Below are 98,080 nucleotides of genomic sequence, written 5' to 3' on the forward strand. Positions count from 1 at the left end.
GTATGGGCCTTTCCCTGTGGGGGTATGAGGTGCGCCAGGGGACAGTCCTCTATCTGGCCCTGGAGGACGATCACCGCCGCTTACAGGAGCGGTTGTACCGGATGTTTGGAGTAGAGAGTACCGGAAACCTGTTCTTTGCCATCGGAGCTAAGCAGCTCGGCGGTGGCCTGGAGGAGCAGCTAAAGGGCTTTGTCCGGGAACACACGGACACCCGGCTTATTATCATCGACACCCTGCAAAAAATCCGGGAGGCCGGGGCAGAGAAGTACAGCTATGCCAACGACTATGAGGTAATCACCAAACTGAAACGGTTTGCCGATATAAGCGGGGTTTGCCTCCTGGTTGTACATCACACCCGCAAGCAGCAGGCCGATGATAAGTTTGATATGATCTCCGGCACCAACGGCTTATTGGGTGCGGCAGACGGGGCCTTTCTGCTCCAAAAGGAGCGGCGGGCAGACAACGCCGCCACCCTGGACATTTCTGGGCGGGATCAGCAAGACCAGCGCCTCTACCTCAAGCGGGACGAGGAACGGCTTGTGTGGGAGCTGGAGCGGCGGGAAACGGAGCTGCGGCAGGAGCCGCCTGACCCGGTGTTGGAGGCTGTTGCCGCCCTGGTAACGGCGGAACGGCCAGAGTGGAGAGGGACGGCCACGGAACTTGTCGCCGCCCTGGGGCTGGATATGAAACCCAATGCCCTGGCTATGCGGCTGAATGTCCGGGCGTGGCGGCTGTCCTATGAGTACCATATCCGCTATGAAAGCGCCCGAACCCATGCCGGGCGGAGTATCAAGCTCACGTTGGAGGAACCCCAGGCGTGACGACCGTGACAGCTGTGACAGCTTTTCGGAGTGCGGAGGCGGTGTGTAAAACATCGTCACGGTCGTCACGGCTGTCACGGGGAGCGGGGGCGAAAGTCAAGGGGGGCATACCTGCGGGTGGAGATTGCCGCAAGTCAATACAACCCGTACCCCTTGACTTTCGGCCCACGGAAAACACTTGCCGGGCGGTGGAAAGGCCCCTGGCCTTTCCACCCTGCCCAACGGCGAGTGACAAAGTTTAGGCGGGGTGCAGGGTGCCCTTTTCAAAGGGCGGCCCTGCTGGGGGAGGCAACCGCAGTTGCCGGGGGCAAAGCCCCCACACCACCCCGTAGGGCGCAAATGCGCTTTTGATGGCCGTCAGGCTGTCAAAAGTGCTTTTGCGTTACTTTCGCAGAAAGTAACAAAGGCTCGCCGCTTGCGCGGCGGAAAAGGGAGGAGGGATTGATTTGAAAAGGACAATCAGCGCCATGGTGGGCCAAGGATCGGTGAACCATAACAGTAGAAAATTCCACGCCAAGAACACTGACCCGGAACGCTCCCACTTGAATATAACCTACTGCCAGGAGAATATCAAGGCGGTGTACCATGAACTCTTTGACGAGGCTCTGGAACGGTACAACGCTAAACAAACCAGGGCCGACAGAAGGATAGAGGATTACTATGAGAAGATCCGCTCCGGCAAGCAGGAAAAGCCGTTCCATGAAATCATCCTGCAAGTGGGCAATCGAGATGATATGAGCGCCGACAGCGAGGAGGGACAGCTTGCGGCAGCGGTTTTGGACGAGTACATGAAGGGCTTTCAAGAGCGCAACCCCCAACTCCGGGTGTTCTCTGCCCACCTCCACATGGACGAGGCTACGCCCCATCTGCACATTGACTTTGTACCATTCACCACCGGGAGCAAGCGAGGGCTGGACACGAGGGTATCTTTGAAACAGGCGTTAGCGGCCCAGGGTTTCCAGGGCGGCACCAGAGGGGACACAGAGTGGAGCCAGTGGGTGCGCTCGGAAAAGGAGCAGCTTTCCCTGGTCATGGAGCGCCACGGGATTGAGTGGGAGGACAAAGGCACCCACGACAAGCACTTGTCTGTGCTGGACTACAAGAAAGAGCAGCGGGCAAAGGAGATCGCCGTTCTGGAGACGGTCAAGGCGGAGAAAGAAAACCAGGTGGAGAGCCAGGAACGGCGGCTCAAAGAACTTGCCCCGGCGGTGAAAAATATGGAGCGGTTGGCAGCGGATTTCTCCGCCAATCCGGAGGAGATTTTGCCGGAGCCGGGAACGCTGGAAACAGGCCGGGCCTACCGAGAGAAAAAGGCAAAGCCCCTGCTGGCCCAAATCGTCAAGGTGCTGCGCTCCCTGTATCTGGCCTATGTGGAGCTGCGGGGGAAATTTGAGCGTCTGCAAGGGGACTATGGCCGGGTGAGGGAGAGCAACATCCGCCTGTCTGATCGATTGCAGGAGGTCAAGTTGGAAAACAAGGCCATGCGGCAAGTCTCCGCTGACTATGAGCGGGTCAAAAGGGCCTTTGGCCCAGAACAAGTGGACAGAATATTAGAGGCAGCTTACCAGCAGGAACATGCCGAAAAGGAACGGAAACGGGCCGCAAAGTCAAAAATTCGGATAGACGCACGATAATCACCAAAACCGGAGGGTATTCCAGTGAATACCCTCCGATTTTATTTGTGGAATCGGTAAAATGATTTCTTGTTTTTTAGAGCGTACTATGATATACTGCTATTATCCTGATTTGAGGAGTCTATCAAATATGCGGCAAGGTATTCTTAAATAAAATTTGATAATGGGCGCAAAAATGATTGCCCCTTGCAGGGGCTTGGTTTTTGTACCCAATTTTAAGAATACTTTTGCCTTTTTAGTAAATATCGTGACGGACCGCGGCTTATGTAAGTCGTGTATGTTTCTGTGTGTCCGAAGTCATGATCCCCAGCGGTAAAAGTATTAGCCGCTGGGGATTTTTGCGCCCATTCGGGCCTTGTATGGAGGATAGACATGAACATTATCAATATCGGGATTCTTGCCCATGTAGACGCTGGAAAGACGACCTTGACGGAGAGTCTGCTATATGCCAGTGGAGCCATTTCAGAACCAGGGAGCGTCGAAAAAGGGACAACGAGGACGGACACCTTGTTTTTGGAGCGGCAGCGTGGGATTACCATTCAAGCGGCAGTCACTTCCTTCCAGTGGCACAGATGTAAAGTTAACATTGTGGATACGCCCGGCCACATGGATTTTTTGGCGGAGGTGTACCGCTCTTTGGCTGTTTTAGATGGGGCCATCTTGGTGATCTCCGCGAAAGATGGCGTGCAGGCCCAGACCCGTATTCTGTTCCATGCCCTGCGGAAAATGAACATTCCCACCGTTATCTTTATCAACAAGATCGACCAGGCTGGCGTTGATTTGCAGAGCGTGGTTCAGTCTGTTCGGGATAAGCTCTCCGCCGATATTATCATCAAGCAGACGGTGTCGCTGTCCCCGGAAATAGTCCTGGAGGAAAATACCGACATAGAAGCATGGGATGCGGTCATCGAAAATAACGATGCATTATTGGAAAAGTATATCGCAGGAGAACCAATCAGCCAGGAAAAACTTGCGCGGGAGGAACAGCGGCGGGTTCAAGAAGCCTCCCTGTTTCCGGTCTATCATGGCAGCGCCAAAAAGGGCCTTGGCATTCAACCGTTGATGGATGCGGTGACAGGACTGTTCCAACCGATTGGGGAACAGGGGAGCGCCACCCTATGCGGCAGCGTTTTCAAGGTTGAGTACACCGATTGCGGCCAGCGGCGTGTCTATCTGCGGCTATACAGCGGAACGCTGCGCCTGCGGGATACGGTGGCCCTGGCCGGGAGAGAAAAGCTGAAAATCACAGAGATGCGTATTCCATCCAAAGGGGAAATTGTTCGGACAGACACCGCTTATCCGGGCGAAATTGTTATCCTTCCCAGCGACAGCGTGAGGTTAAACGATGTATTAGGGGATCAAACCCGGCTCCCTCGTAAAAGGTGGCGCGAGGCCCCCCTCCCCATGCTGCGGACGACGATTGCGCCGAAAACGGCAGCGCAAAGAGAACGGCTGCTGGACGCTCTTACGCAACTTGCGGATACTGACCCGCTTTTGCGCTGCGAAGTGGATTCCATCACCCATGAGATCATTCTTTCTTTTTTGGGCCGGGTGCAGTTGGAGGTCGTTTCCGCTTTGCTGTCGGAAAAATACAAGATTGAAACAGTGGTAAAGGAACCCACCGTCATTTATATGGAGCGGCCGCTCAAAGCAGCCAGCCACACCATCCATATCGAGGTGCCGCCCAACCCGTTTTGGGCATCTATCGGACTGTCTGTTACACCACTCCCGCTTGGCTCCGGCGTACAATACGAGAGCCGGGTTTCGCTGGGATACTTGAACCAGAGTTTTCAAAACGCTGTCAGGGATGGTATCCGTTACGGGCTGGAGCAGGGCTTGTTCGGCTGGAACGTAACGGACTGTAAGATTTGCTTTGAATACGGGCTTTATTACAGTCCAGTCAGCACGCCGGCGGACTTCCGCTCATTGGCCCCGATTGTATTGGAACAGGCATTGAAGGAATCGGGGACGCAGCTGCTGGAACCTTATCTCTCCTTCACCCTCTATGCGCCCCAGGAATACCTTTCCAGGGCTTATCATGATGCACCGAAATACTGTGCCACCATCGAAACGGCCCAGGTAAAAAAGGATGAAGTTGTCTTTACTGGCGAGATTCCCGCCCGCTGTATACAGGCATACCGTACTGATCTGGCCTTTTACACCAACGGGCAGAGCGTATGCCTTACAGAGCTAAAAGGGTATCAGGCCGCTGTCGGCCAGCCGGTCATCCAGCCCCGCCGTCCAAACAACCGCCTGGACAAGGTGCGCCATATGTTTCAGAAGGTAATGTAAAGATACATAATCGTCAAGACGGCAACAATCAGAAGTTATGGAGGGTAACAATGGAATATCGTAAGGAAGATTTAATGGAAGCAAAAAAGCAAATTTTGGGAGTGGGAGAGAACATGGGAACAGAGGAAAGTAAAAAAATCTGGGAGGAGAACGCACAATTTTGGGATAATGCAATGGGTGACGAATCTAATGAATTTCACAGAGAGGTAGTGCGTCCCAAAGTAACGGAACTTCTATCTCCTAATCCTGCGGATTATATTTTGGATATTGCGTGTGGCAATGGAAATTATTCTTCGTATCTTGCACAAAGAGGCGCTTCGGTTGTCGCTTTTGATTACAGCAAAAAAATGATAGAATTGGCTAAAAGACGGCAATCACAATATGCAAAACAAATTGAATTTTGTGTGGCGGATGCGACCAATAGAAAAAGTATATTAGAATTAAAAAGAAATCGAGCCTTTACGAAAGCAGTTTCTAATATGGCAATTATGGATATTACGGATATTGAACCACTTCTTATGGCTGTTTATGAACTGTTGCAGGAAAGCGGAATTTTTGTCTTTGCAACGCAACACCCTTGTTTTGTCACGTTGACTGAAAAATATATGACACCGCACAGTTACTATGATATAGCGATTGAAGGGCAACCGAAAGAGCAGATTTATTATCATCGTTCCATACAAGATATTTTTAACCTTTGTTTTAGAGCTGGATTTGTCATTGATGGATTTTATGAAGAATGTTTCAAAACCAACAAAGAAATTCCTATGGTAATGATAGTAAGGCTTAAGAAGGTAAAACGTGATACCTTACAATAAATTCAAGTTTGTCGGGTAAATAGCAAAGCCAGCCGAGCCAGCGGGCGGTCAAGATGAACGGGCTTCGCCCACCGTTGACAGCCCCGCCCGGTTTCGCAGTTAGGCAGTCAAGGAGCGACAGCAAGGAGTGCTGCCGCCCCGCACTATTATTCAGAGAGGGGGAATTTCCATGACAGACCAGAAAGCCTATCAAGAATATATCCAGCGCAGGTACAACGCCTCTTGCAAGGCTGTTATCCGCTGTGCCTGACAGCGTCCGTCCGTGCCGGAATTATGTAGAGCTCCACATAATTCTGTTGTATTTCCCAGCCTTTTGTGATACTATTTTGATACTAATAAACTTTACAGCCGAAAATAGCAGGTGGAATATTAACATATTTGCGAAAGTTTTTCCTGCGAAATCACCTCAAATACACCCTACTATATCTGAATTTGCCGAGTGGGAATGATTTCAGAAGCCCGGAAAAGCCTGATTTTGCTGAGTTTTTGAGGGGTTAGGACCCTCCGTGGCAACATTTTTTGTGATTTATCAAAAGAGAGCTAACTGACTTTGATTCGTCAGTTAGCTCTCTTTGCGCATATGGGACAAGTGATTTATAGTATATCCTTTCTGAAATGTTAGAATAGGAGCTTAGGATGGATGGGTTCTGCTTCGCTTGATCCGTTCCTGTTCGGCGATGAACGCTTTCACGACCTCGGCAGAATGGACATCGTTTCCACCAAGGATCCAGCTTACGTCCGGAGAGGAAAGCTCTTCAGCGGAACCGGTAAACTCATGTCCGTGGGCCGCAACATAATCGAGAGCTCCCTGGTTTTTTACCCCGTGGGATTTCAGATACTCTGCTTTGTCTTCTGCGCCTGCAATACCGGACCAGACCTGTGCGCGTTCTTTTGCCTGTAACTTGTCAAGCAGGTCGGAGACAGCGAAATTGCCAGGGGAAGGAAGATTGGATTTGCCGCGTTGATCGCCGGCGGCCAGAAGGTCTCCCAAATAGGTGGTGGGAGATTTTGGATTGCCCCGCAGGTGCTCCATCACCGTTGCATCCCACTGGCTTACATCATCCAGGTATCGACCGCTATCGGGGTTATTTTGCTGATCGTTCCGAATGGCTGCTTGTGCTTCCGCAATCCGCTGGCACAGTGAGTCGATGGCCCAATCCTCCAATACGTCGGCCATCATTAACCGTACATCGCTTTCCCGTAAAGCCAGGATACGGTCAGCCAATTTCCGATCCATATGGGGGATTTGAATGTTTCCTGCGGAATCCACCAGCTTATAGCCGAAGTCACCCAGGCGATTCGTGCCTACCTGACCTCGCAGAGAGTGAAAGCCAAAAGCGAAGTCATTGTCAATGCCTTGTACCTTGCCCAGCTTGCCGTCGTCTCTGACGTCAGCAAAGTAGTTTTTATAATGTCGGTCACATTGGCCGATAATGCTGTCCAGGACCTGAAGGGAGGTGAGGGACTCCATGAATTCCGGCGTAATTGCTGATTCCATGAGATCTTTCTGAGCCTGGGGAGAAATAAAAGTTGTGATACTATTCGCATTGGAGGTATCGGCGTTGGCAATGGCCTCATCCCGCAAACGCTCAGTGAAAAAGGCGGCAACCTCCTTTCCGCGGGCCTTTTGCATTAGATTGCCCTGTTGGACCCCCTTGCCCTCGGCATCGTGGAGTTCCGCTCGTTCCGATTGTGCCACCAGATCGCCAATCCCAAGAAGACCCGCCATTCGGCTGGTAGCCACATTGCGGTCGGTAACACGCACAGTTTTATCGGCATCGGCATATCGCTTTTTCTCAGAGGCAAGTTTCGGTAAGAACAACTCCAAAGCATCGCTAGAATAATATTCCATAAGATCAAGCATGGAGCTTGACGAAAGATTTTCGTACATATCCTCTGGAAGCACCAACGGAAGTCCTTGGGAAAGTTGACCATTGAGTTCTCTTAAACGAGCTGAGGGTAAACTCTCAGGCAGGGCCGCAGCGACGTGAGTATGGAGAATGCGATGGAAGTGATCGACGTTCTGTGTGTCTGTTGAGGCAAAACGTCTCATTTCACACGAAAAATTCATGGCTAGCCGGGTCCCTTTGGCTGTGGAACGCTCATCCTGATACATATTAGGGACCGACCCGGTTTCCTTAGCCAGAGAGATTGCCGCAGCGGCGATCCCCTGGTATTCCGGTTTCCGCTTTGCCAAAGTTTCCGCATGTTGAACATAGCGTTCCGTATCAGAGAGCTTGGGATCAAAGGTATCCTGCTGCTTGAAAAAGCCGGAGGCCTTTTCGTCCGTGAGAGATCCAGGCTCCAACACCCCGAGGTAGCTTACCGCGCCGCCCACGTGGTGGAGTTGGGACTCCCTGCCTGCCTTCAAAGTAAGGACCCGGGTGCGGGCCATGCCCAAGGCTTCCACCATGGTTTTCGGCCGCTGCTCCGGGGGGAGAGAGGACATCCGGTCAGAAAAGTCACGCAGATGTGCGAAATCCTGCTCCGCTTGCGTTTTGATTTGGCTGACGATATGCTGCCGGGCCTTGCCACTGGAGGTGCGGGCATTTCGTCCTGTATAGACGTTACAGGCCTCCAACAGATGAGAGTAAGCAGAAACTAACTGGGTAAAGACGCCCTGATCCTCCTGGAAGTCACCAGACAACGGCTGATTCATAAGGCTTACTACCTGGTCTATGCAGTGGTCAACCGCATTGAACCGGGCGGAATTTGCGCCAACGCCTCCTTTTCCTGACTGCAGAAGCTGCTCCCGCAGAGAGAGAAATGTGCCGAATGTTTCCTTTCCCTTCTTAGCAGGGGGGTGGGCGTCTTTCTCTTCCGCCGGAGCTTGTTCCTGAGGAGTGGGCGCCGTCGTGGGATGTTGGACCGGTTCATTCAAATCCAGATTCAGTCCACCTGGGGCGTGACGTACCCCTTGGGGGAATCGCGGTGGATCAAACTGTCGGCCCGGCGGTTCATTGCCTAGTCCAACTCCTGGCTTACCTCGCTGCCAAAGGGCTGGACCGCTTGGCTTGGAGGGGTGGAGGCGCTGAGCAATTCGGCCATACCGCTGTTCCCCGCCTGGGAGGCCATAGCAACCATCCTGTCCGAGTGAGGCGCTTCTTTTTCCGCCTTTGCAGAATCCTTTTTACGGGAAGCAAAAGGGCTTTTTAATTTACTCCAACCAAGTGGTATGTGCGCTCCGCACCCATGTCAAATTCCCAGGTCAGAACCCAACAAAGCAGATGAAACACGTCCCGCAATGTGATATAATATGGTCCGTTCAGCAGGGCAGATTTGGCGGCCCCCATATACCCCCGATCCTGCCATGCACAACTCTTTCTGTAAAAAGGATGAAACCGTATGATTCAATATGACGCTGAGCGCCGCACCCTTACGCTGCACACCCGCAGCACCAGCTATCAGATGAAGATCGATGCCACCGGCGTGCTGCTTCATACCTATTATGGCGAAAAACTGCGAAACGGGGACCTCTCCCGGCTGATCTGCCCCGAGGACCGGGGCTTCTCCCCCAACCCGGACGAGGTGGGCCTGGACCGCACCTGGTCTCTGGATACCCAGCCCCAGGAGTATTCCTCCAGCGGCGTGGGCGATTTCCGCCAGCCTGCTCTGGAGGCCGATCTGGCCGACGGCAGCCATATCGTGGACCTGCGCTATATCCGCCACACCGTTGCAGACGGCAAGTATGCCCTGGAGGGGCTGCCAGCCTTCTATGACGAGGGCGTGACCGCACAGACCCTGACGGTGGAACTCCGGGACAAATGCAGCGGTCTGACGGTGGAGCTGCTGTACGGCGTTCTGGAGGAGTACGACATGATCACCCGGGCGGTCCGGGTACGCAATGACGGGGCTGCCCCCATCGCGCTGACCCGGGTGGCCTCCGCCTGCCTGGACTTCTTCACCGGGGATTGGGATTTCATTACCCTGGGCGGCGCCTATGCCCGGGAGCGGGAGCCGGTGCGGACTGCCCTGACCCAAGGTGTCCACACAGTGGGCAGCATTCGTGGTGCCTCCAGCCACCAGCAGAACCCCTTCCTGGTGCTGTGCGACCGGGATGCCACCGAGGATACCGGGCGCTGCTGGGCCATGGCCCTGGTGTACTCCGGCAATTTCCAGGCCACGGTGGAGCACACCCAGTTCCATGAGACCCGGATGACCATGGGAATCAACCCCTTCCACTTCTGCTGGCGGCTGGCGCCTGGCGAGACCTTTACTGCGCCGGAGGCCGCCATGGTGTTCTCCCGGCAGGGCCTGGGTCATATGAGCCGGATGTTCCACCGGGCCATCCGCCTCAATCTGTGCCGGGGCCCCTGGAAGGACGCCCGCCGTCCCATCCTCATCAACAACTGGGAAGCCACCCTTTTCGATTTTGACGCGGACAAGATCTATTCCATCGCCCAGGCCGCCAGCAAGGTGGGCGTGGAGATGATGGTCATGGACGACGGCTGGTTCGGCCAGCGCAACGACGACTTCGGCGGGCTGGGTGACTGGAACGTCAACCAGCAGAAGCTGCCCGGGGGACTGGCCCCTCTGGCAGAGCGCATCAAGGGCCTTGGCATGAAGTTTGGCATCTGGGTGGAGCCGGAGATGGTCAACGAGAACTCCGACCTCTATCGGGCCCACCCAGACTGGGCCTTCCAGGCTCCCGGCCGTCCCGTCACCCGGGGGCGGTACCAGCTGGTACTGGATATCACCCGGGCTGAGGTGCGGCAGTATATCCTGGACAATCTGCGGGCCATGCTCAAAAGCGCCGACATCTCCTATGTGAAGTGGGACATGAACCGCAGCCTCACCGACGTGTGGAGCGCCGGCCTGCCCGCTGAGCGCCAGGGGGAGGTGTACCACCGCTTTGTGCTGGGTGTCTATGAGATCCTGGAGGCCCTCCATCAGGAGTTTCCCCAGCTGCTTATTGAAGGATGCTCCGGCGGCGGCGGCCGCTTCGACTGCGGCATGCTCTACTATACGCCCCAGATCTGGTGCTCCGACAACACCGACGCCATGGACCGGCTGCGCATTCAGTACGGTACCTCCTACTGCTACCCCTGCTGCACCATGGGCGCCCATGTGTCCGCCGTGCCCAACGGCCTGACCCATCGTTCCACCCCCTTCCATACCAGGGGCGTGGTGGCTGCCGCCGGTACTTTCGGCTATGAGCTGGACCTGAACGAGCTGTCTCAGGAGGAACTGGAGGAGGTGGCCCACCAGATCGCCGCTTTCCGGTCCTACTGGGATGTGGTGATGCGGGGGGACTATTACCGCCTGACGGACCCCTTCCGGCATGAGTGCTTCTGCGCCTGGATGCACGTGTCCCCCGACCGGGAGCGGGCGGTGGTCAGTGTGGTCCAGACCCAGCGCCACGCCAATCCGGTGCGGCCCCTGCTGCGGATGAAGGGGCTGGACCCGGACAAGGACTATCTGGTGGAGGGCAAGGTGTACGGAGGCGACGAGCTGATGTACGCCGGGCTGGCCCTCCCCTTCCTGGACGAGTGCCAGGCCGTACAATATCAGGTCAAACAGGTGTAAAAAAAGCGGATCTGCTGCAAAATGCAGCAGATCCGCTTTTTATATTTGTTACTCCAGCACCCAGGCGGCAGCCTGCCAGGGCTGAAATTCCAGCGCCTTGGGGGCGGCGGGGGCCTCTGCCCAGTTGGCGATGAGCAGACGGCTCTTCCGGCCCGCCAGCTCTTCCGGCAGGGCAAAGGCCGCCGGCTGGCCGGACAGATTGCACACGGTGAGCAGGGTCCTGCCCTCCAGGGTGCGCAGATAGGCAAACAGCTGGGGGTGATCCGGCAGGATCAGCTTGTAGCTGCCGTATACGATGAGCTCACTGTCCGGGGAATTGCGGCGCAGGGCGATGAGCTTCTGATAGTAGCGGAACACGGAGTTGGCCCGGCCCAGCTGCTCCCTGGCGTTGATCTCCCGGTAGTTGGGATTGACCATGATCCAGGGATTACCGGCGGTAAATCCGGCGTTGGGGGAGTCGTCCCACTGGAAGGGGGTGCGGGCGTTGTCCCGGCTCTTGTAGGCGATGGCCTCCAGCAGCTCCTCCGGCTGGAAGACGCCGCGGGCGGTGAGGTCATGGTAGGCGTTGATGGACTCCAGGTCCCGGTAGTTCTCGATGGGACCAAAGGGTACGTTGGTCATGCCCAGCTCCTCCCCCTGATAGACGTAGGGGGTGCCCTGCATCAGGTGGAGGCAGGTGGCGATGCACTTGGCGGAAAGTTCCCGATACCGGGGAGAGTCGTCCCCCAGCCGGGAGACGATGCGGGGCTGGTCATGGTTGCAGAAGTAGAGGCTGTTCCAGGCCACGTCCTCCAGCTCGTTCTGCCACCGGGACAGCAGCTTCTTGAGGGCCGCCAGGTCGATTTTCCGGGTGCTCCACTTGCCGGTGACCGCGTCGCCGCCGTCCAAGTCCACATGCTCGAACTGGAACACCATGTTCAGCTCAGTGCCCTGGGCGTTGGCGTACTGCTTGGCCTGGTCGATGGTCACACCGGCGCACTCACCCACGGTGAGCAGATCATATTTGGAGAGCACCTTCTGACGCATCTCCTGCAGATACTCATGGACGTGGGGGCCGTTGCAGCAGCCCAGATTGCAGGAGGCGTAGGGGGCGCCGCCGGTGGGCATGTCGGGCAGGCCGTCCCGCTTGGAGATCATGGAGATGACGTCCATGCGGAAGCCGTCGATGCCCTTGTCGCACCACCAGGTCATCATATCAAAGACGGCGGTGCGTACTTCCGGATTGTCCCAGTTCAGGTCGGGCTGCTTGGGGGAGAAGCAGTGGAGGTAGTACATACCGGTGGCGTCGTCGTAGGTCCAGGCAGAGCCGGAGAAGGCGGAACCCCAGTTGTTGGGCTCTCTGCCGTCCTTGCCCTCCCGCCAGATGTAGAAGTCCCGCTTGGGGTTGTCCTTGGACTGGCGGCTCTCCACAAACCAGGCGTGCTCGTCGGAGGTGTGGTTGACCACCAGATCCATGACGATTTTGATGCCCCGGGCGTGGGCCTGGGCCAGCAGCGTGTCGAAGTCGGCCATGGTGCCGAACTCCTCCATAATGGCCTGATAGTCGCTGATGTCATAGCCGTTGTCGTCGTTGGGGGAGCGGTAGACAGGGGAGAGCCAGATCACATTGGCGCCCAGCTCCTTGATGTAGTCCAGCTTGCTGGTGATGCCGGGCAGATCCCCAATGCCGTCGCCATTGGAATCGCAGAAGCTGCGAGGATAGATCTGGTAGATGACACTTTCTTTCCACCATGCTTTGTTCATGACCATATCACTCCTCCGTGTGCAGGAACCAGGCAAAGCCGTAGGGATAGAGCTTTACCTGACTGAGATCATCAAAGGTCCCGCCGTAGATCAGCTCCTCGAAGGGACCCTGATCGGCGTTGGAGACGGTGACAAATTCCTGACTGAAGTTAAACAGGGCGATGAGCTTGCGGCCCTGGTACCACCGGCCGATGCCCAGCACCCGGCTGTCCCCGGTGTCAAAGGTCCACATATCTGCCCGGGCGTCGAAGGCGGGCTCCGCCGCCCGCAGCTCCTCCAGCCGCCGCAGGCCGATGAACTGCTTGCCCTGGCGGGTGGTGGGATCGTGGCGCAGTTTGGCCATATCCCACTGGAAGTCGCCCCGGTGGATATAGCGGCTGTCGTCCCGCTTCTCCCCGTCGTGGTGGTAGGAGTAATCGTTGAGCTGCCCCACCTCGTCCCCGCTGTACAGCACGGGGATGCCGCTCTGGGTGAGCATCCAGGCGTGGAGCATCAGATCGCAGGACACCGACCGCTCCAGCTTGAGGGGGTCCCGCTCATAGTCGGCGGCCTCCACCCCGCACAGGGAAGCGGTGGTGCCGCACAGCCGGGCGTCTCCCAGCCGGGGGTCGTCGTTGTACAGCTCACCCCGGCTGTCGCTGCCGGGTAGCTTGCCGGTGAAGAAATCGTTGAGATACTTCTTGTGGGCAACCTCATCGGTGCCGAAGTGGGCCTTCAGCCAGGGGTAGTCCAGGCCCCAGCCGATGTCGTCGTGGCAGCGCAGGTAGTTGAGGAAGAGAAAGTCCCGGGGCAGGGCGCACACCGCATCCACCTGATGACGCAGCAGGGATACGTCGGCGGTGGCCAGGGTGTGCCAGGTAGTGGCCATGGTGGTCACGTTGTAGAGCATATGGCATTCCGGCTTGTCGGTGCTGCCGAAGTAGGGGGCCACCTTGGCGGGCTCCATCACCACCTCGCCCAGCAGCAGCACGCTGGGGCAGACGATCTCGCACACCATGCGCATCATCCGCACCAGGGTGTGGACCTGGGGCAGGTTGCGGCAGTCGGCGCCCAGCTCCTTCCAGATGTAGGGCACCGCGTCCAGCCGGATCACGTCGATGCCCCGGTTGGCCAGGTAGAGCAGGTTCTCGGCCATGTCATTGAACACCATGGGGTTAGCGTAGTTCAGGTCCCACTGGTAGGGATAGAAGTTGGTCATGACCACCTGCTTGCAGTCGTCCAGCCAGGTGAAGCTGCCGGGGGCGGTGGTGGGAAAGACCTGGGGCACGGTTTTCTCAAACTCCCGGGGGATATCCCAGCTGTCATAGAAGAAATAGCGATCCCGGTAGCCCGGCTCGCCCGCCCGGGCCTTTTTGGCCCACTCGTGGTCCTCGCTGGTGTGGTTCATCACGAAGTCCAGGCACAGGCTGATGCCGTCCTTCCGGCAGGAATCCGCCAGATGCTCCAGGTCGGCCATGTTGCCCAGCTCGGGCTGCACCTTGCGGAAGTTGGAGACGGCGTAGCCGCCGTCACTGCGTCCCTTGGGGCTCTCCAGCAGGGGCATGAGATGGAGGTAGTTCACGCCGCACTCCTTCAGGTAGGGCAGCTTTGCCGCCACCCCGTTGAGGGTGCCGGCAAAGGCGTTGGTGTAGAGCATCATGCCCAGCAGCTCCCGGCGGCGGTACCAGTTGGGGTCAGCCTCCCGCCGGACGTCCTGCACCCGCAGGTCGGACTTACGCTCTTCCCAGCTCCGGCGGAGCATCTGGGTAAAATAATCGAAGGCGCCCAGATCGCCGTGGTACAGCTCGCAGTAGAGCCACTTCAATTCGTCGTAATGCCGGGCCAGACGGCGCTCAAAGACGGAGCTATCCTCCCCGATGCCCACCTGAGCGGGAGTCAGGGGGTCTGCCGCCTTGGCTTTCCTTTTGCTTTTGGCCGCCTTGGGAGCCGGTGCTTCTGCGGCCTGCTGTACCAGCAGGTCGGTCTGTCCGGCGGCGGTCGCGGCAGCTTCCTTGGTCTGCTTACGCTTCATGGGCGTTGCCTCCTTCCTCCAGCTCTGCCAGGGTGGGCATGGCGGGGATGGCTCCGCTGCGGGAGCAGGTTTTGGAGGCCGCCCGGTTGGCAAAGGCAAGGATGGCTTCCAGCTCCGGGGCGGTCAGGCCCTCCAGGGGCTTCTGGCCCCGTGCTACCAGACGGCTGAGCACCGCGCCCAGGAAGGTGTCCCCGGCGCCGTTGGTGTCAGCCACGGTGGTGGCTACGCCGGGCACCAGACCGGTCCGGCCCTGCCAGCGGTAGAAGGAACCCTTGTCGCCCAGAGTTACAAGGATGAGGCGGATGCCCTGGGCCTCCAGCAGCCGGGTGCCCTCCTCCGGATCATTGGTGCCGGTGATGAGGGGCAGCTCCTCGTCGGACAGCTTGAGCACATCCACAAGGGGCAGCGGCTTCTTCATCCACTCCACCGCCTCTTCCTGGCTGTTCCACAGGGCGTCCCGGTAGTTGGGGTCGTAGCTTACCAGCACACCCTTCTCCCGGGCGCTCTGGGCGGCGAAGAGGGTGGCCTCCCGGGCGTCACCGGCGGTCAGGCTCACCGAGCCGAAGTGGAGGACCTTGCTCCCGGCGATCAGCCCGGTGTCCACCTCCTCCAGCTTCAGGTTGCAGTCTGCCCCCCGCACAAAGCGGAAGGAGCGCTCACCGGTGTCAGACACCGCCACCACGGCCATGGTGGTGGCGGCCTCGTCGGTCCGCAGGCCGGACACATTTACCCGGTTTTCCTCCAGCACCCGGGTCAGGTAGGCCCCAAAGCCATCCTGACCCACCTTGCCGATAAACGCGGTATTGGCCCCCAGCCGGGCAGCGGCCACCGCCACATTGGCGGGGGCGCCGCCGGGGTTAGCGGCGAACAGAGGTACCTTTTGCTCATTGACCCCGGTCTGGGTCAGGTCGATCAATACTTCGCCAATGGCGGTAATATCCATCATGGATGATCCTTCCCTTTCTCCTTGAAATCCAAAATCCGCCGGAGGACCTCAGCTGTCCTCTTTCAGGGTAAACAGAGCCTCCACCGGACCTTCCAGCCGGTCTTTCAGTCCGTAGACCACATGGCTGACCACATAGCGCCCACCGTCCACAAACACCTCTATGAGGTGGTCGTCCACAAAGATATCCAGCCGGCAGCTTTCCCCGTCCAGCACGGGGGTTTGGGCGGCGGTTCGATAGTTGGGCAGATGGGGAAACACCTGGCTGCGGTCGGTGACGACCCGGCCTCCCTCCAGCGCAATGCGGTAGCCGCACACGTCCAGCGCCTCTCCGTCCCGGAGGGTGGCCTTCAGCCGGAAGGGCCGCTGCCGGATTGCCTGCGCCCAGTTGTCCGCCATAGGGCGGAACAGCTTCTCCACATTGGAGTGGGGGGCAAAGCAGACCTTGCCCTGCCGCAGCTCCATCACCCGGGGCAGGCTCATCATGCCGTTCCAGGGGCCCCGGCCGTCGCCCGGGTCTTCTGCCGCCTGGGGCATACGCATCCAGCCGATCAGCACGCGACGGCCCTCGCTGTCCAGCGTAGTTTGGGGGGCATAGAGGTCCAGGCCGTAGTCCACAAATTCCATGGCCCCCTTGAGGGAGAGAGTGCAGGTCTGATGGTCAAAGTCGGCCAGCCCCCACATGGCATGGTTGGCATACTCGATCTCCGGCGGGGTGACGCCCATGGGGGAGCCCAGCAGCACGTGTTCCTCGCCCAGCTGGAACAGGTCGGGGCACTCCAGCATGGTGCGGAATTCCGGGGAGGTATACTGGTTCACATACTCCCAGTGCAGCGCGTCCCGGCTGTGGTAAAAGAGGGCCTTGCCCTGCTCCTTGCGGAAGGTGCTGCCCAAGATCATGTAATAGAGTCCGTCCTGCTTCCATACCTTGGGATCTCGGGTGTCCTTGGCATCGCCCAGGGACTCGTCGGCCAGCACCGGGATGATCTGGCGCTTGGCTCCCATGTTATCAAAAGTGCGGCCGTCCTCCGAGATCACCATGGCCTGGCTGGTCACAAAGGCGTCGTCGGGCGGGATGTGGATGTCCTCCTCGTCCTGCCGGAGGTAGCGCACGGCGGAGTAGTACAGACACAGCTTTCCGTCCAGCTCCAGGGCGGTGCCCGAAAAGACGCCGTTTTGGTCGTAGCCCTTGGTGGGGTAGAGAGCCACCCCCAGGTGCTCCCAGTGGACCAGGTCGCGGCTCACCGCGTGGCCCCAGTGCATGGTGCCCCACCGGGGGGCATAGGGGAAGTATTGGTAAAAGAGGTGGTACTCACCTCGGTAATAGATAAAGCCGTTGGGATCGTTGATCCAGTTTCCCGGCGCTTTCATGTGCAGGGTGTCTTTCCACATGGGTGTGCCTTGTCTCCTTTCCCTATTGCCCCCAGGGCAATGCTGAAAGCAGTATAACCGAAATTCTACCACAAGGGCAAGATGCCCTTGTGGTAGAATTGGACAGGTTTGTTATTTGACTGCGCCGGAAACCACGCCGCCGATGATCTGCTTCTGGAGAATCACATAGAGGATGAGGATGGGGATGACACACAGCAGCAGGCCGGCCATGATGGTGCCGTAGTCGGCGGAATAAGTACCGTAGAAGCTGTAGGTGGACAGGGGCAGGGTGAGCAGCTCCTTGTCGGTCAGCACCAGGGAGGGCAGCAGGTAGTCGTTCCAGAAGGCCAGAGAATTGAGGATCACCATGGTGGCGATGATGGGTTTGAGCAGGGGAAAGACGATCTTAAAGAAGGTCTGACGGTGGGTGCAGCCGTCGATGTAGGCCGCCTCCTCCAGGGCGATGGGGATGTTGCCCTTGATGAAGCCGTGGAACATGAACACCGACATGGCCATGGAGAAGCCGGTGTGCATAAAGATCAGGGTAATGCGGTGGTTGAGCACGTTCAGAGTGCCGCCGTAGATGCTCACCAGGGGGATCATGATGGCCTGGAAGGGGATGATCATGGAGGCCACCATCAGAGCAAAGGCGATCTTGGAAATGATATTGTTGCGGCGGACGATGTAGTAGGCCAGCATAGAGGACAGCAGGGTGACCAGCACGGTGGCCGACACCGTCACGATGAGGGAGTTCTTAAAGGCGTTGAGGAAGTCCATCTGAGTAAAGGCCTTCACAAAGTTATCGAAGGACAGGCCCTTGATGGTAAACAGCCAGGAGAAGGGGTCGGTGATGATGTCCCGCTTTTCCTTCAGGGAGTTGATGACCACCATGATGAAGGGGAACATATAGGCGATGAAGATGATGATCATACCGGTCATGGCCAGCGCATTGGCCAGCTTGCGCTTGTTGCCACCGATGGTCGTCGTGTTATTCATTATGCATCCACCTCACGTTTCTTGGTCAGGTACACCTGAATGCCGCTGATAATGGCCACGATCACAAAGAGGATCAGAGCCTCGGCCTGGCCCACGCCGAACTGACGGGAGGTAAAGGCCTTCTCATAGACGTGCATGGCGGCCATCTCGGTGGTGCCGTAGGGGGCGCCGGCGGTCAGGGACAGGTTCACATCGTACACCATGAAGGCGCGGGACAGGGTCAGGAACAGGCAGATGGTGATGGAGGACATCATCAGAGGCAGGATGATGTGGCGCAGCTTGGTCCAGCCGGTGGCACCGTCAATGCTGGCGGCCTCCATCACGTCCTTGTTCAGGCCCATGAAGCCGGCCACATAGATGAGGATCATGTAACCGGACAACTGCCACACGGAGACGATTACCAGGGCAACAAAGGCCAGGGTGGGGTCAGACAGCCAGGAAGCCCCGAAGAGCTCCCAGCCGGTGGCCTCGCCGATGCCCACAAACACACGGGAGAACACAAACTGCCAGATATAGCCCAGTACCAGGCCGCCGATCAGGTTGGGGGTGAAGAAGCCGGCCCGGAAGAAGTTCTGACCCTTAAAGCCACGGGTCAGCAGGTAGGCGATGCCGAAGGCCAGAATATTGACCACCACTACCACGACCACCACATATTTGAAGGTCAGCAGCAGGGAGGACCAGAACTGGCTGTCCTTAAGTACGCTGAGGAAGTTGGCGCCGCCGATGAAGTTTTTCACGTTGGAGACGCCGTTCCAGTCAGTCAGGGTCAGATAAATACCATAGATAAAGGGGACGATCACCACTGCCGCAAAACAGAACAGGCCGGGCAGGGCAAATCCGCAGAAATCTTTTCCTCCGCTTTTTCTTTTCATCCTAGCTCCTCCTTACTGCTGCTCATCCCAATAGGCCACGATGGAATCGATCAGCTCCGCCCGGTCGCTTCTGCCGGCCAGATACTTCTGCATGGCGGCGCCCAGAACGGCCCAGTGGTCGTTGGGCACGATGGCGGAAGCATTGAAGGCGGTGCCCTCATGCACCCGGCTGTAAATGTCGCGGCTCAGAGGATCGGAAGGCTCATAGGGGTTGTTCTGGAAGGGAGGGATGATCTTGCAGGTCTTGACCAGCATCTGCTGGCCGATCTCGCTGAACACGATCCAGTTCAAAAACTCCTTGGCGGCGGCCTGCTCCTTCTCCGTGGCCACAATGCCGTCCAGCATGATCTGCTTGGAGGGAGAGGCCTGGATCTGCTGGTTCACAAAGTCATCAGGGTCGTTGTTCATAAAGTAGGGCAGGAAGCCGTACTCGTCGTCCTCCTCGGCGTCGGCCTCGGCCAGGTTGGGCCAGGCCCAGTTGCCGTTGAACCAGAAGGCGGTCTTGCCGTCGGCCAGGTCGATGGCCATCTCGTCATAGTCGGCGCCAAGGGGGTCCCGGTAAGCCACGTTGTACTCCTTCAGGATATCAAACATATCCAGGAACTGGGACATACGGTCGTAGGTGGTCAGATCCAGCTGACCGTCCTTGATCAGGTTGATGCACTCAGCGGCGCCGTCGGAGGTGCCGTCGTAGGTCTCATAGATGTACTGAAGATGATGGGCGCCCAGGGACCAGTCCTCCATGGCCAGGGAGACGGGATGCTCCATGCCGGCCGCCACCAGCCGGTCCAGCAGAGCCACAAAGTCGTCCTGAGTCCGGATAGAAGTGGGATCAAAGGTCTCGCCCAGGGTTTCCTCGATCACTTCCTTGTGGTAGATGATGCCGCGGCCCTCGATACACAGGGGGAAGCTGTACACCTTACCGTTGATCTGGGTGGTATAGCCCTCTGCTTCCTGGATCCAGGGCTGGTCGGACAGGTCGGCGGCCTTTTCCTCCGCCAGGGCGATGACGTCGGTGGTGTCCAGAATGGACAGCGTGGGGGGATTGCCGGAGTTGTACAGGCTGACTACCTTGGTGTAGGGGGAATCGCCGTCGGTGACGGGCATGACCTCCACATGTACGCCGGATTTCTCCTCAAAGGCCGCTCCCATCTCCACCAGGGCGGTCTGGATCTCCGCCTTGGAGTTGAGCAGGGTGATGCTGGTGCCGCTGAGGGATGGGTCGTACTCGAAGGTGTCTACCGACATGTCGATGGGTTCTACCGCTTCCACCGCATTGGGGTCGTCCGGATCGCTGGCAAAGCCGAATCTGCATCCGGACAGCAGTCCGGTCATCAGAGCGGCCGAAAGACCCAACGCGAGGAATCTGGTGGGTGCGTATTTCTTCATTGTCTCTCCTCCTGTTTCCTCTTTTCGTTGTTTTGCGGGCATAAAACATATAAAAACCGGTTATGTAACCGGTAATGGAACCGGTTATTCTTGCACAATATTACTCCTCACGGTAAGCTTCCGTCAATGGTTTTCACCCGATGGAAATATTTTTGTAAAATCCGCCTCATTTCCAGGGCTTGAAATTATGCACAATCACACCCGGCCCCGCCGGGCGGGAGGGATTGCATCCATTTCTTCTGTTTGTTATAATAAAATTCGATCAAATCTGAGAAGAAATCGCGCATCTATCTTGAGGGTTTTGACAGCCGCTTGTTCACTCGGGACCATAGCGGCCGGAGATGCCGTCTCGGCAGATGGAAGGGCTTGATATGGAAGAGAAAAAACGAGTGACATTTGATGACATTGCCAGATACACCAATTTTTCAAAGACGACCATATCCCGATATTTTAACGATCCGGATTCCCTGACGGAGAAAAGCCAGCAGATCATTTCAGAGGCACTGGAGAAGCTGGATTATCATGAGAACCGGGTGGCCCGTATCCTGGCCATGGGGAAAACGGAATTCATCGGGGTCATCGTTCCGGAATTTTACCACCGCTTTTATTCCGAGGTTCTGAACCAGATCCTGGCCACCTACGAGACCTTTGGCTATAAGTTTCTGGTGTTTATCGGCAACAACAATAAGGAGAGTGAACGCCGGTACATCAAAGAACTGCTCTCCTATCAGATTGAGGGTATGATCGTACTGAGCCATACTCTCTCCTCCCAGGAACTGGCCCAGTTCCAGATTCCGGTGGTGGCCATCGAGCGGGAGGATCAGTTCGTATGCAGTGTGAATACCGACAATGAGGCCGGAGGACGGCAGGCGGCTGCTCTGCTGGAGGAGCAGCAGTGTGATATTCTGATCCACATCAATTCCCCCACCGATCCCCGCATTCCTGCTTACGGGCGCATCCGGGGCTTTGAGGATTACTGCCAGGCCAACGGTCTGGCCCATGAGGTGATCCTGCGGGAGCTGGACCGGTCCTATGAGGAGGACCAGGCCATTCTGAAGGATGTCCTGAAGGAGTGGGACAAAAAGTATGCCCATCAGAAGATCGGCGTGTTTCTGGCCAACGATACCACGGCCAATACGCTTCTGAATCTCATTATCCGGCGGTACGGCTATCTGCCCAAGGAATACTGCATTATCGGCTTTGACAACTCACCCACGTCCAGAGAGGCCATCATCCCCCTGAGCACGGTGGGACAGCAGGTGGACCAGCTGGCCCATGAGGCGGTCCAGCTGCTGGTGGATCAGATCAAGGCCCGCAAGCAGGGAAAAATGCCGGGCCAGTCGGTTCCGGTACATAAAATTGTCCCTCCTGTCCTGTTCCGGCGGGCCACCGCCGGAGGCGTGGATGTAATCTGAGAGATAAGAACAGAAGGACCGCCCTGTATGGCAGGGCGGTCCTTCTTGTTTTTTAAAATTTTTCCTGTATCCTGTTGACAAACTAACACTATTAGTTGCACCATAACTAATGGTGTTAGTTTTAGGAGGAATCAAATCATGAGCGCAAAAGGACTGAGCAAGGAGATCATCGTGGCGGAGGCGGTGGCCTGCGTCGCCAACACGGGGCAGCCCATCATCTCTCTTCATGAGCTGGCCCGCCGGCTGGGCATCAAAACCCCCTCCCTGTATAACCACATCAAAAACACCCGTGAGCTGCGCAATGAGGTATTCCGCTGTGCCATTGACCGGTTTGTGGAAAACCAGCGGGCCGCGACCCGGGGGAAGCAGAAGGATGAGGCGGTGCGGGCCTTTGCAGAGGCCTATCACACCTTTGCTGTGGAAAACAAGGGTCTGTACCGGCTGATCATGTCCATTCCCTCGGAAGAGGATGAGCAGGCCAAGGAGATGGCTCTTCCGCTGCTGGATACGGTGGTGGAGATCCTTGGGGAGTACGGTCTGCCGGAGGAGAGCATTGCCCACTGGCAGCGTGTCTTCCGTGCCATCCTCCACGGATTTATCTCCCAGGAGGACCTGGGCTATTTTTATCACTACACCTCTGCCGACCTGAAAAAGAGCCGGGAGATCGCTGTGCAGTGTTTCCTGGACGGACTTCACGACGAACTGTCCGGCGGAGCCCCTTCAGCGGAGAAGAGTCAAGCGTGATGAGTAGGGGAAGAAGCCATGACAAAAAGCAGTACCAAAAACAATGAGTTATTTACCTCCATGCCGGTGGGGAAGGCGGTAGCCAAACTGGCCATCCCCACGGTGGTCAGCCAGATCATCGTCATTCTCTACAGCCTGGCCGACACCTTCTTTATCGGGCAGATCGGCGATCCCAACCAGCTGGCCGCCCTGTCTATCACCTTTCCCATTTATACCCTGCTGACCGCGGTGGCCAACCTGTTTGGCATCGGCGCCAACAGCGTGATCGCCAGAAGCCTGGGCCAGAATGATGAGATGACGGCCAAGAAGGCCTCCTCCTTCAGCTTCTGGGGCAGCCTGGCCGTGACCCTGGTTCTGTCCATCCTGCTGGCCGTCTTTATGACCCCTGTCCTGACCTTTTTCGGTGCGGACGAATATACCTTCGGCTTTACCAGAGACTACCTGTTCTGGGTCTTTGTCATCGGCGGCCTGCCCACGGTGGCCGGCCTGACCCTGGGACATCTGGTGCGCTCGGTGGGTAAGACCAAGGAGGCCGGCTTCGGCCTGGCCCTGGGCGGCATCCTGAACATCATCCTGGATCCTGTGTTCATTTTTGTATTCCATATGAACGTGGCCGGTGCGGCCGTGGCCACCATGCTGTCCAATACCATCTCCATGGTGTATTTCTTTTTTGTACTGGCCCGGATGAGAAAGTCTACCGTGCTCACCCTGGCACCCAAGTACTTCTCCTTGGAGAAAAAGGTGGCCTGGGGCACCCTGTCGGTGGGCTTTCCTGCCGCCCTGTCGGTGCTGCTGGTGTCGGTGTCCATCTCGGTGCTGAACGGCCTGCTGCTGCGGCACAAGGGGGGCAACACCCTCTCCGCCGCCTACGGCGTGACCTCCAAGTGCGGCACTATCGCCCTGCACATCAGCATCGGCATTGCCCAGGGCGTCATGCCCCTCATCGGCTACAGCTACGGCGCCAAGGACCACAAGCGGGTCCACGCGGTATGCCGCCTCTCCTTTATCATCCTTCTGATCTTCTCCGTGATCTTCCTGGCCATCGTGCAGTTCATTCCCGGCACCATCGTCCGGATGTTCACCCCTGATGCGGCCACCATTGAGGTGGGCAGCACCTTCATGCGCTGCTGGTCCTGGTGCGTCATCGGAATGAGCCTGTTCAACATGTATAACTCCATCTTCCAGGCGGTGGGCAAGTGGGAGACCTCGCTGCTGCTGGCGGTGCTCCGCCTGGGCGTGATCTTCACCGTCCTCAGTTTTACTTTGGACGCCCTCTTCGGGGTGACCGGCCTGATGTGGGTGCAGGCCATCACCGACACGGTCTCCTGCCTCATTGCCGTTGCCCTGTATAATCGCTTCAAGAAGGCCATGCTGAAGGAGATCCGGACCGAGCCGGAGGCTGCTCCCATCCCCGCCACCCACAACCGGGTGATCACCATCAGCCGGGAGTTCGGCAGCGGCGGCCGGACCATCGGCAAGGAGGTAGCCGCCAAGCTGGGCATTCCCTGCTACGACAGCGACCTCATCGAAAAGATCGCCGCCGAAAGCGGCCTGGCCAAGGAATACATCGAGAAAAACGGCGAGTACGCATCCTCCGACCGGCTGTTTGATAACGCCATGGCGGGCCGGGAACAGGACGGACAGTCTGCCGCGGATAAGATGTGGCTGGCCCAGAAGAAGGTCATTACCGACCTGGCCCAGCAGGAGTCCTGCGTCATTGTAGGCCGCTGTGCCGACTATATCCTGCGGGATGTGGCAGACTGCCTGACTGTATTCGTCCATGCCTCCGATGAGCAGCGGGCGGAGCGCATTGTAACGGTGTATGGCCAGCGGGAGGAGTCTCCCGCCCAGCGGCTGCACGACAAGGATAAGAAGCGCAGAGCCTACTACGAGCTCTATACCGGCACTCAGTGGGGCCAGGCGGACAATTATGAGCTGTGCCTGGACAGCGGCAGGATCGGCCTGGACCGGTGTGTCGACATGATTGCCCAGCTCTATCAAAGCGCCTGAACCGGCATCCATCATACAGGAAAGCCCCCGGATCGCCTTGCTATGCAAGGCGATCCGGGGGCTTTCCTGTTGAGTGCCCTTAAAAGTCTGGCTCATTCGGCAATTTTCCGCCAAAAGGAAACAAATGGACAAAGAATGGTTTGAGAAAAAGTCAACTATCTGGTATAATAAAAGACCAATGCCCTAAGGACGGGAGCGAGATAACTCTTTGCCCAGAGTGCTTGCTGCAGCCGGAAAGATCCCATGTGCGGGAAGTATCGGTTTAAGCCCCGCACGAGAAAGGACGGTGCCGCAATGGCTGTAAAGACACCTTATACCGTAGTTGTGGCGGATGACGAGGACGAACTGAGAGAAGCAGTGTGCACCATGATCCCCTGGGAGGATTTTGGATTCTGCCTGGTGGGCAGCGCCAGCAACGGACTGGACGCCCTTCAGCTGGTGGAAAAACACAAGCCGGATCTGCTGCTGACGGATATCCGCATGCCCTTTATCTCCGGGATCGAGTTGGCCCGGCAGGTGCGTGAGGTTCGGCCCGCCACCAATATCGCATTCCTCAGCGGTTACGATGATTTTGAATATGCCAAGCAGGCCATTCAATATAACATTATCAGCTACATGCTCAAGCCCCTGACCATGGAAGGACTGGGGAAAGAGCTGGGTAACATCCGACAGAAGATCGACGCCCAGTATGCCCAGTTCCGCCATACGGACCCCAGAGCCGAGGGCGGGGATCTGCGGGCCGCCATGCTGATGCCCCTGGTGCTGGACGAGTATGCTGAGCCAGAGGAGGAGGCCGCACTGGAAAGCTACGGGCGGCAGTGCGGCCTGCTGCGGGACCAGGCGGACAAGCCCTATTATGTGGTAATGGTATCCACCCTGATGGACGAGGAGGGGAACGGCTGTACCGAACCCTCCTTTGTGGCCTCGGTGGACCGGCTGGGCTCCAAATATCTGCGCAGCGTCAGCTTCTTTACCTGGGGGAAGGTGGTGACTGTGCTGCTGGGCAATCCGTCGGATTTTGAGGAGTATCTGCACATTCTGGCCGACGAGATCCCCCAGATGGCGGACCGTGTCTTGGGTAAGCGCTGCCGTATCGGCGTCAGCCGGGCGGTTCGTTCCCTGACCTCTCTGCACGATGCCTACCGGGAGGCTATCGAGGCCCTCCGTCAGGGGGACCGGACGGAGGGAGGGGCCCAGTTTATCAGCGACCTGGCTCCCGCGGTGAAGGGCGGCAGCCTGCTGTGCCGGCGGGCGCTGGAGGCCCTGGATCAGCACTATATGGACGCCGACCTCTCCCTGGTATCCCTCAGTGGGATGCTTGGGGCCAGCCCCAACCATCTGAGCGCCTGCATCAAGAAGTATACCGGCGAGACCTTTATCAACATCCTGATCCGCAAGCGCATGGATGCGGCCCGGGAGCTGCTGGCCATTCCGGGACTCAAGATCCAGGAGGTGGCCCAGCGGTGCGGCTATACCGACCAGCACTATTTCAGCTATTGCTTCAAAAAATATTGCGGCGAGTCTCCCAACGCCCTGCGCCGCAGGCTGGAGCAGGAGAGAGCAGGTGAGGTCCTGTGAAAAAAGACGCGCCCAGAACCGGGCTGCGTACCACCACCATTCTGGTGGCCATGGTGGTGAGCGTGGTGGCCATCATCCTGTGCTGCTGTATCGTTCTTTTCCTCAACCGCTACCGCAGCGCCGTGGTTCAGAACGCCCGCACCAGCAGCGCTCAGGCGGTATCTCAAGTATCCACCACAGTGGGCAATTATCTGAAAGATATGACCCAGGCCATGGAGCTGGTCAAGCAGTCCATATCGGAAAGCGCGGACAGCCGGGACAAGCTTCTGTTCGCCTTTTTGACGTTTCGCCCCGATGTGGTAGCGGTCACCAGCTATTCAGAGACCGGGCAGCTTCTGGACTGCTGGTCCCTGGGCCGTGAGCCCAGGGAGAACATCCTTCAGAACCTCTCCTTCGACCTGGATATGGCCAGAGCCTCCGACTCCGCCTATATGACGGCTCCCCATGTGGAGTCCCTGTTTGAGGGCTACTACCCCTGGGTGGTGACCATGACGGCGCCTCTGGAGCCGGGGGGACAGGCGGCCTGGGTCTCCCTGGACCTGAGCTTCTCCAGCATCTCCAGCTATATCAACAACGTCAGCATCGGCCAGCGGGGCTATTGCTTCCTGATGGACAAGACCGGCAACATCGTGTACCATCCCCAGCAGCAGCTGCTGTACGCCGGGCTGAAGTCGGAGCAGATGGCCGCCCTGGCCGGCATGCAGGACGGCACCTACGCCAATGATACGGTGATCTACTGCGCTGCCAGCGTGGCGGACAGCGACTGGCGGGTGGTGGGTGTCAGCTACGTGGACGAGCTGGTCAACCGCAACGTTACCGAAATGATCCACCTGTCCATGGCCCTGGCTGTGGTGGTACTGGCGGCGGCGGTGCTCACCAGCTGGCTGCTCTCCCGCCTGCTGGGCCGGCCCCTGCGGGGGCTGACGGCCGCCATGGAGAGCTTTGAGACCGACGCCGACCACTTTACCTACCGGCCGGTGGGAGGAACCCGGGAGGTGCAGGAGCTGTCTGATTCCTTCGGACACATGGTGCTGCGGATCCAACGGCTGATGTCCACTGTCCGAGAGGAGGAGGTCAACCTTCGCAAAACGGAGCTGAAGGCCCTCCAGGCCCAGATCAACCCCCATTTTTTGTACAACACTCTGGATTCCATCGCCTGGATGTGCGAGCAGGGGCGCAACGCCGAGGCGGTGCGCATGGTCCATGCCCTGGCCCGGCTCTTCCGCATCAGCATCAGCAAAGGCCATGAGCTCATCCCCATCGCCAAGGAGATCCAGCACGCCGAGAGCTATCTACAGATCCAGAAATACCGGTATAAAAACCAGTTTACCTATACATTTGACGTGGACCCGGCGTGCCTGAACTACTACTGCAACAAGATCACCCTGCAGCCCATCATCGAAAACGCCATCAACCATGGGTTGGACCTGCTGGTGGACGAGGGGGAGATCGATGTACGGGTGCGGCAGGACGGGGACGATATCGTCTTCTACGTCCAGGACAACGGAGTGGGGATGACGCCGGAGCAGCTGAGGACCATCATGCAGCGGGACCCCACCGACCGCACGGGCATCGGCATCAAAAACGTGGACGACCGCTTGAAGATCTATTTCGGAAAGGGCTATGGACTACACATTACCAGCGAGCCGGATGTGGGTACCTGTGTGGAGATCCGTATGCCCAAGCTGGAGGAGGGAGATTATGAGGCCAAGTAGACGGGCAGGCCTGCTCTGTGTGGCGCTGGCCTGGGCCCTCCTGAGTGGATGCGGTACCGGTGTCTCCACCGCCGAGCAATATAAGGTGACCCTGGTGGCCAAGTCCACCCAGACCGAATTCTGGCTGTCGGTTTTTGCGGGCGCCGAGGCGGCCGCCACAGAATATAATCTGGACCTGACCATCATCGGGCCGGAGACCGAGGAGGACTACGAGACCCAGAACCAGATGGTGTCCCAGGCTGCTCAGGCCGGGGCGGATGCCATTGTATTTTCCGCCATCGACTACAAGAACAATGCCTCTGCCATCGACGAGGCAGCCCAGAAGGGTTCCAAGATCGTGGCCATTGACAGCAGCGTGGACTCCGAAATGGTGAGCACCTACATCGGCACCGACAATTACGCGGCGGGACAGATGGCGGCCCAGGCGGCGCTGGATCGGGTGGACGGTCCTCTGACCGTAGGGATCATCAACTATGACATCAGCAGCGCCAACGGCCAGGAGCGGGAGCGGGGGGCGGTGGACGTCCTGAAAGCCAGCGGCCGGGCACAGGTGGTGGCGGTGGTGAATACCCTGGCAGAAGCGGAGCATGCCCGGGCTGATACCGAGACAATGCTGCGCCGATACCCTCAGATCAATGTGCTGCTGGCCTTTAACGAGCCCACCAGCGTGGGCGCGGCGGAGGCGGTGGAGGAGCTGGGGCTGTCGCAGCAGGTCTTCCTGGTGGGCTTTGACTCCAATGTGGCCACGGTGGACGGCCTGCAGGACGGAGCCGTTGACGCCCTTGTGGTGCAGAACCCCTACGCCATGGGTTACCTGGGGGTAGAGAGCGCCTATCAGCTGATCAGCGGGCACGGCGGAACTCTTGAGCGGGTGGTGGATACCTCCACTCAGGTGGTGGACCGGGACAACCTGTTTACCATGGATAGCCAAAAAGCCCTGTTTGCCTTTGAACAACACTGGGAGTAGGCGTTTTGCACAAGTGAGTGAAGGAAATTTTTTGTACATTGTTCTATTCGCATAAATTTTTACCCTTCTTTCAGTGAATTTTCACCTTGTTTTTCCAGAGAATTTCCACTAAGATTATGAGGTGTAAGGGGGTCCGGTAAGGACGGACCAATCAAAACCCAAGGAAAAAGGAGAATTGCTATGAAGAAGAGAATTCTTGCACTGTCCCTGACGGCTGCCATGGCGCTCAGCCTGGCTGCCTGCGGCGGCGGCACCAGCACCACCACTGAGAGCGGCGCTCCCGAGACCTCCACCGGCGGCAACGAGGCCACCACCGTTGCCAACAAGGATAAGCCCCTGGTGTGGTTCAACCGTCAGCCCTCCAACAGCACCACCGGCGAGCTGGACATGGCTGCTCTGACCTTCAACGACAACACCTACTATGTGGGCTTCGACGCCAACCAGGGCGCTGAGCTCCAGGGCAAGATGATCCTGGATTACATCACCAAGGCCATTGAGAACGGCGAAAAGATCGACCGCAACGGCGACGGTGTCATCGGCTACGTGCTGGCTGTGGGCGACATCGGCCACAACGACTCCATCGCCCGTACCCGCGGCGTCCGTGCCGCTCTGGGCACCGCCGTTGAGAAGGACGGCGCCATCGACAGCACTCCCGTGGGCACCAACGTGGACGGCACCTCCGCCTTCGTGCAGGACGGTACCATCGAGGTGAACGGCACTACCTACACTGTCCGTGAGCTGGCTTCTCAGGAGATGAAGAACTCCGCCGGCGCCACCTGGGACGCTGCCACCGCCGGCAACGCCATCGGCACCTGGGCTTCCTCCTTCGGCGATCAGATCGACATCGTGGCCTCCAACAACGACGGCATGGGCATGGCTATGTTCAACTCCTGGTCCAAGGCCAACGAGGTTCCCACCTTCGGCTATGACGCCAACTCCGACGCCGTTGCCGCTATCGCTGAGGGCTACGGCGGCACCATCAGCCAGCACGCTGACGTTCAGGCTTACCTGACCCTGCGTGTGCTGCGCAACGCTCTGGACGGCGTGGACATCGACACCGGTATCGGCACCGCTGACGAGGCCGGCAACGTGCTGGGCGAGGACGTGTTCTACTATGACGAGGCTACCCGTTCCTACTACGCTCTGAACGTGGCTGTCACCGCCGAGAACTATGAGAGCTTCCTGGATTCTACCGTTACTTACGAGCCTGTTTCCAATCAGCTGGACGCCACTGAGCATCCCACCAAGAACGTGTGGCTGAACATCTACAACTCCGCCGATAACTTCCTGGGCTCCACCTATCAGCCCCTGCTGCAGAAGTACGACGATCTGCTCAACCTGAACGTGGAGTACATCGCCGGCGACGGCCAGACCGAGTCCAACATCACCAACCGTCTGAGCAACCCCAGCGCCTATGACGCTTTCGCCATCAACATGGTGAAGACCGACAACGCTGCTTCCTACACCGGTATTCTGGCCCAGTAAGAAAAGGCGCGGACCGCTCAGGTCCCTATTGTGAATCACAAGAAATAACCGTTTGCTATTAGGGAGAAGGAATTCTCCGTACGGGAGGAGGAATTCTCCGTTCGGGAGAAGGAATTCTCCCTAATAGCACATTTTAGTGAAAACCGGCAGAATCAGACTTTTCGCTGAAACTGCTAATATGCATAACGGGAGTAACGAGAATGGCAGATGCGAAAGATGATATTGTCCTGTCAATCCGCGGTATGAGTAAGTCCTTTGGCCGCAACCGGGTGCTTGACCACATCAATCTGGATGTGAAGCGCGGTACGGTCATGGGCCTTATGGGCGAGAACGGCGCCGGTAAGTCCACGATGATGAAGTGCCTGTTCGGTACTTATCAGAAGGATGAAGGAAAGATTTTCTTAAACGGTAAGGAGATCAGCTTTTCGGGCCCCAAAGACGCTCTGGAAAACGGGATCGCCATGGTGCACCAGGAGCTGAACCAGTGCCTGGAGCGGAACGTGATCGACAATCTGTTCCTTGGCCGCTATCCCGTCAATTCCGCCGGCGTCATTGACGAAGGCAGGATGAAGAAAAAGGCCTCCGAGCTCTTCCGCAAGCTCGGAATGACCGTCAATTTGACCCAGCCCATGCGGAATATGTCCGTTTCCCAGCGGCAGATGTGCGAGATTGCCAAGGCAATTTCCTATAACGCCCAGGTGATCGTCCTGGACGAGCCCACCTCCTCGCTGACCGTGCAGGAAGTCAGCAAGCTCTTTGAAATGATGCGGATGCTGAAGGAGCAGGGCATCGCCCTGATCTACATCTCCCACAAGATGGATGAGATCTTCGAGATCTGCGACGAGATCTCGGTGCTTCGGGACGGTAATCTGGTCATGACCAAGCCCTCCAAGGAGACCAACATGAACGAGCTGATCGCAGCCATGGTGGGCCGCTCTCTGGAGAGCCGCTTCCCCCCGGTGGACAACCAGCCGGGAGATACCATTCTGTCCGTTCAGCACCTGTCCACCAAGTACGCGCCCCATCTGCAGGATATCACCTTTGACGTCCGGGAGGGCGAGATCTTCGGCCTGTACGGCCTGGTGGGCGCCGGCCGCACCGAGCTGATGGAGACCATCTTCGGTGTGCGGACCCGAGCGGCCGGGCGGGTCTATTTCAAAAACCGCCTGATGAATTTCAACAACGCCAAGGAAGCCATTGAGCATGGCTTTGCCATGATCACCGAGGAGCGCAAGGCCAACGGCCTGTTCCTCAAGTGCGACCTTACCTTCAATACCACTATTGCAAACCTGGAACAGTATAAATCCGGCGTGGCCCTCTCCACCCCCAAAATGGTCAAGGCCACTAATAAAGAGATCAAGGTCATGCACACCAAGTGTATGGGCCCGGATGATATGATCACCAGTCTGTCCGGCGGTAACCAGCAGAAGGTGATCTTCGGCAAGTGGCTGGAGCGTGAGCCCCAGGTCTTTATGATGGACGAGCCTACCCGAGGCATTGACGTTGGCGCCAAGTACGAGATTTATGAACTGATTATCCAGATGGCCAAGCAGGGCAAGACCATTATCGTGGTCTCCTCCGAGATGCCTGAGATCCTGGGTATCACCAACCGGATCGGCGTTATGTCCAACGGACATCTGTCCGGTATCGTGAACACCAAGGAGACCAATCAGGAGGAACTGCTGCGTCTGAGCGCCAAGTACCTCTAAGTATGCCAACAAGACAAAGCAGGGGAGCTTTGTGTGTATTGCAGGGGGCGCATGGTCCGGTGTGGTCCGGAGCCGTGTGCCAGCGAGGACGGGACCCGCGGGCCTGTCCGATGGACACTATAATGGGAGAAATTGCTTATGGTAGCGGAAAACACAAAAATCCTTACGGCTGAGCAGGAGAGCAAACTCCTTCAGCCGATCGACGAATATGTCAGCGGCATCCAGGCAAAGATCGATGCTCTGCGCGTGGATGGTACAGACAGAGTCGTCGAGATCCAGAACGACATTGACAACCTGAAGCGGGACCGGATCTATACCGCCCAGGAGAAGGCTGCCAAGCTGGAAGCCTACAAGAGAGAGCTGGAGGCCGCCAAGGCGGTGGAGGCCAAGAACAAGGAAGAGGTCTCCAAGCTGATCGCCCAGGCGGAGAGCTATCTCAAGGAACACTATAACACCGAGTACTATCAGGCGGTGGTGGAGAGCTGCAAAGAGGAAAAGAAGGCGGCTCTGGAGAACTACACCGCGGCGGTGGCTCAGCTGAACAAGGAACACCAGGAGACGGTGTCCAAGCTGAGCGATCAGCACGAGATCAAGGACGAGAAATATGTCCATAAAAACCGCCTGTTTGACGCCAAGATGCAGCGGGCCCAGAACCTGCAGCAGGTGAAGGACCGGCAGCATGCCGCGTTCGATCACAAGTTCCACCTGATCGATATGCTGCGCATGTCCAAGTTCACCTTCGGCGAGTCCATGGCGCAGAAGTGGGAAAACTATAAGTATTCCTTCAACCGCCGGGACTTCCTGCTGAGAAACGGCCTGTACATCGCCATCATCATCATCTTTATCGCCCTTTGTATCATCACCCCCATCGTGAAGAATACCCCGCTGCTGACCGTGAACAACGTGCTGAACATCCTGTCCCAGGCCTCTCCCAGAATGTTCCTGGCGCTGGGCGTAGCCGGCCTGATCCTGCTGGCCGGTACCGACCTGTCCATCGGCCGTATGGTCGGTATGGGCATGACGGCGGCTACCATCGTGATGCACTCCGGCCCCAACACCGGCGGCGTGTTCGGTCACATCTTTGACTTCTCCGGCATCCCCGTCATCGTCCGGGTATTCCTGGCCCTGGTGGTCTGCATCGTGCTGTGCACCATCTTCACCACCATCGCCGGATTCTTCACCGCTAAGTTTAAGATGCACCCCTTCATTTCCACCATGGCCACCATGCTGGTTATCTTCGGCCTGGTGACCTACTCCACCAAGGGCGTGTCCTTCGGAGGCATTGACCCCACCATTCCCGGCATGATCATCCCCCGCATCAACGGCTTCCCCACCATCATCCTGTGGGCTGTGGCCGCCGTCGCGGTGGTGTGGTTCATCTGGAACAAGACCACCTTTGGTAAGAACCTGTACGCCGTGGGCGGCAACCCTGAGGCCGCCTCTGTTTCCGGTATCTCCGTGTTCAAGGTTACTGTGGGCGCCTTCATCATGGCCGGTGTGCTCTACGGCTTCGGCTCCTGGCTGGAGTGCCTGCGCATGACCGGTTCCGGCTCCGCCGCTTATGGCCAGGGCTGGGAAATGGACGCCATCGCGGCCTGCGTCGTGGGCGGCATCTCCTTCACCGGTGGTATCGGTAAGATCTCCGGCTGTGTGGTGGGCGTGTTTATCTTCACCGCCCTGACCTACTCCCTGACCATTCTGGGTATCGACACCAACCTGCAGTTCGTGTTCTCCGGCATCATCATCCTGGTCGCCGTTATGCTGGACTGCCTGAAGTACGTGCAGAAGAAGTAATCCATTCCGCCTTTTTCATAGTGAAGCGGGAAGCCGCTGCAAGGCAGACGCGGGGGACCGGTCTGCTTTGCAGCGGCTTTTGTGCGACCTGCCGCATTGGCAGCGGCGGCGGAATGTGCTATGATGAAACCAAGATCCCGGACGGGCATGGCGTGAGCCCTGCCCGCTCCGGCATGTAAAAGGAGAGAAGAACCATGCAAGAACTGGGCGCTGTGCGTAAGGCGCTGGCCGCCGGTGAGCTGGACGGGGCGCTGAGCCGCCTGCTGTGCAGAGACCTCACCGCCGGCCGCAAGCGGGTGGCCGACCTGCTGGACGGATTCCAGAAGAGCTTTGGAGTGGGGGACGATACCCCCATCACTCTGTGTTCCGCGCCGGGCCGTACCGAGATTTGCGGCAATCATACCGATCATCAGCATGGCCGCGTTCTGGCGGCGGCGGTGGACCTGGACTTTTTGGCCTGCGCCGCTCCCAACGGCACCAACACCATCCGCTTCCAGTCCCAGGGCTGGCCCATGGTGGAGGTGGAGCTGGAGGGCCAGGGCCCCAGAGAATCCGAGCGGGAGAGCACCGCCGCCCTGGTGCGGGGCATGGCGGCCGAGGCGGCCCAGCGAGGCTATCCGGTAGCTGGCTTTGACGTCTATGCCACCTCCGATGTGCTGCCCGGCTCCGGTCTGTCCTCCTCCGCCGCCTGCGAGGTGCTGCTGGGCGTGGTGGAAAATCATCTGTTCTGCCGGGACGAACTGGACCCGGTGACCATCGCACAGATGGGGCAGAAGGCGGAAAATATTTTCTTCGGCAAGCCGAGCGGCCTGATGGACCAGACTGCCTCCTCGGTGGGCGGCGCTGTGGCCATCGATTTTGCCGACCCCGCTGCGCCGGTGGTGCGGACGGTGGCGGTGGACCTGAACGGTCTGGGCTACGCCCTGTGCATCATCGACTCGGGGGCCAGCCACGCCGACCTCACCAGCGAGTATGCCGCCGTGCCCCAGGAGATGTGCGCCGTGGCCGCTTACTTCGGCAAGAAGGTGCTGCGTGAGGTGGAGGAGAGCGACGTGCTGGCCGCTCTGCCTCAGCTGCGCAAGGCGGTGGGCGACCGGGCTGTGCTCCGCGCCCTCCACTTCTTTGCTGACGATCAGCGGGTAAAGCTGGAGGCCGATGCCCTGGAGCAGGGCGATATGGACGCCTTCCTGGCAGTGGTGAACCAGTCTGGTCGTTCCTCCTGGGATCTGCTGCAGAATATCACCCCCGCCGGTGCGGTACAGGACCAGGCCATGGCCGTGGCTCTGACGGTGGCCCAGCGGGCCCTGGGCGGCCGAGGGGCCTGCCGGGTCCACGGCGGCGGCTTTGCCGGCACCATCCAGGCCTTTGTGCCGCTGGATATTCTGGACCAGTTCCGCAAGCAGGTGGAAGCCAGCCTGGGCGAGGGCAGCTGCCATGTGCTGAGCATCCGTCCCGTGGGCGGAACGGTTCTCTGGCCCTGAGCAAAAGCATAGTGTGATTGTGAAAGGAGCGCGTCTGAACAATGGCAATTCTGGTATTGGGCGGAGCTGGCTACATCGGCTCCCATACGGTATATGAACTCATCGACGCCGGCCGGGAAGTGGTGGTGGCCGACAACCTGCAGACCGGCTTCCGGGCTGCGGTGCATCCCAAGGCGAAGTTTTATGAGCTGGATATCCGGGACCGGGGTGCTCTGGATACCCTCTTCCAGGCGGAGAACATCGAGGGCGTCATCCACTTTGCCGCCTCCTCCCAGGTGGGCGAGTCCATGTCCGATCCTCTGAAGTACTATGACAACAACCTCCATGGCACCATGGTGCTCCTCCAGTCCATGGTGGCCCACGGCGTGGACAAGATCGTCTTCTCCTCCACCGCCGCCACCTACGGCGAGCCCGAGCGGGTGCCCATCCTGGAGGACGACCGCACCGTGCCCACCAACTGCTACGGTGAGACCAAGCTGTCCATGGAGCACATGATGAGCTGGGTGTCCAAGGCCCACGGCCTGCGCTATGTGGCCCTGCGCTACTTCAACGCCTGCGGCGCTCACATCTCCGGAAAAATTGGTGAGGCCCATGATCCTGAGACCCACCTGATTCCCATCATTCTCCAGGTGCCTCTGGGCCAGCGGGAGGCGGTCAGCGTCTTTGGCGACGACTATCCCACCAAGGACGGCACCTGCATCCGGGACTACATCCATGTCACTGACCTGGCCCAGGCCCACATCCTGGCCCTGGACTACCTGCTCAAGGGCGGGGAGAACAATGTGTTCAATCTGGGCAACGGCGTGGGCTTCACGGTGAAGGAAGTGGTGGACGTGGCCCGGGCGGTCACCGGTCACCCCATCCCCGCCAAGATGGCCCCCCGCCGGGCTGGCGATCCTGCCCAGCTCATTGCCTCCTCCGAGAAGGCCATCCAGGTGCTGGGCTGGAAGCCCCAGTACAACGACCTGAATACCATCGTGGCCTCCGCCTGGGCCTGGCACAAGAGCCATCCCCACGGCTTTGAGGAGGGCTGAGCATGGAGCGTGAAGAAGCCCTTGCCAAGCTGGTGGCCTACGGGGTGGAGAAGGAGCTGATCCAGCCCGAGGACCGGGTATGGGCGGTCAATACCCTGCTGGACGTGCTGGGACTGAGCAGCTGCGCGCTGCTGGAAGTTTCAGCCCCGGCGGAGGGAGAACTGCCTGAGATCCTGGGTGCCCTGGCCGACGACGCCCACGCCCGTGGCGTGCTGCCCGAGGACTCCGTGACCTATCGGGATCTCTTTGACACCCGGCTGATGGGTGTGCTCACACCCCGCCCCTCCCAGGTGATTGCCAAGTTCCGTGCCCTCTGCGCGCAGGACCCCAAGGCGGCCACCGACTGGTACTACAAGTTCAGCCAGGACACCAATTATATCCGCCGGGACCGCATTGCCAAGGATGTGCAGTGGAAGGCCCAGACCGAGTACGGTGAACTGGATATCACCATCAACCTCTCCAAGCCGGAGAAGGACCCCAAGGCCATTGCGGCGGCCCGGAATCTGCCCGCCTCCGCCTATCCCCGGTGCCAGCTGTGCGCCGAGAATGAGGGCTATGCCGGCCGGCTGGACCATCCCGCCCGGGAGAACCACCGCATTGTGCCCATCACCATCAACGGTTCCCCCTGGTTTTTGCAGTACTCCCCCTATGTGTACTACAACGAGCACTGCATCTGCCTCAACAAGGTCCACACCCCCATGAAGATCGACCGGGCCTGCTTTGCCAAGCTGCTGGACTTTGTGGGCCAGTTCCCCCACTATTTCGTGGGCTCCAACGCCGACCTGCCCATCGTGGGCGGCTCCATCCTGGCCCACGACCATTTCCAGGGCGGCCGGTATACCTTCGCCATGGAGAAGGCCCCGGTGGAGACTCCCTTCACCGTCCAGGGCTATGAGGACGTTGCCGCCGGTATCGTCAAGTGGCCCATGTCGGTGGTGCGGCTCACCTGCGGCGATCCTCAGCGGCTCATCGACCTGGCTGACAAGATCCTGGCCAGCTGGCGGGGCTATACCGACGAGGGGGCCATGGTCCTGGCCGAGACCGACGGGGAGCCCCACAACACGATCACCCCCATCGCCCGGCGGCGGGGGAAGGACTACGAGCTGGACCTGGTGCTGCGCAACAACCTGACCACCGAGGAACATCCTCTGGGCCTGTACCACCCCCACGCCGAGCTCCACCACATCAAGAAGGAGAACATCGGCCTCATCGAGGTCATGGGTCTGGCGGTGCTGCCCGCCCGGCTGAAGGCCGAACTGGCGGCGGTGGCGGACAAGCTGGCCAACGGCGGCGACCTGCGGGCCGACCCGCTGACGGCGGCCCACGCCGACTGGGCGGAGGGTTTTATGCCCAACTACACCATCACGGCGGACAACGCCCTGGATGTGGTCTATCACGAGACCGGTCTGGTGTTTGCCAAGGTGCTGGAGCACGCCGGCGTCTACGCCCGCACCCCGGAGGGGAAAGAAGCCTTCTTGCGGTTCCTGGAGCAGGTATAAGAGATAGAACGGAGGAGGTCAGACATGACGGAAGAGGTCAAAATCGTCAATCTGGCGGACGCGCCGGAGTTTATGGAAGAAGTATCCCAGTGGCTTTGGCTGGAGTGGGCCAAGGCGGACGGGTATTCCCTGGAAGAGATCATCTACCGGACCAAATACGCCTCCCAGCGGGACACGGTGCCCCAGATGCTGGTGGCGGTGTGGCAGGACAAGCCGGTGGGCGTGGTGTCCCTGTGGCTCAATGATCTGAAAACCCGGCAGGATCTCTCTCCCTGGATGGCCACCCTGTATGTGAAGGATGAATACCGGAATATGCATATCGGCCAGAAGCTGCAGATCGCCAGCATCGAGGCGGTGCGGGCGCTCCATCGCTATGACTGCCTCTATCTGATCACCAAGCTCAACGGCTATTATGAGCGGCTGGGCTGGAAGTTTGTGGACGAGGCCCCCACAGGGGGCGGTGCCCATGAGCGCATCTATCGATATGACCTTTAAATCTAAGCAAGGAAAACCAACAGCGGCGGCTCCTGACGGAGCCGCCGCTGTTGGTTTGAGCAAATGGGCATCTATATATTGGAATGGGCAGCAAAGGAATGTATCAGTCCTTGTCCGCGGAGCCCTTCTCCTTGGGCAGGATCAGACTGAGCAGCAGGGAGACCACAAACACGCCGGCCACCGCGTTGCCGTTGAAAATGTCACCCACGGCGGCAGGGAAAGCGGCAAAGAAGTTGCCGGAGGTCTGGGTCAGGCCGATGCCGATGCAGAAGGACAGGGAGACGATGATCATGGTGCGGTCGTTGAATTCGCACTCCTTGAGCATCTTGATGCCCTCATACATAATGGAGCCGAACATCATGACGGTGCAGCCGCCCAGCACCGACTGGGGCAGGGAGTTGAAGAACGCGCCCAGCGGGGGGAAGAGGGAGGCCAGGATCAGGATGAGGGCACCCATGAGGATGGTGAAGCGGTTGATGACGCCGGTCATGGTGACCAGGCCCACGTTCTGGCTGAAGGAGGTGAGGGGCAGGCAGCCGAAGCAGCCGGAGATGGAGCTGGAGAAGCCGTCCACTGCCAGGGAGCCCTGCAGCTCCTCGATCTTCAGCTCACGGCCCAGTGCGCCCTGAGCGACGGCGGCAGTAGCGCCGCTGGTTTCTGCGGCAGACACCAGGAAAACGATGGCGATGGTAAAGAAGGCGCCCAGGTCAAACACAGGGAAGTGGCTGGTGAGGAATACCGGCTTGGGCAGACTGAAGAAGCCTACCTCGCTGATGGTCTTCTGGATGCCGGAGAAGTCCACCATTGGAGCGATACCGGCCACAGTAATGATGGCGGAGACTATGTAGCCTACGATGAGACCCACCAGAATATTCAGATTTTTGTAGACACCTTTCAGACAGTAGCGGGAGACCAGACATACCACCAGGGTGAAAGCACCAATGGCCAGATGGTACCAGGAACCGAAGTCGGCGGCGCCGTTGCCGCCGCCCCAGGAATTCATGCCCACCGACAGGAGGGAGAGGCCGATGGCGATAACCACACAGGAGGATACCACGGGGGTAAGGAAACGCTTCCAGTACTTGGCGCTCAAGCCTACCAGGCCTTCAAAGATACCGCCCAGGATGACTGCGCCCACCATGCCTTCGTAGCCCAGAGCGGGGTTGGTACAGATCATCAGGAGGCTGCCCAGGAAGGTGAAGCTGACGCCCATGACGATGGGCAGCTTGGAGCCAATCTTCCAGATCGGGTAGAGCTGCATGCAGGTGCCGATGCCGGCGGCGAACATAGCGCATTGAAGCAGCTGCGTAATCTCTGCGGGAGTAAGATGGGTGTCTGTCCCCCGAATTACAGCAGCGCTGCACACGATCAGTACGGGAGCCAGATTGGCCACAAACATAGCCAGGACGTGCTGCAAACCGAAGGGAATCGCCTTGGAAAGGGGGACCCTTCCATTGAGCTGGTAGATGTTGTCTTGGCTGATGGTGTTGATTTGCGCTTCCTTGGTTTCCATCATGAGCACCTCACTTACAAATTTGCAAATAATTATTTTTTATATAAAATGCATATTTTTCAGCAAAAAAGGGTGCAAAAATCCCCTTCGGTCCCAAACCGAATGTTTTATGTATATCATGACCGGTTGGCATAACCGAAGGGGATTGAAAAATGAGGGGATGCCAGACTGTGGGGAAGGATTACACGGCGTCGGCCTCGGCGTTCTTGCCCAGGCGGCGGAGCATGGTCTTTTTCACCGCCCGGAAGATATTCTCATATCCGGTACACCGGCACAGGTGGCCCGACATGAGCTTGCGGATCTCGTCATCGGAGTACTCCCTGCCCGACTCCAGGATCTCCGCCGCACTCATGATGAAGCCGGGGGTGCAGAAGCCGCACTGGACGGCGGCCTCGTCGATGAAGGCCTGCTGGATGTCGGAGATCTCGCCGTTGGGCCCGGCCAGACCCTCCAGGGTGAGGATCTCCTTGCCGTCGGCCCACACCGCCAGATAGATGCAGGAGTTGAAGCACTCGCCGTTGACCAGCACGTTGCAGGCGCCGCATTCGCCCACCTCGCAGCCCTTCTTGACACTGGTGAGACGGTAGTCGTCCCGCAGCATGTCGGTGAGGGAGGCCCGCACGTCGATCATCTTCTCCACCTGCTTGCCATTGATGGTGCAGCGGACCAGCTTGTACTGCTTACTCATGGATCACACCTCCTGCCAGACGGATAGATTCAGTCAGGGCGCGCTCGGCCAGCACTACCGCGATATGCTGACGGAAGTCCTTGGCCGCCCGCCAGCTGTCTCTGGGATTGATGTCCTCCAGCACGGTGCGGGCAAAGGCCTTGATTTCCGCCTGGGTGGTGGGCTTGCCCTTGGCGTACGCCTCAGCGGTAACCGCCCGCATGGGAATGGGGCCCGCCACGCCGTAGGCGATGCGCACATCCTCCATGGTGGACTTGTCAGCGGACAGCTTCACGTTCACCGAGCAGCCGGTGGTGGCGATGTCCATGGCGTTGCGCATGGCGTATTTGATGTAGTGGCCCTCATAGCCCTCATAGGAGGCTTTGGGGATGAGGATGCCGGTCTGGAGCTCACCGGGGCGCAGGTCCACCTGACCGGCCTTGATGTAGAAGTTCTGGATGGGGGTGCGGCGCACGCCCTCCGGACCGGTGATCTCGATGATGGCGTCCCAGGCGAACAGGGTGGAGGCGGAGTCGGCGGAGGTCACGCCGTTGCAGGTGTTGCCGCCGATGGTGCCGATATTGCGGATCTGGGGTCCGCCCACCTGGTCCACCGCCTGACCCAGTACATTGATGTGGGCCTGGATGATGGGATCTTTGGTGATGTGGGAGAAGCTGGTGAGGGAGCCGATGCGGATGGTGCCGTCCTCCTCCAGGGACACCCCCCGGATCTCGTCCAGACCGTAGATGCTGACCAGTTCCTTGCCGGCCCGCTTGCCTTCCCGCATCTGGACTAGCACGTCACTGCCGCCGGCAATGATCTGGGCTTCCGGATGCTCCAGCAGCAGTTGGACGGCGTGGGCTACACTCTCCGCCTCGTAAAGCGCTTTGATATCATACATGGCCGGAGCCCTCCTTTTCGATCAGACCCTCTTCCATAAAGCGGCGGAAGAGGATGTGGGGATTGACAGGTGCGTCATTAACAAAGACGCCGGTGGCCTGGTAGACCGCGTTGCGGATGGCGGGAGCCACCGAGCAGGTGGGGGGCTCGCCCAGAGCCTTGGTGCCGAAGGCGCTGGTGGGCTCCGGGTTTTCCACGAAGAAGGCCCGCAGGCGGGGATGGTCCATAAAGGTGGACAGCTTGTAGTCCAGCAGGTTGTTGTTCAGGGCCTTGCCGCTCTTGGGATCAAAGAGCAGCTTCTCCGACAGGCCGAAGCCGATGCCCATGCTCATGCCGCCGTGGACCTGGGCCTCCGCCAGGGCGGGGTTGATGATGGTGCCGGCGTCGTGGACGTTGACCAGATCCAGCAGCTTTACCTTGCACATGGGGATGTCCACCTCAACCTCGGCAAAGGTGCAGCCGAAGGAATAGGCGTTGGACTTGATCTGGGCGGTGCTCTCCGCCGTCAGGTGCTGGCTGTGGGTCAGGCTGTAGAGAGCCTCGGTGGCCAGGTCTCCCAGGGTCATCAGAACCCGGCCGTCAGTGATGCGGACGATGTTGCCGTCCACGATGTTCAGGTTGTAGGGTGGCATCCGGGTCAGCTCGTGGGCGTAGTTCAGGATGCGCTCCTTCAGCAGCAGGCCGGTCTGACGGATGGCAAAGCCTGCGGTGTAGGTCTGGCGGGAAGCGTAGGCCCCGGTGCCGAAGGGGGTAACGTCGGTATCCTGGCAGGAGACCATATGGACCTTGTCCAGGGGCACCCCAATCACGTCGGCGGTCATCTGGGCAAAGGCGGTGTCGGCACCCTGGCCGATCTCGGTCTCACCCAGCTGGACCTGGAGGGAGCCATCCTGGTTGAGGACCATCCGGCAGGCGGAGGTCTCAAGGGAGATGGGCCATACGGCGGTATTGTACCAGAACACCGCCATGCCGATGCCCCGGCGGATATCGCCGGTCTGGTTCTGGTAGGCCTTGTATTTCCGCAGGTAGTCGGTGACCTCCATACCCTTGTCGATGCACTGGTTGAAGGTGTCGGAATAGAGCTCGTTTTTGGAGAAGGGATCGGTGAATCCCACCGGCATCAGATTTTTCCGCCGGAATTCGATGGGGTCCATGCCAAGCCGGGCGGCAACCTCCTCAGTGTGGCACTCCACCGCCCACATGGCCTGGGGGATGCCGTAGCCCCGCATGGCGCCGGCCACCGGCTTGTTGGTGAACACGGTGTAGGCGTCCACCTCCACGTTGTCGCAGGGGTAGAGCTGCGGGAAGGCACCGGCACCCTTGGCGCAGATGCTGTGGCCGTGGGAGGCATAGGCGCCCTGGTCGGAGAAGGCCTCCAGCTTGCGGGCGGCATAGGTGCCGTCGGGCCGCACCCAGGAGATGATATGGCTGTGGATAGCGTGGCGTACCCGGTTGGAGACAAAGGTGTCCTCCCGGGGGATGTCCAGCTTGACCAGATGGCCCCCCAGCTGCATGCACAGCCAGGCGCACAGGGGCTCATAAAGCACGTCCTGCTTGTTGCCGAAACCGCCGCCGATGTAAGGCTTGATGATATGGATCTTGCCCCACTCGATGCCCAGGGCCTGGCCCACCACCCGGCGGACGATATGGGGGATCTGGGTGGAGGTGACCATTTTGATGCGGTCGCCGGTCATCTCGGCGAAGCAGATGAAGTTCTCAATGTGGCAGTGCTGGACGGTGGGGGTCTGGTACCAGCCCTCCACTTTGATGAGGCCGGGCTCCTTGATGGCCTCCTCATAGTTGCCCTTGCGGATGGTGGTGTGCTTGAGGATATTGTTGGGATAGGCCTCGTGAAGCTGGGGGGCCCCGTCCTTCATGGCCTCATGGACGTCCAGTACGAAGGGGTACTCCTCGTACTCCACCTTGATGGCCCGGATGGCCTGGGCGGCGGCCACCTCGTTTTCCGCCACCACCGCGCCGATGTCGTCGCCGTAGAAGCGGACCCGGTCGGTGAGCACCAGCCGGTCTGCCACGTCCTGGTGGCTCTCGTCGGTGGACCAGGGGTGACCGGCGGTGGGGAAGTAATGCTTCTCCTTCAGGTCAAAGCAGGTAAATACCTTGATGACGCCGGGGATGGCCTCCGCAGCAGAGGTATCGATGGACTTGACCCGGCCGTTGGCAATGGTGGCGTGCAGCACCTGGGCGATGTAGGCGCTCTTGTCACACAGATCGTCGGTGTACCTGGTGCGGCCCACAGCCTTGTCATGGGCGTCCACCCGGGTCACTTTTTTTCCGACATACATGGCGCTTTCCTCCTTTTGATGCTCCGTGTTGACGGAGGGATATTCAACCGTTGATGTGATGCTCAATGTGGGCTTTCATGGCCCGGTAGCCCTCCTCGGGAATGAGGATCTTTCCCCGCTGGAGCCGGATCAGCCCCATATCCTCCAGCTTTTGAATGCTGCGGTTCAGGGTCTTGACCGAAAAGCCAATCTCCTCGGCGATCTGGGTCCTGGTCTGCTTCAGCTCCAAAACCTGGGGGGTGGGCAGCCGCTGCTCGAATTTTCGGATCAGATGGACCATCAGCCGGTCCTTGCCCTCCATAAAGAGGTACTTGCGGGCCTCCGCGGTCTGGGTAATGAGACGGTGTATGTTTTCCTGGGTGCGCAGGAAGAGCGCGTCCACGTCCATCCGCATCCACTCCATATAAGCAGAGGCGGGAATGGAGAGGACCCGGCAGGGGGTGGAGGCGATGATGCTGATGCGGTACTGGGACAGACCGGCGAAGCACTCGATCTCACCGAAGAAATCGCCGGGCCCGAAGTCCTTGAAGGGGTAGGAACGTTCATGCATGGGCCATTCCACGCCGGTCACCTTGCCGGAGAGAATGATAAAGATATGGGTGCAGTCCGTGCCTGCCTTGATAAAGGTATGCTCCGCCTCAATGTCAATGAGGGTCATATAGTACTTGACCTCTTCCGTGCAGTTGCGGAACAGAAGCTCCATATAGTTTCGCTTCTGAGGCGGAAGCGCCTGAAAGACATCCACAGGACCTCACCTCCTTACGTCCTTATTATATCGTCTAATTCCCACAAAAAGAAAGGTCATGTGTCTTATTTTTCTGGAGTTTTTTCAGAAAGCAAGCTTTTGTCGGCGGGAGTATACCAAAAGGCCTGCTTCCTCCGGGGGAAAGAAGCAGGCCTTTGCTTACAGTTATAGGTTCCCCGGGAGGGTCAGGCGCGGGCAATGCCCTGCTCTCTGGCCTCCTGGGCCACAGCGTCGGCCACGGCGTCGGCCACGCTCTTGTCCAGGGCGGAGGGGAGAATATACTCAGCGCTGAGCCGGTCATCGGTCACCAGGGCGGCCAGGGCCTTGGCGGCCCGGATCTTCATGCCCTCGGTGATCTCCTTTGCTCTCACGGCCAGGGCACCCTTGAAGATGCCGGGGAAGACCAGCACGTTGTTGATCTGGTTGGGGAAGTCGGAGCGGCCGGTGCCGATGACGGCGGCGCCGCCCTTCTTGGCCTCGTCGGGCATGATCTCGGGGGTGGGATTGGCCATGGCGAAGACGATGCCCTGGTTCATGGTGGACACCATCTCGGCGGTGACGAGGTTGGGACGGGACACACCCACGAAGGCATCGGCTCCCTTGAGGGCGTCAGCCAGGGTGCCGTGCTCGTGGTTCAGGTTGGAGATGTGGGAGATCTCCTCCTGGCCGGGATTGAGACCCTCGTCCCCCTCGCAGATAATGCCGTGGATGTCGCACATGACGATGTTGCCGAAGCCCATGGAGATGAGCAGCTTGCCAATGGCGATGCCGGCGGCTCCGGCGCCGTTGATGACGATCTTCATCTGGCCCAGGGTTTTGCCGGTGACCTTGGCGGCATTGAGCATGGCAGCGGCCACCACGATGGCGGTGCCGTGCTGGTCGTCGTGGAACACAGGAATATCGCAGATCTCCTTCAGCCGCCGCTCCACCTCAAAGCAGCGGGGGGCGGCGATGTCCTCCAGGTTGATGCCGCCGAAGCTCTTGGAGATGAGGAAGATGGTCTCCACCAGCTTGTCCACGTCCTTGGTATCCACGCAGATGGGGAAGGCGTCCACCCCGCCGAACTCCTTGAATAGAGCGCACTTGCCCTCCATCACCGGCATGCCGGCGGCGGGGCCGATATCCCCCAGGCCCAGCACGGCGGAGCCGTCGGTGATGACGGCCACCAGATTGCTCCGGCGTGTGAGCCGGAAGGACTGCTCATAGTCCTTGGCAATGACCCGGCAGGGCTCGGCCACGCCGGGGGTGTACATGAGGGAGAGGTCCTCCCGGGTCTCGATGGATTTACGGGAGACCACCTCTATTTTGCCCTGGAGCTCATAGTGGAGGTTCAGGGCCTGTTCATTCACATCCATGAAAAAGCCTTCTTTCTTAAACCATTTCTTCGGGGTGGAACACTTCGTCAAACCGCTCCGCGGTGAGGAAGCCCAGGCTGACGCAGGCTTCTTTCAGGGAAATGCCCTCGGCGTGGGCCTTCTTGGCGGTCTTGGCTGCGTTGTCGTAGCCGATGTAGGGATTGAGGGCGGTGACCAGCATGAGGGAGTTGTGCAGGTTGTGGCGGCACTTGTCCCGGTTGGCGGTAATGCCCACGGCGCAGTTGCGGTTGAAGGAGTCCATGCAGTCGGCCAGCAGCCGCACCGACTGGAGGAAGTTGTAGATGCACACCGGCATGAACACATTGAGCTCAAAGTTGCCCTGGGAGGCGGCCATGCCCACCGCCACGTCGTTGGCCATGACCTGGACGGCCACCATGGTCACCGCCTCGCACTGGGTGGGGTTGACCTTGCCGGGCATGATGGAAGAGCCGGGCTCGTTTTCCGGGATGTGGAGCTCGCCCAGACCGCAGCGGGGACCGGAGGAGAGCCAGCGCACGTCGTTGGCGATCTTCATCAGGTCGGCGGCCAGGGCCTTCAGCCCGCCGTGGGCAAAGACCAGCTCGTCCTTGCTGGTGAGGGCGTGGAACTTGTTGGGGGCGGTGACAAAGGCCTTGCCGGTGAGCTGACTCACCGCCTGGGCCACCGCAGTGTCAAAGCCCTTGGGGGCGTTGAGGCCGGTGCCCACGGCGGTGCCCCCCAGGGCCAACTCGTGGAGGGGGGGCAGAGCAAGTTCCAGCAGGGCCCTGTCCTTCTCCAGGCTGGAGCGCCAGCCGCTGATCTCCTGGGCCACGGTGATGGGCACCGCATCCTGGAGGTGGGTGCGTCCGCTCTTTACCACATCAGCGTTCTCCTCCTCCAGGCGGCGGAAGGTGGCGATGAGGGCGTCCAGAGCAGGGAAGAGCTTGTCCTCCAGCTCCACCGCGGCGGCAATGTGCATGGCGGTGGGGAAGGTATCGTTGGAGGACTGAGACATATTGACGTGGTCGTTGGGGTGGAGCAGCTTTTTACCGGTCAGCTCATTGCCCCGGTTGGCTACTACCTCGTTGACATTCATGTTGGACTGAGTGCCGCTGCCGGTCTGCCACACCACCAGGGGGAAATGACTGTCCAGCTTGCCGGCAATCACCTCGTCACAGGCCTGGGAGATGGCGTTCAGCTTCTCCTCGTCCAGCTTGCCCAGGCTGTGGTTGGCCATGGCGGCGGCCTTCTTCAAAATGCCGAAGGCCCGGATGATCTCCTGAGGCATTTTTTCGGTGCCAATTTTAAAGTTTTGGTAGCTGCGCTGGGTCTGTGCGCCCCAGTAGCGGTCGGCGGGTACCTGCATTTCGCCCATGCTGTCCCGTTCGATCCGGTATTCCATGTGTAGACCATCCCTTTCTCCGTCTGTGGACGGGGTCATTTTAATATCTGCATTTTAGCACAGATTCTGCCGGGATAAAAGTCTGACACCTGGAAAGAGCGCCCTTTTGTGTCGGATTTGTGCTGTCCGCACAAGGGAGAGGGAGTGAGGGGGCGGCCCCCTGCCGGTTGCCACAAAAATCTTTTTCTGGTTTCCAAATCCTTGACAGAAGAAAGCGGAGCACGTATACTAAATTTTGTGAACAAAGGCGTTCCGGCCCGGGGGGCGGAGCGCCTTCTTTGCTATCCGAAATCTATGATTTTGAATGAGAGAAAGGGGCCCCTGTCATGCCGCACTCCAAAGAAGACATCATCCGCATGGTACGGGAAGAGGATGTCAAATTCATCCGTCTGCAATTCACTGATATTTTCGGCCAGCTGAAAAACGTGGCCATCACCGCCTCCCAGATCGAGAAGGCGGTCAACAATCAGTGCATGTTTGACGGTTCCTCCATTGAAGGCTTCGTCCGCATCGACGAGTCCGACCAGTACCTGTTCCCCGACCTGAAATCCTATCGGGTGTTTCCCTGGCAGCCCCACCACGGCAAGGTGGCCCGGCTCATCTGCGATGTACACAACACCGACGGCTCTCCCTTTGCGGGTGATCCCCGCTACGTGCTCAAGCGGGCCCTGCAGAAGGCCAAGGATATGGGCTTTGACGCCTTCAACGTAGGCCCTGAGGCGGAATTCTTCCTGTTCCAGACCGATGACGAGGGCAAACCCACCACCAAGACCAACGACGAGGCCGGCTACTTCGATCTGGGTCCTCTGGACCACGGTGAGTCCACCCGCCGGGAGATCTGCCTGGCGCTGGAATCCATGAAATTTGAGATCGAGGCCAGCCACCACGAGTGCGCCCAGGGGCAGCATGAGATCGACTTCAAGTATGAGGAGGCCCTCCACGCTGCCGACAACATCATGACCTTCAAGCTGGCGGTCAAGACCCTGGCCCAGAAGAACGGCCTCCACGCCACCTTTATGCCCAAGCCCATCTACGGTGTGGCCGGCTCTGGTATGCACACCAACATGTCCCTGTTCCGCAACGGCAAGAACGTGTTTTACGATCCCAACGGCGAGCAGGGCCTGTCCAAGGAGGCCTACAGCTTTATTGCCGGTCTGCTGGCCCACGTGAAGGGCATGGCGGCCATCACCAATCCTCTGGTCAACTCCTACAAGCGGCTGGTGCCCGGCTACGAGGCCCCCTGCTATCTGGCCTGGTCCGCCTCCAACCGCTCCGCCCTCATCCGGATCCCCGCCTCCCGGGGCCAGTCCACCCGGGTAGAGCTCCGCTCCCCCGACCCCTCCTGCAACCCCTATCTGGCCTTCGCCGTCTGTCTGGCCGCCGGTCTGGACGGCATCGAGAAGGGTCTGGTGCCTCCTGCCGAGATCACCGAGAACATCTATGCCATGGATGACGCCGCCCGCAAGGTCCGCGGCATCGATTCCCTGCCCGGCTCTCTGGAGGAGGCCATCCGCGCCCTGGAGGCTGACCAGCTGATCCTGGATACTCTGGGCGATCATGTGGCCCAGAACTATCTGGAAGGCAAGAAGAAGGAATGGGAAGAGTACCGCACCCGTGTGTCCTCCTGGGAGCGGGAGAAATATATCATCAACTATTGATCCCAGGCGATGCGGTAGGAAGCGGACATGGAAAAGGTGATCGTGGCCTTTGCCGGCCCTCAGAACGGCAAACGTATCCGGGAGATCCTGGAGCGGTCGGGCACCGCAACCTGTCTGCTGTGTACCTCCGCCGATCAGGTGCGCCGCACGGTGCACGAACAGCAGGTGCCTGCCGTGGTGTGCGGCTATAAGTTTGCCGACGGCCCGGCGGAGCTGCTCTATGAGGATCTGCCCTCCTTCTGCCATATGCTCATCGTGGCCTCCCAGAGCCTTTTGGATCTGGTGCAGAATCCGGACATCCTGCGCCTGAGCGCCCCCGCTTCCCGCAGCGAGCTGCTGGGTGCGGTGGAGGATCTGCTCTCCCAGGTTCGGGCCCAGCCCCTCCGGCGCAGTGAAACGGAGCGGGAGCTGATTGCCCGGGCCAAAGCCCGGCTGATGACGGAGGGGTTAACGGAAGAGGAGGCCCACCGGGCCCTCCAGAAAAAAAGTATGGCCGCCGGCGTCAAGCTGGCCCAGGCGGCGCGCATGGTGCTGGCATACCGGTAAGCGGCATATGGTAGAGAGACAGAGCAGTCTCGCGGCGGCGGTCCGAGGCGTGACCGCCGCCGCTTTGTATCCGGAGACAGGAGGGATACCATGCGCTTTACCAAGATGGAGGGCCTGGGCAACGACTATATCTACCTCAACGGCCTGGACGGTCTGCCGGAGGATCTGCCCGATCTGGCCCGGCGGATGAGTGACCGCCACTTTGGCGTGGGGAGCGACGGGCTGATCTGCATCTGCCCGTCGGACCGGGCGGACTTTAAAATGCAGATGTTCAACGCCGACGGCTCCCAAGGTGAAATGTGTGGCAACGGCATCCGCTGCCTGGGCAAATATGTCTATGACAAGGGCCTCACCCGTAAGCGCAGCCTGATCATTGAAACCGGCGGCGGCCTGCGCAAGCTGGAGCTGCTGACGGAGGACGGCCTGGTAAAGGCGGTCCGTGTGAATATGGGCCATCCCCGGGTAGGGGCGGTGGTGGAACTGGCGGCGGGGGACCGGCTGTGGCAGGTAACTCCGGTATCCATGGGCAATCCCCATGCAGTCCTCTTTGTAGACCGGCCGGAGACGCTGGATCTGGAGAAGCTGGGACCCTGCTTTGAACGCCACTCCGCCTTTCCCGAGGGGGTCAACACCGAGTTCGTCCGCTGCGTCTCCCATGACCGGCTGGCCATGCGGGTGTGGGAGCGGGGCAGCGGCGAGACCCTGGCCTGCGGCACCGGCGCCTGCGCGGCGCTGGCGGCAGCGGTGGCCCAGGACAAGTGCGGCCGTCAGGCCGCTGTGGAGCTGCCCGGCGGGGTACTGGAGTTATCCTGGCCCGCCGGAGAAGAGATGATGATGACAGGACCGGCGAACACGGTCTTTGAGGGGGAATACTCCATCTAACGCAAAGGAGAGAGTACAATGGCAAGAATCAATGAGAATTTCAACAAGCTGCCCGGCAGCTATCTGTTTTCTGAGATTGCCCGGCGGGTGGCCGCCTACAGCGCCGAAAACCCGGACCGGAGCCTGATCCGTCTGGGCATCGGTGATGTGACCCGGCCCCTGCCCGCCGCCGTCACTGCCGCCATGCACAAGGCGGTGGACGAGATGGCCACCGCCCAGGGCTTCCACGGCTACGGCCCGGAGCAGGGCTACGACTTCCTCCGGGAGGCGATTGCCCAGTATGACTACAAGGCCCGGGGCGTGGATATCAAGCCCGAGGAGATCTTCGTGTCCGACGGCGCCAAGAGCGACTGCGGCAACATCGGGGATATCTTTGACAAGGATAATGCGGTGGCGGTGTGTGACCCGGTGTACCCCGTCTATGTGGATACCAATGCCATGGCAGGCCGGGCCGGTGAGTACGACGCCGATACCGGCCGCTGGACCAACCTGGTCTACATGCCCTGCGTGGCGGAGAACGGCTTTTCTCCGGCCATTCCGGAGGAGAAGGTGGATCTGATCTATCTCTGCTTCCCCAATAACCCCACTGGCGCTGTGGCTACCCGGGAGCAGCTGAAGGCCTGGGTGGATCACGCCAACGCCACCGGTGCCGTCATCCTCTTTGATAGCGCCTATGAGGCCTTTATCACCGATCCTGCTATCCCCCACTCCATCTTTGAGATCGAGGGAGCCCGCACCTGCGCCATCGAGTTCCGGTCCTTCTCCAAGACCGCCGGCTTTACCGGTACCCGCTGCGCCTATACCGTCATCCCCAAGGAGCTGGAGCGCAATGGTACCGCCCTCAACGGCCTGTGGAACCGCCGTCAGTGTACCAAGTTCAACGGAGTGCCCTACGTGGTCCAGCGAGGTGCTGAGGCCGTGTACAGCCCAGAGGGCCGCGCCCAGGTGAAGGAGACCATCGACTATTACCTGAACAACGCTAAGGTCATCCGGGAGGGCCTGGCCGCCGCCGGGCTCACCGTGTCCGGCGGGGAGAACTCCCCCTATATCTGGGCCCGCACCCCCAACGGCATGGGCTCCTGGGACTTCTTCGACAAGCTGCTGCGGGAGGCTAACGTGGTCACCACCCCCGGCGCCGGCTTTGGTCCCAGCGGCGAGGGCTACATCCGCCTCACTGCCTTCGGCGAGGCGGAGGCCACCCGCCAGGCGGTGGAGCGCATCAAGGCCATCCTGTAAGAGCATCAAAAATGCCCGCTGCAAATGCAGCGGGCATTTTTTGCATCTGATTCAGGCCAGCTTCAGATGGGAGCGCTTAAGGGCGTTGCGAATGAGGATGCACAGCAGGGGAGCAGCCACCAGCGCGATCACGGAGTTGAAGATGGACGCGGGAATCTTAGCGTACAGGGTCAGAACAGCGGCTGCGGGAGTCAGGCCCTCTACCAGCAGGCCGTTGTAGAAGTAGCTTTTGGAGAAGTAAAGGATGTAGTAGATGATGCAGCCCAGCACCGCGCCGGACAGACAACGGGGATAGGTGGGCTCCTCCCGGTGGGAGGCCTTCCACATCACCAGACCGGCCCCCAGGCCCATGGCGCCCTTGGTCAGGAAGGTGATCCAGGATTCCGAAATAAACAGAGGATTGGTGAAGTCAAACAGCATGGAGCCCAGACCGGAGGCCAGACCGCCGATGGGCCCCAGCAGCAGACCGGACAGGCAGCACATGATATTGGCCAGGGTAAAGGAGGTGTTGCCGCCGATGGCGATGGGCATTGTGATGCGGAGATAGTTGCTGGCAAACACCAGGGCGGTCATCATGGCCAGAACCGCGATTTTCAGCGTGGAATTGGAACGGGATCGCATGAAGAACACTTCCTTTGTCTTTCTTTAACCTGATTATAGCCCTGAACTGACCTTTATTCAAACGCCAGATATAGAAAAAATAATAAGGTCAGACTGCGGGGCAGGAGCCCGAATTCCCTGCGATTTGCCGGAGCCAAAGATGCGCAAGCGTATCTTTGGGTATAATTCTAAAGAATGGATGGAGAAAGGAGGAAACAAAGGAGAATCTGTGCATTGACAGATGGACAAAACTTTACTATAGTAAATAGCAAAAGATAAGAAGGTGAACCCATGAAACGACCCTTTGTGACACTGGAGCAGCTCCGGGAAATGACGGAGCAGTATCCCACTCCGTTCCACCTGTACGACGAGAAAGGCATCCGGGAGAACGCCCGGCGGCTGAAGGAGGCCTTTGCCTGGAACCCGGGCTTCAAGGAGTATTTTGCCGTCAAGGCCACCCCCAACCCCGCCATTCTGAAGATCCTGCGGGAGGAGGGCTGCGGCGCCGATTGCTCCTCTCTCACCGAGCTGATGCTGGCCGACCGCAGCGGCTTTTCCGGCCACGAGATCATGTTTTCCTCCAACGATACCCCGGCGGAGGACTTCAAGCTGGCCGCCCAGCTGGGGGCCATCATCAATCTGGATGACTTCACCCATATTGATTTTTTGAAGGAGACCATCGGATTCATTCCTGAGACCGTCTGCTGTCGCTTTAATCCCGGCGGGGTGTTTACCATCGGGGCCTCCGCCGAGGGCTTCCAGGTAATGGATACTCCGGGAGACTCCAAGTACGGCTTCACCCGGGAGCAGCTTTTTGAGGGCTTCAAAAAGCTGAAAGCCATGGGAGCCAAGCGGTTTGGCATCCATGCCTTCCTGGCCTCCAACACCCTGTCCAACCAGTATTATCCCACTCTGGCGGGCATTCTGTTCCAGCTGGCGGTGGAACTGGAGCAGGAGACGGGCTGCGACGTCTGCTTTATCAACCTGTCCGGCGGTGTGGGCATCCCCTACAAGCCGGATCAGCCTGCCAACGACATCGCCGTCATCGGTGAGGGTGTGCGGCAGCAGTTTGAAAAGATCCTGGTGCCTGCGGGTATGGGGGATGTGGCCATCTACACCGAGCTGGGCCGCTTCATGCTGGGGCCCAACGGCTGCCTGGTTACCAAGGTGCTCCACTTCAAGCACACCTACAAGGAGTATGTGGGTGTGGACGCCTGCGCCGCCAACCTGATGCGCCCCGCTATGTACGGCGCCTATCACCACATCACCGTCATGGGCAAGGAGGACGCCCCCTGCGACCACATGTATGATGTCACCGGCGGCCTGTGTGAGAACAACGACAAGTTTGCCGTGGACCGGATGCTGCCGGAGGTGGAGCTGGGGGATCTGCTGGTGATCCACGATGCCGGTGCTCACGGTTTCTCTATGGGCTATAACTACAACGGCAAGCTGCGCTCTGCCGAGGTGCTCCTTCAGAAGGACGGCTCCACCCGCCTGATCCGGCGGGCCGAGACCCCGGAGGACTATTTCGCAACGCTGATCTTTGACTAAAACGAAACCGGGCCGGGAAATTCCCGGCCCGGTAAAAAAGACCTGCTGCATTTGCAGCAGGTCTTTTTCATCCGATTGGAAAGCGGAATTACTTCAGCTCCACCTTGGCGCCGACCTCTTCCAGCTTCTTCTTCAGCTCCTCGGCCTCGTCCTTGGAGACACCCTCCTTGATGGCCTTGGGGGCAGCCTCGACGGCAGCCTTGGCCTCGGCCAGGCCCAGGCCGGTGATCTCGCGGACAGCCTTGATGACCTTGATCTTCTCAGCGCCGACCTCAGCCAGCACCACGTCGAACTCGGTCTTCTCCTCAGCAGCGGGAGCAGCAGCGCCGCCAGCGGCGGGAGCAGCCATAGCAGCGGCGGAAACGCCGAACTCCTCCTCCAGAGCGTGGACGAGCTCGGAGAGCTCCAGAACGGTCAGACCCTTAACCTCTTCAATGAGGGCAGTGATTTTCTCAGAAGCCATGATAGGTAACCTCCTAAATAAATTATAATTGATACAGAATGGTGCGGGGGATTATTCGGCGGCAGCCTCGGCGGGCTCCACGGAGCCGCCCTTCTGCTCGCAGATGGCCTTGATGACGATGGCCAGGCTGGTGATGGGAGCCAGCATGGTGCCCAGGACCTGAGCCTGCAGGACCTCCTTGGAGGGCAGCTCGGCCAGAGCCATGATCTCGTCCATGGACAGGACCTTGCCGTCCATGAAGCCGGCCTTGATGGTGAACTTGGCGCCGTTGAACTGCTTGGCGAACTTGTTGATCACACGCATGGGAGCGATGGGATCACCGTTGGACAGAGCCAGAGAAGTGGTGCCGTTGAGCACCTCGTCCATCTCGTTGAGACCCACGTTGTCGACGGCGAAACGCAGCAGGGTGTTCTTCACCACGGCGTAGTCCAGCTCGTTCTTGCGGCACTCGGCGCGCAGAGCGGTGTCCTCAGCCACAGTGATGCCCTTGTAGTCCACGAGCACGCCGCTGGCGGCGTTCTGCAGCTTCTCGGTCAGCCCGGCCACGATGGCCTGCTTCTCACTGAGAACCTTTGCGTTAGGCATTTGGATTCACCTCCGTTGAATTTGAGTTCAACTTTTCCGATGCAGTCACGCAACAAAAAAGCTGTTTTCGCATTCAAAGCAGCGAAAACAGCACAAAGAAGTTCATTCCGTTGTGGCTGCATTCTCGGCAGGACTTACGGCTTGCGCCGCCTGCTGTCTTTGAACACGACTGATAGTATACACGACTTCACCGTGTATGTCAAGCGCTTTTTTCGAAAAAGAGCACATTTTTGCTTGGATTTCACAGAAAAGAGGTGTGAAAATGCGGAGCAGGGAAACCTGCTCCGCACTTCACCTGTTGTCACGCTGCGGCGGCTGCGCAACGCGCGGCTTCCCTCCGATTCGGGCTGGTTTTGGGCCGCATAATGGCCCTGCACTCGCCCTCACTCCGGTCCATCCGCGCTGCTCCGCATGCCTCCGCGCTTCTTCATTACATCAGCTTAGCGCCGTTGATCTTCACGCCGGGGCCCATGGTGGAAGCACACACGCAGGAGCGAATGTACTGACCCTTGGCAGCGGAGGGCTTAGCCTTGATGATGGCGCCCATCAGGGCGTTGAAGTTCTCGGTCAGCTTCTCAGCGCCGAAGGAGACCTTGCCGATGGGGCAGTGGATGATGTTGGTCTTGTCCAGACGATACTCAACCTTACCGGCCTTGATCTCAGTAACAGCCTTGGCCACGTCGGGGGTGACGGTACCGGCCTTGGGGGAGGGCATCAGGCCCTTGGGGCCCAGGACCTTACCCAGACGGCCCACAACGCCCATCATGTCGGGAGAAGCAACGACCACGTCGTAGTCGAACCAGTTCTCCTTCTGGATCTTCTCAACCATGTCCATCTCACCCACGAAGTCGGCGCCGGCGGCCTTGGCAGCCTCAGCCTTGTCGCCCTTGGCGAAGACCAGCACGCGCTGGGTCTTGCCGGTGCCATGGGGGAGAACGATGGCGCCGCGGACCTGCTGGTCGGCGTGACGGGAGTCAACGCCCAGCTTCACGTGCAGCTCAACGGTCTCATCGAACTTGGCGGGAGCGGTCTTGACCACCAGCTCCATAGCCTCAGCGGTATCGTACAGGGCGCCCTTGTCGATGAGCTTGGCGCTCTCCTGATATTTCTTGCCTCTAAACATTGCTCTATTCCCTCCTTCGGCTTAGTCGCCCACCACGATGCCCATGGAGCGGGCAGTGCCGGCGATCATGCTCATAGCCGCCTCGATGCTGGCCGCGTTCAGGTCGGGCATCTTGGTCTCGGCGATCTTGCGCACATCTTCCTTGCTGATGGTGGCCACCTTGGTCTTGTTGGGCACACCGGAGCCGGACTCGATGTTGCAGGCCTTCTTGATGAGGACGGCGGCGGGAGGAGTCTTGGTGATAAAGGTAAAGGAACGGTCGGCGTAAACGGTGATCACCACGGGGATGATCAGGCCCACGTCGTTCTTAGTGCGCTCGTTGAACTCCTTGGTGAAGGCGGCGATGTTGATGCCGTGCTGACCAAGGGCGGGACCGACGGGGGGCGCGGGAGTCGCCTTGCCGGCGGGAATCTGAAGTTTCACATAACCAGTAATTTTCTGTGCCATTTGAAACAGCACCTCCTACGATAAATGTGGTTGGAAGCGGAACTGCTGTGCAGTCCCTCCCACGTGCGGGGGAAAGGGGCCGTGCCCGGGATCACTCAACCGGCTCGATTTCGTCCAGTTCCAGCTCCACGGGGGTTTCACGGCCGAACATGGAGACCACCACGCGGACCTTGCTGTGGTCCAGGTCGATCTCCTCTACGGTGCCCAGGAAGGATTCCAGGGCGCCATTGATGATCTTGACGTTGTCGCCCACCTGATAGTTCACCACGACCTCGCGCTTTTCCACGCCCAGGGCGGCGATCTCCTCGTCGGTGAGGGGGATGGCCTTGTTGCCGGAGCCCACGAACCCGGTGACGCCGCGCACGTTGCGCACCAGATGCCAGGTCTCATCGGTCAGGACCATCTTGACCAGCACGTAGCCGGGGAATACCTTACGCTCTACGGTTTTGGGGCCGTTGTCCGTGATCTCGGTAACGGTCTCCAGAGGGATGCTGACCTCAAAAATGAGGTCCCGCAGGCCGCGGTTCTCCACTGCCTTTTCAATGCTGGCGGCCACAGTGTTTTCATAGCCGGAATAGGTATGCACCACATACCATTTCGCGTTCTCAGCCATCTTCTACACCTTAACCCTTGCCAAACAGATCCAACAGGGCACGAATCACGGAGCCGGCGAGGGCGTCGAACACCCAGATGCAGATCCCAACGACGATGCAGCAGAGAATGACGATCACGGTGTTGTTGATGGTCTGTTTCTTGGTGGGCCACTGGACCTTCTTCAGCTCGCTCTTGAGTTCCTTGAACCACTTGCCGATACGAGCGAAGAAGCCGGGCTTCTTGTCCGCCTTGACGTCCTTCTTCTTATCAGACTTCGCGGGCTTGACCTGCTCGAGCTTCTCGTTTTCAGACATTCCGTTTAACCCTTCTTTCTTCTGAGCCATCTTGCAGCACTCATTACTTGGTCTCGTTGTGGACCGTGTGCTTTCTGCAGAAGGGGCAGTACTTCTTCAATTCCAGACGGTCGGGAGTGTTCTTCTTGTTCTTGTTGGTGTTATAGTTCCGCTGCTTGCACTCGGAGCAGCGCAGGGTGATCTTCACCCGGTTGCCGGCCTTCGCCATGTTCGGCACCTCCTTCATTGTTTGACCGCATAACAGCAAAAATGCCGGATGCGGCCGCAAGCCGAATCCAGCACGTACCGACAGCAAAACGCCGCCGGATGGAACGTCACGGTGCGGATTCGGCACATTTGCCTCCCTATGTCTCACGCGGAGGGAAGGGTTTCATGCGTCATCACACCGTAAAAATGCGCACAAAAAAAGAGCCCTTTTTCATAGGTAAGTGAACTATACCACAGCCTGAGACAGAAGTCAAGCAGTTTCCACTTGTTTTTTCTCCATTCCTTTTGTATAGTGTAGAAAGCAGAAAAAGGAGTGGTGATCTTGCGTATTATGGCCATTGATTACGGCGACGCCCGCACCGGCGTTGCCATTTCCGATCCCACCGGCCTGCTGGCCGGCTATACCACCGTGATCCACAGCCGCAAAGCGGATATTGTAGCCCAGGAGCTGGCCCGGCTGGTCAAGGACCATCAGGTGGACGAGCTGGTGATGGGCTTTCCCCGGAACATGGACGGCACCGAGGGCCCCCGGGCGGAGCTGTACAAGGCCTTTGCCGCCCAGGTGGAGGAGGTTTGCGGCTTAAAGCCGGTGCTGTGGGATGAGCGGCGTACCACCGTGGAGGCCCACAATATCCTCCATGCTTCAGGCAAGAAGATGAAAAACCACAAAAAAACCGTGGACGCGGTGGCGGCCACCCTGATTTTGGAGGGCTATCTCACCTTCAAGCGGGCCAGGGGCTGACTACCCCTTGCGGAAGAGCTCCCGCAGCCCTACCACCAGCAGAAAGCCCCCAAAACATCGCCGCAGCAGGCCGGTGTCCAGGCCGGTGGCGGCCCAGGAGGCCAGAAGGGCACAGACAAGCCCGGCCAGGATGGCGGGCAGCAGCACGGATTTTTCCACATAGCCGTGCCTGATGTGGGCGGGGAGAGCTGCGGCGGCGGAGGGCAGGAAGTAGAGCAGATTGATCCCCTGGGCCTGCTGCTGGGCCATCCCTGCAATGGCGGTGAGGTAGATGAGCAGCAGGGTGCCTCCGCCTACCCCGAAGCCGGAGAGGATACCGGTGGCGGCACCTGCCAGCGCGGCAAACAGCCAGTCCATCAGAAGAAGAGGGACCTTACCCCGCCGTAGAGCAGCAGCAGGGCGAAGAGCCGGCGGAGCCACACCATATTCATGCGCTGAAAGAGCTTCCCGCCCAGAAGCCCCCCCAGCAGCCCGCCGGCCAGATAGGGCAGGGCGGTCTTCAGGTCTACGCCGCCCCGGAACAGGTAGATGGCGGCGGACAGGACGCACAGGGGCAGAATGATGGCCACCGAGGTGGCAAAGGCCTTCCGCTGGCCCAGAGCGCACCAGCCAGCCAGCAGAGGCACCAGCACCATACCGCCCCCACCCCCGAAAAAGCCGTTGACCAGTCCCGCAGCTGCCCCTGCCACAGCCGGGCGGACCCAGCCCACCTGTTTCTTCTCCAAAAAGCATCCCTCCGTTGACGGTAGTATGTCAGCGGAGGGATCTTTTTATACCATTACAGGGTTTTCAGACCGGCCAGGGTGAGGGCCACGTCGCCAGCCAGCATGAGCCCGGCCACCGGCGGCACCCAGGCCACGCTGCCGGGCACGGAGCGGCGGCCGGGAGGGGGGGCCTCGTGCTGGATGGCAGCCTTGGGCTCCTCCGGGGACCAAAGTACCCGGTGGTGGACGATGCCACGATTGCGCAGCTCCTTCCGGATCACGCGGGCCAGGGGGCAGCCCTCCGTCTTGGAGATGTCCCCAATACGGAACAGGGAGGGGTCCAGCTTGTTGCCGGTACCCAGGGCGGAGAGAATGGGGATATTTCGGGTGATGGCAGTCTCGATCAGATCCAGCTTGCAGGACACCAGATCGATACAATCCACAATATAGTCGCAGGGTGTGGAAAAGAAGGACTCCCGGCTGGCTGCCTCATACTTCTCCACCCGCACCGTGGTGCGGCAGTTGGGGTTGATATCGGCGATCCGGTCCGCCATGGCCTGGGCCTTGGGGATACCCAGAGTGGAGCGGGTGGCCTCCACCTGGCGGTTTAGGTTGGTGAGCCCCACCTCGTCATGGTCAATCAATGTGAGGGCCCCCACACCGGAGCGGGCCAGGGCTTCGGCGCACCAGCTGCCTACCCCGCCCAGTCCAAACACTGCCACATGGGCGGCAGCCAGCTTTTCCATGGCCTCCGGGCCCAGCAGCATCTCAGTGCGCAGAAAGGTTTCGTCCATAGTGCCTCCTTGTAAAAAAGAGGACGGGATACCCGTCCTCTTTTTTAGCTGTGTTTGGTTTGGATCAGCCCACGTAGGCCAGACCCTCGCCCTCAGTGACTTCACCCTGGGCCTCTACCAGACCGTCGATCCACTCGTTGGTGCGGTCATCCTTCAGGGTGGCGGTGACATTCACCTTCCAGGCCAGCTCGTCCTGACCCTGGAAGTAGATCACATGCCAGCCCTGCTGGCCGCTCTGGGTGTTCTCCACCAGACCGGTGTCGCCGCTCTGGCGGCTCTCGTCAAAGATCCAGTCGTTGAAGGCATCAAACATGGTGCCGGGAACCACCTGCTCGTACAGGCCGCCGTTGGTGTTGGAACCGGCATCGGCAGAGTTGGCGTTGGCCAGCTCACCAAAGGACTCGGCGGTCTTGTCGCCGGACTCCCACTGAGCCAGCAGCTCCTCGGCCTTGGCCTTGGCGGCGTCCAGAGAGGCCTGGGAGGGTACGGTGCTCTCGTCCACATCGGTGGTAGCGGGATCATCCTCCTGATCCAGCTCAGCCTTGATCAGGATGTGACGGATGTCAACAGAGGGAGTCTCATCCAGGTAGCGGTCCTGGAAGACCACCACATAGTAGCCGTTGGAGCCCTCAATGACGGTCACATCGCCGCTCTGGCGAGTGCTGTCCTTCAGCCAGCTGGCATAGGTGCCGGACAGGCTGGAGCCCTCAGTGGTGTTCAGAGTGGCATAGGTGCTCTGGTCGTCAGTGCTCACATAGCCGGACACCTGAGCCAGGAAGGCAGAACCCTTGTCCTCAGCCTCGTTGAGGGCGGCGGCAAACTCGTCGGCCTTCTCCTTGGCGGCGGCCATAGCGGCCTCGGTCTCCTCGTCGGTGGGCTCCACGGTGTTGCCCTCGGCGTCGGTGGTGGACTCAGCGGTGCCGTCGATCAGGGCATAGTAGTACTCATAGGTGTCCAGAGAATCCTTGTTCTCAGTGTAGTAGGTGTTCAGATCCTCGTCGGTGATCTCCAGGTTGTCCTGATAGTGCTGCTGGTACTCGGTGAGCAGCTGAGCCCGCTCCAGGCAGGTGCGGTAGGCGCCCTTGGTCATATACTTGCCGTAGGTGGCCCGCAGGTAGCCGTCCAGGCTGCTGTAGCCGGACTGGGAGGAGGTGCTGGCGATCTGCTGCTCCACGGTGGCCTTGCCCTCGTCGCTGAGGGTAAAGCCCTCCTCGGCGGCAGCGTTCTCCAGGGCGGCGGCGGCCTTCAGGGCGGTGGTAGCCTGCTCCAGGAAGTAATCATGGTAGCTCTGGGTCTGGGCCTCGTCCCGGTACTGCTGGGCGGGGTCCGCGCTGGGGTCAAAGCTGGACAGGCCGTACATGCTCATCCGATATTCCTGGATGAAGGCGGAACGGTAATAGAACTCCACATCGGTCACAGAATAGTTGCGCCCAGCAATGCTCAGCGCGGTCTTTCCACGCTGGAAAACGCCGGAATCCCACACCAGGAGAATCACCACCAGAATGGCGACGATGACGCCAATGGCGGCATACAGTACCGTTTTCTGCTTGGCGGCCTTATGCTCCTTGAGCTCAGCCCGCTCTTTCTGCGTCAGGGGCCGTTGGGCATCGGCCTGGCGCTGTCTTCTTTCTCTGGATGCGCTCATTTATTTGCTTCAGTCCTCTCGTCAATGTTCATGGAGCAAGCTCCATCTTTGATAGACAAATTCGTATTATACAGGAAACTTCCTGGGCTTTCAAGCCCAAAAAGAGGTTTTACACTTTGTTCAGATTTTTCAGAAAAAAGAAAACCCCACGAAACAGGGTTTCGTGGGGGTCCCGCGCTGGCCGTGCGGATCCATTTAAAACCTGCACGAAATGGCAGGTGGGTTGCCTCCATGATGTTTCGTTGCTTCCAACTTCCAGCCGTCCCTCAAAGGGGCGCCGGGAGGCCTGCAGTCCGCATCATGAGTGGGGCATCCCGTTTAAGAAATGTGGGTTTAAATAAAACCCGTCACGCACCGCGCAGGAATCGGGGTTCAGGAGTGCTCCTCGTCCTCATCGGCGAAGAGAGCCTCCATAAACTGCTGATAGACCAGCTCCAGTTCCTCATCACTGTCCAGGGTGGAGAGCTGTTCCTCGCCGTCCACCTGGACGACTTTCAGAATGATCAGGCCGTTTTCCTCGTCGTCCAGATCCACTTCTTCCACAGCGTCTCCCTGCTCCTCCCCCTGAATGGCGGGGAAGAAGGCCATGTAGGTCTGGCCGTTGTAATCCAGGGTGTCTACATGCTCCAGCTCAAACTCATTGCCGTCCTCATCGGTGACGTTGATGAAATCAGGGCCAAATTCTTCGCTCATATCGGGCACCATACCTTCCTTTTGTTCGTCTCTATTGTAGCCTGTAGCGGTCCAAAATGCAAGAGCAGGATAGGGCAAATTTTCGGAAAGTTCCAAAAGGTTCCTGAAAAGGAAGGAAAGAGGGTGGACAACAGGGGGAAACGTGATATAATAACATCGGTTCTCTGTCAATAATATGGTACGAAAAAGGAACAAAAAGCTGGTTTCACCTGATACGGAGGTGTCATTTTTGCCGTCAAGATCCAATGAAAATCATTCGCAGCCCCGGCGCAGCCGGAGCCGGAAGCAGTCCTCTCCGGCGGTACACGCGCTGGGGATCGCAGGCAAGGTACTGGGTACCCTCCTGCTGGTCATGCTGATCACGGGGGTCATCCTGGCCTGCTTTGCCATGGTATATATCAAAACGGTGATCCTGCCCCAGGCCCATCTGGAAGCCAATTTTGATATGAACCTGACCAGCACCATCTATTATATGGACCCGGACACCGGGGAATACGTGGAACATCTTGCCCTCCACGGGGAAGAGAACCGGAAGAAGGTCACTTACGACCAGATCCCCCAAAATCTGGTCAACGCCACCATTGCCATTGAGGACGAACGATTCCTCAAGCACAACGGCGTGGACTGGAAGCGTACCCTCAACGGTGTGCTGCTTATGTTTACCGGAAGAGACATCCAGGGTGGTTCCACCATTACCCAGCAGCTGATCAAAAACGCCACCCAGTATGATGACGTCACCGTCAAGCGCAAGATCCTGGAGATTTTTACCGCCCTGGACTTTGATGCCACCTACTCCAAAGACCAGATCATGGAGTGGTATCTTAATCTGATCTATCTGGGCGATAATTGTTACGGCGTGGCCACTGCTGCTGAGAACTATTTCGGCAAGGACGTGTCTGAGCTGAGCCTGGCCGAGTGCGCCAGTCTTATCAGCATCACTAACAACCCCACCCTGTACGGGCCCAACTCCAGCGTGCGCATTACCAATCAGGAGACCGGCGAGGTTACCACCGGCCGGGAGCGCAACAAGCAGCGCCAGGAGTTGGTGCTGTGGAAGATGCTGGACCTGGGCATGATCACCCAGGAGGAGTACGACCAGGCTGTGGCGGAGGAGCTGGTGTTCACCCGCAGCGAGGATGAGAGCAAGCCCTCTACCATTTACAACTGGTATGATGAGCAGGTCATCACCGACGTGATCAATGATCTGGTGACCGAGTGTGGCTACTCCCAGACCCTGGCCGAGAATATGGTGTACTCCGGCGGCCTGAAGATCTACGCCTGCGTGGATACCCGCATCCAGTCCATGGTGGAGTCGGTGTACTACGATCAGAGCAGCCTCCAGCTGCCCTCCAAAAAGGGCCAGGATATCCAGTCCTCCATCGTCATCATCGACCCCCAGGGCAACGTGGTGGGTCTGGCGGGTGCGCTGGGCGAAAAAACGGCCAACCGGGTGCTCAATATGGCCAGCGGTACCGTGCGTCAGCCTGGTTCTTCCATCAAACCCCTGTCGGTGTATGGCCCGGCCATTGAGATGGGACTCATCACCCCGGCGTCGGTGTACGCCGATGAGCCGGTACGGGTGCTCAACGGCAAGAACTGGCCTTTGAACAATCCCCAGACCTACCGGGGCAACATCACGGTAAACACCGCCGTGCAGGTGTCCTCCAACCCCGTGGCCGTGCGCGTCCTGGAGCAGATGGGCGCCGAGACCTCCTTCGAGTTTGTGGAGGAGAAGTTCCACATCGACCTGGAGGAGTCCTATCTGAGCAACGGCGAGGTCAAGAACGACTATGGTTCCAGCCAGCTGGCCCTGGGCGGTCTGACCCACGGTGTCAGTGTCATGGATATGGCCGCCGCCTACTCGGTCTTCCCCCGGGACGGTGTGTATATCGAACCCCACACCTACACCAAGGTGACCCAGGAGGTGGATGGGGTGGAGAAGGTGCTGCTGGACAACACTGAGAGCGAAGGTGAAGTGATCCTCTCCACCAAGACCACCTACTATATGAATGAGATGCTCAAGGATGTGGTGACCAGGGGTACCGGTACCGCCGCCCGTATCTCGGGCATGACGGTAGCGGGCAAGACCGGTTCCACCACCGCCAACAACGACAGGTGGTTTGTGGGCTACACCCCCTACTACACCGCTGCCGTCTGGGTGGGCTACAAGACCCCGGAGCGGATCTATGCCAGCAACAACCCTGCCGCCGTCATGTGGCAGAAGGTCATGAGCCAGGTCCATCAGGGCTTGCCCAACAAGGGCTTCAGCGATGCCAGCGGCCTGACCAGTGTGGATATCTGTATGGACAGCGGCCTGCGGGCCAGCGAAGCCTGCTACAGCGATCCCAGAGGGGATCGGGTGGTGCAGATGTACCTCTTTGCCGACGATGTGCCGGCGGAGCAGTGCGGCGCTCATGTGCTGGTGGATGTGTGTACCGATTCTCCCATTCTGGACGCCAACGGCAGTCCCATCGCGGGCCTGTATCACCTGGCCGGCGAGTATTGCCCCAGAGAGGCCGATGATGCCCAGGGCGTGACGGTGAAGTCCATCGGTGTGCTTACCACCGATACGGCGGACAGCCAGTACACCAAGGCTTTCCTGGAGTCCCAGGGCACCTGTACGGTCCACACCACGGAAACGCCTCAGCAGCCCGAGCCGTACGATCCCTCCACCTTCCGGCTGGAGGATCAGTCCACCTGGCCTACCCAGGAGCAGTGGCCCGGCTTCAATCCGGAGGACCCGTCCACCTATCCCACGGTTCCCCCAGAGACCTCTCCCACGCCTGACCCCGGTGAGACGGAGGGAACAGAGGGGACCACCTCTCCCACGCCGGCTCCCTCAGCAAACGATAATTCCTGATCGAAAGAGACTGTAAGACCCCAAACAAGCGGGCGCCTCAGGGCGCCCGCTTGTTTTCTGCTCTGCTCCGGTCCGGTGTGCTGAAGAATTGAAAAGAGAAATATCAGAAAAACGTAAGGAGAGGCAGAGTGGGTGCAAAAGAGGACTGGAACCATGCTTTTTGAGGGAGAAAAACAGCTCTCCCACTGTAAAACCGGCCTGCGGAAAGAGAGAATACAGGTCGAACGCTGTAAAATAAGGATACGCCGGATGAGAGCGGGACGGAGCCTGTCTGAAATTGCGGTAAGAGGCCGGTTTCACCACTGGACGGAAGCAGAAAAATCTGATACACTGGAGCAAAATCACAGCAGGAGGGACCATTATGCTGATCCAACAGGTCGTTGCATTTTTACTTGCAGGGGTGCTGATGACAGGCGGCACGGCGGGAGGCGATCTCCAGGATGTGCCGCAGGATAGCTGGGCATATTCCTATGTTTCCTATATCGTGGAGCATGATGTCATGTCTACCACCAAGACCGGCTATTTCCTGGGTGAGGTCCAGATCAACCGGGGCGATTTTATTCTCAGCCTGTGGCGGGCAGCGGGCAGTCCTGCCGGCGGTTCCGTGGATTTTTCCGACGTAAAGCAGGAAGACGCCTGCTATGAGGCTCTGGCCTGGGCGACGCAGCAGGGGATCTGCCAGGATATTACGGGCGATGCATTCTCTCCCGCAGCCTATCTGAATCGGGAAGAGGCGTGCGCCTTCCTGTGGCGGGCCCTGCCGGCCTTCGGCGTGGAGCCGCGGGAGGGACAGTCCGGCGGGCTGTCCGGCTTTGAGGATGTAGATGCCGTCAGCAGCTGGGCCCTGGATGCCGTGGGCGACCTGTATGCCCGCGGTATCATCAGCGGCACCAGCGACACTCAGTTCTCACCTGCGGGACCGGTGACCCGCAATGAGGCGGCCGCCATGCTCTACAAGACCCTGGAGCTGGCGGGAAAGATCGAAGGGGAAGAGAAACCCTCGGTTCCCACCAGCACCGTGCCGGAGGACGAGTGGTCCTGGTTTGACGATGCGGTCTTTGTGGGCGACTCGGTCTCCCTCAAGCTCACCGGCTATGTGACCAAGACCCGGCAAAGCGACCCCGATTACCTGGGTAAGGCCCAGTTTCTCACCGCCGGCAGCCTGGGCAGCGGCAACGCTCTGTGGGAAGTGAGTGACAAGTCGGTCCACCCCCTTTATCAGGGCACCAAGATGCGCCTGGAGGATTCCGTCCAGGCCTGCGGTGCCAAGAAGATGTATATCCTGCTGGGCATGAACGACATCGGCCTGTATGGTGTGGAGGACTCCGTCAAGAACATGGAGACCCTGCTGGGGCTCATCAAGGAGAAGACCCCTGACCTGCAGATTTTTGTGCAGTCGGCCACCCCCATCCACAAGGGCAACGAGAAGAAGGTGCTCAACAACGCCAATCTGCGCCTGTACAATGAGCAGCTGCAGGAGATGTGCCAGCGCAACGGCTACTACTATGTGGATATCGCCTCGGTGCTCACCGACGGGGAGGGCTATCTGCCCGACGCCTATTGCAGCGACGCCTCCGGCATGGGTATGCACTTCACCGACGAGGCCTGCCGCATCTGGGTGGACTACCTGAAGCAGGACGCGGCCGCCCGCCAGGCGGGCTGAGTCCAACAAAAGAAAAAGCGCGGCTACTGCCGCGGAGAAAGGTGATCTGAATGAAAAAGATGGTGCGCAGCGTGCTGCTGCTGTCCCTGGCCGCTCTGATGATGCTGGGCGCATCCGCCTGCGGCGGCAAGCAGGCCGCCGCCGACCTGGACGTGAAGGCGGTCATGGAGGATATGCTGGCCAAGCATCCCATTGAGAACGGCATGGAGTTGGGTGAGAGCGATATGCTGAACTTCTACGGCATCCCGGCGGAAGACATGGAGGCCTTTGCCGCCGACCTGGCCGCCGACGGCATTACCGCCAACGAGATCGTGCTGGTGAAGGCCAAGGATGAGGACAGCGCCAAGGAAGTGGAGACCAAGCTCCAGAACCGCCTGGATGCCCGGCGCAATGAGCTCAACGGCTATCTCCCCGACCAGTATGCCATCGTGGAGAAGAGCGAGGTCAAGCGGGACGGCGTGTATGTGCGTCTCATCATCTCTCCGGAGCAGGATGCTCTGGTGGAGCTGTACAACAGCTACCTCAACGGCTAAACAGACTGAATGAAAAAGCGTTCCATTGCAGCTGCAATGGAACGCTTTTTTGTTGACGTCGGGAGAGACTCAGTTGAGCCGCCACACGCCAAAATTCAGATAGGCGGCGAAGCTCACCCAGAGCAGATAGGGGACCTGCAGCCAGGCAGCGAGGGGATCTACCTGCCGGAAGGTAAAGATCATCCACAGGATCAGGCCCCACAGAATGAGCAGCCAGATCAGCGCGATTCCGAAGACCTGGAAGTTGAAGAACAGAATGCTCCAGAAAAAGTTGAAGGCCAGCTGGAGCAAAAAGATGCGCAGACCTCTGGTGCGCTCCGGGGAGGGCTCTGCCAGATAGATCCGTGCCGCGCCAATGCCCATCAGGACAAAGAGGATGGCCCAGACGATGGGAAAGACTATAGCGGGCGGGGAGAGGGGCGGTTTTACAATGGTTTGGCTGTACAGCTGGGAGCCCTCCCGGGTCAGCCACCCGGACAGAAACCCCACGCCCTCGGTAAAGAGGATCCACAGAACATAGGAAAGCCATTTGTGCTTTTTCATCTGAAATCACCCGGGGATAGCATATGCCGGGGGAGAAAAAATATGCGGCAGACAGGGGTCATTCGCTTTTGATGGCCTCCAGGGCGGGAATGCGCACCGCCTTGTTGGCGGGGTAGTAGCCTGAGCCCAGGCCGATGAGCACGGAAAACAGAATGGCAAACAGGAGCAGCCAGGGCGGAATGATGGACACCCGGGTTACCGATTCGCCGCCCACAATGGCGGGAATCACATTTTCCAAGGATGGGCCCAGGGAGACCAGATTGATGGCGATCATGGCCCCAAAGCTGATGACGCAGCCGATGAGACCGCCGATGAGGCCGATGGCCCCCGCTTCTGACAGGAACATGATCCGGATATCGCTGACGTAGCAGCCCAGGGACTTCATGATGCCGATCTCCCGGGTGCGCTCGGAGATGGACATGATCATGGTGTTGGTGATGCCCAGAGCGGCCACGAAGAGGGAGATAGCGCCCAGGCCGCCCAGCATCAGCTGCTTCTGCCTGGCCTCCTTCTCCATGGGCTTGCGGATGCTCTCCATGGATTCGGTGGGGTAGCCCATGGTTTTGATCTCCTGCTCCACAGGTTCCACCTGTTCGATGCCCTTTACCTTGACCATGACCGATTCATAGGCCGGTTTCCTGCCCTTTTTACCCTGGACCTTTTCCATCAGCTTTTGCAAATCGGGCATGTTGAACAGCAGGCCCTCGGAGGTCTCGCTGCCCTTGGAATAGTCCTCCTTTACCACGCCCACCGGGGTCAGGGGGATGGTGACCTTGCCGTTCTGAGTCTCCACCACCATGGTCAGCTGTCCCTTCAGCGGGTCGAAGTAGGGCGGCGGCGGGTCTACCGGTTTGCCGCTGTCGTCAAATTCGGCGCTCCAGCGGTCGATCATATTGCGTCCCTCAGGCCGCAGGGTGTCCTTGAAGCTGTAGGCCAGATATTGACCGATGAGCACCTCCCCCTCCCGTTTGGGCAGGGTGCCCTCCACCAGACGGTAGCCCACCTGCTCCAAGGCGTTGGTGTCCACCCCTACCACGGAGGTCCAGTCAGCCACATAGCGCCTGCCGGCACCGGCGATCAGGGAGATGGAGTCGGCCTCCAGCCCCTGCTTGGGGGTGAGGGCTTCAACACCGGGGATGCCCCGGATGCGCCGCAGCAGCGGGTCGTCCAGCTTGACCTTGCCCCGGCCGCCCTGGGGGGCGTTGACCGTGATGATGGTCAGGTCCCCCATCTGGGACAGGGTCCGCTCCTGGGCCTCCTTCATGCCGATGCCCAGGGACACCATGATGACGATGGAGCAGCAGCCGATGAGCACCCCCAGCACGGTGAGAAAGGTACGGGATTTCCGGCGCATCAGGTTTTGCAGGCAGATGCGCAGCATATCCTTCCGCTTCATGACTTATTCCTCCCCGCCGGAAGAGGTGTCGTCCCAGTTGTCCCAGCTGTCGGCGCCGGTGGCCTTGCCGTCCCGCTTCTTTTTCCAGATCAGCAGACCGGCAGCACCTGCCAGGGCTGCGCCCCCGGCAGCCAGACCAACCGGAAGCCAGGGAAAGCCCCCCTCTTCCATGGCCGGGTCAAAGTCATCGGGGATATCCTCCGGCGGAGGTGCAGCCACGACATGGAGGGTGACGGGGAATTCGCGGGTCTGGACCTGCTGGTCGGCGTTCTCATAGCTGATCTTGAGGACTACCTTGATGTCGCCCTCGGTCATGGGAGTGAGGGCAAAGCCGATGTTGCCGTTGGCTCCGGCGGTGACGTTGCCCAGGTACTGGGTGCGGGCGGGAGTCTCCACATCGTCCCCCTCCACGGTGGCCTCCAAGTTGGCCAGGTCGTCCTTGCCCTTGTTGACGTAGGCCAGCAGCAGCTCAGTCTCCTCGCCCACGTTCACGGACTCGGGGACGGAGGGGGCGTCGATCTGGAAGCGGTCGGGCTGGTAGACGGGGATGGACAGCTTAATCTCGGAGGTGGCCTGGGACCGCTTGTCCCCATCCATATACTCGTACTTGAAAGAGAGCATGGTGCTCTGAGCGCCGCTCTTTCCGGTGGGGATGGCCCGCATGGGAATGGTCTGGGCCTGATTGCCGCCGGGGGCGATGGCCTTGTAGAAGAAGGTGTTGGTGCCTGCGTCCATGGTGAAGGTCTCTCCGCCGTCCACGGTGAGCACCACGTTCTCGATGCGGACGGCGCCGGTGTTCTCAAAGGTGATGCCCAGAGGGAAGGCACTGCCGGCAGCCACCGAGCTCTCCCCGAAGGAGAAGCTGCGCACCACCACATTGGGTACTGAGGCGTCCGCCTTGGAGGGGACGTTAGCGGACAGGTTCACCTTGTCGGAGGAGGTGGCCTGGGTCAGAGCCTCGCCGTTGTCGTAGCTGTATTTCAGTTCGGTGCTCAGGGACTGGTTGGTGGAGGACATGTCCTTGGTTGCCTGTACCTTTACCGAGATGGAGGCGGTCTTGCCTGGCTCCAGGTCGGGCAGCAGGAAGGTGGAAGTGGGGTCCATCAGGATGAGGGACTCGGAGGGGGTGACGGTGACCACCGGCTTGACCAGCTTGGCGGCGCCGGCATTCTGGAAGGTGAGGGTCACTCCGGCGGTCTCACCGGGAGAGATGGGCTTGGCTGCCGCCGAGCGGGAGACCAGCACTACCGGCTGAGGGACGGTCTCCTTGGCCAGGGTAGGGATGATGACCTTGTCGGAGACAGAGGCCTGGGTGAGCATGCCGCCGTTATCGTAGCCGAATTTCAGCTCGGCGCTGAGGGACTGGCTGGTGGCGGTATTGCCCCGGGCTGCCTGGACCCGCACGTCGATGCTGACCGATCGGCCGGGGTCGATGTCGGGCAGCAGGAAGGTGGCGGCGTCGTTGAGGACGATGAGGGATTCGGAAGGAGTGACGGCCACCACCGGCTTGACCAGACGGGTGGAGCTGGTGTTCTGGAACCGCAGGGTAACGGTGGCGCTCTCCTCGGGGGCCAGGGGATGCTCCAGAGGGGAGCGGGTGATGAGGACCACCGGCTGGGGCACGCTGTCCCGGCCCAGGGCGGGTATGCTGATCTTGTCGGTCATGGTGCCCTGGGTTTCGGCTACGTTATTGAAGTAGTTGAATTTCAGGTCCACCCCCAGGGACTGGGCGGGAGAGGGGATGGTGCTGGAGGCCTGCACCGTGATGGTCAGGCTGACGCTCTTCTTTCCCGGAATGTCAGGCAGGGGGAAGGAGGAGGAGCCTCCGGCGATGCTGATGCCGTCGGAGGGGGAGAAGGTGACCACCGGGGAGGTGAGGCGGGTGCGGCTCATGTTTTGGAAGGTGATGGTGACGGGAACCTCCTGCCCGGCCTCAATGGGCTTGTCCAGGGCGCTGCGGGATACCAGCACGGTGGGAGCGGGAATGGGCTCCGGCGGCGTGGGGACCGGTTCGGGGGTGGGCTGAGGGGCCTCGTACACCACCGCCTCGCTGATGGTAAGCTCCAGGGTCTGATAGCTGTCCGGCTGTCCGGCGGTGCCCACCTGGAGTTTCAGATTTTGTCCCACGCCCTTGTAGGTCAGGCCGGAGAGGTGGACGGTATATACCAGAGGGGTGTCGGGGGCGGAGGTCTTCTCCACGAAGAGCACGCCGCCGGTAAAGCTGTCGTCCAGTTTGGTGATATCCAGGTTTTTGGGATCATTCTGGCCGGTACCGTCGCCGGTGTCCTTGATGGAGACCGATAGATTGACTACGTTGCCCTTGGTAATGCTGTAGACCGGGGCGCCGGCGGCGTTGGTCACCCGGTAACCGGTGATGTACAGGTTACTGCCCTCGGCTCCCAGGGCGGCAGGCAGATGGGCGGCCAGCATGGCCAGCCACAGGAGCACGGACAGGCCTGTGCGCAAAACACTATGCTTCATGGGGAGGTCTCTCCTTTTGGTTGATTTCGTTGCGGACGATCTCGCCGTCGATGAGGGTGACGATCCGGTGGGCGTAGGCGGCCATCTCAGGATCGTGGGTGACCAGAATGATGGTCTGGTGGTAGTCCCGGGCGAAGGTACAGATCATGTCCATGATCTCCACCGTGGTCTTGGAGTCCAGGTTGCCGGTAGGCTCGTCGGCAAAGACCACGTCGGGCCGGGCGATGAAGGCCCGGGCGATGCCCGCCCGCTGCTGCTGTCCGCCCGACATCTGCCATGGAAAGTGGTCCAGCCGGTGGGACAGCCCCACCCGGGTGAGCAGCTTGCGGGCGGCGGCCTCCCGCTGGGCCTTGGGCACCCCACGGAACATCAGGGGAAGGGCCACATTTTCGGTGGCGGTCAGGTTGGGCAGCAGATTGTAGGACTGGAACACAAAGCCCAGATGCTGCTGCCGGAAGGCGGCCAGCTGGTTTTCGTTGAGCCGGGAGATGGGCACGCCGCCGATGCGTACCTCGCCCCGGGTGGGCTTCTCCATCCCCGCCAGCTGGTTGAGCAGGGTACTTTTGCCCGAGCCGGAGGTGCCGAAAATGCAGCAGATCTCTCCCCGGGACACATTGAGATTGATGCGCTTGAGCGCCACCACCGTCTCGTCGCCGATGGGGTACTCCTTGCGGACATTTTTGACTTCAATAATGGGGCGGCTGCGCAGGTCAGGCCCATTCATAGGTGTTGCCCCCTTTCGGAGGGAGAGTATAGCGGGGGAAACTTTATTCCCCATGAGTGTTTTGTTAAGATTCCTAAAGGCGGGGGAAAGAAAAAAGGACGCTCCGGACCATTGGTCCGGAGCGTCCTTGCTCAATCGGAGGAATCGGGATGGTACAGGGGCAGGGTGAGGACAAATTCGGTGCCTGTGCCCCGAGCGGGACGGGGAGAGAGGGAGATGGAACCGCCGTGGAGCTCCAGAATGCGGCGGGTGATGGCCAGACCCAGGCCGCTGCCCTGGCCGGAGCGGGCGTCGCTGCCCACCACAAAGGGCTCAAAGATATCTTTGGCCCGCTGAGGCGGAATACCCGCCCCGTTGTCCGCCACGGTGAGGACCGCCTGTCCATCCCGGGCGGCCGCGCCAAAGAAGAGCATGGTGCCCAGTCGGTTGTGACGCAGGGCGTTGGACAGCAGGTTGTCCAGCACCCGGCGGAATTGCAGAGGGTCCAGTTCGCAGCGCAGAGGATGGTCGGGCAGGTCGATATCCAGACCAAAGCCCGCCAGATCGATCTCGTCGTATTTTTCCGCCAGGTAGGCCCTCAAAAACTCGCACAGATCGGTGGGCTGGGTGTGGAGTACAAACTCCGGGTGCTCCACCTTGCTGTACTCGTGGAAGGCGTTGACCAGTTCGGTGAGGGCGGCCGCCTTGCCCTGGATGGCCTGTAGGTAGCGCTCCTGCTCCTCAGGCGGCACCTTTCCGTCCCGGATGGCGTCGATGTACCCGGCGATGACGGTAATGGGGGTCTTGAGATCGTGGGAGATGTCGGCGATCAGCTTCTGTCGGCCCTGGTCCAGCCGCCGCCGCTCCGCCTCGCTCTCCGCCAGCTGGTCGGAGAAGTGGTCAAAGCTCTCACCGATGCGGCGGATCTCCCGGGTGCCGCCGCAGTCTCCCACCCGGACCATGCGGCCTTCCGACTGGGAGACCACCGCTTCGTTGAGCCGCTGCAGAGGCCGGCCGATCCGCCGGCTCAGCCAGGTGATGAACAGTCCGGCGCTGAGCAGGTACAGGGGCAGAAAGAGCAGCCAGATCCACCAGGACTCCTGTAGGCGACGGGTGTAGTCGGCGTCGCTGAGAGAGGCCTCCCGCAGCAGCACAGTCATGGATGTGCCGTCTTCACTGAGAAAGTTTCCCCGGAAGAGGGCGCAGCCGGGAAACCGCCGCCCGGACAGGTAGGAAAACTCACGGGGCGTGTAGTCCATCCGCCCGTCGACGGGTTCGCCGAAGATCACCTGAAAGTAATCATCCAGCACCACGGTTTCCACCTTGCTGGTGGACAGGGACTGCCGGAGCACCAGGTAGCGGGGCGTACCGTCCGCCCCGGTCTGTTCAAAGGTGTTGACCATGGTGTCTCCGTCCCAGACGGGGACGCAGGAGAGCTCGTCATAAGTGCATACTGGATCAAAGCCGTCAGCGGAGGTATAGATCAGCATGGATTCCTCGTCATAGACGGCAAAGGCGCTGCCGGTACTGCCGACGTAGCGGTCCAGCCGCTCATAATTGCCGGAGATCAGCGCCGGGTCGGACATCAGACCGGACCAGTCCGCCGGACGGAAGAGCCGGTCCAGCCAGGCGTTCCACAGCAGAAAGATCCCGCCTGCGATGAACAGCAGGGTGAGGGTGAAGAGCAGGTAGTTGCGTACCAGCAGGCCGAACAGGCTGCCGGGAACCGGTTTACTTTTCAAGCTTATACCCCAGTCCTCTCACAGTAATAATATAGCGGGGATTCTTGGGATCGTCCTCCAGCTTGTCCCGCAGCTTGGAGATGTGGACCATCATGGTGTTGTCATCCCCCTCGAAATAGGGACCCACCGCCCCCTCGTACAGCTGGATCTTGGTAAAAATGCGGCCGGGGGAGCGCATAAGCAGCGCCAGAATTTTATATTCCATGGGGGTGAGGGGGATGGAGACGCCCCGCTTGGTGAGCTGGCAGGTGACGGTGTCCAGGCTCAGATCCCGGACGGACAGCACGTCCCGCCCTGTCCGTCCCACCCGGCGCAGCTGGGCCTTTACCCGGGCCACGATCTCCACCGGATTGAAGGGCTTGGCAATGTAGTCGTCTGCCCCCAGATTGAGCCCCAGAATCTTGTCATTGTCCTGGCTCTTGGCGGACAGAATCAGAATGGGCAGCTCGCTGTACTGGCGCAGGGCCCGGGTCAGTTCAAAGCCGTTGAGACCGGGCATCATGATGTCCAGAATGGCCATGTCCGGACTGTGGGTCCGGGCAAGCTCCAGGGCCGTGGCCCCATCCTCCGCCTCCAGAACCTGAAAGCCGTCCCCCTCCAGATAAAGCCGCAGCAGGCCCCGGATATCCGCGTCGTCCTCCGCGATGAGGATCAGAGGCGTCATGGGTCATCCCTCCTTTTTATCTCTTTGGTAGGCCTATTGTAGCAGAGGACAGGCCGGTGGAAAAGACTGCCGGGGCAAAAAAACAGGACATTAAAAAATCTTAAGAATTGCCGGTGAGGATAGAAAAAATGCCAATGCGTTGCATCTGCAACAGACAAAAGCCTAGAAGTTTGCTATGATATAAAACACAAAGAGAAGTCACAGATGCGGTGATGAAGAAGCGGTGCGCGGCATCCCCGCAAAATCATAAGAGGTGAATGTTATGACGACTCCAATCATCAATCCCCGTAAGGCAGCGGTGGTGGGCTGCGGCTTTGTAGGTTCGGCCACCGCGTTTGCACTGATGCAGAGCCATCTCTTTTCCGAGCTGGTGCTGCTGGACGTAAATTTTGACAAGGCCGACGGCGAGGCCAAGGACATTGCCCACGGCATTCCCTTTGCCGGAGCCATGCAGGTTTACGCCGGCACCTATGACGATGTGGCGGATGCTGCCGTCATCATTGTGACGGCGGGGGCCAACCAGAAGCCGGACGAGACCCGGTTGGACCTGGTTCACAAAAATGTGGAGATTTTCAAGAGCATCATCCCGGAGATCGCCAAGCGGAATTTCCAGGGCATCCTGCTCATTGTGTCCAATCCGGTAGATATCCTCACCTACGCGGCACTCAAGCTCAGCGGCCTGCCGGAGCACCGGGTCATCGGCTCGGGCACCGTGCTGGATACCGCCCGGCTCAAGTACCAGCTGGGGCAGCACCTGAGTGTGGACAGCCGCAGCGTACACGCCTTCATCATCGGCGAGCACGGCGACAGCGAGATCGCTGTTTGGAGCAGCTCCAATGTATCGGGCATCCCCCTCAACGATTTCTGCGAGATGCGGGGCCATTATGACCACGTGGCCTCCATGAAGAAGATCGCTGAGCAGGTCAAGACCAGCGCCTACGAGATCATCGCCAAGAAGCACGCCACCTACTACGGCATCGCCATGTCGGTAAAGCGGATCTGCGAGGTCATTGTCCGCAACGAGAAGTCCATCCTACCGGTATCCACCATGATGCACGGCGAGTACGGCATTGAGGGCATTGCACTGAGTATGCCCGCCATTGTGGGCCTGGATGGGGTGGAGACCCACGTGCCCATCGTGCTGGATGAGGAGGAGCAGAAGCAGCTCCGGCATTCGGCGGAGACCCTGAAGCAGGTGGCGGAGACCCTGAATCTGTAATAGAGCGTGAAAGACCCCAGACCGGGCGGATTTTTACCAATCCGCCCGGTCTGTCTGCATGTGCCTGTTAGAACATGTAATTTATGTTTGACGGAATTGGGTATGATGTACTATCATATCCACAAGGCCTTTCCGGCGCGCAGTGTGGAGCGAAGGGAGGGCAGATAGAGAGAAAAGAGAAGAGATGGGAGGCGGACGAGATGGAACGGAAGGGGAGCGCAGGGCATCTGGCGGCGCTGCTCACCATCGTAATCTGGGGTACGACTTTTATTTCAACCAAGGTGCTGCTGGTGGATTTTGATCCGGTAGAGATTTTGTTCTACCGGTTTGTTATGGGTCTGCTGGCGCTGTATGTGGTATATCCCCGGCGGATGAAAAAGACCACGGCCAAACAGGAGTTGACCTTTGCGGCGGCGGGTCTGTGCGGTGTGTGTCTCTACTACCTGCTGGAAAATATTGCGTTAACCCAGACGTTGGCCTGCAATGTCAGCGTAATCGTCTCGGTGGCCCCCTTCTTTATTGCTCTTCTATCCCATCTGGTGTTCAAGGGACAGGAGAAGCTGCGGGTCAATTTTTTCCTGGGCTTTGTGCTGGCTATGGCAGGTATTTTCCTCATCAGCACCGGCGGGGCGGAGGTCCACATCAGCCCGGTGGGTGATCTGCTGGCCCTGCTGGCCTCCATCATCTGGGCATTCTACTCCATCCTGATGCAGAAGATCGGCGGCTACGGCTACCCTACGGTGCAGGTCACCCGGCGCATCTTCCTGTACGGTATCCTTTTCATGGTGCCCGCCCTCTTCTTCTTTGACTTGCGGTGGGCCCCGGAGCGCTTTGTGAATCCGGTATATCTGGGCAACTTCCTGTTCCTGGGACTGGGGGCATGCGCTCTCTGCTTTGTGACCTGGAACTTTGCGGTGAAGATGCTGGGGCCGGTGAAGACCAGTGTGTACATCTACATGGTGCCCGTTATCACCGTGGTGGCCTCGGTGCTCATTCTCCACGAGCCGCTGACCTGGGCCACCGGCGTAGGCGCTCTGCTCACTCTGGGGGGCCTGTTCCTGTCCGAGTTCAAGCGCAGAGGAAAGACATAATGGGAAAAAGCACGCCGCAGAGTTCTGCGGCGTGCTTTCTATTTCAGGATGATAGGCAGACGAGCGCCCAGGCGGGAGAGCAGTTCGTTGGCAATGGTACCGCACTGGACGGCCACCTCCTCCGCCCTCAGAACAGTATCCCCGTCGGTGCCGATAAGGGTGACCATATCGCCGGGAGCGGCCTGAGGCAGGTGAGTGACATCCACCAGCAGCTGATCCATGCACATCCGGCCCACCATGGGGCAGAAGGTGCCCCGGATGAGTACCCGGCCGCCCTGCTGAGTGAGGGCGCGGGGCAGACCGTCGGCGTAGCCTATGGTGACCACCGCCAGACGGGTGTCTTGCTCCGCCCGGAAGGCCAGACCGTAGCCCGCCCCGTCGCCTGGCGGGATGGTGCGCACCGAGGCCACCCGGGCCCGGAGGGCCAGGGCGGGGCGAAGCTCCAGGGGGTGGAGAACGGGGGTCAGATCGCTGGCCACGCCATAGAGGGCGATACCTGCCCGCACATAGCGGCAGGGCTGGGGCGGAAGGTTCCAGAGACCGTAGCTGGCCTGAATGTGGACGGCTCCGGGGTCATAACCCTGTTCCTTCATCCAGCGGACAGCGGCATAGAAGCGGTCCAGCTGCCCCTGGGTGAAGGCCATGTCCGCCGGGGCCAGACTGTCAGAGACGCACAGGTGAGAAAAGACGCCGCTGATGCGGAGGGTGGGCAGGGCGTACAGCCGGGCGATGGCGTCGTGTTCTTCGGCGGGAATGCCCAGGCGGTGCATGCCGGTGTCCAGAGCCAGGTGGACCTGCACCGGGATGCCCTGGGCGGCCAGAGCCAGACCGTGGGCCTCGTCCGCCACCGTCTGGGTCAGCCGCCAGCGGCGGAGCAGGGGGGCCTCCTCCGGCGGAGTATAGCCCAAAATCAGAATGGTGCCGCCCACCCCGTGGCGGCGCAGGGCGATCCCCTCCGCCAGACAGGCCACCGCAAAGGCGTCCACCCCGGCCCGCCGCAGAATGCGGGCGGTGCTGACACCGCCGTGGCCGTAGGCCTCCGCTTTCACCACCGCCATCAGGGAGCAGCCGGAGGGCAGGGCCTCACTCAGTACCCGGGCGTTGTGGATCAGGGCGTTTCGATCCACCTCCCGCCAGGCCCGGGCGGTGGGGGAAGGACGCAGGGGGCGCAGACGGTCCAGAACCAGACCGGCGCAGAGGGTGACCAGCACCACGGCGCAGAAGTGGCCTATGCTGTTATGGACAAAAGGCCCTTCCAGATGGAGCAGCTCCGCCCCGCCCCGTACCGCCACGATGGACCAGGGATGGAGCAGATAGACCAGCAGGGAGAGCCGCCTGGCCCCCTGGTCCCGGCCCTGATTGACGGACTGCAAAAGGGCAAAGAGAAAGATCATGCAGAGGGGCAGGGCCAGATACATACTGTCATGGCGCTGGACGCCCAGATTATGGAGCAGCAATCCCTCCGCCGTCATGGCGGCCATACAGAGCAGGAAGCCTGTCCCGGCGTCCCGGCGGCTCAGACGCACATCTGCCGCCCCCAGCAGTACAAAGAGAGGAACAAAAAACAGGCCGTTTCTGGTGTAGGAGCTGAGGAAAAACAGCCCGTCGTAGCACGGTTCCAGAATGGGGACCTGGGAAACCAGTCCGTAATAGCTGTCCCCGCCCACACCGATCAGGTAGAGCAGACCGGCCAGGGTCAGGGCGGCGGGCATGCCCATCCGGGCCAGCAGCCGGGCCAGGGGTACCCCCAGCAGCAGGGCGGGGAAGTACCACAGGTGGTAGAAGGTGCCGTCGGTCAGCAGCGCTTTGATCCATCCCCAGCCGGAGGGGCTGCCGGTATACCAGTTCAGAGGCAGGTAAAGGGCGATGGACAGGCCGTAGAGCAGCAGGGTCTTGCGCCAGAAGCGGCCCAGGGAGCGCCACTGGCCCGCCGCCAGGAAATGGCCGCTGACCATGAGGAAGAAGGGGACGGCTACCCGGCAGAAGACGCGGGTCAGTACAAAATCCCCCAACGGGGTGATGGAGTCCAGGGGAGAGGTGTGGATACACACCACCATAAGGGCGGCCATCAGACGGAAGCGGTCCAGCGCCGGTCCGTGCAGGCGGGTACTCACGGCGTATCCCTCCAGACCGTCAGGATAAAGCCCCCCACATTGTCGCCGGAGATCTGGCAGCGGCCATCGGGCAGGGGGAGGTCCATGGCTTCCTGGAGGCAGGGCAGGTAGGTGATGCGCACCTTCCGGCCGTGTTCCTCCAGGTTGATGGGGGTATTTCGCTGCACAAAGGCCCGGTATTCTTCCAGGCAGAGGTCGTTTTCCTCCATCAGACGGGCGTGAGGCACCCCCACATAGCGGAAGTGCCAGGGTTCTTCGGCGATGCCGGTAAGGGCCTCCTTATGCCGTTTGTAGCGCTGGACAAAGCCGTATCGGGCAGCCTGCCGCCGGAAGCGTCCGCATACGCCGTCCTCGGGGAAGTGGGGGCGGATGAAATCGATCTCAGGGGCGGCCAGAGCCAGATCCATGGCCAGACCAGTCTGGTGCTCGCTGCATCCGGGCAGGGCCACATACTGCCGGGTAAATGACTCTCCCTCAGTCTTTATAGTGTCGTCCCAGATGGCCTGCTGTTGGTCCTGACTGCGCCAGCCGGAGACCGGCACGATGGCACCGGCGGGGTCCACCTCCTGGAGCAGGGCAGACAGCAGACGGGCGGCCTGCCGCTCCATGGTGATCTGAGGATAGCGGGAGTCCGGCGGGACCAGATAGGGTTGGGCCGGGTCACGGAGGGGGTGGCGGGCATTGACCAGGATCAGGGGACCGGCGGAAATCCGGTCAGGGCATAGGGTGACGGTCCTCATGCCTCCACCCCCGTCTCGATGATCCGGGTGAGCAGGGTGGGGAAATCCAGGCCGATGCCCTTCATCATATTGGGGTAGCGGCTGTGGGAGGTGAAGCCGGGGATGGTGTTGACCTCGTTGAATACTACCTGGCCGTCGGAGGTGAGGAAGAGGTCCACCCGGGCAAAGACCCGACAATCCAGGGCCCGGTAGATGATGCGGGCGGCCTCCTGAACACGGGCGGCCTGCTCCGGTGTGATGCGGGCCGGGCAGTGGATGGCGGAGGTCTTCAGGGTATATTTTTCCTCAAAGTCAAAGAAGCCCCGGGTCAGCTCGATCTCATCCACCAGGCCCACGGTGAGGTCCTGGTTTCCCAGCACTGCGCACCCCACCTCAAAGCCGTCGATGGCCTCCTCCAGCAGCAGCTCCCGGTCGTTGGCAAAGGCGTCGGCCACCGCCTCGCCCAGCTGGTCCGGAGCGGTGACCCGGGTGACGCCGAAGGAGGAACCCGCCCGCACCGGCTTGACAAACAGGGGGTAGCCCAGCCGGGCAGCGGCCTCCTCGATGGCGCTCAGGGGCGCACCCTGATGGAAGAGTGCACTGCGGGGGACGAGAACACCAGCCAGCTGGGCCAGCTTGTGGGCCCGGTCCTTGTCCATGCACAGGGCGCTGGACAGGCAGCCGCAGCCGATGAGGGGGGCGCCGGTCAGCTCCAGCAGGCCCTGGACCGTGCCGTCCTCCCCGTTTTTGCCGTGGAGCACGGGGAAGGCGGCGTCAAAGTCCAGCCGCTGGTCGGAGCCGTCCAGCAGCAGAAGCTGGGGCGTGCCGAAGTCCGGGGACAGGGTACAGCTGACACAGCAGTCCTGATGCCAGGTGTCGTCCTCCAGCCGGTCCAGAGGACCGGAGTAGTGGAGCCAGTGCCCCTGCCGGGTGATGCCCACCATCAGAGGACGGTAGCGGGCCCGGTCCAGGTTGGACAGCACCGCATGGGCCGATTGCAGGGAGACGCCGTATTCCGTGGAGCGTCCGCCGAACAGTACCAGAATTGTTTTCATGCCAAAATCCTCCCAAAAGGCAAAACGCCTTGTTCTGATAACAAAATGGTACCAGAACAGGGCGCATACTGTTTTTCCTTTTCCTTTCGCCGGGCTGTCAGAATTACGGCAAAATTCTTTCAAGTTTCTGAAGAGGACGGGGAGGGGAAGATTCTGCATCCACTCTTGTATTTCGGAACCTGCAAGTATATAATATTTTATAATAGGCCTTTTTTACAGACCTGTGTGAATTGCTGAATTTATGAAGGAGGGAGCACAGCTATGAAATTGCTCCAGCTTTTGGAACAAGATTGTACCCTGACTCCGGAGCAGCTGGCCTCCATGGCGGATATGTCCGTGGAGGAAGTGAAGGCTGCCATCAAGCGCTATGAAGAGGAAAAGATCATCCTGGGCTACAAGGCCATCGTGGACTGGGACCGCACCGACCGTGAGGCGGTCACCGCCCTCATCGAGGTCAAGGTGACCCCCCAGCGGGGCGAGGGCTTCGACCGGGTGGCCGAGCGGATCTACCAGTATGACGAGGTGGAGAGCGTCTATCTCATGAGCGGCGCCTACGACCTGACCGTCATCATCTCCGGCCGCACCCTGAAGGAAGTGGCCCAGTTTGTGGGGGAGCGCCTGTCCACCCTGGAGGACGTGACGGGCACCGCCACCCATTTTATCCTGCATAAATATAAGGAAAAGCATCTGATCTTTGAAAAGCAGGAGAAGCAGCCGAAGGAGTGGATTTTCTCATGAACTACGACGAAATACTGTGTCAGCGCATTCAGGATATCAAGCCCTCCGGCATCCGGCGCTTTTTCGACATTTTGGAGGAGATGAAGGACGCCATCTCCCTGGGCATCGGCGAGCCCGACTTCGTCACCCCCTGGCACATCCGGGATGCCGGCATCTATTCCCTGGAGAAGGGCTTTACCAAGTATACCGGCAACGCCGGTATGGCGGAGCTGCGGCGGGAGATCGCCGCCTACCTGGCCCGCCGTTTTGACCTGCACTATGACTTTGCCAGCCAGATCGTGGTCACCGTGGGCGGCAGTGAGGCCATTGACCTGACCCTGCGCTGCCTGCTCAATCCCGGCGACGAGGTCATCGTGCCCGTGCCCTCCTTTGTGTGCTACGGCCCTCTGGCCTCCATGGCCGGCGGTACCCCCGTCTATGTGGAGCTGAAGGCGGAGAATGAGTTCCGGCTCACCCCGGAGCAGCTGCGCGCCGCCATCACCCCCCGCACCAAGGTGCTGGTGCTCCCCTTCCCCTCCAACCCCACCGGCGGCATCATGGGCCGGGAGGACCTGGAGGCCATTGCCGAGGTACTGCGGGGCACCAACATCATGGTGCTCTCCGACGAGATTTACGCCGAGCTGACCTACGGCCAGCACCACGTGTCCATGGCCAATCTGCCCGACATGTACGACCGCACCATTGTGGTCAACGGCTTCTCCAAGAGCCATGCCATGACCGGCTGGCGTATGGGCTATGTCTGCGGGCCCGCCCCCATCATCAAGCAGATGCTCAAGCTGCACCAGTTCGGCATCATGTCTGCACCCACCGTCAGCCAGTACGCCGCCATTGAGGCCATGCGCAACGGCGACAAGGACATCGAGCACATGCGGGACGAGTACGATGGCCGCCGCCGCTACCTGGTGGAGGGCCTGCGCCGCATCGGCCTGCCCTGCTTTGAGCCCAGAGGGGCTTTCTATGTGTTCCCCGACATCCGGGGCACCGGACTGAGCTCCGATGAGTTCTGCGAGCGCTTCTTGATGGAGGAGAAGGTGGCCGTCATTGCCGGCTCCGCTTTCGGCCCCGGCGGCGAGGGCTTTGTCCGCTGCTGCTACGCCACCTCCATGAAGGATATTGCCGAGGCACTCACCCGTATGGATAACTTCCTGACCAACCTGCGCAAGAAGCAGGGCAGGGCCCAGGAGGAATAAGGAGGAGAGGATATGTACATCACCTGTCTGGACATGGAGGGTGTCCTGGTCCCTGAGATCTGGATCGCCTTTGCAGAGGCCACCGGCATCCCGGAGCTGCGCCGCACCACCCGGGACGAGCCCGACTACAACAAGCTGATGAAGTTCCGCCTGGGTATTCTGAAGGAGCACGGCCTGGGCCTGAAGGAGATCCAGCAGACCATCGCCGGCATCGATCCCCTGCCCGGGGCCAAGGAATTTTTGGACGAGCTGCGCTCTTTCAGTCAGGTGATCATCCTCAGCGATACCTTTGAGCAGTTTGCCCAGCCCCTGATGAAGAAGCTGGGCTGGCCCACCCTGTTCTGCAACACCCTGGAGGTGGCCCCCGACGGGGAGATCACCGGCTTCAGGATGCGCTGCCCCCAGTCCAAGCTGACCACAGTAAAGGCCCTCCAGTCCATCGGCTATGACACCATTGCCGCCGGGGACAGCTTCAACGACCTGGGTATGATCCAGGCCAGCAAGGCGGGCTTCCTGTTCAAGAGTACCGCCCAGATCAAGGCCGACCATCCTGAGCTGCCCGCCTATGAGGAGTTCGGCGACCTGCTGGCCGCCATCCGCAAGGCCATGGACTGAGTACGCCCCAAACTTCATGCCTGAAAAGAGTGAGCGATATGCTGCACCAATTTGACCAGCTGGCCTTCCGGCCGGCCGACATCCTGCTGCCCCGGGACTGCGAGTACCGCAAGTGGTCGGTGGTGGCCTGCGATCAGTATACCTCCCAGCCGGATTACTGGCAGCGGGTGGAGGAATATGTGGGCTCCGCCCCCTCCGCTCTGCGGCTCATCCTGCCGGAGAGCTGCCTGGACGGCCCCAACGTGGAGACCGACATCATGGATGTAAACAACACCATGACCCGCTACCTGCGGGAGGAGCGCTTTGAGGAGTACCCCAACGCCCTCATCTATGTGGAGCGGCGGCTGGACAACCTGAAGGTGCGCCGGGGCCTGGTGGGTATGGTGGATCTGGAGCAGTACGACTATGAGCCAGGCTCCGGAGCCGCCGTGCGCGCCACCGAGGGCACCGTCATGTCCCGGATCCCGCCCCGGGTGGCGGTGCGCAAGAACGCCCCATTGGAGCTGCCCCATGTGATGTTGCTGGCAGACGATCCCGGCAAGACGGTGATCGAGCCCCTGGCTGCCCGCAAGGACAGAATGCGGAAGGTGTACGACTTCGACCTGATGGAGCGGGGGGGACATATTGCCGGTTGGCTGCTGGACGAGGAGAGCATGGCCCTGGTGGCCGACGCCCTGTCTGCCCTGGCCCAGCCCGACGCATTCCGGGCCAAATACGGCTCGGACAACGTGATGGCCTTTGCCGTGGGCGACGGCAACCACTCCCTGGCCACCGCTAAGGAGTGCTACGAGCGGCAGAAGAAGCTGATGCCCAGGGAGCACTGGGACAGCCTGCCCGCCCGCTTCGCCCTGTGCGAGCTGGTGAACCTCCACGACCCGGCCATGGAGTTTGAGGCCATCCACCGGGTACTCTTCGGCGTGGAGCCGGAGAACGTAGTGGAGGCCCTGCTGAAAGCCTTCCCCGGCGCTTTCCGTGGGGAAGGGGACGGACATGTGCTGCGCTACCTTCATGCCGGCGGGCAGGGGGCGGTGACGGTACCCAATCCCGCCGCTCAGCTGGAGGTGGGTACCCTCCAGCCCTTCCTGGATACCTATGTGAAGGAGCACGGCGGACGTATTGACTACATCCACGGGGCGGACGTGGCCCGCGCGCTGGCAGCCCGGCCGGGCAATCTGGCCTTCCTGCTGCCTGCCATGGGGAAGGAACAGCTCTTCCCCACGGTGATCCACGACGGTGCGCTGCCCCGCAAGACCTTCTCCATGGGCGAGGCCCATGACAAGCGCTTCTACCTGGAGGCGCGCAAGATCCGATAAGGAGGGGTCCCATGGCGGTCCTGGAGGTCAAGGCCTATGCCAAACTGAATCTGTCCCTGGATGTGCTGGGAAAGCGGCCTGACGGCTACCACGATATGCGCATGGTGATGCAGACGGTGAGCCTCAGCGACGACATCCGTCTGGAAACCGGCACCGGGCGGCCCCTGCGCATGGAGAGCAATCTGGGTTTCCTGCCTGCCAACGAGAGCAACCTGGCCGCTGCTGCTGCCCTGCGGCTGTGCGAGGCGGCGGGGGCGGACGCCGGTGGGCTGTCCATTGATCTGGAGAAGACCATCCCGGTATGCGCCGGGCTGGCGGGGGGCAGCGCCGACGCTGCCGCCGTGCTCCGGGGGATGAACAAGCTGCTGGGCCTGGGACTGCCCGGGGAGCGGCTGGAGGAGATCGGGGCGCTGGTGGGCTCCGACGTGCCATACTGTGTCCGGGGCGGTACTGTCCTGGCGGAGGGCCGGGGAGAGATCCTCACAGACCTGCCCCTCTTGCCCCACTGCCTGGTGGTGCTGTGCAAGCCCGCCTTTTCGGTGTCCACACCGGAACTGTTCCGCAGTCTGGACGGCTGCCGCATCCGCCGGCGGCCTGATACCGCCGGACTGCTGGCCGCCCTGGAGCAGGGGGATCTGCCGGGCGTAGCCCGGCGGATGTACAACGTCTTTGAGGACGCCCTCCCGGCCCGCCGGGCCCAGGAGATCGACGCCATCAAAAACGTCATGATCCAGCATGGGGCCCTGGGTGCCTCCATGAGCGGCACCGGCCCCACCGTGTTCGGCCTGTTTACCCAGCGGGAGGCGGCCCAGGGAGCCTGGGCGGCGCTGAAGGAGCAGTATCCGGAGACCTTCCTGGCGGAGCGCATGGGAAATCTGCTGGAGCAGGTATAAAAGAGCAAAACACCGTCCACAATGGAGGCAAACCATTGTGGACGGTGATTTTTTATGACACAGAGCAAGACCCTGCGCCGCTGGGAGCTGGCCCTCCTGCTGGGGGTGGCCATTGCCGCCCTGGCCGGGGTATGGCTGGACCGAAGCCAGGCCGCCCTGGCCGATCAGGTGATCCGGCTGCATGTGCTGGCCAACTCGGACTCGGAGGCCGACCAGGCCCTGAAGCTGAAGGTGCGGGACAGGGTGTTGGCGACAGCGGAGGAATACTTCACGCCGGGGGCTACGCTGGAAGAGACCAGGGAGACCCTGACGGCTCATCTGGCCGACATAGCTGCCGCCGGGGCCGACCAGGTGGCGGAGGAGGGATACCGGTATCCGGTGACCGTCTCGCTGGAGGAAAACTACTGGTTTCCCACCAAGGAGTACACAGACTTTGCCCTGCCTGCCGGCAATTATACCGCCCTGCGGGTGGTCATCGGTGAGGGAGACGGCCAGAACTGGTGGTGCGTGGTATTCCCGCCCCTGTGCCTGGGGTCGGTCAGCGAGAGCTCCGCCCAGACCGCTCTGGCCGGCGGCTTTTCTCAGGATCAGGTGTCCCTCATTACCGGGGAGGACCAGGGCTATGTAGTCAAATTCAAGGCCATGGAGCTGTGGGAGGAGTTTTGCCACTGGCTCAGCGGCACATAAAAGGGCAGGTCCGGTTCCATCAACCGGACCTGCCTTTTTATCATATAATCAGCCGATGCCGCCGTAGTAGATGCCCAGCACCCACACGGCTGCCGCCACCAGCACATAGAACCGGGCGGTGACGGTGAAGAACTTGCCGGGCCGGTCATTGCCGCCCAGCGCCAGCTCGTCCTTGATGGTGTCCATGCGCAGAATGAAGTAGATGCACACGGCCACCAGCAGGGCGCCGAAGGGGGAGACATAGATGGTGATGAGATCCATCCAGCTGCCCATACCGGCCAGGGATTCCAGGAACAGGCCGGGCACAAAGGCCACCGCGCCCATGATCAGAGTGGCGGTGCGGCGGGACAGCCTGACGGTGGAGCTGAGAGCCTCGCCGCAGGCCTCCAGCATGTTCATCAGAGAGGTGATGCCGGCGAAGAACACCGACAGGAAGAACAGGAAGGCGAAAATCTGCCCGCTGGGCATCTGCTGGAACACTTGGGGCAGAGTAACAAACATCAGGGAGGGGCCGCTGGTGGGGTCGATGCCGAAGGCGAAGACGGCGGGAATGATGGCAAAGCCCGCCAGCAGGGCGGCCAGGGTGTCCAGCAGAGCGGTGGTGCCCGCGTGGCGCAGGATGCTCTCGCTCTTCTTCATATAGCTGCCGTAGATCAGCATGCCCGCGCCGTTGATGGACAGGGAGAAGAAAGCCTGTCCCATGGCCATGACCCAGGTCTCCGGCTTGAGCAGATAGCTCCAGTCAGGCTGGAGCAGGTAAAGGTAGCCCTCCACCGCGCCGGGCAGGAAGGCCACCCGGACGGCGATGATGAGAAACAGGATGAAGAAAGCGGGCATCATGAATTTGCTCAGCTTTTCGATGCCGGCTGCCACGCCGAAGATCAGGATGAGCACGGTCAGGGCCACCGCCGCCAGATGCCAGGGGATGGAGCCGAAGTTCACCGCCAAAGCATCAAAGAAGCTCTGGGAGTCGCCGGCCAGGATGGAGCCGGTGATGGAGCCTGCGGTGTAGCGCAAGACCCAGCCCACCACCACGGAGTAGCCGATGGCGATGCCCAGTACCCCCAGCAGGGGGATAATGCCCAGTAGCTTGCCGCCTTTTTTACCCCGGGACTTGAGCACATAGTCTAGGGAGCCCATGGCGCCGGTGCCGGTGAGCCGGCCCAGAGCAAACTCGCCGGACAGGCCCACATAGCTGAACAGGGCTACAAAAATAAAATAGGGGATGAGAAAGGCGCCGCCGCCGTACTGTCCCACCCGGTAGGGAAAGAGCCATATGTTGCCCATACCCACGGCGGAGCCTACCGCTGCCAGCACGAAGCCAAGCGAGCTGGTAAATTTACCGCCGGATTTGTTGTGTTCCATTCAGAGATCCTCCTCGTCGTTTCTGCGTACCATGTGCAGATGGTCCTCCCAGATGCCGTTGATCTTCAGGTAGCGCCTGGCCAGTCCCTCCTCCTCAAAGCCTGCCTTGGCTGCCGCCTTACGGGAGGCCAGGTTGCGGGGCATGATATTGGCCTCCACCCGGTGGAGATCCAGGTTGCGGAAGCCCCACTGCGTCAGGGCGTCAATGGCCTCGGAGCCGTAGCCCCTGCCCCACAGGGTATGGTCGATTTTGTAGGAGATAAAGCAGGAGTGGAAGGCGCCGCCGATGATCTCGTTGAGGCCCGCCAGCCCGATGATTTTGCCGGGATGCCGGGGCTGGACCAGCAGGAAGCGGAAGCTGCGGCCCGCCTCCGCCTGCTCCAGATCCCAGCCCAGCCGCTCCTCCTGCCCCTCCGGGGTGAAGAACTCCTCAGGCTGGACGGGGTCAAAGGGGGCAAAGGCCTCCCGGTTGCGGCAATAGAAGGCGGCCGCGGCATCAGCCAGGGCCGGATCGGCGGCCAGAAAGCCCAGTCTGGGGGAGCGGAAAACAAAACGGCGCACGGCGCTCACTCCTCTCGCTTAGCATGCGAGGCACATTATAGCATATCCCGGCGGCTTTTGCACTATGAAGTTGTAGCACTTTAAAGAGCGCCGGAGGGGCAAAAGAATCCCCTCCCGGTGGTTGACCTTGCCGCCGCTTTTCGATACAATAGGGGTACCAGAAAGGGAGCCGTCCACCTGTGGGCGGCTCTCCCATTGCCAAGGGAGACATGAGAATCTATGTTGAACACCCAAGAGGAACTGCGCTTTTGTAAAGCCCGGCGGGCCGCCATTGAGCTGGAGTTCGGCAATCTGAACCCGGAGCAGCGGAAGGCCGCCCTGGCCACCGAGGGCCCCCTGCTGCTGCTGGCGGGCGCGGGCAGCGGAAAGACCACGGTGCTCATCCACCGCATTGCCAACCTGATGAAATACGGCCGGGGGGCGGATTCCGACGAGGTGCCCGCCTGGGTCACACCGGAGGATCTGGCCTTCCTGGAGGACTATGTGGCTCATCCCGACCCGGAGAAGAAGGGGGAGCAGGAGCGGCTGTGCCGCCTGGACCCGGCAGTGCCCTGGTCCATCCTGGCCATCACCTTTACCAACAAGGCCGCCGGCGAGCTGAAGGAGCGGTTGGAGCGGATGCTTGGCCCCGCTGCCAACGACGTGTGGGCCTCCACCTTCCACTCCGCCTGCGTGCGCATCCTGCGGCGGGACATCGACCGGCTGGGCTTCACCAGTTCCTTCACCATTTATGACACCGCCGATTCCGAGCGGGTCATTAAGGACATTGTGAAGGACTTCAATCTGGACGACAAGACCTTCTCCGCCCGCACGGTGCTGGGTTATCTGTCCCGGGCCAAGGACGCCATGCAGTCTGGCGCGGACTATCTGGCTCAGTGCGAGAAGGCGGGGGACTTCCGCCTGGTGAAGATCGCCAAGATCTATGTGGAGTACGAACGGCGGCTGAAGGAAGCCAACGCCCTGGACTTTGACGACATCATTCTGGATACCGTACGTCTGCTCCAGCAGTTTGAAGAGGTGCGGACCTACTATCAAAAGAAATTCCGCTACGTCCTCATCGACGAGTACCAGGATACCAACAACCTGCAATATCTGCTGGCCTCCACCCTGGCGGGGGGCTATGAAAACATCTGCGTGGTGGGCGATGACGACCAGTCCATCTACCGCTTCCGGGGCGCTACCATTGAAAACATCCTCTCCTTTGAAAACCAGTACAAGGGAGCCCGGGTGATCCGGCTGGAGCAGAACTACCGCTCCACCAAGAACATCCTGGAGGCCTCCAACGCGGTCATCAAGAACAACGAGGGCCGCAAGGGCAAGGAGCTGTGGACCCAGCACGAGGAGGGGGACAAGGTCCAGTGCTACACCGCCATGAACGAGCACGACGAGGCCCAGTATGTGGCGGCCCAGATTCTGGCGGGCTTTTCCGCCGGACGCAGCTGGAAGGACCACGCGGTGCTCTACCGCATGAATGCTCAATCCAACCAGATCGAGCAGGCCTTCAAGCGCAACGGCATCCCCTACCGCATCATCGGCGGTATCCGCTTCTTTGACCGGGCGGAGGTCAAGGACATGCTGGCCTACCTCAGCGCGGTGAATAACCCCGGGGACGATCTGCGGCTGTCCCGCATCATCAACAACCCGCCCCGAGGCATCGGCGCCACCACGGTGGACCGGGCACAGACCATTGCCCAAGCGGAGGGGCGCTCCCTGTGGGATGTGATCAGCCATGCCCGCAACTGGCCGGAGCTGCAGAAGGCGGCTCCCAAGCTGGGCCAGTTTACCGAGCTGATGGACGATCTGCGCAAGTTGTCCCGGGAGCTGCCTCTGCCCGAGTTTTACGAAGAGGTGGTGGCCCGTACCGGCTACGCCGTGATGCTGGAGCAGAAGAAGACCATTGAGGACCGCACCCGGCTGGAGAACGTGCGGGAGCTTGCCACCTCCATCCAGAACTATCTGGACAACGCGGTGGAGGAGCCCTCCCTGTCCGGCTTCCTGGATGAAATTGCTCTGTACACCGATATCGACAGCCACGATCCCAGCGAGGACTGCGCGGTGATGATGACCATGCACTCCGCCAAGGGCCTGGAGTTCCCGGTGGTCTTTGTGGTGGGCGTGGAAGAGGGCATCTTTCCCGGCATCCGTGCCATCGGAGAGCCGGAGGAGATGGAGGAGGAGCGCCGCCTGTGCTATGTGGCCATGACCCGGGCCAAGGAGAAGCTGTACATGACCTGCGCCTCCCAGCGTATGCTCTTCGGCCGCACCAATTCCAACCGTCCCTCCCGCTTCCTGGGAGAGATCCCGCCGGAGCTGGTGGAGAAATCCGGCCGCCTGCCCTATGGCGAGCGGGGAGAGGGGGAGCGGCCCGCCCGTAAGACTGCCCCGGTGCGCCGCACCTTCGATCCCGGCTTCTCTCTGGGACACTCCGCCCCGGCTCCTACTGCCTCTGCCGCCCCGGCGGCGGGACAGGCCGCCCCCGCCGGCGGCGGGTTCCGCATGGGCGACACGGTGCGCCACAAGGCCTTCGGTCAGGGACTCATTACCAAAGTTACCCCCATGGGAGGCGATGCACTGGTAGAGATCGCCTTTGACAGCGTGGGTACCAAGAAGCTGATGCTGAAATCAGCCTCCCAGTATATGACCAAGGTATAAGAAAACCGGGCCGCCTAAGGGCGGCCCGGAGAAACGCTACGGCTGGAGCAATTCTGTAAAGCTGTAAATATACCGGTGGCACAACCCCTTCAGTTCCTCCTCAAACCGGGCATAGAAGGGGTCATACACTCCCACCACAGTAAGCCCCGCCGCCTTGGCGGAGGCGCAGGCACCGGGGGAGTCCTCGTAGAGCGTGCTCTCCTCCGGGCTTGTCCCCAGTTCCTTCAACACGTGGACAAAGGTAGCCGGGTCCTTTTTCAGCATGCCCAGCTCCTGGACGAAAATGAGACGGGAGAAGTAATCCTCCATCTCCAACCGCTTGAGGGCAGCATGGCAGAACTCGGGGACGCAGGCGATGAGCAGGACCATGTCCTCCCCCTGCCTGCGGCACTGCTCCAGAAAGGCCAGAGCCCCCGGTTTGGCGGGGACCTGGGACAGGTAGGCCTCCCGGCCCAGCTGGGTCCACTCGTCCATGATGGCCTGGGGCGTGGTGTCCAGGTGGTAGTAGTCGATAGTGAATTGGGCGGCCAGAGGGAAGATGGAGTGGCCCACCGTCTCGCTGTACTCCTGGGTGGGGGTCAGCCCCCGGCGGGCCAGGAAGGTGTTGTCCACCACCTCCCACACGCCGTTGGAGTCCACCAGAGTACCGTCAAAGTCAAACAGAATCATATATAAAACCTCCAGGGGAAGTGGACGGCCTCCTGGGCGTAGTCGATGCCCACCCGGGGACCGGTGTGGAAGGCGGGCGGCGCTTCGCCGCTGTCGCAGAGGAAGAGCTCCTCCCCGCACAGGTCCAGGCCGTTCTGGGCCCGGGTGAGGGCCAGCGCCCTGCACACCTTGCCGGGGCCGTCCAGAAAATGCTTTTTTTGATAGGAAGTAAGCTCGCCGGGCGTCTTGCCGAACCGGTTGAGACTCATGGGGACCAGCCCCTCCACCGGCTCCAAACCCCGCAGCAGCACGGCGGCAGGTTCCCCCTCCGCCTCCGTCACGAAGTTGAGACAGTGGTACATCCCGTAGATCAGGTAGATATAGGCGGTGCCCGGCGGGGCGAACAGGGTCTCGGTCCGGGCGGTGCGCTTGTAGCCATAGGCGTGGCAGGCCTTGTCACAACGGCCGATGTAGGCCTCGGTCTCGGTGATACGCCCCACCAGCGCCTGGCCCTGCCACATCCTCACCAGATATTTTCCCAGCAGGTCCCGGGCCACCTCCAGGGTGTCCCGGTCAAAGAATTGCCGTTCCAGCTTGTTCAAAAGGATACCCCCCTTTGTCGGGATCAAATCACATTTTACCATAGGTAAAGGAGAGGTACAACCATGAGCCAAACCAAAGAAAACAGTGTCCTGGCCAAGTTCGCGACCCCGCTGATCATCCTCGCCACCATCATCTGGGGCAGTTCCTTCGTGGTGATGAAGAGCAGTGTGGACGTGCTACCCACCTTCTGGCTGCTGGCCATCCGGTTCAGCTTCGCGGCCCTGGTGCTGGCCATCGTCTTCATCAAGCGGTGGAAGGTACTGGACCGCCACTATCTCATCGGCGGCACCGTAATGGGCTTCTGCCTGTTTGTGGCCTATGCCTTCCAGACCTACGGCCTGGAGCAGACTACCCCCGGCAAGAACGCCTTCCTCACCGCGGTCTACTGCGTCATTGTGCCCTTCCTGTACTGGATCGTGGCCAAGCGCCGGCCGGATAAGTTCAATGTCATCGCCGCCCTGCTGTGCATTGTGGGCATCGGTCTGGTATCGGTCACCGGCAAGAACGCCTCCGCCTTCAACATGGGCGACGTGCTCACCCTCATCGGCGGCTTCTTCTTTGCCGCCCACATCGTGGCGGTATCCAAGTTCTCTGAGGGCCGGGATATCTTTATTCTGACCACCCTCCAGTTTGCCAGCTTTGCCATCTTCTCCTGGATCGGTGTGCTGGTCACCGGCACCTCCGTCTCCCCCGAGGTATTTACCGGCGATTTGATCTTCGGCCTGGCCTATCTGGTGATTTTCGCCTCCTGCGGCGCCTTGCTCTTCCAGAACATCGGCCAGAAGTATACCGCCCCCTCCACTGCCGCCGTCCTCCTCTCTCTGGAGGCCCCCTTCGGCGTACTCTTCTCCATGATCTTTGCCAGCGAGCAGCCGACCGCCCTGATGCTGGTGGGTTTTGCCCTCATCTTCCTGGGCGTGATCTGCTCCGAGACCAAGTTCGCGTTCCTGCGGAAGAAATAAGACCCAGACAGAAAGACAGCCTCTGCCCGGACGGGCGGAGGCTGTTCTGTATTTTTTGGGGACCGTGCATGGAGTCCTGTCTTGCACAGTATGGCTCTGTTTGGTATCATAAATAAGGTGATGCCCTATGCGTAAGCTGGCCTGGTTTGCCGCTGCCTTTTCCCTGGCTGTCTTTCTGGCGGTCTATTTGCTGCCGGAGAAAATTCTGGTGCCGGCCGGGGCCATTTGCGCCCTGGCCGCCCTGGGTGGATTGCTGCTGCGGGGAAAGAAACGGCTGCGGATGCTGCTGATCTGCTTTGGTCTGGCAACCGGTTTGTGCTGGACGGGAACGTACAGCGGAATCGTGTGGGCCCCTGCTATCCGATTGGCAGGTACAGAGACTCAGGCAAAGGCCGTGGTGGCCGACTGGCCCCAGGAGAACCGCTACAGCACCTCGGTGCTGGTCAAGGTCAAGCCGGAGGACGGAGGGACGGTCAAAACGCTGCTCTATCTGGACGGGGAGAAGGCCATGGACCTCCGCCCCGGCGACCGGCTGACGATGACTGCATCCTTCCGCATGGCGGATACCATGGCGGGGGAGGAGACCGACTACTATTATGCCAAGGGCATCCTTCTCATGGCAAGCTGTGAGGAATGGATCGTGGAGCGGCCGGAGCGGGTGCCGGTGGAATACTGGCCTGCCCTAGTGAGCCGAGCCTTGAAGGACAGCGCTGCCAGGGCCTTTCCGGACAGCGCCGCGCCTCTGGTCACCGCCCTTATCACCGGGGACAAAACTCAGCTGCCGGATGCAGTATACAGCGCCCTCCGGCGGTCGGGCCTGGCCCATGTGATCGCAGTGTCCGGCCTTCATGTCTCTTTCCTGGCGGGACTGATCACCACCCTGCTGGGCCGCCGGAGGCGGCTGTCGGCGGTGGTGGGTATCTGCCTGCTTTTCTTTTTCAGCGCCGTGGCAGGCAACACCCCGTCGGTGCAGCGGGCGGCCTTTATGCAGGCCATGCTGCTCATCGCGCCTCTGGCCGACCGGGAGAACGATCCGCCCACCGCCCTCAGTGCGGTGCTGATGGTGCTGCTGGCGGTCAATCCATACGCCGCGGCCAGCGTATCCCTCCAGCTGTCCTTCGCCGCCGTGGCGGGTATTTTCCTGTTTACCGGGCCCCTGTGCGAGAAGTGGGGGCGGAAGCTGCCCCGCAAACCCAAGGGCTTCTGGAGCAAGCTGGGCTGTCGTTCGGCCAGAGTGGTGATCGCCAGCGTGGCTACCACCCTGGGGGCAATTGTGTTTACCACGCCCCTGATGGCCTTCTATTTTGACAGTGTGTCCCTGATCTCCCCCCTGTCCAACCTGCTGGCGTTGTGGGCGGTGTCGTTGGCTTTTCTGGGAGGCCTGACGGTGGCGGTGCTGGGTGTGTTTCTGCCCGCTGTGGCTGGAATCCTGGCCTGGGCTGCGGCGCTGCCTGTATGGTACCTGCAATGGGTGAGCGCCGCTCTGGCGGGCCTGCCCTTCGCCTCGGTATCCATGCACTCGGTCTATCTGACTCTATGGATGGCCCTGGTCTATGGGTTTATCTTCCTGTGGCTGCTTTGGCGGGGCCCCCGAGGCCGGGTGGTGGTGCCGGTCTGTCTCAGCACATCCACCCTGTGCGGGGCGCTGATGCTCCAGGCCGCCGTCCTTACTGGCGGCAGTCTATCCGTGTCGGTGCTGGATGTGGGACAGGGCCTCAGCGTGGCTCTCTACTCCAAGGGCCAGACCGCACTCATTGACTGTGGGGGCTACGACGCCGGGAACACCGCGGCGGATCATTTCCAGGCCATGGGTCTGAGCCACATTGATCTGGTGATCCTGACCCACTACCACGATGACCATGCCGCCGGCATTCCCCAGCTGCTGGAGCGGATGGACGTGGGACTGCTGATTCTGCCCGACGTGGAGCCGGACAGCTCCCTGCGGGCGGAGATCGAAGAAAAAGCCCGGGCCGCAGGGGTGGAGATCCTGATGGTCACCGATGGCGCCACGGCCCGGTTGGGTGAGACGGAGCTGACCATCTATCCCCCGCTGGGCAGCGGTGACAGCAACGAGGAGGGCCTGTCAGTACTGGGAAGCACCGGGACCTTTGATTTTCTGGTGACGGGAGATATGGATACTGTGGTGGAGGGCCGGCTGGTCAAATACGGCGGCCTGCCGGACACCGAATTGCTGGTGGTGGGCCACCACGGCTCCCGGTATGCCGCTTCCGAGGAGCTGCTCCAGGCCATCCAGCCGGAGCTGGCTGTCATTTCTGTTGGATATAATACCTACGGTCACCCGGCGGAGGAGACACTGGGCCGGCTGGCCCGGTACGGGTGCGAAATTTACCGCACCGACTGGTCGGGGACCGTTACCATTACTGCCAAATAAGGAGAAGATACCATGCCGCCAAAGGGAAAACCGGATACTGCGGCTTATCAAAAGCTGAAGCAGGATCTGAAAAGCGGTACGCTGGGCAGCCTCTACATTTTCCATGGGGAGGAGGCCTACCTGCGGGACTACTATCTGGGCGAGATGAAGAAAAAGCTGCTGCCGCCGGGAATGGAGGCTTTCAACTACCATACCATCAACGGCAAGGAGTTTGACCTGAAGACCTTGTCTCAGACGGTGGACTGCCTTCCTATGATGAGCCAGCGTACTCTCATCGTGGTCAACGACTACGATCTGTTTAAGGGAGACAAGGACGGACTGACGGCCCTGCTGAAGGATCTGCCGGACTATGTCTGCCTGGTCTTTGTCTACGATCTCATTGAATATAAATCGGATGCTCGTACCAAACTGGCAGGGGTAATCAAAGAGAAGGGGAGCGTGGTGCCCTTCAACCGGCAGGAACAGGGGGATCTGGTGGACTGGATCGCCCGCCGGTTCAAGGCCATGGATCACGACATCGGCAGTGAGGATGCCAAATATCTCATCTTCCTGTGTGGAGACCTGATGAATACCCTGATCTCGGAGATTGGAAAGATTGGTGCCTACGCTTCCCACCGCCGGGTGACCCGTGAGGATATCGACGCAGTGGCGACTCCCCAGCTGGACGCGGTGGTGTTCCAGATGACGGACGCCATCTCCTCCGGTGACTTTGACAAGGCGGCCTCGGTGCTGGGGGACCTGTACCATATGCAGGAGGCCCCCATCAAGCTTCTGGCTGTCCTGGGCAAGCAGCTGCGGCAGCTCTATACCGCCCGGCTGGCCATTGAAAACCGGAAGGGCAGCCGCTATCTGATGGAGCTGTGGGGCATGCGTTCCGCCTATCCGGCGGAGCGGCTCATGCAATCGGCCCGCCGGTTTTCGCTGGCCTGGTGCCGCAAGGCGGTGATCCGCTGCGGCGAAACCGATCTGGCTATGAAATCCACCGGAGCCGATGGGGAAGAACTATTGACTGGCCTGCTGATGGAGCTGGCCATAAAGAAAGGAGCCTGATGGCAATGAAAAAGCGTACGATCGTTGGAATGGCTGTGGCGGCTGCCGCCGGTGCGGCGGGGTGGTATGTGACTGCCGGCCGCAGAAAAAACCAGGTAGAGGCCATCCGGAAGCAGCTGCTGCGGATGCTGGCGCTGCGGCGGGACGAGCTGCAGGCGCTGCGCAAGGCGGCGGAGAATGGCGAGCTGGCCGCCGATTCGCTGAGTGGGGAACCCGTGGGAGGACTGGAAGTGGAGTCGGTCCGGCTGGAAGAAGGCGCACTGACGGTATGCCTGTACAACGGGCAGTCCCGGGTCTGGCTGTCCAATGAGCCGCTGGATCGCCTGGACGTCTATCATCAGCCCTGGCACGGCAATGCTCGCCCCGGCGTGCTCTATACCGAGAACCTGGGTGACGGCTGGTACGCCGGTTACGCTTGCCTGCACTGGAGCTGAGTATGCTGCGCATCAAAGAGGCCATTGTGGTGGAGGGGCGGTACGATAAAAATACCCTCTCCCAGCTGGTAGATACCATTATAGTAGAGACAGCCGGCTTCGGCGTCTTTAAAAACAGTGAAAAGCTGGTCCTGTTCCGCCGTCTGGCGGCGGAGCGGGGCCTCATTATTCTCACCGACCCGGACGGGGCGGGCTTTGTCATCCGCAACTTTCTAAAAGGGAGCATTCCACCGGAGCAGGTGAAGCACGCCTATGTGCCCGATATCCTGGGAAAGGAGCGTCGGAAGCGCACCCCGGGGAAGGAGGGCAAGCTGGGGGTAGAGGGTATGCGCCCTCACATACTGGAGCAGGCACTTCGCCGGGCGGGGGCCACCTTTCTGGAGGAGGATGCGCCCCCGGTGCGCCCCGGACGGCCCATTACCAAGGCGGACCTGGTGATGTTGGGCCTGTCGGGAGGAGAGGGCTCTGCCGCCCGCAGACAGGCGCTGATGGGGCGCCTGTCATTGCCGACACACCTCTCACCCAACGCCATGCTGGAGGTGCTGAACGCCCTGTTTTCCTATGAGGAACTGGCCGACGCGGTCCAGGATCTGGTGTCTGAGAAAAAAGACGGGGAAAACTGAAAAAAGGTGTTGACAAATGGGTCTGTGGGTGGTATTCTATCTGAGCGCCTTGCGAGAGGGCACGAAAATCTGACCAAAACCGGAAGAAACCGAGGGGAACCCGGACGGCCTTCTGAAAAGATCAGAAAAAAGTGCTTGACAAACGCGAGTGCGCGTGATAAAATAAACGAGTTCGAGTCGAGAGACAAGAACGAGCTTGAAAAGGACTGAAATCAAGCGGTTGGAGCTAAAAAGCTCCGAAAAAACTTGAAAAAAGTTCTTGACAAATGAATCCGGAAGTGCTAAAATAAACAGCACGTCAGCCGATCGGCTGACCGGAGCGTGTACCTTGTAAATTAAACAACGTGAAAGAAACACGAAGTACCAGAAAGGACGAGAAGTCCTTCTGACAAGCAAAGCTTGAAAGAAGGCTCTTGATTAAATTTCTTTGAAGCTAAGAATTAGGCTTCAATAAAGTGATTTGAAGAACTTTGGTTCTTTAGATACCATTTTATTGAGAGTTTGATCCTGGCTCAGGATGAACGCTGGCGGCGTGCTTAACACATGCAAGTCGAACGGAGTGCTCATGACGGAGGATTCGT

The 98,080-nt window shown here is 60.0% G+C and carries 82 protein-coding genes, 1 rRNA gene, 1 other RNA gene and 1 pseudogene; 43 read left to right on the forward strand and 42 right to left on the reverse strand.

What is annotated here, in order from left to right:
• The 5 genes and pseudogenes from B5G34_RS12505 to B5G34_RS19215 form a co-directional block, all read left to right on the forward strand.
• Positions 1-821 (forward strand): AAA family ATPase (locus tag B5G34_RS12505; RefSeq protein ID WP_087337982.1); only part of this gene is annotated, 821 nt, incomplete at its 5' end.
• 446 nt (positions 822-1,267) lie between these two features.
• A complete protein-coding gene (locus B5G34_RS12510; RefSeq protein ID WP_228275371.1) occupies positions 1,268-2,455 on the forward strand; it encodes a plasmid recombination protein in 1,188 nt (395 codons plus the stop codon).
• 372 nt (positions 2,456-2,827) lie between these two features.
• Positions 2,828-4,747, forward strand: coding sequence for a tetracycline resistance ribosomal protection protein Tet(W) (gene tet(W), locus B5G34_RS12515; RefSeq protein ID WP_031474227.1), 1,920 nt, complete (start codon positions 2,828-2,830; stop codon positions 4,745-4,747).
• Between the two features lie 50 nt (positions 4,748-4,797).
• Complete coding sequence (locus tag B5G34_RS12520) at positions 4,798-5,565, forward strand: class I SAM-dependent methyltransferase (RefSeq protein ID WP_004010385.1); 768 nt, start codon at positions 4,798-4,800, stop codon at positions 5,563-5,565.
• Between the two features lie 169 nt (positions 5,566-5,734).
• Positions 5,735-5,812 (forward strand): annotated as a pseudogene (locus tag B5G34_RS19215) (sigma-70 family RNA polymerase sigma factor); the annotation flags it as partial.
• A 384-nt stretch (positions 5,813-6,196) separates the two neighbouring features.
• On the opposite strand, the gene B5G34_RS12530 reads toward B5G34_RS19215, so the two are convergent.
• Positions 6,197-8,446 carry a hypothetical protein gene (locus B5G34_RS12530; RefSeq protein WP_140397252.1) on the reverse strand — a complete coding sequence of 750 codons (2,250 nt, stop codon included), beginning with the start codon at positions 8,444-8,446 and terminating at the stop codon, positions 6,197-6,199.
• A 464-nt stretch (positions 8,447-8,910) separates the two neighbouring features.
• Between B5G34_RS12530 and B5G34_RS12535 the strand changes: the two genes are divergently transcribed.
• Positions 8,911-11,091, forward strand: coding sequence for an alpha-galactosidase (locus B5G34_RS12535; protein WP_087337986.1), 2,181 nt, complete (start codon positions 8,911-8,913; stop codon positions 11,089-11,091).
• Positions 11,092-11,139: 48 nt separating this feature from the next.
• Here B5G34_RS12535 and B5G34_RS12540 read toward each other — a convergent pair whose 3' ends face one another.
• The 7 genes from B5G34_RS12540 to B5G34_RS12570 form a co-directional block, all read right to left on the reverse strand.
• Positions 11,140-12,834: an alpha-glucosidase gene (locus B5G34_RS12540; protein WP_087338197.1), complete on the reverse strand. Its 1,695-nt coding sequence runs from the start codon at positions 12,832-12,834 to the stop codon at positions 11,140-11,142.
• 7 nt (positions 12,835-12,841) lie between these two features.
• Positions 12,842-14,845 carry an alpha-amylase family protein gene (locus B5G34_RS12545; RefSeq protein WP_204245952.1) on the reverse strand — a complete coding sequence of 668 codons (2,004 nt, stop codon included), beginning with the start codon at positions 14,843-14,845 and terminating at the stop codon, positions 12,842-12,844.
• Entirely contained in the window at positions 14,835-15,791 is a 957-nt protein-coding gene (locus B5G34_RS12550) for a carbohydrate kinase (protein WP_242957033.1), read from the reverse strand. The genes B5G34_RS12545 and B5G34_RS12550 overlap by 11 nt, the downstream gene beginning before the upstream one ends.
• Positions 15,792-15,839: 48 nt before the next feature.
• A complete protein-coding gene (locus B5G34_RS12555; RefSeq protein WP_087337993.1) occupies positions 15,840-17,180 on the reverse strand; it encodes a glycoside hydrolase family 32 protein in 1,341 nt (446 codons plus the stop codon).
• A gap of 111 nt (positions 17,181-17,291) precedes the next feature.
• Positions 17,292-18,155, reverse strand: a complete 864-nt coding sequence (locus tag B5G34_RS12560; protein WP_087337996.1) for a carbohydrate ABC transporter permease — start codon at positions 18,153-18,155, stop codon at positions 17,292-17,294.
• A complete protein-coding gene (locus B5G34_RS12565; RefSeq protein ID WP_087337999.1) occupies positions 18,155-19,027 on the reverse strand; it encodes a sugar ABC transporter permease in 873 nt (290 codons plus the stop codon). Before B5G34_RS12565 ends, B5G34_RS12560 begins: the two co-directional genes overlap by 1 nt.
• Positions 19,028-19,039: 12 nt before the next feature.
• Positions 19,040-20,416 carry an ABC transporter substrate-binding protein gene (locus B5G34_RS12570; protein ID WP_087338002.1) on the reverse strand — a complete coding sequence of 459 codons (1,377 nt, stop codon included), beginning with the start codon at positions 20,414-20,416 and terminating at the stop codon, positions 19,040-19,042.
• A gap of 371 nt (positions 20,417-20,787) precedes the next feature.
• Here B5G34_RS12570 and B5G34_RS12575 point away from each other — a divergent pair, with 371 nt between their 5' ends.
• The 13 genes from B5G34_RS12575 to B5G34_RS12635 all read left to right on the forward strand — a co-directional run bounded on the left by B5G34_RS12575 (position 20,788) and on the right by B5G34_RS12635 (position 38,342).
• Positions 20,788-21,831, forward strand: a complete 1,044-nt coding sequence (locus B5G34_RS12575) for a LacI family DNA-binding transcriptional regulator (protein ID WP_087338005.1) — start codon at positions 20,788-20,790, stop codon at positions 21,829-21,831.
• 138 nt (positions 21,832-21,969) lie between these two features.
• Positions 21,970-22,575 (forward strand): TetR/AcrR family transcriptional regulator, encoded by a 606-nt coding sequence (locus tag B5G34_RS12580; RefSeq protein WP_087338009.1) that lies wholly within the window; start codon positions 21,970-21,972, stop codon positions 22,573-22,575.
• 18 nt (positions 22,576-22,593) lie between these two features.
• Positions 22,594-24,585, forward strand: a complete 1,992-nt coding sequence (locus B5G34_RS12585; protein WP_087338012.1) for an MATE family efflux transporter — start codon at positions 22,594-22,596, stop codon at positions 24,583-24,585.
• Positions 24,586-24,879: 294 nt separating this feature from the next.
• On the forward strand, positions 24,880-26,163 hold the full coding sequence (locus B5G34_RS12590; RefSeq protein WP_087338015.1) for a response regulator: 1,284 nt from the start codon (positions 24,880-24,882) through the stop codon (positions 26,161-26,163).
• Positions 26,160-27,878: a sensor histidine kinase gene (locus tag B5G34_RS12595; RefSeq protein ID WP_242957034.1), complete on the forward strand. Its 1,719-nt coding sequence runs from the start codon at positions 26,160-26,162 to the stop codon at positions 27,876-27,878. The genes B5G34_RS12590 and B5G34_RS12595 overlap by 4 nt, the downstream gene beginning before the upstream one ends.
• Positions 27,865-28,845 (forward strand): substrate-binding domain-containing protein, encoded by a 981-nt coding sequence (locus B5G34_RS12600; protein WP_087338017.1) that lies wholly within the window; start codon positions 27,865-27,867, stop codon positions 28,843-28,845. The genes B5G34_RS12595 and B5G34_RS12600 overlap by 14 nt, the downstream gene beginning before the upstream one ends.
• A 180-nt stretch (positions 28,846-29,025) precedes the next feature.
• Positions 29,026-30,330, forward strand: coding sequence for a substrate-binding domain-containing protein (locus B5G34_RS12605; RefSeq protein WP_087338019.1), 1,305 nt, complete (start codon positions 29,026-29,028; stop codon positions 30,328-30,330).
• A gap of 200 nt (positions 30,331-30,530) precedes the next feature.
• The gene (locus tag B5G34_RS12610) at positions 30,531-32,039 is read left to right on the forward strand and encodes a sugar ABC transporter ATP-binding protein (RefSeq protein ID WP_087338022.1); all 1,509 of its coding nucleotides are present in this window, start codon (positions 30,531-30,533) and stop codon (positions 32,037-32,039) included.
• 138 nt (positions 32,040-32,177) lie between these two features.
• Complete coding sequence (locus B5G34_RS12615) at positions 32,178-33,833, forward strand: galactoside ABC transporter permease (RefSeq protein ID WP_087338026.1); 1,656 nt, start codon at positions 32,178-32,180, stop codon at positions 33,831-33,833.
• Between the two features lie 194 nt (positions 33,834-34,027).
• Positions 34,028-35,314, forward strand: a complete 1,287-nt coding sequence (locus B5G34_RS12620) for a galactokinase family protein (protein WP_087338029.1) — start codon at positions 34,028-34,030, stop codon at positions 35,312-35,314.
• A gap of 41 nt (positions 35,315-35,355) precedes the next feature.
• Positions 35,356-36,348, forward strand: a complete 993-nt coding sequence (gene galE, locus B5G34_RS12625; protein WP_087338032.1) for a UDP-glucose 4-epimerase GalE — start codon at positions 35,356-35,358, stop codon at positions 36,346-36,348.
• 2 nt (positions 36,349-36,350) lie between these two features.
• Complete coding sequence (galT, locus tag B5G34_RS12630; RefSeq protein WP_087338036.1) at positions 36,351-37,847, forward strand: UDP-glucose--hexose-1-phosphate uridylyltransferase; 1,497 nt, start codon at positions 36,351-36,353, stop codon at positions 37,845-37,847.
• Between the two features lie 24 nt (positions 37,848-37,871).
• On the forward strand, positions 37,872-38,342 hold the full coding sequence (locus B5G34_RS12635) for a GNAT family N-acetyltransferase (RefSeq protein ID WP_087338039.1): 471 nt from the start codon (positions 37,872-37,874) through the stop codon (positions 38,340-38,342).
• 103 nt (positions 38,343-38,445) lie between these two features.
• Here the strand turns inward: B5G34_RS12635 and B5G34_RS12640 are convergent, their stop codons facing one another.
• The 7 genes from B5G34_RS12640 to fumC all read right to left on the reverse strand — a co-directional run bounded on the left by B5G34_RS12640 (position 38,446) and on the right by fumC (position 47,206).
• Positions 38,446-39,858, reverse strand: coding sequence for a nucleobase:cation symporter-2 family protein (locus B5G34_RS12640; RefSeq protein ID WP_087338042.1), 1,413 nt, complete (start codon positions 39,856-39,858; stop codon positions 38,446-38,448).
• 178 nt (positions 39,859-40,036) lie between these two features.
• The gene (xdhC, locus tag B5G34_RS12645) at positions 40,037-40,543 is read right to left on the reverse strand and encodes a xanthine dehydrogenase subunit XdhC (protein WP_087338044.1); all 507 of its coding nucleotides are present in this window, start codon (positions 40,541-40,543) and stop codon (positions 40,037-40,039) included.
• Positions 40,536-41,423 carry a xanthine dehydrogenase subunit XdhB gene (gene xdhB, locus B5G34_RS12650; RefSeq protein WP_087338046.1) on the reverse strand — a complete coding sequence of 296 codons (888 nt, stop codon included), beginning with the start codon at positions 41,421-41,423 and terminating at the stop codon, positions 40,536-40,538. The genes xdhC and xdhB overlap by 8 nt, the downstream gene beginning before the upstream one ends.
• On the reverse strand, positions 41,416-43,725 hold the full coding sequence (xdhA, locus tag B5G34_RS12655; RefSeq protein ID WP_087338050.1) for a xanthine dehydrogenase subunit XdhA: 2,310 nt from the start codon (positions 43,723-43,725) through the stop codon (positions 41,416-41,418). Before xdhA ends, xdhB begins: the two co-directional genes overlap by 8 nt.
• Positions 43,726-43,768: 43 nt before the next feature.
• Positions 43,769-44,470 carry a Crp/Fnr family transcriptional regulator gene (locus B5G34_RS12660; RefSeq protein ID WP_087338053.1) on the reverse strand — a complete coding sequence of 234 codons (702 nt, stop codon included), beginning with the start codon at positions 44,468-44,470 and terminating at the stop codon, positions 43,769-43,771.
• A gap of 185 nt (positions 44,471-44,655) precedes the next feature.
• Entirely contained in the window at positions 44,656-45,825 is a 1,170-nt protein-coding gene (locus B5G34_RS12665; protein ID WP_087338055.1) for an NADP-dependent malic enzyme, read from the reverse strand.
• Between the two features lie 16 nt (positions 45,826-45,841).
• A complete protein-coding gene (gene fumC, locus B5G34_RS12670) occupies positions 45,842-47,206 on the reverse strand; it encodes a class II fumarate hydratase (RefSeq protein ID WP_087338058.1) in 1,365 nt (454 codons plus the stop codon).
• Positions 47,207-47,532: 326 nt separating this feature from the next.
• Here fumC and glnA point away from each other — a divergent pair, with 326 nt between their 5' ends.
• The 4 genes from glnA (at position 47,533) to B5G34_RS12690 (ending at position 51,528) form a co-directional block, all read left to right on the forward strand.
• Positions 47,533-48,864: a type I glutamate--ammonia ligase gene (glnA, locus tag B5G34_RS12675; protein ID WP_087338062.1), complete on the forward strand. Its 1,332-nt coding sequence runs from the start codon at positions 47,533-47,535 to the stop codon at positions 48,862-48,864.
• Positions 48,865-48,891: 27 nt separating this feature from the next.
• The gene (locus B5G34_RS12680; protein WP_087338065.1) at positions 48,892-49,410 is read left to right on the forward strand and encodes an ANTAR domain-containing protein; all 519 of its coding nucleotides are present in this window, start codon (positions 48,892-48,894) and stop codon (positions 49,408-49,410) included.
• 90 nt (positions 49,411-49,500) lie between these two features.
• Positions 49,501-50,292 carry a diaminopimelate epimerase gene (dapF, locus tag B5G34_RS12685; RefSeq protein WP_087338068.1) on the forward strand — a complete coding sequence of 264 codons (792 nt, stop codon included), beginning with the start codon at positions 49,501-49,503 and terminating at the stop codon, positions 50,290-50,292.
• Positions 50,293-50,310: 18 nt separating this feature from the next.
• Positions 50,311-51,528, forward strand: coding sequence for an LL-diaminopimelate aminotransferase (locus B5G34_RS12690; RefSeq protein ID WP_087338071.1), 1,218 nt, complete (start codon positions 50,311-50,313; stop codon positions 51,526-51,528).
• Between the two features lie 51 nt (positions 51,529-51,579).
• Here B5G34_RS12690 and B5G34_RS12695 read toward each other — a convergent pair whose 3' ends face one another.
• Complete coding sequence (locus B5G34_RS12695; RefSeq protein ID WP_087338073.1) at positions 51,580-52,149, reverse strand: ECF transporter S component; 570 nt, start codon at positions 52,147-52,149, stop codon at positions 51,580-51,582.
• A 270-nt stretch (positions 52,150-52,419) separates the two neighbouring features.
• On the opposite strand from B5G34_RS12695, the gene B5G34_RS12700 reads away from it, so the two are divergent.
• On the forward strand, positions 52,420-53,679 hold the full coding sequence (locus B5G34_RS12700) for a diaminopimelate decarboxylase (protein WP_087338077.1): 1,260 nt from the start codon (positions 52,420-52,422) through the stop codon (positions 53,677-53,679).
• Between the two features lie 88 nt (positions 53,680-53,767).
• On the opposite strand, the gene rplL is transcribed toward B5G34_RS12700, so the two are convergent.
• The 7 genes from rplL to rpmG all read right to left on the reverse strand — a co-directional run bounded on the left by rplL (position 53,768) and on the right by rpmG (position 57,413).
• Entirely contained in the window at positions 53,768-54,142 is a 375-nt protein-coding gene (gene rplL / locus B5G34_RS12705) for a 50S ribosomal protein L7/L12 (RefSeq protein ID WP_065534595.1), read from the reverse strand.
• Between the two features lie 51 nt (positions 54,143-54,193).
• On the reverse strand, positions 54,194-54,727 hold the full coding sequence (rplJ, locus tag B5G34_RS12710; protein WP_087338080.1) for a 50S ribosomal protein L10: 534 nt from the start codon (positions 54,725-54,727) through the stop codon (positions 54,194-54,196).
• A 430-nt stretch (positions 54,728-55,157) separates the two neighbouring features.
• Positions 55,158-55,850 (reverse strand): 50S ribosomal protein L1, encoded by a 693-nt coding sequence (rplA, locus tag B5G34_RS12715; protein ID WP_087188133.1) that lies wholly within the window; start codon positions 55,848-55,850, stop codon positions 55,158-55,160.
• 21 nt (positions 55,851-55,871) lie between these two features.
• On the reverse strand, positions 55,872-56,297 hold the full coding sequence (gene rplK, locus B5G34_RS12720) for a 50S ribosomal protein L11 (RefSeq protein ID WP_007489097.1): 426 nt from the start codon (positions 56,295-56,297) through the stop codon (positions 55,872-55,874).
• Between the two features lie 91 nt (positions 56,298-56,388).
• Entirely contained in the window at positions 56,389-56,910 is a 522-nt protein-coding gene (gene nusG, locus B5G34_RS12725) for a transcription termination/antitermination protein NusG (RefSeq protein ID WP_087338083.1), read from the reverse strand.
• A gap of 10 nt (positions 56,911-56,920) precedes the next feature.
• Positions 56,921-57,205 (reverse strand): preprotein translocase subunit SecE, encoded by a 285-nt coding sequence (secE, locus tag B5G34_RS12730; protein ID WP_087338086.1) that lies wholly within the window; start codon positions 57,203-57,205, stop codon positions 56,921-56,923.
• A gap of 43 nt (positions 57,206-57,248) precedes the next feature.
• Positions 57,249-57,413 (reverse strand): 50S ribosomal protein L33, encoded by a 165-nt coding sequence (gene rpmG, locus B5G34_RS12735; protein ID WP_087188137.1) that lies wholly within the window; start codon positions 57,411-57,413, stop codon positions 57,249-57,251.
• 321 nt (positions 57,414-57,734) lie between these two features.
• On the opposite strand from rpmG, the gene ruvX reads away from it, so the two are divergent.
• Positions 57,735-58,154 carry a Holliday junction resolvase RuvX gene (ruvX, locus tag B5G34_RS12740; protein ID WP_087338090.1) on the forward strand — a complete coding sequence of 140 codons (420 nt, stop codon included), beginning with the start codon at positions 57,735-57,737 and terminating at the stop codon, positions 58,152-58,154.
• Here the strand turns inward: ruvX and B5G34_RS12745 are convergent, their stop codons facing one another.
• The 6 genes from B5G34_RS12745 to B5G34_RS12770 all read right to left on the reverse strand — a co-directional run bounded on the left by B5G34_RS12745 (position 58,155) and on the right by B5G34_RS12770 (position 61,990).
• The gene (locus tag B5G34_RS12745; RefSeq protein ID WP_087338093.1) at positions 58,155-58,511 is read right to left on the reverse strand and encodes a sulfite exporter TauE/SafE family protein; all 357 of its coding nucleotides are present in this window, start codon (positions 58,509-58,511) and stop codon (positions 58,155-58,157) included.
• Positions 58,511-58,879: a TSUP family transporter gene (locus B5G34_RS12750; protein ID WP_087338096.1), complete on the reverse strand. Its 369-nt coding sequence runs from the start codon at positions 58,877-58,879 to the stop codon at positions 58,511-58,513. Before B5G34_RS12750 ends, B5G34_RS12745 begins: the two co-directional genes overlap by 1 nt.
• Positions 58,880-58,932: 53 nt before the next feature.
• Positions 58,933-59,652, reverse strand: a complete 720-nt coding sequence (locus B5G34_RS12755) for a tRNA threonylcarbamoyladenosine dehydratase (protein WP_087338098.1) — start codon at positions 59,650-59,652, stop codon at positions 58,933-58,935.
• 64 nt (positions 59,653-59,716) lie between these two features.
• Complete coding sequence (locus B5G34_RS12760) at positions 59,717-61,297, reverse strand: peptidylprolyl isomerase (RefSeq protein WP_087338102.1); 1,581 nt, start codon at positions 61,295-61,297, stop codon at positions 59,717-59,719.
• Between the two features lie 165 nt (positions 61,298-61,462).
• Positions 61,463-61,665: non-coding RNA, 6S RNA (ssrS, locus tag B5G34_RS12765), on the reverse strand.
• A 4-nt stretch (positions 61,666-61,669) separates the two neighbouring features.
• Positions 61,670-61,990 carry a DUF1292 domain-containing protein gene (locus tag B5G34_RS12770; RefSeq protein WP_242957037.1) on the reverse strand — a complete coding sequence of 107 codons (321 nt, stop codon included), beginning with the start codon at positions 61,988-61,990 and terminating at the stop codon, positions 61,670-61,672.
• Between the two features lie 229 nt (positions 61,991-62,219).
• Here B5G34_RS12770 and B5G34_RS12775 point away from each other — a divergent pair, with 229 nt between their 5' ends.
• The 3 genes from B5G34_RS12775 to B5G34_RS12785 all read left to right on the forward strand — a co-directional run bounded on the left by B5G34_RS12775 (position 62,220) and on the right by B5G34_RS12785 (position 67,046).
• Complete coding sequence (locus tag B5G34_RS12775) at positions 62,220-64,850, forward strand: transglycosylase domain-containing protein (RefSeq protein ID WP_242957039.1); 2,631 nt, start codon at positions 62,220-62,222, stop codon at positions 64,848-64,850.
• Positions 64,851-65,211: 361 nt separating this feature from the next.
• The gene (locus B5G34_RS12780; protein ID WP_087338112.1) at positions 65,212-66,513 is read left to right on the forward strand and encodes an S-layer homology domain-containing protein; all 1,302 of its coding nucleotides are present in this window, start codon (positions 65,212-65,214) and stop codon (positions 66,511-66,513) included.
• Positions 66,514-66,563: 50 nt separating this feature from the next.
• Positions 66,564-67,046, forward strand: coding sequence for a DUF4358 domain-containing protein (locus tag B5G34_RS12785; protein WP_087338117.1), 483 nt, complete (start codon positions 66,564-66,566; stop codon positions 67,044-67,046).
• A 69-nt stretch (positions 67,047-67,115) separates the two neighbouring features.
• Here the strand turns inward: B5G34_RS12785 and B5G34_RS12790 are convergent, their stop codons facing one another.
• The 6 genes from B5G34_RS12790 to B5G34_RS12815 all read right to left on the reverse strand — a co-directional run bounded on the left by B5G34_RS12790 (position 67,116) and on the right by B5G34_RS12815 (position 74,575).
• Positions 67,116-67,589 (reverse strand): TspO/MBR family protein, encoded by a 474-nt coding sequence (locus B5G34_RS12790; RefSeq protein WP_087338119.1) that lies wholly within the window; start codon positions 67,587-67,589, stop codon positions 67,116-67,118.
• Between the two features lie 58 nt (positions 67,590-67,647).
• Positions 67,648-68,985, reverse strand: a complete 1,338-nt coding sequence (locus B5G34_RS12795; RefSeq protein ID WP_087338122.1) for an FtsX-like permease family protein — start codon at positions 68,983-68,985, stop codon at positions 67,648-67,650.
• Between the two features lie 3 nt (positions 68,986-68,988).
• On the reverse strand, positions 68,989-71,466 hold the full coding sequence (locus B5G34_RS12800) for a DUF11 domain-containing protein (RefSeq protein WP_087338127.1): 2,478 nt from the start codon (positions 71,464-71,466) through the stop codon (positions 68,989-68,991).
• Complete coding sequence (locus tag B5G34_RS12805; RefSeq protein WP_087338129.1) at positions 71,456-72,190, reverse strand: ABC transporter ATP-binding protein; 735 nt, start codon at positions 72,188-72,190, stop codon at positions 71,456-71,458. Before B5G34_RS12805 ends, B5G34_RS12800 begins: the two co-directional genes overlap by 11 nt.
• Positions 72,191-72,321: 131 nt before the next feature.
• Positions 72,322-73,911, reverse strand: coding sequence for a HAMP domain-containing sensor histidine kinase (locus B5G34_RS12810; protein ID WP_087338131.1), 1,590 nt, complete (start codon positions 73,909-73,911; stop codon positions 72,322-72,324).
• The gene (locus B5G34_RS12815; RefSeq protein ID WP_087338134.1) at positions 73,901-74,575 is read right to left on the reverse strand and encodes a response regulator transcription factor; all 675 of its coding nucleotides are present in this window, start codon (positions 74,573-74,575) and stop codon (positions 73,901-73,903) included. The genes B5G34_RS12810 and B5G34_RS12815 overlap by 11 nt, the downstream gene beginning before the upstream one ends.
• A gap of 262 nt (positions 74,576-74,837) precedes the next feature.
• Between B5G34_RS12815 and B5G34_RS12820 the strand changes: the two genes are divergently transcribed.
• A complete protein-coding gene (locus B5G34_RS12820) occupies positions 74,838-75,794 on the forward strand; it encodes an L-lactate dehydrogenase (protein ID WP_087338136.1) in 957 nt (318 codons plus the stop codon).
• 200 nt (positions 75,795-75,994) lie between these two features.
• Entirely contained in the window at positions 75,995-76,885 is an 891-nt protein-coding gene (locus B5G34_RS12825) for a DMT family transporter (protein WP_087338140.1), read from the forward strand.
• A 38-nt stretch (positions 76,886-76,923) separates the two neighbouring features.
• On the opposite strand, the gene vanT is transcribed toward B5G34_RS12825, so the two are convergent.
• From vanT to vanG, 3 genes are read right to left on the reverse strand one after another with little or no spacing between them, the layout of a single operon-like run.
• The gene (gene vanT / locus B5G34_RS12830; protein WP_242957040.1) at positions 76,924-78,999 is read right to left on the reverse strand and encodes a serine racemase VanT catalytic subunit; all 2,076 of its coding nucleotides are present in this window, start codon (positions 78,997-78,999) and stop codon (positions 76,924-76,926) included.
• Positions 78,996-79,739, reverse strand: a complete 744-nt coding sequence (locus tag B5G34_RS12835; RefSeq protein WP_087338143.1) for a M15 family metallopeptidase — start codon at positions 79,737-79,739, stop codon at positions 78,996-78,998. Before B5G34_RS12835 ends, vanT begins: the two co-directional genes overlap by 4 nt.
• Positions 79,736-80,773, reverse strand: coding sequence for a D-alanine--D-serine ligase VanG (vanG, locus tag B5G34_RS12840; RefSeq protein ID WP_087338146.1), 1,038 nt, complete (start codon positions 80,771-80,773; stop codon positions 79,736-79,738). The genes B5G34_RS12835 and vanG overlap by 4 nt, the downstream gene beginning before the upstream one ends.
• A gap of 261 nt (positions 80,774-81,034) precedes the next feature.
• On the opposite strand from vanG, the gene B5G34_RS12845 reads away from it, so the two are divergent.
• From B5G34_RS12845 to spoIIR, 6 genes are read left to right on the forward strand one after another with little or no spacing between them, the layout of a single operon-like run.
• Positions 81,035-81,511 (forward strand): Lrp/AsnC family transcriptional regulator, encoded by a 477-nt coding sequence (locus B5G34_RS12845; protein WP_087338149.1) that lies wholly within the window; start codon positions 81,035-81,037, stop codon positions 81,509-81,511.
• Positions 81,508-82,701: an aminotransferase class I/II-fold pyridoxal phosphate-dependent enzyme gene (locus B5G34_RS12850; RefSeq protein WP_087338152.1), complete on the forward strand. Its 1,194-nt coding sequence runs from the start codon at positions 81,508-81,510 to the stop codon at positions 82,699-82,701. The genes B5G34_RS12845 and B5G34_RS12850 overlap by 4 nt, the downstream gene beginning before the upstream one ends.
• A gap of 12 nt (positions 82,702-82,713) precedes the next feature.
• Positions 82,714-83,316 (forward strand): bifunctional phosphoserine phosphatase/homoserine phosphotransferase ThrH, encoded by a 603-nt coding sequence (gene thrH / locus B5G34_RS12855; RefSeq protein ID WP_087338155.1) that lies wholly within the window; start codon positions 82,714-82,716, stop codon positions 83,314-83,316.
• Positions 83,317-83,354: 38 nt separating this feature from the next.
• Positions 83,355-84,629 carry a DUF1015 domain-containing protein gene (locus B5G34_RS12860; protein ID WP_087338158.1) on the forward strand — a complete coding sequence of 425 codons (1,275 nt, stop codon included), beginning with the start codon at positions 83,355-83,357 and terminating at the stop codon, positions 84,627-84,629.
• An 11-nt stretch (positions 84,630-84,640) separates the two neighbouring features.
• Positions 84,641-85,522 carry a 4-(cytidine 5'-diphospho)-2-C-methyl-D-erythritol kinase gene (gene ispE, locus B5G34_RS12865; protein ID WP_087338161.1) on the forward strand — a complete coding sequence of 294 codons (882 nt, stop codon included), beginning with the start codon at positions 84,641-84,643 and terminating at the stop codon, positions 85,520-85,522.
• 54 nt (positions 85,523-85,576) lie between these two features.
• Positions 85,577-86,209, forward strand: a complete 633-nt coding sequence (gene spoIIR / locus B5G34_RS12870) for a stage II sporulation protein R (protein WP_087338165.1) — start codon at positions 85,577-85,579, stop codon at positions 86,207-86,209.
• 48 nt (positions 86,210-86,257) lie between these two features.
• Here spoIIR and B5G34_RS12875 read toward each other — a convergent pair whose 3' ends face one another.
• The gene (locus B5G34_RS12875; protein WP_087338168.1) at positions 86,258-87,574 is read right to left on the reverse strand and encodes a sodium-dependent transporter; all 1,317 of its coding nucleotides are present in this window, start codon (positions 87,572-87,574) and stop codon (positions 86,258-86,260) included.
• Positions 87,575-88,135, reverse strand: coding sequence for a GNAT family N-acetyltransferase (locus B5G34_RS12880; RefSeq protein ID WP_087338171.1), 561 nt, complete (start codon positions 88,133-88,135; stop codon positions 87,575-87,577).
• Between the two features lie 219 nt (positions 88,136-88,354).
• On the opposite strand from B5G34_RS12880, the gene B5G34_RS12885 reads away from it, so the two are divergent.
• Complete coding sequence (locus B5G34_RS12885; RefSeq protein ID WP_087338174.1) at positions 88,355-90,787, forward strand: UvrD-helicase domain-containing protein; 2,433 nt, start codon at positions 88,355-88,357, stop codon at positions 90,785-90,787.
• A 36-nt stretch (positions 90,788-90,823) separates the two neighbouring features.
• Here B5G34_RS12885 and B5G34_RS12890 read toward each other — a convergent pair whose 3' ends face one another.
• Positions 90,824-91,456, reverse strand: coding sequence for an HAD family phosphatase (locus B5G34_RS12890; protein ID WP_087338177.1), 633 nt, complete (start codon positions 91,454-91,456; stop codon positions 90,824-90,826).
• Positions 91,453-92,079, reverse strand: a complete 627-nt coding sequence (locus tag B5G34_RS12895) for a DNA-3-methyladenine glycosylase (RefSeq protein ID WP_087338179.1) — start codon at positions 92,077-92,079, stop codon at positions 91,453-91,455. The genes B5G34_RS12890 and B5G34_RS12895 overlap by 4 nt, the downstream gene beginning before the upstream one ends.
• Before the next feature lie 21 nt (positions 92,080-92,100).
• Here B5G34_RS12895 and B5G34_RS12900 point away from each other — a divergent pair, with 21 nt between their 5' ends.
• The 6 genes from B5G34_RS12900 to B5G34_RS18510 form a co-directional block, all read left to right on the forward strand.
• On the forward strand, positions 92,101-93,000 hold the full coding sequence (locus B5G34_RS12900; RefSeq protein WP_087338182.1) for a DMT family transporter: 900 nt from the start codon (positions 92,101-92,103) through the stop codon (positions 92,998-93,000).
• A 127-nt stretch (positions 93,001-93,127) separates the two neighbouring features.
• A complete protein-coding gene (locus B5G34_RS12905) occupies positions 93,128-95,392 on the forward strand; it encodes a DNA internalization-related competence protein ComEC/Rec2 (RefSeq protein ID WP_087338185.1) in 2,265 nt (754 codons plus the stop codon).
• Positions 95,393-95,404: 12 nt separating this feature from the next.
• The gene (gene holA / locus B5G34_RS12910) at positions 95,405-96,442 is read left to right on the forward strand and encodes a DNA polymerase III subunit delta (protein ID WP_087338188.1); all 1,038 of its coding nucleotides are present in this window, start codon (positions 95,405-95,407) and stop codon (positions 96,440-96,442) included.
• 5 nt (positions 96,443-96,447) lie between these two features.
• On the forward strand, positions 96,448-96,876 hold the full coding sequence (locus B5G34_RS12915; RefSeq protein WP_087338191.1) for a toxin-antitoxin system antitoxin subunit: 429 nt from the start codon (positions 96,448-96,450) through the stop codon (positions 96,874-96,876).
• A gap of 2 nt (positions 96,877-96,878) precedes the next feature.
• Positions 96,879-97,499, forward strand: a complete 621-nt coding sequence (locus B5G34_RS12920; protein WP_087338194.1) for a DUF4093 domain-containing protein — start codon at positions 96,879-96,881, stop codon at positions 97,497-97,499.
• Between the two features lie 489 nt (positions 97,500-97,988).
• Positions 97,989-98,080: ribosomal RNA gene (locus tag B5G34_RS18510) — 16S ribosomal RNA — on the forward strand; the annotation flags it as partial.

The sequence above is a fragment of the Flavonifractor sp. An82 genome, from assembly GCF_002159265.1.
Lineage (GTDB): Bacteria > Bacillota > Clostridia > Oscillospirales > Oscillospiraceae > Flavonifractor.

Excerpts from the sequence above, each read along its gene's own strand:
- B5G34_RS12520 (WP_004010385.1), top strand. The coding sequence starts at position 4,798 with ATGGAATATCGTAAGGAAGATTTAATGGAAGCAAAAAAGCAAATTTTG.
- B5G34_RS12535 (WP_087337986.1), top strand. The coding sequence starts at position 8,911 with ATGATTCAATATGACGCTGAGCGCCGCACCCTTACGCTGCACACCCGC.
- B5G34_RS12540 (WP_087338197.1), bottom strand. The coding sequence starts at position 12,834 with ATGAACAAAGCATGGTGGAAAGAAAGTGTCATCTACCAGATCTATCCT.
- B5G34_RS12545 (WP_204245952.1), bottom strand. The coding sequence starts at position 14,845 with ATGAAGCGTAAGCAGACCAAGGAAGCTGCCGCGACCGCCGCCGGACAG.
- B5G34_RS12550 (WP_242957033.1), bottom strand. The coding sequence starts at position 15,791 with ATGATGGATATTACCGCCATTGGCGAAGTATTGATCGACCTGACCCAG.
- B5G34_RS12555 (WP_087337993.1), bottom strand. The coding sequence starts at position 17,180 with ATGTGGAAAGACACCCTGCACATGAAAGCGCCGGGAAACTGGATCAAC.
- B5G34_RS12560 (WP_087337996.1), bottom strand. The coding sequence starts at position 18,155 with ATGAATAACACGACGACCATCGGTGGCAACAAGCGCAAGCTGGCCAAT.
- B5G34_RS12565 (WP_087337999.1), bottom strand. The coding sequence starts at position 19,027 with ATGAAAAGAAAAAGCGGAGGAAAAGATTTCTGCGGATTTGCCCTGCCC.
- B5G34_RS12570 (WP_087338002.1), bottom strand. The coding sequence starts at position 20,416 with ATGAAGAAATACGCACCCACCAGATTCCTCGCGTTGGGTCTTTCGGCC.
- B5G34_RS12575 (WP_087338005.1), top strand. The coding sequence starts at position 20,788 with ATGGAAGAGAAAAAACGAGTGACATTTGATGACATTGCCAGATACACC.
- B5G34_RS12580 (WP_087338009.1), top strand. The coding sequence starts at position 21,970 with ATGAGCGCAAAAGGACTGAGCAAGGAGATCATCGTGGCGGAGGCGGTG.
- B5G34_RS12585 (WP_087338012.1), top strand. The coding sequence starts at position 22,594 with ATGACAAAAAGCAGTACCAAAAACAATGAGTTATTTACCTCCATGCCG.
- B5G34_RS12590 (WP_087338015.1), top strand. The coding sequence starts at position 24,880 with ATGGCTGTAAAGACACCTTATACCGTAGTTGTGGCGGATGACGAGGAC.
- B5G34_RS12600 (WP_087338017.1), top strand. The coding sequence starts at position 27,865 with ATGAGGCCAAGTAGACGGGCAGGCCTGCTCTGTGTGGCGCTGGCCTGG.
- B5G34_RS12605 (WP_087338019.1), top strand. The coding sequence starts at position 29,026 with ATGAAGAAGAGAATTCTTGCACTGTCCCTGACGGCTGCCATGGCGCTC.
- B5G34_RS12610 (WP_087338022.1), top strand. The coding sequence starts at position 30,531 with ATGGCAGATGCGAAAGATGATATTGTCCTGTCAATCCGCGGTATGAGT.
- B5G34_RS12615 (WP_087338026.1), top strand. The coding sequence starts at position 32,178 with ATGGTAGCGGAAAACACAAAAATCCTTACGGCTGAGCAGGAGAGCAAA.
- B5G34_RS12620 (WP_087338029.1), top strand. The coding sequence starts at position 34,028 with ATGCAAGAACTGGGCGCTGTGCGTAAGGCGCTGGCCGCCGGTGAGCTG.
- galE (WP_087338032.1), top strand. The coding sequence starts at position 35,356 with ATGGCAATTCTGGTATTGGGCGGAGCTGGCTACATCGGCTCCCATACG.
- galT (WP_087338036.1), top strand. The coding sequence starts at position 36,351 with ATGGAGCGTGAAGAAGCCCTTGCCAAGCTGGTGGCCTACGGGGTGGAG.
- B5G34_RS12635 (WP_087338039.1), top strand. The coding sequence starts at position 37,872 with ATGACGGAAGAGGTCAAAATCGTCAATCTGGCGGACGCGCCGGAGTTT.
- B5G34_RS12640 (WP_087338042.1), bottom strand. The coding sequence starts at position 39,858 with ATGATGGAAACCAAGGAAGCGCAAATCAACACCATCAGCCAAGACAAC.
- xdhC (WP_087338044.1), bottom strand. The coding sequence starts at position 40,543 with ATGAGTAAGCAGTACAAGCTGGTCCGCTGCACCATCAATGGCAAGCAG.
- xdhB (WP_087338046.1), bottom strand. The coding sequence starts at position 41,423 with ATGTATGATATCAAAGCGCTTTACGAGGCGGAGAGTGTAGCCCACGCC.
- xdhA (WP_087338050.1), bottom strand. The coding sequence starts at position 43,725 with ATGTATGTCGGAAAAAAAGTGACCCGGGTGGACGCCCATGACAAGGCT.
- B5G34_RS12665 (WP_087338055.1), bottom strand. The coding sequence starts at position 45,825 with ATGGATGTGAATGAACAGGCCCTGAACCTCCACTATGAGCTCCAGGGC.
- fumC (WP_087338058.1), bottom strand. The coding sequence starts at position 47,206 with ATGGAATACCGGATCGAACGGGACAGCATGGGCGAAATGCAGGTACCC.
- glnA (WP_087338062.1), top strand. The coding sequence starts at position 47,533 with ATGCCGCACTCCAAAGAAGACATCATCCGCATGGTACGGGAAGAGGAT.
- B5G34_RS12680 (WP_087338065.1), top strand. The coding sequence starts at position 48,892 with ATGGAAAAGGTGATCGTGGCCTTTGCCGGCCCTCAGAACGGCAAACGT.
- dapF (WP_087338068.1), top strand. The coding sequence starts at position 49,501 with ATGCGCTTTACCAAGATGGAGGGCCTGGGCAACGACTATATCTACCTC.
- B5G34_RS12690 (WP_087338071.1), top strand. The coding sequence starts at position 50,311 with ATGGCAAGAATCAATGAGAATTTCAACAAGCTGCCCGGCAGCTATCTG.
- B5G34_RS12695 (WP_087338073.1), bottom strand. The coding sequence starts at position 52,149 with ATGCGATCCCGTTCCAATTCCACGCTGAAAATCGCGGTTCTGGCCATG.
- B5G34_RS12700 (WP_087338077.1), top strand. The coding sequence starts at position 52,420 with ATGAAACGACCCTTTGTGACACTGGAGCAGCTCCGGGAAATGACGGAG.
- rplL (WP_065534595.1), bottom strand. The coding sequence starts at position 54,142 with ATGGCTTCTGAGAAAATCACTGCCCTCATTGAAGAGGTTAAGGGTCTG.
- rplJ (WP_087338080.1), bottom strand. The coding sequence starts at position 54,727 with ATGCCTAACGCAAAGGTTCTCAGTGAGAAGCAGGCCATCGTGGCCGGG.
- rplA (WP_087188133.1), bottom strand. The coding sequence starts at position 55,850 with ATGTTTAGAGGCAAGAAATATCAGGAGAGCGCCAAGCTCATCGACAAG.
- rplK (WP_007489097.1), bottom strand. The coding sequence starts at position 56,297 with ATGGCACAGAAAATTACTGGTTATGTGAAACTTCAGATTCCCGCCGGC.
- nusG (WP_087338083.1), bottom strand. The coding sequence starts at position 56,910 with ATGGCTGAGAACGCGAAATGGTATGTGGTGCATACCTATTCCGGCTAT.
- secE (WP_087338086.1), bottom strand. The coding sequence starts at position 57,205 with ATGTCTGAAAACGAGAAGCTCGAGCAGGTCAAGCCCGCGAAGTCTGAT.
- rpmG (WP_087188137.1), bottom strand. The coding sequence starts at position 57,413 with ATGGCGAAGGCCGGCAACCGGGTGAAGATCACCCTGCGCTGCTCCGAG.
- B5G34_RS12745 (WP_087338093.1), bottom strand. The coding sequence starts at position 58,511 with ATGGACTGGCTGTTTGCCGCGCTGGCAGGTGCCGCCACCGGTATCCTC.
- B5G34_RS12755 (WP_087338098.1), bottom strand. The coding sequence starts at position 59,652 with ATGGACGAAACCTTTCTGCGCACTGAGATGCTGCTGGGCCCGGAGGCC.
- B5G34_RS12760 (WP_087338102.1), bottom strand. The coding sequence starts at position 61,297 with ATGAGCGCATCCAGAGAAAGAAGACAGCGCCAGGCCGATGCCCAACGG.
- B5G34_RS12770 (WP_242957037.1), bottom strand. The coding sequence starts at position 61,990 with ATGAGCGAAGAATTTGGCCCTGATTTCATCAACGTCACCGATGAGGAC.
- B5G34_RS12780 (WP_087338112.1), top strand. The coding sequence starts at position 65,212 with ATGCTGATCCAACAGGTCGTTGCATTTTTACTTGCAGGGGTGCTGATG.
- B5G34_RS12785 (WP_087338117.1), top strand. The coding sequence starts at position 66,564 with ATGAAAAAGATGGTGCGCAGCGTGCTGCTGCTGTCCCTGGCCGCTCTG.
- B5G34_RS12790 (WP_087338119.1), bottom strand. The coding sequence starts at position 67,589 with ATGAAAAAGCACAAATGGCTTTCCTATGTTCTGTGGATCCTCTTTACC.
- B5G34_RS12795 (WP_087338122.1), bottom strand. The coding sequence starts at position 68,985 with ATGAAGCGGAAGGATATGCTGCGCATCTGCCTGCAAAACCTGATGCGC.
- B5G34_RS12800 (WP_087338127.1), bottom strand. The coding sequence starts at position 71,466 with ATGAAGCATAGTGTTTTGCGCACAGGCCTGTCCGTGCTCCTGTGGCTG.
- B5G34_RS12805 (WP_087338129.1), bottom strand. The coding sequence starts at position 72,190 with ATGAATGGGCCTGACCTGCGCAGCCGCCCCATTATTGAAGTCAAAAAT.
- B5G34_RS12815 (WP_087338134.1), bottom strand. The coding sequence starts at position 74,575 with ATGACGCCTCTGATCCTCATCGCGGAGGACGACGCGGATATCCGGGGC.
- B5G34_RS12820 (WP_087338136.1), top strand. The coding sequence starts at position 74,838 with ATGACGACTCCAATCATCAATCCCCGTAAGGCAGCGGTGGTGGGCTGC.
- B5G34_RS12825 (WP_087338140.1), top strand. The coding sequence starts at position 75,995 with ATGGAACGGAAGGGGAGCGCAGGGCATCTGGCGGCGCTGCTCACCATC.
- B5G34_RS12835 (WP_087338143.1), bottom strand. The coding sequence starts at position 79,739 with ATGAGGACCGTCACCCTATGCCCTGACCGGATTTCCGCCGGTCCCCTG.
- vanG (WP_087338146.1), bottom strand. The coding sequence starts at position 80,773 with ATGAAAACAATTCTGGTACTGTTCGGCGGACGCTCCACGGAATACGGC.
- B5G34_RS12845 (WP_087338149.1), top strand. The coding sequence starts at position 81,035 with ATGAAATTGCTCCAGCTTTTGGAACAAGATTGTACCCTGACTCCGGAG.
- B5G34_RS12850 (WP_087338152.1), top strand. The coding sequence starts at position 81,508 with ATGAACTACGACGAAATACTGTGTCAGCGCATTCAGGATATCAAGCCC.
- thrH (WP_087338155.1), top strand. The coding sequence starts at position 82,714 with ATGTACATCACCTGTCTGGACATGGAGGGTGTCCTGGTCCCTGAGATC.
- B5G34_RS12860 (WP_087338158.1), top strand. The coding sequence starts at position 83,355 with ATGCTGCACCAATTTGACCAGCTGGCCTTCCGGCCGGCCGACATCCTG.
- ispE (WP_087338161.1), top strand. The coding sequence starts at position 84,641 with ATGGCGGTCCTGGAGGTCAAGGCCTATGCCAAACTGAATCTGTCCCTG.
- spoIIR (WP_087338165.1), top strand. The coding sequence starts at position 85,577 with ATGACACAGAGCAAGACCCTGCGCCGCTGGGAGCTGGCCCTCCTGCTG.
- B5G34_RS12875 (WP_087338168.1), bottom strand. The coding sequence starts at position 87,574 with ATGGAACACAACAAATCCGGCGGTAAATTTACCAGCTCGCTTGGCTTC.
- B5G34_RS12885 (WP_087338174.1), top strand. The coding sequence starts at position 88,355 with ATGTTGAACACCCAAGAGGAACTGCGCTTTTGTAAAGCCCGGCGGGCC.
- B5G34_RS12890 (WP_087338177.1), bottom strand. The coding sequence starts at position 91,456 with ATGATTCTGTTTGACTTTGACGGTACTCTGGTGGACTCCAACGGCGTG.
- B5G34_RS12895 (WP_087338179.1), bottom strand. The coding sequence starts at position 92,079 with ATGGTAAAATGTGATTTGATCCCGACAAAGGGGGGTATCCTTTTGAAC.
- B5G34_RS12900 (WP_087338182.1), top strand. The coding sequence starts at position 92,101 with ATGAGCCAAACCAAAGAAAACAGTGTCCTGGCCAAGTTCGCGACCCCG.
- B5G34_RS12905 (WP_087338185.1), top strand. The coding sequence starts at position 93,128 with ATGCGTAAGCTGGCCTGGTTTGCCGCTGCCTTTTCCCTGGCTGTCTTT.
- holA (WP_087338188.1), top strand. The coding sequence starts at position 95,405 with ATGCCGCCAAAGGGAAAACCGGATACTGCGGCTTATCAAAAGCTGAAG.
- B5G34_RS12915 (WP_087338191.1), top strand. The coding sequence starts at position 96,448 with ATGAAAAAGCGTACGATCGTTGGAATGGCTGTGGCGGCTGCCGCCGGT.
- B5G34_RS12920 (WP_087338194.1), top strand. The coding sequence starts at position 96,879 with ATGCTGCGCATCAAAGAGGCCATTGTGGTGGAGGGGCGGTACGATAAA.